Genomic DNA, 109,966 nt, shown 5'->3' on the forward strand with positions numbered 1-109,966 from the left:
CGTAGGGGCTGCAGCAGCGCGGCGCGGTCTCCGCCTCCTCCGGGGCGGCCGGACAGGGGGCCTTCGCCGCCGCGCGCGGCCTCAGCCACGTCAAGGGCGTGAACCGCTCGGGAAGACGCGGCAGCTCCATCTCTCAGGCCTTCGCGGCGTCGGGATAGGCCTCGATGGTCTCGACGGCCTTCGCCACCATCTGCTCGCCGGCCTCGGCAAGCGCCTCCCACGAGAGAAAGCCGAAACGGTGGATGTCGCGCAGGTGCTTCGACACCACCACCAGCTTGCCCGCGAGCAGCACGATCCGGCCAAAGCCTTCGTGGCTCATCTTCTGCATCTGCGAGGCCATGCAGCCGGTCCGTTTCTCGATCAGCAGGCCCACGGCGTCGTAGAACTTCGTCACGCGCCACATCACGTCCGGGTCCGGATCGCCGATGATCGGGATCTCGCGGCGCTCCTCCCGGGTGACGATGAACTCTGCCATGATGTCGGCATCGGTCTTGTCGTCCCACTGGCCATAGCTGTCCTCGGCGCGGATCACCGCGGCAAGCTGGCTGAGGAAGGGGCTGTCGACCATCGCGCCACCGCGCTCGGCCTCAAGGGTCTCGGTGGTCATCAGGCGGTCTCCTCTGTCTCGTATTCGTCCATGAAATCGGGCTTGTCCTCGGTCCCGAGGATCTTGCGCAGGAAGGGCGGGGGCGTGCCGTTCAGCATCACCTTGACCTGCTCCAGCACCGCCTCGATCGGCTCCGGGTCCTTGCGCTTGATCGGGTGGATGCCCGCGCGCACGATCTTCGCCGCCGAGGGGCCGCCGATGGCCAGCGCGAACAACAGGGCGCAGCCCTTCAGCGCCTCCACCTTCGGGGTGATCTTGTCGTCCTGGTCGTCGTGCTTGCCTTTCTGCTTCGTGACGTTGTCGAAGGCATGCGCCGCCACGAAACGGTGGCCGGTCTTCCAGACGTCATAGACGGCGAATGTCTTCGCCGAGCCGAAATGGGCACCGAGATACGCCATGTCGTTGGTGGCGATGGCGATGCGCAGGGGCGTCTCGCCCGGGGCCGGTTCGCTGGCCGGTCCGGTGGTGTCAATGACGCGCAGCGTGCGGGACATGCTCGAACTCCTCTGGGATGGGCGCGGCGCCGAAATCCTCGGGGCGCGCGCGGTGGTGGATGGACTGGACGGTGTTCGCGATCTCGTAGAGGAAGGCGCGGCTGCCCCGGTAGCCGACCCGGCAGACGTCCTGCGCGCCGATGCGGTCGAAGACCGGGAACCCCACGCGCACGAGGGGGATGTGCAGGGCGTGTTCGACGTGGCGGCCGTGGCTGTGGGTCAGCAGCAGCTGGGCGCCGCCCGCCTGCGCCGCGCGCTGAAGGTCGCCCAGATCCCCGAGTATGACCTCCCCGGACGGGATGCGGTCGACGAGAGGCGTGTGCTGCGTCGTGGTGACGGCGGCGACCACCTCTGCCCCCATCGAGGTCAAAGCGTTCGAGAGGGAGAACAGCAGGTCCGGGTCGGCGCCGATGGCCACACGCAGCCCGCCGGTGTGGAAATGCGCGTCGAGCGCCGCGTCGATCAGCCGGGCCCTGTCGCGCCGGATGGACGGGGGCGGGTCCTGCACGCCCGCAAGCCCCATCAGCGTGCGCACGAAGGCATCGACCGGCTTCAGCCCGGTGACCGACTGGAAGACGCGGAAGGGCGCGAGGGTGCGATCCTCCAGCATCTGCGCGGCCCTGCGCATGCTCTCTCCCACCGCGAGGGTAAAGGCGCTCCGGGCGATCCGGCCGATGTCGGCCAGCGGTGTGCCCCCGAGCGAGCAGCCCGACCAGTCGTCCGACACATGCCCGTCGAGCGAAGTCGAGATGTCCGGCAGGACCACGGGCGACAGTCCGAAAGCGCGGATCATCCGCACCAGTTCCTCCACCTCTGCCGGGCTCAGGTGCGATCCGGCCAGCAGCGTCACCTGCCGCATGTCCACGTCGCGCTCCGTCACGCGGGGCACCAGCGCACCGACGATGGCCTCCACCGCCTTCGCCCAGCCGTCCTGCAGCGCCCCGTCGAAGTCGGGGGTGGAGGCATAGACCACCGCCGTGTCGGCGAAATCCGTGCGCCGCGACAGGATCTCCCTCAACTCGCCCGGCACGTCCTCGCCCCGGGTCTCCGTCAGCGCGGTGGAGGCGATGCCGATGAAGGAGGGCGCGGCCTTCCTGCGCAGGTTCTCTATGGCCTCCTCGATCTGATCCGCACCGCCGAGGATGGTCGACACCTCGTTCATCGCGGTGGTCTGAAGCGGCACGGCCTCCTTGAAGTGCCGCACGAGGTGGACCATCGCGAAGGCCGTGCAGCCCTGCGAGCCGTGGAACAGCGGGATCGCCCGCTCGATCCCGAGATAGGCCATGGCCGCCCCCAGCGGTGCGGAGCTTTTCAGCGGCATGGTCGACAGGGCGCGTTTCGGGTGGATGAGCTTCGCCATCTCAGCAATCCTCGAAATCGGTGCGGCTGGAGGCGAAGTCCGTGACCGCTGGGCCGCCCGCGGCCGGCGGGGATGCAAACGGCGGCAGCGGGGGCACCAGGGTCACGGGTCTCGACGGACCGGCGGGAATGCCGGTCACGGGGCAGGGGCCTGCGGGCGCGGGCAGCGTGCGCCCGGCGGTCAGCGGCAGGTCCCAGGGCGCGGGCTCCCTCAGTTCGGCCCACATGGGGTTGTTCACCGCGCGGTCGATGGCGCGGACAAGATCTTCCATCCCCATGTAGCCGGCATAGGGTTCGTGCTTTTCCTGGTTCACGTCGACCCAGGGCATCCTGGCCTTCAGGGCCACGAACTGCGACCGCCCGCCCGACATCAGGATGTCGGCGCCCGCGTCCTTCAGCAGGCGGTACATGTCCTTCGGCGCCATGTTGTCGAACATGTGCTTGTCGTCGCCCATGATCTCGACGACGCGGCCCTTGTCATCCTCCGTGGCCTTGCGGACGGAGGTGCCGATGACCTCCATTCCCAGCTCCTGGAGTGCCGCGACCACCGACCACGACTTGTGCCCGCCGGTGTAAAGCAGCACCTTCCGGCCCTCGACGCGCGGGCGGTAGGGGGCGAGTCTCGCCCGGATGGCCGCCTCTTCCTCGGCGATCAGCGCCTCGCAACGGTCCCGCAGGCCGGGGTCCGCACCGCGTTCCACCAGTATCCGGCACATCTCCCGAAGCGAATCCGAAGTGTCGGAGATGCCGTAGAACGACCCTTCGAAGTAGGGGATGCCATAACGCTCCTCGAGCTTGCGGGCGACGTTGATGAGCGCCTTGGAACAGACCATCATCGTGACACGCGCGCGGTGCATCATCGCCACCTGCTTGTAACGCGCGTCGGCGGCGAGGGAGCCGAGGATGCGAATGCCCAGCCGGTCGAGCAGCGGCTTCACCTGCCACAGTTCGCCCGACAGGTTGTAGTCGCCGACGATGTTGATGTCGCAGGGCGTGGTCTCGGCGGGCTCCATCGTGCCGATCACGTGATCAAGCATCGCCTCGCCCGCCAGCTTGTTGCCGAGGTTCTTCGATCCCACGTAGCCCGGCGCGTTGACCGGAATGCAGGGCACGCCGAATTTCGCCGTCGCCGCCTTGCAGACCGCGTCGATGTCGTCGCCGATCAGCGCGGGCACGCAGGTCGCGTAGACGAAGACCGCCGGAGGGTTCTGGCTCTCGATCGTCTCGCGGATCGCGCGGAACAGCTTCTTCTCGCCGTAGCCCATGACGATATCCAGTTCCGTCATGTCCGTGGTCAGGCCGATCCGGTAAAGCTCGGACCCCGACGAGGCCGCGCCCCGGTTGTCCCAGCCGTTGCCCTCGCAGGCGAGGGGCGCATGCACCAGGTGCGCCACGTCGACGATGGGTTGCAGGACGATCTTCGCCCCGTCGAAGGCGCAGCCACCGGCGGCCGCGCCGGGCGTCAGCGGCTTGGCGCAGCCCTTCTTGCGCTGCTGCTCCGACTTGGAAACGTTGGTCCCGCAGGCCGGTTCGTCGAACACGTCCGCGATCCTGGATTTCAGTGCATCGGTCATGGCGCATCCCCTCTGCTTCGGGGAAACTCAAGCACGCGGTGTGCCAAGTGCCCCGCGCGCTGCCGCCTGGCACGTCACCCGACAAAATAAGCTGGCGAAAGACGACAATGTCGGGGAACTGACAGGCCGCGCCCGGGGTTTCCCAATGCAACGACAGGAGTGTCGAGAAATGTATCCAGACATGATGAAAGCCGCCGTCGAATGGCAGCGGGCCACGCTGGCGGGGGCGCGGGTGATGATCTCGGCCGGGACGGTGATCCAGGTGCGGGTCGCGCAGATGGCGATGGGCACGATGAAGCCGGTCGAAGCCACGCGCATGGTGTTCGAGAAGCCCTCGGCCTTCATGCGCGCCACCGAGGCCGCGATGCGCGCCGCGGCGGGGCAGAAGGGCTATGGCGCGGTGATGGAAGCGGCCCTCGCCCCGATCGAGGCCAGCGCCGGGGCGAACGCCCGCCGCCTGTCGCCCAAGACGCTCACCAAGGGCAAGCGCCGCCGGTCCTGATCCGTCAGGTCGCGCAAAGGCAATCGCAAAGGAAGAGGCCGCGGCACGATCCGTGCCACGGCCTCCGGGGAATGTGACCGGCGGGCGGGCTGCCGGGCACAGACGTCTCTCGCAGGCGTCAGAGCGCCGTGCGGAACAGCTCTTCGAGGTTTGCCTCGGTCAGTTCAACAGGGTTGCCGCCGCAGGACGGGTCGGTGATCGCACCCTTCACCAGCGCCGGAATCGCGTCTTCCGTCACGCCCAGGTCCGACAGGCGGCGCGGGATGCCGAGGCTGTCGTTCAGCTCCTGCACGAAGGCGCGGAACCCGTCAAAGCCGCCCTCGATCCCCAGATAGGCCGAGGCCATGTCGAACCGCTCGCGGATCGCACCGGCGTTAAAGTCCAGCACCGACGGCATGCAGACCGCGTTGGTCGTGCCGTGGTGGGTGTTGAAATGCGCGCCGATGGGGTGGCTCATGGCGTGGATCGCGCCGAGACCCTTCTGGAAGGCCGTCGCCCCCATCATGGCCGCCGACATCATCTGCGCCCGCGCCTCGAGGTCCTGGCCGTTCTGGTAGGCGCGCGGCAGGTAGTCCTTCACCAGCCGCATCCCCTCCAGCGCGATGCCCTGGCTCATCGGGTGGTAGAACGGGGAGGAGAACGCCTCCACGCAATGCGCAAACGCATCGAGGCCGGTCCCGGCGGTGATCATCGCGGGCATGCCCATGGTCAGCTCCGGATCGCAGATCACCACGGTCGGCAGCACCTTCGGGTGGAAGATGATCTTCTTCTCGTGCGTCTCGGAATTGGTGATGACGCTGGCGCGCCCCACTTCCGATCCGGTGCCGGCGGTGGTCGGCACGGCGACGATGGGCGCGATGGCCGCCGCGTCGGCGCGGGTCCACCAGTCGCCGATGTCCTCGAAATCCCAGACCGGGCGCGTCTGCCCGGCCATGAAGGCCACCATCTTGCCGAGGTCGAGCCCGGAGCCGCCGCCGAAGGCGATCACGCCGTCATGGCCGCCGTCGCGGTAGACCTTCACCCCGGCCTCGAGGTTCTTTTCGTTGGGGTTGGGGTCGACCTCCGCGAACAGCGCGCGGCCAAGGCCCGCCTGTTCCAGGACGTCGAGCGTCTGCGCCGTGATCGGCAGGTCGGCCAGCCCGCGGTCGGTGACCAGCAGCGGCCGGGTGATGCCCGCCTGCGCGCAGGCGCCGGGCAGTTCGCTGATGCGGCCTGCTCCGAACTTGATGGCGGTCGGGTAGGACCAGTTTCCGGTGAGACTCATGTGGTCACCTTCTCGATATATGCGTTGTTCAGGGGGGCGGCCAAAAGGCGCGCCGATGTCATGCGGTGCCGAGCCGCTTCAGGTGGTAGGACTTCGGCCGGGTCAGGTTGTGGTAGCCGATCACCGACAGGCCGCCGCCGCGCCCGGTCTGCTTGCAGCCGGTCCAGCACAGGCCGGGGTCGAGGTAGTCGGCGCGGTTCAGGAACACCGTCCCGGTCTCGATCCGGTCGCCCACCCGTTCGGCCCGCTCCAGATCGGAGGTCCAGAGCGATGCGGTCAGCCCGAAGTCGCTGTCGTTCATCAGGCGGATCGCTTCCTCGTCGTCCTTCACCTTCATGATGCCGACCACGGGGCCAAAGCTCTCGTCCCGCATCACCCGCATGTCGTGGGTCACGTTCGTCAGGATCTGCGGCGTCAGGTAGGCGGCGCCGTCGTCCTCCGCGAAGGTGTCGATATGGGCCACGGCCCCGGCGTCCAGCGCCTCGGCGATCTGGGCGCGCACCTCGGCGGCAAAGCGGACGTTGGCCATCGGGCCGATGGTCGTCTCCTTGTCGAGCGGATTGCCCAGCTTGTAGCCCTTCACCACCGCCACGGCCTTCTCGACGAAGGCATCGAACAGCGACTCGTGCACGTAGATCCGTTCGATCCCGCAGCAGCACTGGCCGGAGTTGAACATCGCGCCGTCGATCAGCGTGTCGACGGCCGCGTCCAGATCCGCGTCCTCCATGACATAGCCCGGGTCCTTGCCGCCCAGCTCAAGCCCGGTGCCGGTGAAGGTGCCCGCCGCCGCGCGCTCCATCGCCTTGCCGCCGCCGACGGAGCCGGTGAAGTTCACGAAGTCGAAGGCATTGGCCGCGATCAGGTCGGACGTGGTGTCATGGTCGAGGAAGACGTTCTGGAACACCTCTTCCGGCACGCCCGCCGCGTGGAAGGCCTTTGCCATGCGCTCGCCCACAAGCAGGGTCTGGGTGGCATGTTTCAGGATCACCGTGTTGCCCGCGATCAGCGCAGGCGCGACGGTGTTGATCGCCGTCATGTAGGGGTAGTTCCACGGCGCCACCACGAAGACGACCCCCAGCGGCACACGCTTGATATAGCGCTTGAAGGTCGCGTCCTCGCCGACCTCGATGGGCGCCAGCGCGGTCTCCGCGATACTGGCCATGTAAGAGGCGCGCTCGTTGAAGCCGCCGAACTCCCCGCCGAAGCGGACCGGGCGGCCCATCATGTGCGCCAGTTCCGGCACGATCTCGTCGTTCATCTCGCCCACGGCGGCGACACCGGCCATCACGAGACGGGTGCGCTCCTCAAGGGGGCGCGCCGCCCATGCGGCCTGCGCCGCACGGCCCTTGGCCGCCACGGACTTCGCCTCGTCCAGCGACAGCACCGGACGTTCCGCAAAGACGCTGCCGTCGATGGGCGAGATACATTTCAGGGTATTTGTCATTCCATCCTCTGGATCAGTTCGGGGGTCCCGGGGCGGGTCCGCCCGGTCACGACATCTCGAATCCGCGCGCGATCTCGTAGTCGGTCACGACGCGATTGAAATCCTCGATCTCCACTTCCGCCGCGCGGGCGTAGTGGATCACGACCTTGTCGCCGAAGGCCTCGCGCAGCATCTCCGACTGCAGCAGCTCGCGCCGCGCGTCCCGCAACGTGCCGGGCAGGCGCGAGGCGTTGCCGGAATAGGCGTCGCCGGTGTAGGCGGGTTCCAGTTCCAGCTTGTCCTCGATGCCCTTCAGGCCCGCCGCGAGCAGCGCCGCCATGGCGAGGTAGGGGTTCAGGTCCGACCCGCCGACGCGGCATTCGATGCGCACGGCCTTGGTCCCCTCGCCGCACAGGCGGAAGCCCGCGGTGCGGTTGTCGATGGACCAGATCACCCGCGTGGGGGCGAAGGTGCCGACCTGGAAGCGCTTGTAGCTGTTGATGTAGGGGGCGAGGAAATAGGTCACGTCGGGCGCGTACTTCAGCAGCCCCGCGACGTAGTGCTTCATCAGCCCCGACATTCCGAGGCTGTCCGCCTCGTCGAAGAAGGCGGGCGTGCCCCCCTCCCACAGCGACATGTGGACGTGGCTGGACGAGCCGACCTTGTCCTCGTGCCACTTGGCGATGAAGCTCGCCGCGTGGCCCTGCTGGTGGGCGATCTCCTTGATCGCGTGCTTGGCGATGGTGTGGTACTCCGCCGTGTCGAGCGCGGGGGCGTACTTGATGTTCAGCTCTTCCTGCCCGGTCTCCGCCTCGCCCTTGGAGTTCTCGACGGGGATGCCCGCCGCCCACAGGTGGTTGCGCACGGGGCGCAGCACGTGCTCCTCCCGCGTGGTGAGCATGATGTTGTAATCCTCGTTGTAGCCCGACAGCGTCTCCAGCGCGCGGAAGCCCGACTTGCGGATCTCCGGGTAGGACTTCTCGAAGAGGAAGAATTCCAGCTCGGTGGCCATCATCGGGGTGAAGCCCATGGCCTCCGCCCGTTTGACCTGCGCCTTCAGCATGGCGCGCGGGGTGTGGGGCACTTCCTCGTGGGTGTGGTGGTCGAGGATGTCGCACATCACCATCACCGTGCCTTCGAGCCAGGGCATCGGGCGCAGCGTCGAGAGGTCCGGCTTCATGACGTAGTCGCCATAGCCCTTTTCCCACGAGGTCGACTCGTAGCCTTCGGGGGTGGCCATCATGATGTCGGTGGCAAAGAGGTAGTTGCAGCAGTGCGTCTCTTCCCAGGCCGAGGCGACGAAGTGCCCGGCGTGGAAGCGTTTGCCCATCAGGCGGCCCTGCATGTCGACCGCGCACACCAGCACGGTGTCCACGAGGCCGCCGTCGACCTGTGCCTTGAGTTCATCGAAAGAGATAGGGCCGGGCATGTCGTCGTCCTTTCAGAGGCGCCCCGGCACGCATGCGCGCCGGGGCAGGGGTGTCACACGTTGTAGCGGTACGGACGGCCCGCCTTGGCCATGTCCGCGTTGTACTTCTTGAAGATCTCAACGACCTTCGCCTTGGTCTCCGACTCCGCCGCGATCTCGTCCCAGAACTTCTGGGCGGCCTGCTCGACCTGGTCCCATTCCGCGTCGGGGATGGAGGTCAGCTGCATCTTCTCGCCGTGGACGCGCAGGGACGCTTCGCCGCCCCAGTACCACCACTGGCGGTAGTAGTGCGACTGCTCCATGCAGGTGGTCAACAGGAGCTTCAGGTCTTCGGGCAGCTCTTCCCAGCGGCCCATGTTCGCGAAGAAGTGGCCGATCCACGCGCCCGAGATGTTGTTGGTCAGGAAGTAGTTGGTCACGTCGGCCCAGCCCACCGTGTAGTCCTCGGTGATGCCCGACCACGCGATGCCGTCCAGCTCGCCGGTCTGCACCGCGACCTCGATGTCCTCCCACGGCAGCGTCACCGGCACGACGCCGAACTGCGACAGGAAGCGGCCCGCGGTCGGGAAGGTGAAGACGCGCTTGCCCTCTAGGTCGGCAAGGCTGTTGATCGGGTCCTTGGTGGCAAAGTGGCAGGGGTCCCAGGACCCGGCCGAGATGTGCTTGACCCCGACCTTGGCGTATTCTTCCTTCCAGATCTCGTCGAGGCCGTACTGGTTGAACAGCACCGGCACGTCCAGAGAGTAGCGCGACCCGAAGGGGAAGTAGCCGCCGAACACCGTCACTTCGGTCGGCGAGGCCATGGAATCGTCGTCGGACTGCACCGCGTCGATGGTGCCGCGCTGCAGGGCGCGGAACAGCTCGCCCGTGGGCACCAGCTGGTCGGCAAAGTACAGCTCGATCTGCATCCGGTCGCCGGCGATCTTGTTGAAGGTGTCGATGGCGGGCTTGACCACGTGCTCGGCCAGCGCGGCACCGGCGTAGGTCTGCATCCGCCAGGTGATGGTCGACTGCGCCAGCGCGGGCGCGGCCAGCGGTGCGGCGGCAACGCCGACACCTGCGGTCTTCAGGAACTTTCTGCGTGAGGTCGTCATATCCAGTCTCCTTGTTGAAATGCGTCCCCTGTACGGGGCTTCTGAGGGTTATTTTCCGTAAACCAGGTCCGGCAGCCAGAGCGCGATCTGCGGGAAGGCCATCACCAGCGCCAGTGCACAGACCATGACCAGCGCGAAGGGAATGATCGAGCGGTAGATGTCGGTCAGCCCGATTTCCGGCGGCGCCATGGCCCGCATCAGGAACAGGTTATAGCCGAAGGGCGGGGTCATGTAGGCGATCTGCGTGGTGATCGTGTAAAGCACGCCGTACCAGATCAGGTCGAACCCCAGTTCGCCCACCAGCGGCACGTAAAGCGGCGCCACGATGACCAGCATTGCCGTGTCGTCGAGGAAGGTGCCCATCACGATGAACGACAGCTGCATCAGGATCAGGATCATCCAGGGGGAAAGGCCAAGCTGCTCGGTGAACAGGTTCTCGATGGCGCGCACCGCACCCAGCCCGTCGAAGATCGCGCCGAAGCCGAGTGCCGCGAGGATGATCCACATGAACATGCAGGAAATCGCCAGCGTCTGCCGGACGGAGGTCTCGAACACCTCGCGGGTCATCCGCCGCTTCAGCACCGCCGCGACAAAGGCCGCCAGTGCCCCGATGGCCGAACTTTCCACCAGCGAGGTCCAGCCCTTCACGAAGGGGAACATCATCACGAAGAAGATCACCAGCGGCAGGATGCCCGCCCGCAGCAGGCGCAGCTTCTCGGACATCGGCACGTCGCGCTCTTCCTTCGGCAGCACCGGGCCAAGCTCCGGCTGCAGGCGGCAGCGCACGTAGATGTAGATGATGAACAGCGTCGCCATCATCAGCCCCGGCATCACCCCCGCCAGCCAGAGCTGGCCCACCGGCTGCCGCGCGATCATCGCGTAAAGCACCAGAACGACGGAGGGCGGCACAAGGATGCCGAGGCTCGATCCGGCCTGTATGACCCCCGTCACCATGATCTTGTCGTAGCCCCGGCGCAGCAGTTCCGGCAGCGCGATGGTGGCGCCGATGGCCATGCCCGCGACGCTGAGGCCGTTCATGGCCGAGATCAGAACCATCAGGCCGATGGTGCCGATCGCCAGACCGCCGCGGACCGGCCCCATCCAGACGTGGAACATCTTGTAGAGGTCGTCGGCGATCTTCGATTCCGACAGCACGTAGCCCATGAAGATGAACATCGGCAGCGTCAGCAGCGGATACCACTTCATCAGCTTCATCGCGGCGGCAAAGGGCACGTCGACGCCCCCGGTGCCCCACAGCAGCAGCCCCGCCAGCGCACCCACGAAACCGATGGCGCCGAACACGCGCTGGCCGGTCATCAGCATCAGCATCATGCCGGCGAACATGGTGATCGCGATCATTTCATAGGACATCAGATCTCTACCCCGCGGATGCGGCCGATGTCCTTGATCAGCTCTGCAAGTGTCTGGAGAATCATCAGGAAGATGCCGAAGGCCAGCACCAGCTTGATCGGCCACAGCATCGGGCGCCACGCGGTCGAGGACCGTTCGAGAAAGCCCAGCTTTTCCGCCGCGCCGTCGATCCCGCCGGTGAGGAGCGCGCCGAAGAACTCCGCGAAGTAATCCAGCGGCTGCATCCCGAAGTAGCCCATGGAATAGGCCAGCGATCCCAGCGCGCCATAAAGCAGCACACCGAGGTAGAACATCAGGAACAGCACGGTGAAGGCGTCGACCCAGGCCTTCTGCCTCACCGACCAGTTGCCGTAGAACAGGTCCATGCGCACGTTCGATCCAAGCTGGATCGAGTAGGGCCCGCCGAGGATGTAGTAGGCCACCATGACGAACTGCGCCGTCTCCAGCGTCCAGAGCGAGGGCAGGAAGGCCACCTTCGACACCGAGGACCACAGCAGCACGCCGATCAGCGCAAAGATCAGGTACATGGCGACCCGGCCGATGGCGCGGTTCATCGCCTCGATGGCGCGGACGAAACCGATCAGGACGCGGGGCATGTGGCCTCCAGCGCCGGGGTCAGCATCGCCATGAGGTCGCGCGCCATGGCCCGGATGTCCTCGGGCGTGGTCAGCAGGTTGTTGCGCACCTCGATCATCACGTTGGGCAGGCCGCGGGGCAGGGCGTGCGCCTTCAGGGTATGGGTCACGCCGTCCTCCGGACCGTAGGGGCGGTTGCGGTGCACCACGCGGTCCTCCGGCGCATGCGCCAGCATCAGGTCCACCAGCCGCGCGTCGCTGTCGTGCAGGAGGCCGATCTCCGTGTCGCGCGGTGCACCGTGAAACACCGGGGTGAAGCTGTGCACCGTCACCACCGCGCGCGCCGCGTCGAGCCGGGCTTCGACGGCGGCGCGGAACGGGCGATAGACCGTCTCCACCCGCTCGGCCTTCTGCACATCGGTCAGACCGGCGTTGCCCGGCACGTCGAAGACCTCCGACCGCGCGGGCATCGCGCCCGGCGCCTCGGGCGGGCGGTTGCAGTCGTAGACCAGCCGCGACACCGTCCCCGCCACCAGCGGCGAATCGAGCTCGGCGGACAGCAGCGCCGCCAAGTCGCGCGCGCCCGGGTCCCAGGCCGCATGGCTGACCCGCGCCTCCGCCGTCAGGCCAAGGTCCCCGAACCGTGCCGGTATGGCCGCCGACGCATGCTCGCAGATCAGCAGGACGCCGCCGCGCCCCGCCCCGTTCACCACCTCGACCACGTTCAGACGGTCTTCGCCCGGCCCTTCGGACATCCTTTTCTCCCCTCTTTGAAGAAAACTCTCCACATCCGCGCAGCTTGTGTCAATATTTCTTCAAGGGCGGGCCGGGGATTTCCGGCGCGCCCCGCCACCGCAGCCCAATGCTGAAGCACACGCCCGGGGGAACCGACCTTGACGCAGCCCAACGCCACCGTCCGCGACCTGATCCGGGAGCATTACACCAGCCTGACCGCCTCCGAACGCAAGGCCGCCAACGCACTTCTGGAAAACTATCCGGCGGCGGGGCTCGCCTCGATCACCATCGTCGCGGCGGAAACCGGCACCTCCACCCCCACCATCGCCCGCATGGTGCAGAAACTGGGTTTCAAGGGCTTCCCGCAGTTCCACCAGGCGCTGCTGAAGGAACTGCAGGCCAAGGTTTCCGGCCCCACCGAACGCCGCGCCAACTGGGCGGCGGAGGCACCGGAATCGCACCTGCTCAACCGCTTCGCCAAGGCGGTAACGCAGAACATCCAGACCACCTTCTCCAACCTCTCCTCCGACAGCTTCGACGCCGCCGCCCATCTGCTGGCCGACAGCGGCCACACGCTGTTCATCGTCGGCGGCCGGATCACCCATGCGCTGGCCGACTACGCCTTCACCCACCTGCAGGCGGTGCGCCCGAAGGTGATCCACCTCACCTCCGCCTCGGCCAACTGGCCGCACTACCTGCTCGACATGGAAGAGGGCGACACGCTCCTGATGTTCGACATCCGGCGCTACGAATCGAACCTCCTGCGCCTCGCCGAACTGGCGCGCGCCAAGGGCGTGAACGTGGTCCTGCTCACCGACCAGTGGTCGAGCCCGATCGCCGACCTCGCCACGCAAAGCTTCAACTGCTGGGTGGAAATCCCCTCCGCCTGGGATTCGAACATCTCCACCATGATGCTGCTGGAGGCGCTGATCGCCGCCGCGCAGGAGGAGCGCTGGCCCGCCACCCGCGACCGCTTCGACCGGCTCGACAGCCTCTTCGAGCAGACCCGCCTGTTCCGCAAACCGGGCGGCTGACCCGCTTCATCCCGGCGCAAATGCCAAGGAGGTGCCGGCCGCTCCCGGCGAACTCCGCCACAATGGAAGCAACGAAAAACCGGCGGGGCTGCGCCCGCCGGTCCTTTGCTGCACGATATGCGTCTTACCGGGTCAGGTCGTAGGAATAATCCGTCTCGCCCGGCACGATGGTGTCGTCGTCGAGCTTGTCGAAGATCGTGTCGAGAAGCTTCACCAGCACCGTCAACGCGCCCTGGTAGCCCATGGTCGGGAAACGGTGGTGGTGGTGACGGTCGAAGATCGGGAAGGCCAGCCGGATCAGCGGCGTGCCGGTGTCCCGTTCGAGGTACTTGCCGTAGGAGTTGCCGATCAGCAGGTCGACCGGCTCGGTGTTCAGGAAGGACCGCATGTGCCACAGGTCCTTGCCCGCCCAGACCTGCCCCTGTTTCCCGAAGGGGGACGAGGCCAGCAGGGCCTCCATCTTCTTGGCCCATTTCTTGCCGCCGTTGGTGGCAAGGCAGTGCACCGGCTCGCCGCCCAGTTCCATCACGAAGCGGGTCATGCCGTAGACGAAGTCCGGATCGCCGTAGATCGCGAAGGTCTTGCCATGCAGCCAGGCCTGGCTGTCGGCGATGGCGTCGATCAGCCGTCCGCGCTCCATGCGGATCGCCTCCGGGATGTCCTTGCCGGTCAGCTCCTTGACCTTCATCAGGAACTCGTCGGTGCCCTGCACGCCCATCGGGTAGTTCAGCGCCACCGTCTGCTGGCCCTTCGCCGCAACGTATTCCAGCGTCTTCGGCGTGCAGTATTCCTGCATCGACACCGTGGCCTTCGCGTTCAGCGCCGCCTTCACGTCCTCGAGCTTCGTGCCGCCGTCATACATGCGGAACGCGCCATCCGACGGCGTGTCATAGACGTCCGACACGTCCGACAGGAAGGTGAAGTCGACACCCATCGCCTCCAGCAGCTTGCGGATCTCGCGGTTGTTGGCCACGGCGAAACCGTCGAAACCGGGGATCACGTTGATCCGGTCGGCCTCGACGCGGGTCCCGTCTTCCCAGAAGTGCTGCAGGATGCCTTTCTGCGCATTGTCATAGCCGTCCACGTGGGAGCCCACGAAGGCCGGCGTATGGGCGAAGGGCACGTCGAAGTCGTCCGGCACCGATCCCTTCTGCTTTGCCTGCTGGATGAAGGAGTTGAGGTCGTCGCCGATCACCTCGGCCATGCAGGTGGTCGAGACGGCGATCATCTTCGGATCGTACAGCGCCTTGGTGTTGGCAAGCCCGTCGACCATGTTGGTCAGCCCGCCGAAGACCGCCGCGTCCTCGGTCATCGAGGAGGACACGCAGGAGGACGGCTCCTTGAAGTGACGGCTCAGGTGCGAGCGGTAGTAGGCGACGCAGCCCTGCGAGCCGTGCACGAACGGCATGGTCCGCTCGTAGCCCTGGGCGGCAAACACGGCGCCCAGCGGCTGGCAGGCCTTTGCGGGGTTCACGGTCAGCGCCTCACGGGCGAGGTTCTTCTCGCGGTATTCCCAGGACTTGGTCCAGTCGCCGATTTCCTTGACCATCTCGTCGGGATGGCCGCATTCGAAGTTCACTTTCTTGTTGGCCAGCATCTCCTTGTACTCGGGCTGCTGGAAGAGCGGTGCGTGGTCGAGCACCTTGTCGCCGGACTGGGGCATGGATGTATTCCTTCTGTTGGCCGTCCGCATTCCGAGACGCGCCTGGTGTGGAAGAACAGTTCTGGAGATGGGGAGGGCGGCGTCCGCCCTCCGCAGGGTGGGACCTCTGGCCCCGCTGTCCGCGCCGCGACCCTCTGTCCGCCGGGCGGGTCATCGACCCGACGCGCCGGCCCGGGCCGCGGCGCCGCCCGTCACTCTGCCGCGATGGCCTGGGCTTCCCACGGTGCGTCGTACATGTTCCAGACCGGCGAGTTGATCGCCATGTCCATGTCGCGCGCGAAGATCGCGAAGCCGTCGTAGCCGTGGTAGGGGCCGGAATAGTCCCACGAGTGCATCTGGCGGAACGGGATGCCCATCTTCTGCACCGGGTACTTCTCCTTGATGCCGGACCCCACGAGGTCGGGGCGGATCTTCTCGATGAACTTCTCCAGCTCGTAGCCGGTCACGTCGTCGTAGATCAGCGTGCCTTCCTTCACGTAGTGGCCGGTGCGCTTGTAGTCGTCGTTGTGGCCGAACTCGTAACCCGTGCCGGCGATCACCATGCCGAGGTCGTCGTATGCGGTGACGACGTGGCGCGGACGCAGGCCGCCGACATAAAGCATGACCGACTTGCCCTCGAGACGCGGGCGGTACTTGGCGATGACCTCGTCCACCAGCGGCTGGTACTTGGCGATGACCTTCTCGGCGTTCTCCTGGATCGTCGCGTCAAAGTTCTTCGCGATGGCGCGGAGTGAGGCGGCGATCTGGGTCGGGCCGAAGAAGTTGTACTCCATCCAGCCGATGCCGTACTTCTCTTCCATGTAGCGGCAGATGTAGTTCATCGACCGGTAGCAGTGGATGAGGTTGAGCCTTGCCTTCGGCGCGCGTTCGATCTCGGCCAGGGTGGCGTCGCCGGACCAGTTGCCGACCACGTTGAGGCCCATCTCTTCCAGCAGGATGCGCGAGGCCCAGGCGTCGCCGCCGATGTTGTAGTCGCCGATGACGTTGACGTCGTAGGGTCCGGTCTCGTAGCCCGCACCGGCGCCTTCGCCCTTCTCGAACACCCAGTCGCGCACCGCGTCGTTGGCGATGTGGTGACCCAGCGACTGCGACACGCCGCGGAAACCCTCGCAACGCACCGGCACCATCGTCTTGCCGTGCTCCTTGTGCTTCTGGCGGGCGACGGCCTCGATGTCGTCGCCGATCAGGCCGATGGGACACTCGGACTGGATCGTGGTGCCGTTCGACAGCGGAAACAGCTCTTCGATCTCGTCGATCGTCTTGGCCAGCTTCTTGTCGCCGCCGAAGACGATGTCCTTCTCCTGGAAGTCGGTGGTGAACTGCATCGTCACGAACGAATCCACCCCGGTCTTGCCAATGTAGTAGTTGCGGCGCTGGGACCACGAGTACTGCCCGCAGCCGACAGGGCCGTGAGAGATGTGGACCATGTCCTTGACCGGCCCCCAGACCACGCCCTTCGATCCGGCATAGGCACAGCCGCGGATCGTCATGACGCCCGGAACGGACTTGATGTTGGATTTCTGGGTGTCGCACTTCGAGGCGATGCCGGTCGTCGCATCGGGTTCCTCGTCGCTCGCCTTCGACACCGTCAGGTGCTTGGCGCGGCGCTTCTTCGCCTTGTCCGGATAGGCTTCGAGGACTTCCTCGATCATTGCCTCGTAGTCTTCCGGCCCTGTTGCGTGATCCTTGGCCATCCTTTTGGCTCCTCTCACTGATCTTGGGACTGTTCGGGGTGGGCGGGGCAGGGTGGCCCGAAGGCCCACCCTACGTCATGTCGCAAAGGGGCGGCCGCCGTGGCACGCCGCCCCGCGGGGCGCTCAGACCGCCTCGGTGGCGGCGATGGCCGCGAGGCGCTCCTCCTCGGACTGCATGATGCCGAACTCCATCAGCATCTCTTCCAGCTCTTCCATGGTGATCGGAGTCGGGATCACGCCCTTGCCAGAGTTGCCGTGGATCTTGTTGGCAAGCTGGCGGTACTCTTCCGCCTGCTGGCTTTCGGGGGCGTACTGCAGCACCGTCTGGCGGCGCAGCTCGGCGTGCTGCACGATGTTGTCGCGCGGCACGAAGTGGATGAGCTTCGAGCCCAGCTTGGAGGCCATCGCCTCCGCCAGTTCCAGTTCCTTGTCGGTCTGGCGCTCGTTGCAGATAAGGCCGCCCAGGCGTACGCCGCCGGAGTTGGCGTACTTCAGGATGCCCTTGGCGATGTTGTTGGCGGCATAAAGCGCCATCATCTCGCCGGACATGACGATGTAGATTTCCTGTGCCTTGTTCTCGCGGATCGGCATGGCGAAACCGCCACAGACCACGTCGCCCAGAACGTCGTAGGACACGTAATCCACGTCATCGTAGGCGCCGTTCTCCTCGAGGAAGTTGATGGCGGTGATGACGCCGCGGCCGGCGCAGCCGACGCCCGGCTCGGGACCGCCGGACTCGACGCACTTGATGTCCTTGAAGCCGGTCTTCAGCACGTCTTCCAGCTCGAGATCCTCGACGGAGCCCATCTCGGCCGCGAGGTGCAGCACCGTGTCCTGCGCCTTGGAGTTCAGGATCAGGCGGGTGGAGTCGGCCTTGGGATCGCAGCCGACGATCAGGATCTTCTGTCCGAGTTCCACGAGGGCTGCGAGGGTGTTCTGCGAGGTGGTGGACTTGCCGATCCCCCCCTTGCCGTAAAAGGCAATCTGACGAAGTTCGCTCATGTCGAGTTTCCTTTGGTTGCTAATTCTCAATCGAGGACGAGACGGCGCGCGACCGCGCTCGGGGAAGGATCAGCAGGCTCTGTGCCAAGCCCCTTCAGCCGGGCGTCCATCCGGAAAATCCTTTGGGAACAATCCGCTGTGCAGGGCAGGTGCCAGCGCCCGACAAAGTGTCCGGTTTCACCCGCTGTCGGACAAAAGCCGACAAAGCGGCCCGGCGTGGCCTCGCCGCCGGGTCAGGCATCAAAACTTAGGTATTTACCTAACTAAAGAATCGAGGCAGGATAGCGGCATGAAACAGCAACCCGCTCCCCTCGATACGCTTTTCCACGCGCTCTCCGATCCGACCCGGCGCGCCGTGGTGCAAAGGCTGGGCCATGGGGCCGCGACGGTCAGCGAACTGGCCGGTCCCTTCGACATGGCCATGCCGTCCTTCCTGCAGCACGTGCGGCTGCTGGAAGACGCGGGCCTGATCCGCACCGAGAAGACCGGGCGCGTAAGGACCTGCACGCTGGAACCGGAACGGTTGGCTCTCATCGAGGATTGGTTCAACGCCCAGCGGGACGTCTGGAAAAGCCGCTACGACAAGCTCGACACCCTGCTGGCGACCCTCACGGAGGAGGACAAGAATGAAACCTGACCTGCGCTTTACCTTCCAGGCGGATATGCCCGCGCACCGCCTGACCATCACGCGCGACTTCGCGGCGCCGAAGGCGCTGGTCTGGCGCTGCCACTCGGAGGCGGACCTCCTCGACCGCTGGTTCGCGCCCGAGCCCTTCACCGCGCGCACCAAGTCCATGGATTTCTCCGATGGCGGGCACTGGCACTTCGCCATGGTCGACCCGGACGGCGCGGAGTTCTGGAACCGCTTCGACTACATCCGCATCGAGGCGCAGGACCGCTACACCTCCCGCGACGCCTTTTCCGACGCGGACGGTGCGGTGAACCCCGACATGCCGACCTCCGACTGGGAGGTGCGCTTCACCGGCGAGGGCGACCGCACCACCGTCAGAACGGTCATCGCCTACGCCTCCGAAAAGGATCTGCAGACGGTGATCGACATGGGGATGGAGGCGGGCTTGGCCAACTCGCTCACCCGCCTCGACACCCTGCTCGACGACCTCACGACCGAAAGGACCCCGACATGAGCTTCGAGAAAGTCACCATCTCCGCGCAGGTGGACGCGCCGCCCGAGACCGTCTGGACCGCCTGGACCACGCCGGACCACATCACCCGGTGGAACTTTGCCAGCGACGACTGGTGCTGCCCCTCGGCTTCCGTCGACCTGCGGCCCGGCGGCGCCTACCGCAGCCGGATGGAGGCGAAGGACGGCTCCTTCGGATTCGACTTCACGGCCACCTACCAGGAGGTCGTGCCGCAGGAGAAGGCCAGTTTCCTGATGGACGACGGACGGCTGGCAGAGACGACCTTCACCCCGGTCGACGGCGGCACGCAGGTGGTCACCGTCTTCGACGCGGAAACCCAGCACTCCGTCGAGATGCAGCGCGAGGGCTGGCAGGCGATCCTGAACAACTTCAAGGCCCACGCCGAAAGCCTCTGAGCCGGGGGCAGCATCAAAAAATGCCGGCGCTTCACGGAAACGTGAGCCGTCCCGGGCGCCGGTTTCGGGCCTTTCGGGCGGGAAGGGGCCGCAATGGACCGATCCGGGGCGAAACGCCCGATTCGCCCACGCCGCACTGCGGCAGGAAAGGTTAACAACCGGCCGGTTGAGGGTATCGAACCGGCCGGGACTCACCACAACAAACGGTTAACGCGGCGTGTTTAACGGGGCGGCCGCTGCGTTGATGACAGGGCTTTGGGGCCGGTTGTCTCGCGTACGCAGCAAAAAGCCCCGCCGGTCGGGCGGGGCTTTGTATTTGCCTCGGAAAGGCGCTTATTCTGCGGCCACGGCCTGCGTCAGGTGGGCCATCAGGTTCTCCGGGGAGGAGACGCCGTAGGGGTCGTCCGGGCAGTTGTCCATCAGGCCCGGCTCTTCGAACCATGCCTCGACCACGCCGTCGTTGACGATGGCCGCGTAACGCCAGGACCGTGCGCCAAAGCCCAGGTTGTCCTTGTGCACCAGCATGCCCATCCGGCGCGTGAACTCGCCCGAGCCGTCGGGAATAACCTTCACGTTCTCAATGCCTTGCGCCTTGGCCCACTGGTTCATGACAAAGCTGTCGTTGACCGAAAGGCAGTAGATCGCGTCGATCCCCTGCTCCTGGAAGGCGGCAAAGTTGTCCTCGAATCCCGGCAGCTGGTAGGTGGAGCACGTGGGCGTGAAGGCGCCCGGCAGGGAGAACAGGATCACCCGCTTGCCGCCGAAGTAGTCGGCGGTGGTCATGTCCTGCCAGCGGAAGGGGTTCGGGCCCTCGATGCTGTCGTCGCGCACGCGGGTGCGGAAGGTCACGTCGGGCAGTCTGGTTCCGGTCTTCATCATCTGTCTCCTGTCGCTGATGGGAGGTTTGGCCCTTGGGTGTCCTCTGTGCTGCGCCGCGTCAATCGTTGCGGGGCGCATGGCTGGTATGTCCCTCAAGCAATTGTATCGTCTGCTGAAAATTCGCGCCGCACTGCGGCGGCGTGCCTTCAGAAAGAGCCGCCGGGTGTGCCGGGGAACCGGACCGTCACGTTCTCGTCACGGGCGATGAACTGGCAGGCCAGCCGGAACCGCGGCGGCACGTCGTTGACTTCCGCATTCGCGATCTCCGCATCGGTGATCTTCTGCAGTTCCTTCAGGCGGGCCTTTTCCTTTTCGGTCAGCGCCATGCTCATCGCCGGTTTGGCATCCAGCGAGGTGACCTCGATCAGGCAGGACCCGCAGTTGCCGTCGCCGCAGTCGAAGGGAATCGGAATGGCGTTGTCCCTCGCCACGGCGAGAATAGTTTTCGTATTGCCTGCAACGGCATAGACGGTCTTGTCCCGGTGCATGATCGGGGACTGGAAGGTGATATTGGCCATGTGGGGCCCTTTCTGGGTGAAGTGGTTTGAACGGTGTGAAGGTCGTGGCAGGAAGTCTCGTGTCCGGGGTTCAGCAGTCGGGCGGGACGGGGGCGGGCAAGGTCACGATCTCCGGGGCAGGGGTGCCGCCGATCATCTCCAGCCGTGCGCCCATGGCGGGCGTCGCAAGCATCGAGCCGTCGTCAGCGATCATCAGCACCGCCGTGACGCCCATGTCCGCCGCCACCTGTGGCCAGTCCTTGCGCCCTGCGACCGACAGCGCCGTGGCTGCCGCATCGGCCCGCGTCCCGTTGTCGTCCAGCACCGAAACCGACACGACGCTCCGCACGGGCCACCCGTCGCGCGGATCGACAATATGCGCGAACCGCGTGCCGTCGTGTTCGAAAAAGCGTTCGTAATTGCCTGATGTATATAGGGTTTCCCCGGGCCGGAGTGAGACGGCGGCAACGGCGCCCCATTGGAACGGATCGCGGATCGCCACGCGCCAGGGGCGGTCTCCGTGGGTGCCGATCACGTTCACGTCGCCGCCGGAATTGAGCACCGCATTCTCCACGCCCATCGCCCTCAGACGGTCCGCCGAAAGGTCCATCGCGGCCCCCTTGGCATATCCTCCGAGGTCGAGCTGCACCGCCCGGTTGGCCGAGGACACGCGGCGACCGTCAATCTTCAGGTCGGCCATGCGCGGACGCGCGCTCACCAGCGCGTCCACCTGTGCCAGGTCGGGCAGCCCGCCCTCCGGCGGTGTGTCGGAATGAAATCCCCAGAGCGCGATCAGCCGCCCGATTGCCGGATCGAAGGTACCGTGGCTGAGGCACGACAACTCTGATCCCGCCCTCAGCACATCTGCCAATCTGTCGTCGACCTCGGCGGTGCGCCCCTCGGCCAATGCCGCGTTCAACGTGCCAAGGGCGCCCGGCTGCCATGCGTGCCACTCGGTGTGCATCGTCCGAAGGTCGTGCGACAGGGTTGAAAAGGCGCTCTCCGCGGTCTGGTGATCGACGCCGTAAAGCACGATTTCCACAAGTGTGCCAAAGACATAGAGCGTCGTGCGCGCCTCGCTCTCCGGTTCTGCGGCGCGCAGGGTGCCGAAGAGGGCCAGCGCGCTCAGCAAGGCGAGCCCCGGCAGGGAGAGGCGCGGCCCGCGCATCAGTTTCGAACCGCCGGGATCACGCGTTCGATGCGGATGTCATCCGTCAGGCGCCCCGTCCGTTCCGCTCGCCAGAGCGGCAGGAAGGAGACCGCCAGCACCGGGACCGCCAGCAGGGCCATCGGTCCGTCCGAAAGCCCCAGTGCCGAGAAAACCGCCACCGCAAGGACGAGAACGGCGGGCGGCAACAGGTAGGCCAGCCCCGCCGCGCCGAGGAAGGTCCCGGCGGGCATGGACACCACGACATCGTCCCCCGGTGCCACTTGGGCGTGGCTGTCCAGCTCCAGCCGCAGAAGGTCATCGCCCGCCATCTCTGCCAGCGCCCCGGCACCGCAATCGGCGCGAGCGGCGCAGGTGGTGCAGGCGGTCAGGCGCTTGGCTTCAAGCGCCACGCGTCCTTCCCCGACAGATGCCACCCGCAGGGTCCGGCGTATCATCCGGTCGTCCATGACCTGTCACTCCGCGGGGATGATGCAGCCGTCTTCCATGCAGACGGACAGGCATTGCGGCATGTCGTGGTCCGGCTCGCACTCCGTGCAGATGTCGGCCTTGATGAAGAAGACACCCTTTTGCGGGACAATGGCTCCGGTCGGACAGACGGGTTCGCAGTCGCCGCAGGACGTGCAGAGGTCAGAGACGATGAACATGGCCATGGGAGGTTTCCTTTCGTGGTTTCAGAGGGTTGAGCGTTCATCTCGGGACGGCGTCAGCCGGGGCGCACCTTGACGGTGCCGCCCAGCACCTGGCACTGGCAGGCGAGGCGGTCGTTGCGCCCGGCCATCGCCTCGCGCAGGACCTGTGCCTCCAGTGCCGAGGGTTCCGAGAGGTTCTCCGCTCCTTCCTCCACGTACGTCAGGCATGTGCCGCAATCGCCTTCGCGGCAGCCGTAGGTGATGCCGGCACCGATCTTTTCCGAGATCTCGATGATCCGGGTTCCGGCGGGGACGTTCACGGTGAGCGACACGTCGGTGAACGTAAGCTTGGCGTGTGGCATGGGGCGGGTCCTTGAGAACGGAAGAGGCTTGCGGTGCGGCCCGGTTTCCAGGTGTTCAGCAAGGTCGGTGCCAAGCGCGGACGGCCATAAAGGGACAGCGCAGGGCAGGCTTCCCGACACCGGCTGCCGGACAAATTGTCGGCTTTGGGACAACGGCGCCCGGGCCGGCCCCGCGGGCGCCCGTCCTTGCGGGGCAGGCCGGGTCTCGGGATGGCTTGGCACGCCCCTTGCTTGATCCCCTTCCGAACGCCCTGTCGGGCCATCCCGCGGAAAGGACCTCTGACCATGCAGGACCTCTTCATGAGCCTTCTGGGCACCGCCCTCGTGAACAACGTCGTGCTGGTGAAGTTCCTCGGTCTCTGCCCCTTCATGGGGGTGTCGAAACAGATCGACGCGGCGGTGGGCATGGGGCTCGCCACCACCTTCGTTCTGACGCTGGCCGCTGCCGCCAGCTGGGTCGTCGAGACGGCAATCCTGATCCCCATGCAACTGCAGTTCCTGCGCATACTGTCGTTCATCCTCGTGATCGCAGCGATCGTGCAGTTCACGGAAACGGTGATGCGCAAGCTGGCACCGGGGCTTTACCGGGCACTTGGGATCTACCTGCCCCTCATCACCACCAACTGCGCGGTGCTGGGAGTCGCCCTCCTGAACATCCAGGAGGGGCACGGGTTCGCGCAAAGCCTGCTGTACGGCTTCGGCTCCGCCCTCGGGTTCACCATCGTCCTCGTGATCTTTGCCGGAATGCGGGAGCGGCTGGCGGAGATGTCCGTGCCGCAGACCTTTGCCGGCCCGCCCATCGCCTTCATCTCTGCGGGCCTCCTGTCGATGGCCTTCCTCGGCTTTGCCGGGCTGGTTCCCAACTGAAAGGGGAGACTTCCGATGATCGCTGCCGCCGCTTCCATGTCCGCGCTTGGTCTCGGTTTCGGGCTGTTGCTGGGCGTGGCCGCCCGTCGCTTCCATGTCGAGACACCGCCCATCGTGGATGAAATCGAAAGCGTCCTTCCCGGCACCAACTGCGGGCAATGCGGTTTCCCGGGATGCCGGGGCGCTGCGGATGCCATCGCCGATGGCAGCGCGCGGGTGACGCTGTGTCCGCCGGGCGGGCGCGACGTCGCGGTGAAGCTGGCGGAGATCATGGGCGTGGACCTTGCCAGCGCGGGCGGGGTCGAAGAGGCCGTTCCCTTGGTGGCCTTCATCTTCGAGGATCATTGCACGGGCTGCACCAAGTGCTTCAAGCGCTGCCCGACCGACGCCATCGTCGGTGCGGCCAAACAGATCCACACCGTCGTCACCGACGCCTGCATCGGCTGCGATGCCTGTGTCGAAGTCTGCCCGACGCAGGCGATCATGCTGAGGTCGAAACCGCAGACCCTGCGCGGCTGGTACTGGTCGAAACCGGCATTGCCGAGCACGGAGGTCGCGGCATGAGCCTGAACCTCGGCTCCTTCCTGGCTCCTGCGACGCTGTTCTCCATCCGGGGCGGCGTGCATCCGGAGACGCGCAAGTACCTGACCGCGGACTGCGCGATCGAGACCATGCCGGTGCCGCCCCTGGTGCGCGTGCCGCTGCAGCAACATATCGGCGTGCAGGCGGAACCGGTTGTGGTGCGTGACGACTTCGTCCTGAAAGGACAATTGATCGGCAAGGCGCGCGGTCCTGTTTCGGCCAACGTGCATGCACCGACCTCCGGACGGGTGATCGCCGTGGGCCATTTCACCGCCCCGCATCCTTCGGGCCTTCCTGTGCCGACGATCACCATCCGGACCGACGGACAGGACACCTGGGGTGATCGCCTGCCGCGTCTGCGGCCGGAGGATGCAACGCCGGAAGAGATCGCCGCACGCGTGGCAGAGGCGGGCATCGTCGGCATGGGCGGAGCGACCTTCCCGGCGGCGGTCAAGCTGAACCTGCGCGACCGCTATCCGCTCAGGACGCTTATCATCAACGCTGCCGAATGCGAGCCGTACCTCACCTGCGATGACCGGCTGTTGCAGGAACATGGCGAGGAAATCGCGGACGGCGCGGGCATCATGGCGCGGGCGCTGGGGGTCGGAGAGATCGTCGTCGCCATCGAGGCCAACAAGCCGAAGGCCGTCGCCGCGATGCGCCGCCACAACCTCGGGCTCGGTCTGAAGCTGCGGGTAAAGGTTGTCCCGACGCAGTATCCGATGGGGTCGGAGAAGCACCTCGTAAAGGTTGTGACCGGTCTGGAAACGCCGGCCCGCGCGCTGACCGCAGAACTGGGCGTCGTCGTGCACAACGCCGCGACCGCGCAGGCCGTGCATCATGCGGTCCGCTACGGCGAGCCGCTGGTCAGCCGCGTGGTCACCGTCTCGGGCAAGGGTATCCGGCGGCCGGCGAATGTGCGCGTCCTGATCGGCACGCCGGTCGCCGATCTGCTTGAGCACTGTGGCGGGCTGGTGGAGGAGCCGGACCGACTTTTGCTGGGCGGACCGATGATGGGCATGCCCATCGCCAACCGCCGCGTGCCGCTGGTCAAGGGCACCAACGGGGTGCTCGCCCTCACAAGGGCAGAGACGCGCAAGGCCGACGTCATGCCCTGCATCCGCTGCGGCACCTGTGTGCAGGCCTGCCCCTGCGGTCTCACGCCGTTCGAAATGAATGCGAAGATCCAGGCGGACGACCTCGACGGTGCAGCCGGCGTGGGTCTGCTCGACTGCGTGTCCTGCGGGTGTTGTTCCTACATCTGCCCATCGAACATCCCGCTGGTGCAGGGGTTCAACTTTGCCAAGGGCAGGCTGGCGGAACGGACGGCCCGCAAGCATCAGCAGGAAGAAACCAAGCGCCTCGCTGCCGCCCGGACGGCCCGGGAGGACGCGATTGCCGAGAAGAAGCGGCAGGCCATGGCGAAACGCAAGGCCGAGATGGCGGCGAAGAAGGCGGCCGAGGCGGTGGCCACGTCATCCGAAGGGGAGCCGGCCAAATGAGCGTCATTCTCGCCAGCGCGCCGCATACGCACTCGATGTTCAACGTCGCGCGGACGATGGTGGCCGTGATGGTCTGTCTCGCTCCGGCCACGGCTTTCGGGCTCTACCATTTCGGTCTGCCGGCGATCTTCCTGTTCTGCGTGACCGTGGCATCCGCCTACCTGATCGAACTGGCATGCCTTTGGGTGGCGCGCAGACCCGTTGCCCGCTTTGCCAGGGACGGCTCGGCCCTGCTGACCGGCTGGCTCGTCGCGCTGACCCTGCCGCCATGGGCGCCGTGGTGGGTGGGGGTCACAGGCGCGTTCATCGCGGTGGTGATTGCCAAGCACATGTTCGGCGGGCTGGGGCAGAACCTCTTCAACCCGGCCATGGTCGCACGGGCCATGCTGCTGGTTGCGCTGCCGGTGCCGATGACGCAATGGGTCGCCCCCTTCGACGCGGCGCATGGCCCCGACCTCGCGCAGGCGCTGGCGGTCACTTTCGGCGGCACGCCGGTCTTCGACGCCATGAGCAGCGCTTCGCTTCTGGGGACGATGCAGAGCCAACTCGACGCCGGGCGGACGGTGCCGGAGATCATGGCCGAGGCTGGCGGGGCCTGGCCGCTCTTTACCGGGCGCATCCCCGGGTCGCTGGGCGAGACGTCGGCGCTGCTGCTTCTGGGTGGCGGACTGGCCCTTGTGCTGCTGCGGATCATCAACGTGGTGACACCTCTGGCGGTGCTGGGCTCCGTCGCGGTCTTGTCCGGCGTGGCCTGGCTTATCGACCCGTTGCACTTTGCGCCTCCGGCCGTGCACCTCGGCTCAGGCGCGCTGATGCTGTGCGCCTTCTTCATCGCGACGGACTACGTGACCTCGCCGGTCACGGCGATGGGCAAGGCGATCTATGGCGTCGGGATCGGCAGCCTGACCTTTGTCATCCGCACCTGGGGAGCCTTTCCGGAAGGCGTGGCCTTTGCCGTCCTGTTGATGAACGCCTGCACGCCCCTGATCGACACATACGTGCGGCCACGGATCTTCGGGCGTACCCGCAAGGGGGACCCCCTGCCGCTGGGAGACCGGTCATGAGTTGTCACGAGCCTGCTTCTCCCAAGGCCTCGCCCTCGGTATCGCGCGCGGGGGCTGCGCGTCCGGCGCTGATGCTGGGCACCTTCTCGCTCGCGACGGCGCTGATCCTTGGCCTGTCCGACGACCTGACCCGGCCGGCCATTGCGGCCCGCGCGACGGAGGATCTCAACGCTTCCCTGCTGCAGGTGCTGCCGCCTGAGGATCACGACAACGATCCCGGCACAACTGAGCGCATGGTCGAGGACGGGGTGGAAGGCACTGTCCCCGTCTATCTCGCCGTCGAGGGGCAGCAGGTTACCGGTGTCGCCTTCGAACTGACCGGCTACGGCTATGGCGGGGCAATCCGGGTGCTGCTCGGGATTGCGCCGGACGGGTCTGTGCTGGGCGTGCGTGTCCTGTCCCATGCCGAGACGCCGGGTCTGGGCGACAAAATCGAAGTGGCGAAGGACGGCTGGATCCTCGGGTTTGCGGGGCGTTCTCTGGCCGATCCGCTGCCTGACAAGTGGAAGGTGAAGCGGGACGGCGGTGTCTTCGACCAGTTCTCCGGCGCGACGATCACGCCGCGGGCCGTGGTCGCCACCGTGCACCGGGGGTTGGAGATGTTTGCCCGCCAGAGCGACGTGCTGCTTGCACCTCTGGACAAGGAGGCCGGGCAATGACCGACTACGCCAGGATCGCCCGCGACGGGCTCTGGAACAACAACGTCGTTTTCGGCCAGCTGCTTGCGCTCTGCCCGTTGTTGGCGGTCACCGGAACCGCGACCAACGGCCTGGGGATGGGTCTTGCGACGACCGCCGTGCTGGTGGTTTCGGGACTTGCCGTGTCGCTGCTGCGGTCGTTCATCCCGCCAGAGGTCCGCATCCCCGCCTTCGTTCTCATCATCGCCTGCATCGTGACCGTGGTGGACATGGCGCTGAACGCATGGGTGCACGATCTGCACAAGATCCTGGGTCTGTTTATTCCGCTGATCGTCACCAACTGCGCCATTCTGGGCCGGGCAGAGGCCTTTGCCTCCCGCAGGGCGCCGCTGGCGTCCTCGGTCGACGGGCTGATGATGGGCCTGGGTTTCACGCTGGCACTTGTCGGCCTGGGCGCCGTGAGGGAGATCCTCGGATCGGGGACGCTGTTCGCCAATGCAGCAGTCCTGCTGGGACCGCGTTTCGGGTTCCTCGAAACGACCGTGTTGCCCGGCTATGACGGTTTCCTGATCCTGATCCTGCCGCCCGGCGGCTTCATCGTGCTGGGCGTCCTGCTGGCCTTGAAAGGCCGTATAGATCGTCGCGCACAGGCGCCGGCCCGGGCCCGTTCGCTCGACGCGACAGCGCGCGAGTTCATCGCCGCCGGCGTGCTGACCCCACCGGAAGGAGAACAGCGATGAACGTGGGCGTGGCCTATGCAAAGCCGACCGCGCAGATCTGGCGCAACATCGACGTGCCGGAGGGCGCGACGGTGCGCGACGTGATCGAGCGCTCCGGCCTGCTGGAGCAGTTCCCCGAGATCGACCTCGGGGTCAATCGGGTGGGCATCTTCGGCGCGGTGGCGAAGCTCGACAAACCCGTGGCGGAGGGGGACCGGGTGGAGATCTACCGGCCGATCCATCCCGACGCCGAACTTCTTGAAAAGCGGACATGACAGGGCCCCGGCCCGCCAGAGGAGAACCGAGATGACAGGTTCATCGATACGCAATCGCCTGACCCGCCGGTCGATGCTGACCCTTGCAGGCGCCGCCGCACTGACATTGTCCTTGCCTTCGCGCGGGCGGGCGCTGGTGGTCGGGGGCGGTGCTGCGGGTGCCGCCCTGGCGTTGGCGCTGAAGGCCGCGCAGCCCGCGACGTCCGTCCTCTTGATCGAACGCGACCCGACCCGCCTGTCCCCCGTTCCGGCCACAGCCTTTGCTGCACCCGGTGCCAGCGTGACGTTGGAGACGCTTCGCGCCCATGGGGTGGAGGTCCTGCTGGACGAGGTGATCGGGATCGACTGGCAGGCGGCACGGATCGCTCTCTTCTCTGGCCGTTCGGAGGCATTCGACCGGATCTGCGTCGCCCCGGGAACGATGCCCCGCCCGGAAGACATCCCCGGGCTCGGCGCCGCCGCCCGCTTCGCATGGCCCGCGGCCTGGGGCAGCGCGCGGGAGGCACGGCGGCTGATGGCCGCGTTGGGCGCAATGCCGGAGCGCGGGCACCTTGTCCTTCGGCTGCCGGCCGACGTTAGCCACCGGACCGTGGCGGCGGAGCGCGCGATGACTCTTGGCAAGTGGCTGGCCGCGAACCGCCCCGAGGCACGGATGACCGTACTCGACGGTTCCACGGACCCGGTGCTGAAGCATGCCGCCCTGAGCGCCGGCCTGTCATGCGAGTGGTTCGGGCCGGGCGCGGGGGGCATTGTCCTGTCGGTGGATGCCGGGAATGGACGGATCGAGACGGACGCGGGCCTTCTGTTGGCGGACGCGGTGAATTTTGTCACCCCGACGATGGCGGGGGAGATCGCCGGCCGATCCGGATTGACTGACGCATCCGGATGGTGCCCTTGCGACGCATCCGGTGTGTCGAAACTTCGGGCCGGGGCGCTGGTGCTGGGAGATGCCCGTGCCGAAGCGGAAAGAACCGTCGACGGAGCGCTGCGATCGGTGAGGGCGTCGCTGAAGGGCTGAACTCATCCGTCGGCGGCATCCCCGGGCCCGTTCAGCCGCGTCAGCAGCACGTCGAGCTTGTCGATGAGCGCCGCCAGATCCTCGGCCCCCAATTCCCGTTCGATGGCCGCATAGATGGCGGCGCTTTCCCGCGACGCCTCGCGCAGCAGCCGGTCGCCTCCGGGGGCCAGCCGCACCTGCGTGCGCCGCCGGTCCTCTGCCGCGCGCTCCACGGTGACAAGTCCGCGTGATTCCAGCGTTTTCAGGATGCGGGTCAGCGAGGGTGCAAGGATCACCGCCTGCTCGGCCAGCCGGGTCGGTTCGATTCCCGGGATCTCCTGCACCACCCGCAGCACACGCCACTGCGCCTCTGTCACGTCGATGGCGCGCAGCATGGGGCGGAACCGCTCCATCACCGCTTCGCGGGCGCGCAGCAGCGCGATAGGCAGGGTCCGGCGGGTCTGGGACAGCGGGAAATCGGGCATCTGAAGTCTCCTGTTGACAGGCAGAATAAAACTTAACATGTTAAGTGTCAAAGGGAGGATGACATGCCACATCTGCGTTGCGAATACTCGGCGGGCCTTGAGGCGCACCTCGACATGGAGGTGCTGGGGCGGACGCTGCACGCCGCCATGGCGGAGACGGGCGTCTTTCCGCTGGGCGGTATCCGGGTGAAGATGCACCGCTGTTCGCTGGCCATGGTGGGCGATGCGAACCCGGGTCACGGGGTGGTCAACCACTTCCTCGCGCTGGAACTTTCGGTGGGTGCGGGCCGCGACAAGGACGTGCTGGCCGAGGCCGGGCGGCAGCTCTTCCAGGTGGCCGAGGCGGTCTGCGCGGGCCAGCTGGCCGCGCCGCATTTCATGCTCTCGCTGGAGATCCGGGAAATCGATCCGGAGCTGTCGTGGAAGGCGAACTCGATCCACGCGCGCCTGGCGGCGGACAACGCAACCGGCTGAGGCCGGGCAAGCAGGTATTTGGACCAAGATGAAGCAGGAGGCCGGGAAGATGGCGGATCTGGCGGGAAATCTGGCACGGGCGGAGGCGGCGCTGGCGCGCTTCTCGGGCGGTGTGGCGCATCGCATCGGCGGCCGGGACGTGCGCTCGGACGCGTCGTTCGAGACCGTCTCGCCGGTCGATGGGGCGGTGCTGGCGCAGGTCGCCCGCGGCGGCGCGGGCGAGATCGACGCGGCGGTGCAGGCGGCAAATGCGGCCTTTGGTGAGTGGAAGGCGATGCCGGGCAAGGAGCGCCGGGCCCTGCTGCACAAGGTGGCGGATGCCATCGTGGCGCGGGCGGACGACATCGCGGTGGTCGAGGCGATGGACACCGGTCAGGCGATCCGCTTCATGTCCAAGGCGGCGGTGCGCGGGGCGGAGAACTTCCGCTTCTTCGCGGACAAGGCGCCGGAGGCTTGCGACGGCCAGACTCTGCACGCGCCGGGGCAGGTCAACATGACCTCGCGCCGTCCGATCGGGCCGGTCGGGGTCATCACGCCGTGGAACACGCCCTTCATGCTGTCGACGTGGAAGATCGCACCTGCGCTGGCGGCGGGCTGCACGGTGGTCCAGAAGCCGGCGGAGTTCTCGCCGCTGACGGCGCGACTTCTGGTGGAGATCGCCGAGGAAGCGGGATTGCCGCCGGGGGTGCTGAACGTGGTCAACGGCTTCGGCGAGGACTGCGGCCGTGCGCTGACCGAACATCCCGGCATCAGGGCGGTGGCCTTCGTCGGCGAGAGCGCCACCGGCTCGCACATCATGCGGCAGGGCGCCGATACGCTGAAGCGGGTGCATTTCGAACTGGGCGGCAAGAACCCGGTGATCGTCTTCGACGATGCCGATCTGGAGCGCGCGGTGGATGCGGCGGTCTTCATGATCTACTCGCTGAACGGCGAGCGGTGTACGTCGTCGTCGCGGCTGCTGGTGCAGGACACCGTCTACGACGAGGTCTGCGCGAAGGTGGCGGAGCGGGCGGCGCGGATCAGGGTCGGCCATCCGCTGGACCCTGAGACGGTGATCGGCCCGCTGATCCACCCGGTGCACGAGAAGAAGGTGCTGTCCTACTTTGAAAAGGCCGTGGCCGAGGGCGCGACCATCGCCACTGGGGGTGAGAAGCTGGGCGAGACGGGCTGCTACGTGGCGCCCACGCTGTTCACCCATGCCACCAACGAGATGGCGGTGTCGCGGGAGGAGATCTTTGGCCCGGTTCTGACCGCGATCCCCTTCAGGGACGAGGCGGACGCGCTGCGCATCGCCAACGACACGGAATACGGCCTGACCGCCTATCTCTGGACCAGGGACCTGGAGCGGGCGTTCCGCATGACCTCGGCCCTCGAGGCGGGGATGATGTGGGTGAACTCTGAGAATGTGCGCCACCTGCCCACGCCCTTCGGCGGCGTGAAGGCCAGCGGCATCGGGCGCGACGGCGGCGACTGGTCGTTCGATTTCTACATGGAGACGGTGAACGTCTGTTTCGCCACGACGGAGCACCGGATCCCGAAGCTGGGCGGCTGACGGGCACCGAGGGGGCGTTGAGGAGAGCGGCCCCCGGTCCCGATGGAAGAGAGACATGCGGCGGCGCGGGCCGTCCCCGGAGGAGTGAGAGATGCCGATTCCCGAACCGAACCTTTATCCGCCCTTCAACATCGTGCGGCTGAGCCACGTGGAATTCGGGGTGACGGACCTCGCGGCCTCGAAGGCGTTCTACGTGGATACGCTGGGTCTGCAGGTGACGGAGGAGACCGCCGACATGCTGTGCCTGCGGGCGCTGGAGGAGCGCGGCCACCACTGCATGGTGCTGCGCAAGACGGACAACCCCGCGGTGCAATACCTGGCCTACAAGGTCTATGCCGAGGAGGACCTCGACCGCGCGCATGACTGGTTCGCGGACCGGGGCCATGCGGTGGACTGGGTGGAGCGGTCGCACCAGGGGCGGACGCTGCGGACCGTGGACTGCTTCGGCGCGCCGATGGAGTTCTATCACAGGATGGATCGCCTGCCGCCGATCCACCAGCAGTACAAGCTGTACCACGGGGTGAAGCCGCTGCGGATCGACCACTTCAACTGCTTCGCGCCGGACGTGGATGCCGCCGTTGCCTTCTACGGTAAGCTGGGGTTCCGGGTGACCGAATACACCGAGGACGACGCATCCGGAAAGCTCTGGGCGGCGTGGATGCACCGCAAGGGGGGCGTGCACGACGTGGCCTTCACCAACGGGACGGGACCGCGGCTGCACCACACCGCGTTCTGGGTGCCGACCCCGCTGAACATCATCGACCTGCTCGACCTGATGTCGACGACCGGCTACCTCGCCAATATCGAGCGGGGGCCGGGACGGCACGGGATTTCCAACGCCTTCTTCCTGTATATCCGCGACCCCGACGGGCACCGGATCGAGATCTACTGTTCGGATTACCAGACGGTGGACCCGGACCTGGAGCCGATCCGCTGGGATCTGAAGGACCCTCAGCGCCAGACCCTCTGGGGGGCGCCTGCGCCGCGGTCGTGGTTCGAGGAAGGGTCGCTTTTCCACGGGGTGGAGCCGCGCGCGGCTGAACTGAAGGCGACGCCGATCGTGGCGCCCTGACCGGGTGGCCGACGTGGTGAACGTTTTATGAATGGCCTTGTCGGTGTTTCCCCCTCCCTACGGCCCTTCACTCTGGGCCGAGTCGGTGAAGGAACGATGATCGGGGATCGGGCGTGTTGATGTGTGGGGCCGAGGGTGGATGTGTGGCGGGCATTCACGTGCGCCGCGTGGCGCTGGATGCACTTGTGGTGCGGCCCGGGGGGCTCTGCCCCCGCCGCTTCCGGCGGCGCCCCCGAGGTATTTGGGCCAAGATGAAGGGCAGGTTGCGTCAAATTCGGCGCGCTGCACGGAGGGAAGATGGATTGGGATGAATTTGCGCGCTGGGGCGCGCAGGCGGCGGCTTTCGGGGCCGACTATCACAAGACGCTCAGGGACCGGCCGGTGCGGCCGGATGTGCAGCCCGGGGAGGCGGCGGCCTTGCTGGAGGCGGCCCCGCCCGAGGCCGGCGAAGGCATGGAGGCGATCTGGGAGGATTTCCTGCGCGTCGTGCCCGAGCGCCTGACGCATTGGCAGCATCCCCGGTTCTTCGCCTACTTCCCGGCCAATGCCGCGCCACCCTCGATGCTGGCGGAGATGCTGGTCACGGTGATGGCGCCGCAGTGTATGCTGTGGCAGACCTCGCCGGTTGCGACCGAGATGGAAGGCGTCATGGTCCAGTGGTTGCGACAGGCGGTGGGCCTGCCGGAGGGCTGGTCCGGGGTGATCCAGGATTCGGCCTCGTCGGCCACGCTGTCGGCTGTTCTGACCATGCGGGAGAGGGCGACGGGCTGGTCGGGTAACCGCGAGGGGCTGGCGGGCAAGGGGTCTTTGCGGATCTATTGTTCGGGACAGGCGCATTCCTCCATCGACCGGGCCTGCTGGGTGGCGGGCATCGGGCAGGAGAACCTCGTGAAGCTGCCCGATGTTGGCGCGCCATCCTATGGCGTGGATGCTGCCGCGCTGCGGGCGGCCATCGCGGCGGACCGGGCGGCGGGCCATGTGCCGGCGGGCATCATCGCGATCACCGGCGGCACAGGCATCGGCGCCTGGGACGACCTGTCGGCCGTGGGCGCTGTGGCGCGGGAGGAGGGGCTGTACCTGCACCTCGACGCGGCGTGGGGCGGGGCGGCGATGATCTGCCCGGAAATCCGCGAGGCGATGTGGCCGGGGGTGGAGGCCTGCGACAGCATCGTGTTCAACCCGCACAAGTGGCTGGGCGCGCAGTTCGACTGCTCCGTACAGTTCCTGAAGGACCCGCGCCAGCAGATCGACACGCTGAAGATCGAGCCGGAGTACCTCAGGACCTCCGGCTCGGAGGTGGTGAACTATTCGGAATGGACGATCCCGCTGGGGCGCCGGTTCCGGGCGCTCAAGCTTTGGTTCATGCTGCGGTACTACGGTCTGGAAGGGCTGCGGGCGCGCATCCGCAACCACGTCGCCTGGTCTGGTGAGGTCTGCGAGGCGCTGCGGGCGCAGGGCTTCGAGATCGTGACGGAGCCGATCCTGTCGCTCTTCACCTTCCGCGGGCCGGGGGACGATGCGGCACAACAGGCGCTGGTGGATGCGATCAACTCGGACGGGCGGATCTATGTCACGCAGGGCATGTTCGCCGGGCGCAAGGTGGTGCGCTTCCAGGTCGGCCAGTTCGACTGCACGCGCGACGACGTGATGATGGCGGCGGACGTGATCCGCGAGATTTCGGAGAGGATGTGATGGTCAGGTTTGTCAGCTTCACCCACGAGGGCCGGGCGAAATACGGGCTGTGGCAGGAGGACGGGCTGGTCGACATGACCGGCTTCGACGGGCATCCAGGGTTGTGCGAGGTGATCGCGGCGGGATCGCTCAAGGGTCTGGCGCAGGCGGCCATGGGGAAGACGGCGGACGTGGCCCATGCCGATGCGGTGCTGGAGATCCCGGTGCGCACACCCGAGAAGATCATCTGCGTCGGCGTCAACTTCCCCGACCGCAATGCCGAATACAAGGGCGGGCAGGAGGCGCCGGGCAAGCCCTCTCTCTTCATCCGGTTCCCGCGGTCCTTTGTCGGGCATGGCGCGAACCTTTTGCGGCCGCCGGAGAGCGAACAGCTGGATTACGAGGGCGAGATCGCCATCGTTATCGGCAAGGGCGGGCGGCGGATCTCGCGCGAGGCGGCCTATGACCACATCATCGGGCTGACGCTCTGCAACGAGGGCACGATCCGCGACTGGGTGCGTCACGCGAAGTTCAACGTGACGCAGGGCAAGAACTGGGACCGGTCCGCCGCGATGGGGCCGTGGCTTGTGCCGTTCACCCATCCCGCCCAGCTCGACGACATCGGGCTGGAGACGCGGGTCAACGGCGAGGTGCGCCAGAAGGACCGCACGTCGCGGATGCTGTATGATTTCCGCTACATCGTGAACTATGTCTCGACCTTCACCACGCTGGTGCCGGGCGACGTGATCGTCTGCGGCACGCCCACCGGGGCAGGGGCGCGGTTCGATCCGCCGGTCTGGCTGAAACCCGGCGACGTGGTCGAGGTGGAAGCCGAGGGCATCGGCATCCTGAGAAACGGGGTAGAGGACGAATGACCGATGACGAGATCCACGCCGCCGCTACGGCCCTTTTGCAGGCAGAGAAGATGGGCAGCCAGATCGGCCTCCTGTCCCTGAAGCATCCGGGCATGACCATGGACGACGCCTACGCCGTGCAGGCGGCGCTGATGACGGCCAAACTGGTCGAGGGCCGCAAGGTGATCGGCTGGAAGATCGGGCTGACGTCGAGGGCCATGCAGGACGCGCTGAAGATCGACACGCCGGATTCCGGTGTTCTGTTCGACGACATGGCCTTTGAAACGGGCGGAATGGTGCCCGGGGGCCGCTTCATCCAGCCGCGGGTGGAGGCGGAGATCGCCTTTGTCATGAAGGCGCCGCTGGAGGGCCGGGTCACGCGGGAGGAGGTGATCGCCGCCACCGATTACGTCTGCCCCGCGTTGGAGATCCTCGACACCCGCATCCTGCGCAGCGATCCGGCGACGGGCCAGGCACGGGTGATTGTCGACACGATCTCCGACAACGCGGCCAACGCGGGGATCGTTCTGGGCGAGGCGCGGCACGATCCGCGGCTGGTCGACCTGCGCTGGGTCGGGGCCATCGTCAGCCGCGACGGCGAGGTCGAGGAGACCGGGCTGGGCGCAGGCGTGCTCAACGATCCGGTTATGGGCATCGTCTGGCTGGCCGAGCGGATGGGCACCTACGGTCAGGCGATCCGGCCGGGACAGGTCATCCTGTCGGGCTCGTTCATCCGTCCGCTCGAATGCCCGCCGGGCAGCCATGTGGAGGCGGACTTCGGTGCCTTCGGTCAAGTGGGTATCAGTTTCGGCTGACGGCGCTCGGGATGCGCGGGCGGAGTCACTCCGCCGGTTCGACAGCGATCTCCTGCCGCAGTTTGCCGGTGCCCCGGTCGAAGATCAGGATACGGTCGTCGCCTGTCACCACGGCGTACCAGTCGACGCCCTGAGTGTAGGCGGTGGCGGTTGCGCCACCGGGCAGGGTGATGACCTCTGGCAGCGGCGCCTGCGCCTTGCTATAGCGATGCCAGATCAGGCCGAGGATCCCCACGATCCCGACCATCATCACCACCATGAGCACCGTCACCATCGCCTGCAGGAACCGCAGGCCGGGCGGGTGCCGATATTCCGGCTCGGGAGTTTCCATGGACCGCCTTCGTGTCGTCATCGCGGCCGATCCGCCGCAACGCCTTGATAAGGCCCTTGCCCGCGATGTGCCAGAGGCCGCGGCCCTGTCGCGCACCCGTCTGGGCCGGCTGATCGCCGAGGGCGCCGTGACCCGCGAGGGCGCACCGCTGACCGATCCCAAGGCGAAGGTCGCCGAGGGGGACGTGCTGGAGATCGCCGTGCCCGAGGCGGAAGAGTATGACGTCGTCCCGCAGGACATCCCGCTGGAGATCGTGTTCGAGGATGCCGACCTGCTGGTGGTGAACAAGCCCGCCGGCATGGTGGTCCACCCCGCGCCCGGCACGCCGGACGGCACGCTGGTCAACGCGCTGCTGCACCACTTCGGCGGCGATCTGTCGGGCGTCGGCGGCGAGAAGCGGCCCGGCATCGTGCACCGGATCGACAAGGACACCTCCGGCCTGCTGGTCGTGGCAAAGTCCGACCGCGCGCACCACGGGCTGGCCAAACAGTTCGAGAAGCACACGGCGCGCCGGGCCTATCTGGCGGTTGTGCATGGCGTGCCGGACGTGGCCGACCCCCGGCTGATGGGCACGCGCGGTGTGTCTGCCGGGGCAGGGGGCGGGATCACGATCACCTCCGGCCTCGCGCGGCACAAGACGGACCGGCAGCGGCAGGCGGTGTTCTTTGACGGGAAGGGGCGGCACGCGATCACCCATGCCCGCGTGCTGGAGACCTTCGGCGTGCCGGAATGCCTCGCGCTGGTGGAATGCCGGCTCGAGACCGGGCGCACCCACCAGATCCGCGTGCACATGGCCCATGCGGGGCACGCGCTGGTGGGCGACAGCACCTATGGCGGGCGGCGCAAGCTGAAGGGCAGCGCGCTCTCCCCTGCGGCCTTTGCCGCCGCCGATGCCTTTGACCGTCAGGCGTTGCATGCGGCAGAACTGGGCTTTGTCCATCCGGTGACGGAAGAGGAGATGCTGTTCGAGGCGCCATTGCCTGCGGACATGCAGGACCTGCTGGCGGCGCTGCGCACGGTGGCGTGAAGCGCCGGGTGTCCGTGCCTGACTTATCCGCGGAGCGTCAGAGCCGGCCCGCGATAAGCAACCAGAGGCAGAACCCTACCTCCGTCACGATGCAGACGAGGTAGGCGGGCTGCATCAGCGCGTTCAGGTCGGGCGCGGCCAGGCGGGTGATCCCGCCGGCGATGTAGATGAGCCCGGTCAGCATCAGCCCGGCGGGCAACGCCATCGGCGCGACGCGAGACAGGCAGACCAGTTTCGCCATCACCATCGCGTTCACCCCGAACAGGACCAGACCGATATCATAGCCGCTGGCATGGAGCGCGGCGAAGGTCAGGGCGAGATCGGTGCGCCCGCCCTCCACCAGTTGCGGCACGGCGGAGAGCGCCACGAGGCTGGTGCCGATCAGCGCCGCCTGTCCGAGACGGAAGACCATGGCGGCGCGGGAAAGGCCTTCGGAGACCGGGCGCAGAAGGGTGAAGAAGACAAGCGCCAGGGCAATGTCCGCCAGCAGCATGATTACGTCGGCCAGGAGGCTGAGGCGGATGGAAGAGAGATGGGTGACCAGCGTCTCTGCCCCGCCTGCCAGCGCGGGACCGCGCAGGGCCAGCTCGGCCGTCAGGCCGGAAGCGATGATGACCAGATACAGCACACCGGCTGTGCGGATCTGGCGAGGTGCGTCGAGGGCGGGCATGGGATAATACTCCGTGACGTTCGGATTGGGTTTGGTCGCGGAGTACGTCATCGCGTTGTGTATGGAAATTTGCTGAAACTGCATCCATATCATGCAATAATGTATGGGTTGGAAAAGCCGGATGTCATCGAGTGCACGTGCATGTGAACCCGCTGACATATGGGTTCCCCAACGTTCACGAAACCTTAACTTATGCGCAACGTTTGTTGGTTAAGCATCTTGAAACCGATCTGGCCAAGGGCCATCTGGATGTTAAGCCGTGTAACATGAAAGGCGCAAACGCGTCGTACGAGAGGGGCAAGGCATGAGCAACTACGCAAATCTCCCGGCACCGACGCCGGAAGCCGGTCTGAGCCGCTACCTTCAGGAAATCCGCAAGTTCCCGCTTCTGGAGCCTGAAGAGGAATACATGCTGGCAAAACGCTGGGTCGAGGACGAGGACACGCAGGCGGCACACCAGCTTGTGACGTCTCACCTGCGGCTCGCGGCCAAGATCGCCATGGGCTATCGCGGCTACGGACTGCCGCAGGCGGAGGTGATCTCCGAGGCGAACGTCGGCCTGATGCAGGCGGTCAAGCGTTTCGACCCGGAAAAGGGCTTCCGCCTTGCCACCTATGCGATGTGGTGGATCCGCGCCTCGATCCAGGAATACATCCTGCGGTCCTGGTCGCTGGTGAAGCTGGGCACGACCTCGGCGCAGAAGAAGCTGTTCTTCAACCTGCGCAAGGCCAAAAGCCGCATCGGCGCGCTGGAGGACGGCGACCTGCGTCCGGAACACGTCGAAAAGATCGCGACCGATCTGGGCGTGTCCGAAGACGAGGTCATCTCGATGAACCGGCGCCTGTCCGGTGGCGACGCGTCTCTGAACGCGACGGTCGGCTCCGAAGGCGAAGGGTCGATGCAATGGCAGGACTGGCTTGAGGACGAGGATGCCGACCAGGCCGGTGAATATGCCGAACGCAACGAACTCGAGGCGCGCCGCGCCCTGCTGGAGCAGGCGATGGACGTGCTCAACGAGAGGGAAAAGGACATTCTGACCCAGCGGCGCCTGTCTGATCAGGCGGTGACGCTGGAAGAGCTGTCGGGCCAGTACGACGTCAGCCGGGAACGTATCCGGCAGATCGAAGTGCGGGCGTTCGAGAAGCTGCAGAAGCGGATGCGTGACCTTGCCCGTGAGCAGGGCATGCTGACCAGCGCCTGAACCGTTCCGCCGGGCCGGCAGCGGTGGCCCGGTGGTCAAAGCGGCGGACTCCCAAGATTACCTCATGTGTTCGAAGGCGCTGGCGGCCCCCTCCGGAAACGGAGGGGGCCTTTTCATTCATGAAACGAAAAACCCTAAGGAAATGTACCAAACAATACATCTATTAGGAATCGGTAAATAGTACGGCGGCCAATTGATATTGAGTCGAATGCTGCGACTGCGTAGTTTCTCGGATTACGGAACCGAAAACCCTGTTGCCGAGTTTTCCAATGATTGCGGGAAACTTATTCCAGAAGCATGGGAATGAAGGGCAATATCCGATCATGAAGCTAGACGACACCGACCGCAAACTCCTCGCGCATTTGCAGCATGACGGGAAGGCCAGCATCCAGACGCTGGCTGATGCGGCCGGGCTTTCGACCTCGCCCTGCTGGCGGCGGATCAAGCGGCTGGAGGACGAGGGCGTCATCCGCGGCTACGTCGCGCGGCTGGACCCCAAGGCCCTCGGGCTTGGCGCGCTGGCCTATGTCTTCGTCAGCCTGATCGACCATTCCGATGACACGCTGTCGGCCTTCGGCGACCTCGTTGATCAGGAGGCGCGGATCGTCGAGTGCGAGTCCGTGACGGGGGCCTGCGATTTCCTGCTGAAGGTTGCGGCGCGCGATCCGGAAGATCTGGAGGCGTTCCTGAAGCGCGGGATGCTGGCCGGCGGGCTGGTACGGGTCAGCCAGACGCATTTCATCCTGCGGCAGGCCAAGACACGCAGCCCGTGGCCGCTCCTGTCCGACTGACACCCGCTGGCCCGGATTTCGAGGGCGCGGCACGTTCCATCCCCGGAGCAACTGGTCTAGCGTGAGCGCAAACACCAGGGAGCTGACGATGACAGATCACGTGAGATGGGGCATCCTCGGCGCGGCAAAGTTCGCGCGCGAGCACATGGGACCGGCCATCAACCAGGCGCGCCGCGGGCGGCTTTGTGCGCTTGCCACCTCGAGCGAGGAAAAGGCCGCCCCGTTTGCAGAGCGCGCGCCGGGGCTGAAGGTGCACCTCTCCTACGACGACCTGCTGGCCGATCCGGAGATCGACGCGGTCTACATCCCCCTGCCGAACCACCTGCACGTCGAATGGACGGTGAAGGCGCTGGAGGCGGGCAAACACGTGCTGGTCGAGAAGCCGCTGGCCATGCAGGCCGCCGACTTCGCGCCGGTGATCGCCGCCCGGGATGCCACCGGAAAACTCGCGGCAGAGGCCTACATGGTCGTGCACCACCCCCAGTGGAAGAAGGCCAAGGCGCTCTATGAAGAGGGGGCCATCGGCGCGCTCAAGCGTGTTTCCGTCGCCTTCTCCTATGACAACAGCAGCGACGGCGAGAACATCCGCAACCGTCCGGAGACCGGCGGCGGCGCGGTGCCCGACATCGGCGTCTACGCCTACGGAACGGTTCGCTTCGTGACGGGCGAGGAGCCGCAGGCGATCCTGTCGACGGAAATCGAGCGGGAGAACGGCGTCGATGTCTGGAGCCACATCACCGCGCGCTTCCCCTCGTTCCATTATACAGGCGTGGTGTCGATGCGGATGGCGCCCTGGCAGGAGGTGGTTTTCCACGGCGACGGCGGCGTGATGCGCCTGACAACGCCCTTCAACGCGGCGGTTTACGGGCAGGCCGAGGTGGAGGTGCAGGGCAAGGACCTGAAGGTGACAAGGTGGCGGTTCCCGTCCGACAATCACTACGTCCATCAGGTCGAGGCGTTCAATGCATCGGTGCTGGACGGCGCGCCCTATCCCTGTCCGCTAGAATTCTCCCGCGGGACGCAGGAGATGATCGACATGATCTGGGCGGCCGAAAAGGCGTGAGGCCGGACCGGGGCGCGGTTTTGCGCCCCGGCCCTTTGGGTCGCGATCACATCTCCTGAATGGTGATGACCACCTTGCCGGTCGACTTGCGGTCGCGCAAAAGAGCCAGCCCTTCCGCCGCTTGATCGAGCGGGTAGGTATGGCTGACATGCGGTTTGAGCCGGCCCGCGCCATGCCACTCCATCAGCGTCGCGAGCGACCCGGTCAGGATGTCGGGCCGGAACGCGAGGTAGCCGCCCCAGTAGACGCCCAGCACGGAAAGGTTCTTGACCAGCAGGTGGTTCGTCTTGACCTGCGGCACGTCGCCGGATGCGAAGCCGATCGGCAGCAGGCGCGCCTCGGGTTTGCAGGCGCGGAAGGCGGCCTCCCACTGTTCGCCGCCGACGGGATCATAGACCACATCCGCACCGCCGAGCGCCTTCACCTCGGCCCTTATGTCCTGTGTCCGCGCGTCGATCAGGTGGTCTGCACCGGCCGCCTTCGCGGCCTCCAGCTTATCGGTGCCGCGGGCACAGGCGATGACCGTCGCGCCCATCAGCTTGCCGATCTCCACCGCCGTCAGCCCGACACCCCCGGCAGCGCCCAGCACCAGAAGGGTCTCTCCCGGTTGCAGGCGGGCGCGGTGGTCGAGCGCCACGTGGCTGGTGCCATAGGCGATCTGGAAGGCTGCGGCGGTGGTGAAGTCCATTGTATCCGGCAGGCGGACGGCGCGGGTGGCATCGAAACAGGCCATCTCGGCCAGACCGCCTTGCCCGCCGAAGACCGCCACACGGTCCCCCGGAGCGAAGTTCTCGACACCCTCACCGAGCGAATCAACCACGCCGGCGACCTCCATACCGAGTACGAAAGGACAGTCCGGAGTATCCTGATAGGTACCCTTGATCATCAAAAGGTCGGCGAAATTCAGGCCGCAGGCGGCGACTCGAATCCGAATCTCTCCCGGTCCCGGGGTCGGGACCTCGATTTCTTTCAACTCCGGTGCGGACTCCGGAGAAAATTTCACGTACGCACGCATAGGTGCCTCCTATCCTTTTGCGCCGGAAGATCGACGAATTCCTCGCGCCTTGGACGCGTAATGTGCAGTCCAAATTTATTAACAGCAACAATTCCTGTTTTTTTTCAACTTTGTGTTGTTATTCGTTCGCGTTTACCATTATTAGGCGGTTGTGTGTCTTGATATGAGTGACCGTTTTGATGTAGCACATCAGGCCATACACGTGCAGGATGAGGCTGGTCGGACGGTCTGAAGATAACCGGGTCTCTCATTTGGCCAAACCTTAGAACAGGAAGACACACGATGGCGCATCCCGTTGACGTTCATGTTGGAAAACGTATTAGACATCGCCGCTGGCTGGTGGGCATGACCCAGCAGCAGCTGGCCGAAAAAGTGGGTATCAAGTTCCAGCAGATCCAGAAGTACGAAACGGGTGCGAACCGTGTCAGTGCCTCCCGCCTCTGGGACATCGCAGACGCGCTCGACGTTCCGGTGAGCTTCTTCTTCGAAGGCATCGAAAACGAGAATTCCGAAGTTGCTTCTGGCGACAACGTCCCGGCGGATATCCTTGGCGACAAGGAAGCACTCGACCTCGTGCGGTCCTACTACGCGATCCCCGAGAACCAGCGACGCCGTCTTTTCGAACTCGCCCGCGTCCTGTCCGACGTGGCTTGAGCCGCCGCGCCGCCTGCGATAGCCCCTGACAGGGCGAAGCGTACGGAGGCGACAGGTGGACATTTCAGGACGATTGGCCGAAGATTTGATCGGCACTGCGCACGCCCTTGCAGATGCAGCCGGGGCGGCGATACTCCCCTACTTCAGATCAGCCGGGCTGACCGCGGACAACAAGCTGACGGACGGGTTCGATCCCGTGACCGCCGCTGACCGCGCCGCCGAAGAAGCGATGCGCAAGGTCCTGGCAGAACGCCGGCCCGACGACGCGATCCTTGGCGAGGAATACGGCACGCAATCCGGCACCAGTGGGCTGACATGGGTGCTCGACCCGATCGACGGGACGCGCGGCTTCCTTGCCGGAACCCCGACTTGGGGCGTGCTCGTAGCGCTCTCGGACGACACTGGCCCGCGCTATGGCATCGTCGACCAGCCCTACATGGGCGAACGCTTTTCCGGCGGGCTGGGGCAGGCGGCGTGGCGTGGTCCGCGCGGGCAGGGCCCGATGGTCACACGGCGAACTTCCGGACTCGAAAACGCCCTGCTTTTCACCACCTTCCCCGAAGTCGGCCAGCCGCAGGACCGCGCCGGTTTCGAAGCCGTTGCGGCCCGCGCCAAACTGGTGCGCTATGGCATGGACTGCTACGCCTACGCATTGCTGGCGGCCGGGCAGATCGACCTCGTCATCGAGGCCGGGCTACAGGCCTACGACATCCAGGCCCCCATCGCCTTGATCGAGGCGGCGGGCGGGATCGTGACGGACTGGGCGGGCGGGCCGGTGCATTACGGCGGTCGCGCCCTGGCGGCGGCGAACCCGGAATTGCACGCGGCGGCGCTGGAGATCCTGAAAGGCTATTGAGGAGCCGCCGCGATGCCCGAGATCCTGATCCGCAATGCCCGCCACCTGCTGACCATGGACGATGCCGGAACGGAGACGACCGGCACGGACATCCGTTTGCGCGACGGGATCATCGCAGAGATCGGCACCGGCCTTGCCACAACGGGAGAGGTCATCGACGCGGCGACCTGCGTCGTGACGCCGGGCCTCGTGAACACGCATCATCACCTTTACCAGACGCTCACCCGTGCGGTACCCGGCGGACAGGATGCGCTACTCTTTGGCTGGTTGCAGACGCTCTACCCGATCTGGGCGCGTTTCGGCCCCGAGGAGATCTTTGTCTCGGCGCAGATCGGTCTGGCTGAACTGGCGCTGACCGGCTGTACGCTGACTTCCGACCACCTGTACCTCTATCCCAACGGCGCCCGGCTGGACGACACCATCGCGGCGGCGGGGGAGGTCGGGCTGCGGTTCCATCCGACCCGTGGCGCCATGAGCATCGGGGAAAGCGATGGCGGCCTGCCGCCCGACAGCCTCGTGGAACGGGAAGCGGCCATCCTCGAAGACTGCATCCGCGTGGTCGACGCCTTCCACGATCCCCGCGACGGCGCCATGGTCCGCGTCGGCATCGCACCCTGTTCGCCCTTCTCGGTCAGCCGGGACCTGATGCGCGACGCCGCGCTGCTGGCCCGCGACAAGGGCGTGATGCTGCACACGCATCTCGCCGAGAACGACGAGGACATCGCCTACAGCGAGGCGCATTTCGGTTGCCGGCCGGGCCAGTACGCCGAGGATCTCGGCTGGACCGGCGATGACGTCTGGCATGCGCATTGCGTGAAGCTCGACACGACGGAGATCGACCTCTTCGCCCGCAGCCGCACCGGGGTCGCCCATTGCCCATGTTCCAACTGCCGCCTCGGATCTGGCATCGCGCCGGTCCGCGCCATGCGCGATGCGGGCGTGAAGGTGGGCCTCGGGGTGGATGGCTCGGCCTCGAACGATGCGGGTAGCCTCGTGGCCGAGGCGCGGCAGGCCATGCTGCTGCAGCGTGTCGCCCGCGGCGCCGACGCCATGAGCGCACGCGAGGCACTGCGCATCGCGACGCGCGGCGGGGCAGAGGTGCTTGGCCGCCACGACTGCGGTCAGATCGTTGTGGGCAAACGGGCGGACATCGCGCTGTGGGACGTGTCGGGCATCGAGTCCGCAGGAAGCTGGGACCCGGCTGCGCTGTTGCTGGCGGGGCCGCCCAGGGTCAGACACCTTCTGGTTGAGGGGCGGCAGGTCGTCCGGGACGGGCAGGTGGTGACTTTCGATCTGGACGCTGCCATAAAAAGGCAGAATGCGCTTGTGCGTCGTTTGGAGAATATTCTGTGAAAATCCTTTATGGACTGTGTCTTGCGGCTATTCTTGCCGCCAATGCTGCCACTGCCCAACCCGTCCGCCAGATGCTGAACGGCCTGCGCGCCGAAGAGGGGCTGGACCAGGTCAATCCTTCGCCGCGCCTGGAAGAGGCGGCCAAGGCACATGCGCTCGACATGTCCCGCAAAGGCTTCTTTTCGCACGAGGGGTCGGATGGCAGCGACGTCATGACCCGCGTCAGGCGGCAGGGTTACGGGGCCTGCGCCGTGGCCGAGAACATCGCCAAGGGCCAGAAGACCCTGTCCGAGGTGCTGGGCGACTGGATCGCTTCTCCGCCGCATCGCGACAACATGGTGAAGCCGGAGGTCAGGGAATACGGACTGGTCCGCGCGCCCGGCGATGTCTGGGTGCTGGTGCTGGGCCGCGACGGCTGCTGAGGCGCCTCACGCTTTGGACGGTTTGCCCATCACATAGGTCTGCGCGATCGCGCGGTCGTCGCCCATCATGATCGTCGGGAAGAGCGCCTCCCAGATGGTTTCCGCCACGGCGGAGCGCTGCGCGATGGCCGGGGTGGAGGCGAGGTCAAGGACGATGAAATCCGCCTCCGCGCCCGGTTCCAGCCGTCCGATCCTGTCCTGCCGCAGGGCGCGGGCAGAGCCTTCGGTCGCAAGCCAAAGCAGCTCTGCCGGGTGCAGGGCCCGGCCACGCAGCTGCGCGATCTCGTAGGCCGCCGCCATGGTTCGCAGCATCGAGAAGGAGGACCCGCCGCCCGTGTCGGTGGCCAGCCCGATCCGGTGCCCCTCTGCCATCAGCCCGTCCATGTCGAACAGACCGGAGCCGATGAACGTGTTGGACGTCGGGCAATGCACTAAAGCCGCTCCGACCTCACGCAACCGGTCGCGTTCGCGCGGCTCAAGGTGGATCGCGTGTCCATAGAGACCATTGGCCCCGAGCAACCCGTGCGCTTCGTAGGTGTCGAGGTAATCCCGCGCCTCCGGGAAAAGCCTTTTGACCCACGTGATTTCTTCGGTCTGCTCGGACAGGTGGGTTTGCATAAGGCAGTCGGGATGTTCGGCCCAAAGTGCGCCAAGGGCCGAGAGCTGTTCGGGCGTCGACGTGGGTGAGAAGCGGGGCGTGATGACATAGGACGCCCGCCCGCGCCCGTGCCAGCGGCTCAGCAGCGCCTTGCTGTCGTCGTAGGCGCTTTGCGCGGTGTCCCGCAGCGTGTCCGGCGCGTTGCGGTCCATGCAGGTCTTGCCAGCGAACACCCGCATGCCGCGCGCCTCCGCCGCTTCGAAGATCGCATCGACGGAGGCCGGGTGGATCGTGCAATAGGTGCAGACCGTGGTCGTGCCATGCGCGAGCAGCAGGTCGAGGTATCGCCCCGCGATCTCCTGCGCGTAGGAGGGATCCTTGAACCGGCTTTCTTCGGGGAAGGTGTAGGTGTTCAGCCAGTCGATCAGCCGCTTGCCCCAGCTCGCGATCATTGCGGTTTGCGGGTAATGCGCATGGGCGTCGACGAAGCCGGGAAGGATCAGCCCGCTGCCATGGTCGTGGACCTTCGCGTCACGGTGCTGTTTTCTGAGCGCGTCCGCCCCGCCAACCTCCGCAATCGTGCCGTCAACGACCAGAATCGCGCCCGAAGTGACGTGTTCGGCCGCTTCGATCCCCTCCTGGAAGGGGTCCGCGCTGAAACGGATCAATTGCCCGAGATGCAGCTCTGATGTCATCGCGATCTCCTTCCCGCGCAGTCCGCGCAAACCCTATGGGGCCGCTGCGAAAAGGACAATCTGCCCTGTTGCTTTCCGGGCGCTTGACCTAGTCTCCGTGACAAGAAACGCGGAAGGGCAGGCACATGGCGCAGGAAAGCGAGGCAGTGGCCGACGAGGACGCGCGGGAAGAGGCGCGCGACGAGGGATACGACCTCGACCGCAAGGCCGTCGCGCGGATTCTGTACGCCGTAGACACCGACGACCGGGAGCAGCTTGTCGAGCTCATGGAGCCGCTGCACCCGGCCGACATCGCCGACCTTCTGGAACAGGTGAACGCCTACGACCGGATGCGGCTGATCCGGCTTTACGGGCACGAGATGGACGGCGACATCCTCTCGGAACTCGACGAGGCGCTGCGCGAGGAAGTCATCGGCATCCTCACGCCGCAGGTGCTGGCCGAGGCGGTCCGCGAGCTCGATTCCGACGACGTGGTCGATCTAATCGAGGACCTCGACACGCCGCAGCAGACAGCGATCCTGGACGTCCTTCCGGAAAGCGAACGGGCCGCGGTCGAGCAGTCGCTGGCCTACCCGGAGTTCTCCGCCGGCCGTCTCATGCAGCGCGAGGTCGTCATGGCCCCGGAGCATTGGAGCGTCGGCGAGGCCATCGATTTCCTGCGTTCGTCCAAGAGCCTGCCAGAGCAGTTCTACCATATCGTGCTGGTCGATCCGCGCCTTCGGCCTGTCGGCAACGTTACCCTCGGGCGGCTCATGTCTTCCAAGCGCGACGTGACCCTGAAGTCGATCCAGGAGGAGTCGTTCCACACCATCCCGGTGATGCAGTACGAGGGCGAGGTCGCCTATGCCTTCAACCAGTACCACCTGATCTCGGCCCCGGTCGTGGATGAGAACGACCGCCTCGTCGGACAGATCACCATCGACGACGCCATGGCGGTGCTGGACGAGGAGAACGAGGAAGACATCCTGCGGCTGGCCGGTGTGGACGGAGAAAGCCGCCTGTCGGACAAGGTGGTCGATACGGTCAAGCGCCGCATTCCCTGGCTGGCGGTCAATCTCGTGACGGCGGTTCTGGCCAGCCTCGTCATCGCGCAGTTCGAAGCGGCCATCGCCGAGATCGTCGCGCTGGCGGTCCTGATGCCCATTGTCGCCTCCATGGGGGGGAACGCCGGGACGCAGTCGCTGACCGTTGCGGTGCGTGCGCTGGCGACCAAGGACCTCACCGGCTCCAACCTGTGGCGGGTGATCCGCCGTGAAGGCGTGGTCGGCCTGATCAACGGCGTGGCCTTCGCGGTCATCATGGGGATCGTCGGCATCATCTGGTTCGGCTCGCCTGCCCTGGGCGGCGTGATTGCATCGGCGATGGTCATCAACCTCGTGATTGCAGGCCTTGCGGGGATCATTATCCCGGTGGTGCTTGAAAAGGTGGGCGTTGATCCCGCGCTCGCCTCCGGTGCCTTTGTAACCACCGTCACGGATGTGGTCGGCTTTTTCGCCTTTCTGGGCCTTGCCGTTGTGGTGTTGCTGTGACGCTGGAAGAGCGCAAGGCGGCCGCCCGCAAGGCGGCCTTTGCTGCACGAAAAGCGGCGTTCGACGCACGGTTTCCGGGCCAGGCGGGACGTCTGAGCGAGATATTGGCGGGGCATCGCGGGGTGCCTTTGTCGGGCTACATGGCCATCCGAACGGAGATCGACCCGCTCGCCGCCATGGCCGAGGCCTCGGCCTACGGCCCCGTTGGCGTGCCCGTGATCGACGGACCGGGGCTGCCGCTCAGCTTTTCCGTCTGGGAGCCGGACTGCGAGATGACGCACGGGCCCTTCGGCGCGCGCATCCCGGCGGCGGGCGTGGCGATGGAGCCGGAGATCCTGATCGTCCCGCTGGTTGCCTTCAGTCGCAGTGGCGGGCGTTTGGGATATGGCGGCGGCTTCTACGACCGCACCCTGGAGCGGCTCCGGGCGAAACGCCCGACCCTTGCCATCGGCTTCGCGTTTGCCGGTCAGGAGATGGATGACCTGCCGCTGGAGGACACGGACCAGCCGCTTGACCTGATCGTGACCGAGCGGGAGATCATCGAGCCCTGAAGCCGGTCCCTTTCCGTCAGGACCGGCCCGGACAGTGCAGGTTTCAGAGCGCCCGCCAGCCGATGTCGCGGCGGCAGAACCCTTCCGGCCAGTCGACCGCATCGACCATCGCGTAGGCCCGGTCGCGGGCCTCCTGCAGCGTGGCGCCGCGTGCCGTGGCGTTCAGGACGCGCCCGCCGGTGGCCGTTACCGCGCCGTCGGCCTCGGTCGTGCCGGCATGGAACATGACGTTGAAGCTGTCCTCGGGCAGGGCGTCCAACCCGCGGATCACGGTGCCCTTCTTGTAGCTGCCGGGGTAGCCGTCGGCCGCCATGACGACGGTCAAGGCGTGGTCGTCGGCCCAGTTGACCTGTGCATCGGCAAGCCGCCCATCGGCGCAGGCGTGGATCAGGTCCAGTGCCTGAGCGCCCAGCCGCAGCATCAGGACCTGGCATTCCGGATCGCCGAACCGCACGTTGTACTCCACCAGCCGCGGCTGACCGTCTTCGATCATCAGGCCAACGTACAGGACGCCCTGGTAGGGCGTGCCGCGCCGGACCATCTCGGCCATGCAGGGGCGCACGATCTCGTCCAGCGCCTTGGCGGTCACGGCACCGTCCATGATCGGTGCGGGAGAGTAGGCACCCATGCCGCCGGTGTTCGGGCCGGTGTCGCCTTCGCCCACGCGTTTGTGGTCTTGCGCCGTTCCGACCGGCAGGCAGGTTTCGCCGTCGACAAGGACAAAGAAGGACGCCTCTTCGCCGGTCATGAATTCCTCGATCACCACCTCGGCGCCCGCGCCGCCGAAGGCACCGCCGAACATCTCGTCGACAGCCGCGCAGGCCTCGTCGAGGGTTTCGGCGATGATGACGCCCTTGCCCGCGGCCAGACCGTCCGCCTTGACCACGACAGGGGCGGTTCCTGCACGAATATGGGCCTTTGCTGCATCGGCGTGGGTGAAATGGCCGTAGGCCGCGGTGGGCGCGCCGCAGGCGTCGCAGATTTCCTTGGTGAAGCTTTTGGAGGCTTCGAGCCGTGCCGCCGCTGCCGAGGGGCCGAAAACTGACAGGCCGGCCTCCCGCAGCCGGTCGGCGACGCCCGCCGCCAGGGGGGCCTCCGGTCCGACGATCACCAGGTCGATGGCGTTGTCGGAGGCGAATTCCGCGACCACGCCGCCGTCCTCAATGTCGATCCGTGCGCATTCCGCGATCTGCGCGATGCCCGCATTGCCCGGCGCGACGATCAGCTTGTCGCATTTCGGGTTCTGGAGCGCGGCCCATGCCAGGGCGTGTTCGCGTCCGCCGCTGCCGAGGATGAGGATGTTCATGTGCGTGCTCCTGTGTTGCAGTCGGGGCGGATGGCCGGGGCGGGACCGGGGGCCAGCCCCCGGACCCCCGAGGTATTTGTCACCAAGATGAAGGACGGGGGCGCTTTTGATCGGTTTACGGGTGCTTTAAGGTTCGCGGGAAGTGAGGGCAAGAGAGCGTGGCATGGACCTGATCGACGACGGCACGAATGGCAACACGCCGGAATTCTCGGTCTCCGAGCTTTCGGGCGCGGTGAAGCGCGTGATCGAGGGGGAGTTCGGTTTCGTCCGGGTGCGGGGCGAGGTGGGGCGCGTGTCGCGACCGCGCTCCGGGCACGTGTACCTGGACCTGAAGGACGACCGGTCGGTGATCTCCGGGGTGATGTGGAAGGGCGTGGCGTCGCGTCTGCAGACCCAGCCGGAGGAAGGGATGGAGGTGGTGGCCACCGGACGGCTGACCACCTTCCCGGGGCAGTCCAAGTACCAGATCGTGCTGGAGGATATCCGTCCGGCGGGCGCGGGCGCGCTGATGGCGATGCTGGAAAAGCGCAAGGCGGCGCTGGCGGCGGAAGGCCTTTTCGATGCCGGGCGCAAGAAACCCTTGCCTTACCTGCCGGAGATCATCGGTGTCGTGACCTCGCCTTCGGGCGCGGTCATCCGGGATATCCTGCATCGGCTGCGCGATCGTTTCCCGCGCAAGGTTCTGATCTGGCCGGTGGCGGTGCAGGGCGCGGCCTGCGCGCCGGAGGTGGCCCGGGCCATCGAGGGGTTCAACCGCTTCCAGCGCGGCGGTGCCTTGCCGCGACCGGACCTGCTGATCGTGGCAAGGGGGGGCGGCTCCGTCGAGGACCTCTGGGGGTTCAACGAGGAGGTCGTGGCGCGGGCGGCGGCGGCTTCCGACATCCCTCTGATATCCGCGGTGGGGCACGAGACCGACACCACACTGATCGACTTCGTGTCCGACCGCCGGGCGCCGACGCCCACTGCCGCCGCCGAACTGGCGGTGCCGGTGCGTATGGAACTTGCTGCACAGACCCGGGACTTCGGTGCACGAATGACCCGCGCCATGGGCCTCAGGATCGAGCATCGCGGGCAGCGGCTGCGCGATCTGGCGCGTGCGCTTCCCCGCCCGGAGGAACTGGTCGAAGGGCCGCGGCAGCGGCTGGATGTCATGGGCGACCGGCTGCCCGCGGCACTGACCCGCGCGGTGGACCGGCAGCGCCTGCGGCTGACCGAAACCGTGGGGTCCCTGCGCCCTGCAATCCTGCGGCGCGCGGTGTCGGTGGAGCGTGGGCGGCTGGATGAGCGCGCGGCCCGCCTTGGCCCGGCGCTGGAACGGGCCATCAAGGTGCGGCGGGACACGCTGGACGCGCGGGCCGCGCGGTTGACGCCGCGTGCCATCCTGCGCGAGATCGGCACCGGGCGCGAGCGGCTGGACCGGTTGTCCCAACGGATGGATGCCGCGCAGGAGGCCCGCCTTCAGGATACCCGTCAGCGGCTGGAGGCCTTGGCCCGCCTGGCCGAGACGCTCTCGTATCGCGCCACGCTCGACCGCGGCTATGCCGTCGTCTGGTCCGAGAGCGGGGTTGTCACCAGCCGGGCCGCTGCGGAGGAGGCCTCCGGGCTGGAGGTGGAATTCGCCGACGGGAGGCTGAAGCTGGGCGGCGGCGCGCCCCAACGCCGCAAGGCAAAACAGGAGCCGCCCGAGCAGGGCAGCCTGTTCTGACGGGCGCGCCTGCCGTAACCCCCTGCCACGTCACGCTTTCAGCGCATGGAAGCCCTGCTCACAGAAGGGTTTCCTTTTCTTCTGCGCTCGCATAGGCTTTGCTGCATCGCTGCATTTTCCGGAGGAGGGGGAACCCGTGGCCGAGACCGAAAAACCGCTTTTGATCAAGCGTTACGCCAGCCGGCGGCTGTACAACACCGAGACCTCCGACTACGTGACGCTGGAGGATATCGCGGGCTTCATTCGCGATGGCCGGGACGTGCAGATCGTCGACCTGAAGTCCGGAGATGACCTGACGCGGCAGTACCTTCTGCAGATCGTGGCGGAGCATGAAAGCAAGGGCGAGTCCGTCCTGCCGATCAACGTGCTGACCGACCTTGTCCGCAGCTACACGACGCAGGCCACCAGCACGGTGCCGCAGTTCTTGGCCCAGACCTTCGAGATGTTCCGCGACAGCCAGTCGAAGTGGGTCGAGAACATGGGCAACATGAACCCGTCCATGGCCAAGAGCCTCGAGGCGATGCAGGCGCAGCAGGAGGCGTTCCTGAAGGCGATGACCGGCGGGGTTGCGGGCTCGACCGGGCCGACGATGGAGACACCGGCCAAGGGCGGGGACGACCTCGACGATATAAAGAAACAACTGGCCGAGCTTCAGAACAAGTTGTCGAAGCTCGACAAGTAAGCCCGTCGTTCATCGAAGGCGCGCCACCCGGGCCTGCCGGTGCGCGCCTTTCTGACTTCTGGAGGCCTGTTTGATCAGGTGCCGTAGGCGCGCTGGTCGCCCATGACGGTCTCGGCGGCGTGGATCAGCACGGCCGCCACCGCATCGCACTCTTCCTCCGTCAGGCGGGCGGGCAGGCGGGTGTCGCAGGCGCACATCAGCATGGCGCGGGTCTTCGGCAGATCGGGCATCTCGGGTAGGAACTGCCAGTTCCAGTAGGCCCGGGCGTTGTCCGTACTCAGCCCAAAGACCTGCACCTTCACTCCGTTGCCCGCCGCGACCGAGACGAAGGCGCGGGTCTGCGCCTCGTCCATGCCGACCACGTTGAACTGGAGCGAGTCCGGGGCGCGCATCTCCGGCTCGAGCCGGGCGGGGACGTGCAGCCAGGGCGAGGCGTCGATCTGCGTGGCCACCCGGTCGTGGTTGCGGCGGCCATCGGTCACTCGGCGCGCGATATGCGGAATTTGAGGACGGATCACCGCTGCCGAGAGGTTCGACATGCGCAGATTGTAGAGCGGCAGGCGGTTCTGCCAGCGGGCAAAGGCGGCCTCCAACTCGGCGGTGTTGTCGCCGGGGCGGAGGTGCTTCTGCCACATGTGTTCGTATGCGCCAGAGAGGATCACGGCGCGCGCCACCACCTCTGCGTCGTCGGTGATCAGGATGCCGCCCTCGCCGGCGTTCAGCAGCTTGTAGGACTGGAAGCTGAAACAGCCGATCCGGCCAATGGTGCCGATCTTGCGGCCGTGCCAGGTGGTGCCCAGCGAATGGGCCGCGTCCTCGATGACCGGGATGCCCTTCGCATCGCAGAGCGCCATGATCGCGTCCATGTCCGAGGTGTGACCGCGCATGTGCGAGACGATGACGGCCGAGACGCTGTCCAGCTTGGCCGCGAAGTCGTCCATGTCGATGCGGTAGTTGTCGCCGCATTCGCACAGCACGGGGACAAGGTCCGCGTGGATGATGGAGGAGGGCACCGCGGCGAAGGTGAACCCCGGGATCAGCACGCGTGCATCGCGGGGCAGGCCGAGTGCCTTGAGCGACAGGAACAGCGCGGCCGAGCAGGAGGATACGGCCAGTGCGTATTTCACCCCCATCTCGGCGGCGAATTCGCGTTCCAGCAGGGCGACGGGCGCATCTTCGGGCGCGGTGTAACGGAACAGGTCGCCGGATTGCAGCAGGCGGTCGATCTCGGCGCGGGCCTCGGGCGGGATCGGCTCGGCGTCATGCATGTTGGGGAGCATGGTTTTCAAAATCCTTAAGGTCCGTTTTCGGAAATCTAAAACAAGCGGACGCGCAGCGCAAAGGGTCTTTGCGCCGCAGGACGCGACGGGCAGGGATTTTGTGGCCGATGGGTGACGGGATCGGGGGCGTCAGATGCCGAGGCGGTCGCGCAACGAGAACCACGTCATCGCCAGCATCAGCAGCGGAGAGCGCAAGGCGCCTCCGCCCGGGAAGACCGGCGTGGGCAGGCGGGCGAAGGTGTCGAACCCCTCCGACTGGCCGCGCACGGCCTCTGCCAGAAGGCGCCCGGCCTGCACCGCGTTGCCCACCCCGTGGCCGGAGTAGCCCGAGGCCGAGAGCACGTTCGGCCCAAGCCGCGCCAGGTGGGGCAGGCGCTTCATGGTGATCGCCAGCGTGCCGCCCCATGCGTGGGTCAGGGGGGCGTCGGCGAGGTGGGGGAAGATCCGCGATAGGGGCTTGCGCACCGTGGCACGGATGTCCTTCGGGAACTTGTAACCGTAGCTTTCGCCGCCGCCGAACAGCAGACGCCGGTCCTCGGACAGGCGGAAGTAGTTGACCACGAAGAGGTCGTCGGCCACGGCCACATCGCGCGCCAGCACCCTGTCGGCGGCATCGCCCAGCGGTTCTGTCGCGACGATGAAGTTGTTGATCGGCATGACCCGCGCCGCGACGTTGGTGTCGAGCCCGCCGAGGTAACCGCCGGTGGCGAGGATCAGGTGGTCGGCCTCGACCCGCCCGGCCTCGGTCTGGACGGTCACGCGGGCGCCTTCCTTGATGTGGTGCACCGCCGAGCGTTCGAAGATCCGTGCGCCCGCGCCGTCTGCCGCCCGGGCCAGCCCCAGCGCCAGCTTCAGGGGGTGCAGGTGCGCGGCGCCCATGTCGAGCATCCCGCCGCAATAGGCCGGGGAGGGACAGACTGCGTGGAACGCGTCCTTGTCCATCGCCTCGATCGGATAGCCGTATCGTTCGCCCATGTGTGCGGCGTAGCGGTGCATCCAGTCGGCGGAGTCCGCCGAGGTCGCGGCCCAGGCCACCCCCGGTTTCAGCGCGCAGTCGATGTCGTGCCGCGCAATCAGATCGCGGACCAGCGCCTTGGCATCTTCGCCCAGATCCCACAGGCGCCGCGCCTCTTCCGGGCCGACCATCTTTTCCAGCGTGAACTGGTCCTGCCGTTGGCCGGACCCCAACTGCCCGCCGTTGCGCCCGGAGGCGCCGAAGCCCACGCGATGCGCCTCGACCAGAACCACGTCCAGACCGGTTTCGGCCAGGTGCAGCGCTGCCGACAGGCCGGTGTAGCCGCCGCCGACCACGCAGACGTCCGCCTGAACGGTGCCCTTGAGCACCGGGTAAGGCGGCAGCGGTTCTGCCGTATCTGCGTACCAGCTTTGCGGGTATTCGCCGCGGCGATCATTTGAAAACAACAGGTTCACGCGACCTCCACATGTCTTTGGCCACACGCCGGACGGCGACCGGGCGTCATGCGCCCGGCGGTCAGGGGGCGGCGAGGGACAAACCGCCCGCGGCGGGTGTCATACGTTCAGGAGCAGGTGTTCCCGTTCCCAGGGCGAGATCACCTGTAGGAACTCCTCGTACTCCGCCCGCTTGACGATGCCATAGACGCGGCAGAACTCCGGCCCCAGCACCTGGTGCAGGGCGTGGGCCTCCTCGAACAGCTCCAGCGCCTGTCCCAGCACCTGCGGGAAGTCGCCGTCGCCCTCGTAGGCATCGCCCATGAATTCGTCGGACGGTTCCAGCTCGGCCACCAGCCCGAGGTATCCGCAGGCCAGCGAGGCCGCGATCCCGAGGTAGGGGTTGCAGTCCATGCCCGCGACGCGGTTCTCCACCCGGCGGGCGTCGGGCGAGGCCAGCGGCACGCGGATGCCCGTCGTGCGGTTGTCGCGCCCCCATTCGAGGTTGATGGGCGCCGCGTGGTCCTTCACGTACCGCCGGTAGCTGTTCACGTAGGGCGCCATCACCGCGATGGCCGTCGGCATGTGCCGCTGGAGCCCGCCGATGAAGTGGCGGAACATGGCGGTCTCTTCGCCCTCCGGCCCGGCAAAGACGTTCTGCCCGGTCTCGAGGTCCAGCACCGAATGGTGGATGTGCATGGCCGAGCCGGGCTCGTCCGCGATAGGCTTGGCCATGAAGGTGGCAAAACAGTCGTGCCGCAGCGCCGCCTCGCGGATCAGCCGCTTGAAGTAGAAGACCTCGTCCGCAAGCTTGACCGGGTTGCCGTGCCGCAGGTTGATCTCGAGCTGGCCTGCGCCGCCTTCCTGCGTGATGCCGTCGATCTCGAATCCCTGCGCCTCGGCAAAGTCGTAGATGTCGTCGATCACCGGGCCGAACTCGTCCACCGCGGTCATCGAATAAGCCTGCCGCGCCGCTGCCGGACGGCCCGAACGGCCCATCATCGGCTTGATGTCATGCGCCGGGTCGATGTTGCGGGCGACGAGGAAGAATTCCATCTCCGGCGCCACGACCGGTTTCCAGCCCTTGGCCTCATAGAGGCTCACGACCCGCTTCAGGACGTTGCGCGGCGAGAACGGGATCGGTTCGCCATGGCGGTCGAAGGCGTCGTGGATCACCTGCAGCGTCCAGTCGCCGGTCCAGGGGGCCGCCGTCGCCGTCGACATGTCCGGCTTCAGGATCATGTCCCGCTCGATGAAGCCGTCTTCGCCTGCGGCCTCGCCCCAGTCGCCGGTGATCGTCTGGTAGAAGATCGAATCCGGCAGGTGGAAGTGTTTCTGCCGCGCGAATTTCGAGGCAGGCACCGCCTTGCCGCGGGCAATGCCCGGCAGGTCGGAGATGATGCACTCCACCTCGTCCAGCCGCCGTTGCGAAAGGTATTCCCGCGCCGCCTCTGGCAGTTCGTCCTCGAATCCGCTCATGAAATCGTCCTTTCCCGGAAGAACCGCGCGAACATCTCGGCGATCTTTCCGCTGTCGAGGGGCGTCCCCAGCTTCGCTGCGGCCGCCGCCAGTGTGTCATCCGGCACCACGCCGGGCCCGCGCGTCTCGATCAGGGCGCGGGTGTAGGCGTCGTCGAACTCCGGATGCGGCTGCACGCTCACCGCCTTGCCGGGGTAGAGCAGCGCCGCGTGGGTGCAGAAATCGCTCGACGCGATGGTTTCGGACCCGTCGGGGGGCGTGATAACCTGGTCTTGGTGGTAGGCGTGGATCACCCGGTCGCCGTCGGGGAAACGGTAGGTGACGGGGCCGATGGACCAGCCGCCCCTGAACTTCTCGACGTGCCCGCCAAGCGCCTGCGCAATGGCCTGGTGCCCGAAACACACGCCGACCATGGGCTTGTCGGCGGCAAAGGCGTCGCGGATGAACTGCATCAGCGGCTCCATCCACGGATGATCCTCGTAGACCCCGTGACGGGAGCCAGTGATCAGCCAGCCATCCGCATCCTCGACGCTGTCCGGAAAGACGCCGTCGACGACCGACCAGCTTTCGAAGTCGAAGCCGTAGGGTTTCAGCATACGGACGAAGAAATCCGGATATTCGCCGAACTCGGAGACGAGATCAGAAGGAACAGGGCCGGTTTGCAGAATACCGATCTTCATGGATCACCACGGTTTGTCGGGACGTTAAGCGGCTCGGCGACCCGCCGCAAGGGGGCCGCGCGAGACGGGTTCAGACGGTGTCGAGGTAGATGTCGACGCGCTCCTGCTCGGTCAGGTCTTCCATGTCGCGGCTTTCCTGACGTTTGAGCATGACTGTGTTGCGGATCATCTCGCGCGGGAAGATGCGCGGCAGGACGGTGCTTTTCTCGAAGGCGTCGATGGCGCTGTCCCAGTCGCGGGGGATGGACGGCAGGTCCTGCACGTAGGCGTTGCCGGTGATCGGCGGCGGGGGCATCTCGCCGTCCTCGATGCCCATCAGTGCCGCCCCGAGGATCGCCACCAGCACGAGGTAGGGGTTCACGTCGCCGCCGGACACACGGTGCTCGATCCGGCGCGCGGCGGGGCTGCCCGAAGGCACGCGGATCGCCACGGTGCGGTTCTCGTAGGCCCAGGACAGGGCCGCGGGCGCGTGCGCGCCGGGCACGAAGCGTTCGTAGCTGTTGAGGTGCGGGGCAAAGATCAGCGTGCTGTCGTGCAGCGCCTTCAGGCAGCCGGCGATGGCGTGGTGAAGGACCTCCGTCCCCTCCTGTCCGCCGTTGTCGAAGATATTCCTGCCGTCCTTGTCGAGCACGGAGAAGTGCGCGTGCATCCCGGAGCCCGCGTAATCCGCATAAGGTTTCGCCATGAAGGAGGCGGCGAAGCCGTGCTTGCGGGCCAGACCCTTCACCAGCGTCTTGAACAGCCACGCGTCGTCGGCGGCCTTCAGCGCGTCGTCCTGGTGCAGCAGGTTGACCTCGAACTGGCCGAGACCGGCCTCCGAGATCATCGTGTCCGCCGGGATGTCCATCAGCTCGCAGGCGTCGTAGAGGTCGGTAAAGAACGTGTCGAAGGCATCGAGGGCGCGGATCGACAGGACCTCTGCCATGTCGCGCCGCTTGCCCGACCGGGGCGACACCGGCACCCGGAGCGTGCGGCCGCTGTCGTCGATCAGGTAGAACTCCAGCTCGACCGCGCAGACCGGGGTCAGGCCGCGCTCGGTGTAGCGTTGGAGGATCGCGTTCAGCGCGTGGCGAGGATCGCCGTCATAGGGCCGCCCGTCCTCGTGGAACATCCACAAGGGAAGCAAGGCCGAGGGCGCCTCCAGCCATGGCATGGGAACGAAACCGCGTTCCGTCGGAAACAGCGTTGCGTCGCGGTCGCCTGAATCGAAGACCAGCGGGCTGTCGTCGATGTCTTCGCCCCAGATGTCGACGGAGAGGGCGGAAAACGGAAAGCGGGTCCCGTCCGACAGCAGCTTGATTGCGGAGGGGATGGGCATCCGTTTGCCGCGTGCGACACCGTTCAGGTCGCAGGCGGCGGCTCGGATGGTACGGATCTGCGGGCGCTCGTGCAGCCAGGAGGCAGCGGGGGCGGGCATTGTGGGCCTCGTTATCGTTTTTTGATCAAATTACTGATAACGAGAAGCGGCCCTGTTTGACAAGGCCGCTACGGTGTCCCGATGCTGTAAAAGAGGAGCGCCGACGCAAATTCCACCGGAAGCAGCAGCAAACCGATGACGGTGAAGAACATCCGGCGGCGTCCGATGCGCGTCATGTTCTGGTAGCTCGTCGACGATTGCATGGCGACATATGTGAAAATGATCAGGATCATTCTCAGGACAAACAAGGCGAGGATGAGTGTGACTGTCATGGATGAGGGCCTCCAATCAGATTGCCCGGCGTCTGTGAGTGTGGACGACGAAACCATCATCGGCGAAGTGGCGGTCGCTGCGAAGAGGCGGCGGTCAATGGCGCCGTCAGATGCCCGGTTCGATGGCAGCGGGAATGCGGTCGCCCCCAAATCGTGCGCAATTGGAAGGCGGGGAAAGGCGGTTCATGGCCTTACCCGACCAATTTACTCGAAAACGGCGATACACCAATAGGGTGATTCTGTTTGCGCAGGAGACAACCTGTCGAAGCGTGCCGACATAAGGCCGCAAAGGCGCCCGCGCTCCGTGACTTGCGGGACGCGCGACCCAGATGTTCCAGCGGAGTTTGTCAGCGCAGAAGTTGGGGTTTCAGCCGCAGCCGGGACCGGACCGCACTGGGCAGGTGCCGGTTCAGCCGCCGGTTCACCAGCCCGAACACGCCGATGATCGCGAGCGTGACGAGGATGAAGTAGCAGGCCAGGATCGGGTAGGGGACAAACGGGTTGAACGTCTTGTCCGCGAAGTACTGCGCGTAATAGAGCGCGTCGCCCCCCTGCTGGCGCGCCGGGAACCCCGAGAAGAAGACCAGCGTCGTCGCATGGAAGAGGAAGATCGCCTCGTTTGTGTAGGCGGGCCACGCCAGCCGCAGCATCGTGGGCCAGGTGATCTTGCGGAACTTGGCCCAGCCCGCGAACCCATAGGCATCTGCTGCCTCCAGATCGCCCTTGGGGACCGACAGCAGCGCGCCGTAGAAGATCTCTCCGGAATAGGCGGCGGTGTTCAGGAACAGCACGATCAGCGCCCCGAGCCACGCGGAGGTGAAGGGATCGAAGAACGGGTAGACCGACTTCAGCGACTGGAAGGTGAAGTAGGCAAAGAAGAACTGGATGAACAGCGGACTGCCGCGGAAGATGAAGATGAACCATTCCGCCGGTTTGCGCAGCCACGGCCGGACGGACGCCTTGCCAAGCGCAAGTGCGGTGGCAAGGACGAACCCGGTCATCAGCGCCACGAGCCCGAAGTAGACGTTCCAGATCATTCCGGACCCGATCAGGACGACCTGCTTGCAGAGGGTGAAATCGTCGCGCGGCAAGAGCCGCTCGCCGTAGCCCAGCGACCGGAAGGCATACATCTGCACCGTGTCCCAGCAGCTCATGAGGCGCGTTCCCGCAGGGCGTCGGGCAATCGGCCATTCGGCTGTGCGGTCGTCGCGATGAACGGGGCGGCGCGGTGCGCGGTCGGGGTCATCATGCCGCCTTCCTCTGTGTTTCGCCGCCCATGGTGGCCTGTCCATGGGTCAGCTTCTGCATGACGCGCGCCAGCACCTTCTCGGACACCCAAGTGAACAGCAGATAGAAGACGAGCAGCGCGAGGAAGTACCACATGCGCCAGTCGCCGTGCGGGTAGTCGGTGAAGCGTGCGGTCTTGGCGCCGCCCAGCTCGCGCGCCCAGTAGACGATGTCCTCGACCCCCAGCAGGAACAGGAGCGGCGTCGCCTTGATCAGCACCATCCAGAGGTTGGACAGGCCGGGCAGGGCGTAGACCCACATCTGCGGGATCAGGATGCGCCATGTCGTCTGGCGGGGGGACATGCCGTAGGCCTCCGCCGTCTCGAGCTGCGCCTGTGGCACCGCACGCATGGCGCCGAACAGCACGTTGGCGGCAAAGGCCCCGAAGACGATGGAGAAGGTCAGCACGGCCAGCAGGAACCCGTAGGTTTCGTGCTGCCATTGCGGCGCGTTGCCCAGAGGCAGCTTGGCGGCGGCGCAGACCACGAAGTCGTTGCCCTGCCGGATCGGCATGTCCCAGTCCGGGCATTTGACCTCGTGCCGAATCCATTCGAAGAACTGGTCGAGCGCGATCACGAAGAACAGGAAGAAGGCGATGTCCGGCACGCCCCGGACGATGGCGATGTAGCCCCGGCCGAACAGCGACAGCGGCAGGAACCGCGACCGCGCCGCCATCGCCCCGCCAAGCCCGAAGGCCAAGGCCACGGGCGCGGTGATCGCCAGCAGCAGCAGAACCGTGCCGATGGACCAGTAGATCGCAACGTGCTTGCCCGTGGTCAGGTAGCACGACAGCCACGCGAGGCCGTCCAAAACGCTCGGGTCCGTGCAGAAATTGAACATTCCGGGCTCCTGCTGCGCCCTCGCACGGGCGAATACCTGACTTGACGCCTCTTAGCGTTTTGTCGGGTCCGATCCGTCCTGTAAGCTGGACGGGTTTTAAAAACTCAATTCAGAGGACCACATTATAAGCGACGAATTCCAGTTCAAGAAACCAAGCCCTGCAGCCGTTATCGACAATGGATCCGGGATGTTCCAGCCACCGATGCCGGTGTTCGAAGACCCGTCGTTCGGCAAGCAGTTTCCCCCGACCGTGTCCTATGAGTATTCGGATGACGGCTCGCTTCTGCCGGTAGCGTTCGAAGATCCTTCGTTCGGGAAGAACCCGCCGCCGGTTTTCGAAGACCCCTCGTTCGGCTTTCTGCCTCCGGCCTTCGAAGATCCGAGCTTTGGCTGAGAAAGGGGCCGCGCGCAGGACGCGCGGCCCGTCCTCGGATCAGAAGCCTTCGCCGATTTCCCACTTGGCGATCAGCTCGTTCAGCGATCCGTCGTCCTTCATGGACTGGATCGCCGCGTCGAACTTCTCGCGCAGCTCGCCGTCGCTTTCGCGCAGGCCCAGGCCGATGCCGCCACCGATCAGGACGTTCTCGCCCACGAAGACGAGGTCCGCGTTCTCTGCCTCGATCGGTTCGAGGTAGGCCCGGTCGGCCAGAACCGCGTCCGCCTCGCCGTTGCGCACGGCGGCGATGGTTTCGTCCGGGGTGGCGAATTCCAGCAAGGTCGCGCCCTGCTCGGCCACGTAGGAGGCCTGGATCGTGTTGGCCTGCGCCGCGATCACGCCGCCTTCGAGGTCAAGCTCGGTGCCGTCCATGGCGAGGAAGGCGGACGGGTCCGGCTGGGTGTAGTTCTGGGTGAAGTCGATGACCTCGTCGCGCTCGTCGGTGATCGACATGCCGGCGATGATCGTGTCGTAGTTGCCGCTGACGAGGTTCGGGATGATCGAATCCCACTCGTTCGTCACCCATTCGCAGGTCAGTTCGGCGCGCGCGCAGAGCTCGTCACCCAGTTCGCGCTCGAAGCCGTCGACCTCGCCGGCGTCGTTGATGAAGTTGTACGGAGGGTAGGCGCCCTCGGTCCCCATGCGCACGACGGAGTGGCTCTCGGCCATGGCTGCACCGGCCATCATCGCCAGCGCCGCGGTTCCGATCAGAAGGTTCTTCATGTCTTGCTCCCTGAGTTTCCCGGGTCCCGTCCCTTGGTCCGGCCCGGCGTATGTGGTCAGACGGTCGTTGCCGCCTCACGCATGAACGGTCGACTGCAGGAACCCCTGCAGACGTTCCGATTTCGGTGCACCGAAGAGCGTCTCCGGCGGGCCCTGTTCCTCGATCAGACCGCGGTGCAGAAAGATCACGTGGTCCGAGACGTCAGAGGCCATCTTCATGTCATGGGTGACGATCAGCATGGTGCGGCCTTCCTCGGCCAGCGCCTTGATGACCTTCACCACTTCCTGCTCCAGCTCGGGGTCGAGCGCGGAGGTCGGTTCGTCGAACAGCAGTGCCTCCGGCTCCATGCACAGGGCGCGGGCGATGGCGGCGCGCTGCTGCTGGCCGCCCGAAAGCTGGGCGGGAAAGGCGTCGCACTTGTCGCCGATCCCCACCTTGTCGAGGTAACCGCGGGCGGCGCGCTCCACCTTGTCGCGCGGACGGCCCAGCACGGTCAGCGGCGCCTCCATCACGTTCTGCAGGATGGTCATGTGGGACCAGAGGTTGAACTGCTGGAACACCATCGACAGGTTGGTCCGGATGCGCAGCACCTGCTTCGGATCGGCCGGCCTGCGGGCGTGGCCCGACCCCTTCCAGTGCACCGGCTCGCCCTTGAAGACGATGTCGCCCTGCTGGCTGTCCTCAAGCAAGTTGCAGCACCTCAGCAGCGTGGACTTGCCCGACCCGGACGATCCGATCAGCGACACCACATCCCCACGGCGGGCGGTCACATCCACGCCCTTCAGCACTTCGAGACTGCCGTACGCCTTGTGAAGATTACGGATTTCGATGACGGGTGTTTCGGTCAAGAAGGCCTCTTGCGGGTCCGGTCTGGCGCGTTGCCGGGTATCAACGCGCAATCACGTGATCTTGGCAAGAGGGCAGAGGGCAAAAACGCGCCGCTGACGTTTCGTCAAACAGGCGGCGGCGCCGGGATGGGCAGGGCGAGATAGGCATCCACCTCCAGGACCACCAGCCCGCGCGGCCCGCCAAGCGCACGCCGGTCCTCGGCGGTCAGCCGGTCGAGCGCGTGGGAGATGCCCTTCTGGAGCGGCGAGAGGTCGGACCCGCGCGCCGCGATCAGGGGCAGGCCGGGGGTGGGGCGCGTGCGTCGCCGGACGGTCAGTCGTTGCGCCAGATCCGGGTCGTATGCCTCCACCAGCCGCCAGGTCACCGCGTCGACAAAGGCCACGTCCGCCGCACCCCGCGACACGGCCTCCGCCGACGCACGGTGCGCGCCGGTCGGGATGTAGCCGGCGAACCGGGCACCTTCCGTTGCTGCCCAGCCCGACTGGCTGTCGGCGGAATTGTAGGCAAGGCGCAGGTTTTGTTCCGGTCGGTCCTCGCCGATGCGGGTCAGAACGACGGAGTAATAGTGACCGGGGGGCGTGTCGGGCAGGTCGAAGTCGAGGGTGCCCACGTAGTCGACGGACCTGTGCAGGGCGGCGCGAAAGGGCAGCCCGCATGTCTGGGACAGGGCGAGGTCCGGCGCGCGCCAGTGATCCATCCAGTCCTGCGGCAGGTCTTCGGGCGGGGTCAGGGGCGGCAGGCCCGGTGAGGTGTCCCGCACCAGTGTCCACAGCCGCCGCCACGCCGTCGCGTTTTCCTGCCGCCAGTACATCGGCAGGCTGGCGATCATGCCCTGTCTTCGACCCTCTGGCGGGCCAGCGCGCTGTCCACGTCGCTGATGCCCAGCAGGTTCGACACCAGCCGCAGCAGCGCATCTTCTCGCGCGTCGCGGTCGTCGTCCGCCAGCACCACCAGCCAGAGCGCCTCGATCACCGCGATGCGCTGGTCGTAGGGCACGGCATCCTTGATGGCGCGGGTAAAGCGGACAGTGTCGGGCGCCTGAGACTCGAGCTCTTCGGCCTGTGCGCGGAGGTCCTGCGCAGCCTCGGGGCTGAGCGCGTAGCGCGCGGTGGTGATCCGGTCGATGCGTTGCGCTTCGGCACTGTCATAGACACCGTCGGCGCGGGCGACCCGAACCAACAGCGCCGTCAGGGCCAGCCGGGCGTCTTCATCGGGAAGCTGCGCGGGCTTAGGATCGGTGAGTCTTTTTAGAAAATCGGCGAACATCAGGGGGATATAACCTCTCTCCCGGTGGCGGCAAGTGGTGTCCCGCGCGGCGGATCACGGAATGACAGAGGCCAGCCGCGCTTCCTCGGAATCGGTCCGTTCGATGCCCAGGTGGGTTTCCACGAGATCGACCAGTGCCTGTTCGCGCGTGTCGGTGATGCCGTCCGAGCGCGCCACCCGCCACAGCGCCTGCACGGCCTCCAGCCGGTGGGCATAGTCCACGTGGTTGCGAATCAGCCCGGCCAGCTCGGCGTCGTCGGCGATCGTGTGGGCCAGCCGTTCGCACATGGCCCGCATCTTGGCGGCCTCGACCGGGTTGAGGTCGTTCCACTCGGCCAGCGTCCGGTCGATCTGCTCGATTTCCTCGAAGAGATACGCGCTGTCCGCTTGCGCCACCCGAACCAGCAGAGTCCCCAGCGCGTATTTCGCGTCCAGTTCCGGCAGCGGTTCAGGTGTGGCCGGCTTGCTGCGGAAGAAGGTTGTCAGGCGTTCGAACATGGAATCCCCCGTGTTGTCGGCGGTCAGGATACTCTCAACGCCCGCTGCGCCGGGGCGGTTTCCGGTCCGAAAACAAACTTCCGGAGAGGTGTTGCAACTCTGCCTCCAGCCCCCAGGGCGGGTTGATGACGAACAGGCCGGAGCCGACCATCCGGTGTCCTTCGCGCGCGGGCGGAAAGGCGACCTCGTGCGTTAGCGCATCGGGGAAGGCGGCCTGAAGCGTTTGGATCATCGGCAGATGTGGTTTCTCAGTCAGGATCGGATACCAGATCATGACGATGCCCACGTTCCACTTGGCCGCGATGGCCTGCACGGTGCGGGGCACGGTGACGTAGTCGGACTTCACCTCCCAGCTCGGGTCGATCAGCATCAGGCCCCGGCGCGGATCGGGCGGGGTGAGCGACAGAGCGAGCTCGAAACCGTCCTGGTTGTAGATCTGGGTGGTGGGGGAGCGGAGGGCCGTGCGCAGGGCGGCGTGTTCCTGCGGGTGCAGTTCGGCCAGGTGCAGGCGGTCGTCGTCGCGCAGCAGGGTTTGGGCGATCATCGGCGATCCGGGGTAGGCGTTCGGGCCATGGGCCGTGCGGACCTGCTCAACCGCAACGCGATAGGGATGCGTGGCGGGGATCTGTTCCAGCAGCCGCGCGATGCCCTGCGCCGCCTCGCCGGTTTTCTGCGCTTCCGCACCGCCCAGATCGTAGAGCGCGCGCCCGGCGTGCGTCTCGATGTAGGTGAGCGGTTTGGGCTTCTTCATCATGTAGTCCAGCGCCCACGCCAGCGCGGCGTGCTTGTGGACGTCCGCCAGATTCCCGGCGTGATAGGCGTGTTGATAGGACAGCATGGATGCTGCGTAAGGCGCGCCCTCTGCCGGGGCAAGTGTTCTGACTCGGTGCGACGGGAATTTGCCGGGCTGACTGGATGTGCAGTGACTTTGCACCGGTTGGGGGCGTTCGTGTGCGGGCTTTGCGAACCGTATTTAAATCCATATTTTTCAGTGCTTTGGGTTTTACTTGGATGCGGCTTCGAAAGACTGGCACTCCCCGCCGGATCGGCAGGGCATACCGGATCTCGGCAGGCCTCGCGGGTACGGCAAGGGGCCGGTGAAACTGCCGGAAACGCGCACGTCCCGACCTTGCGGCAATCTGAGGTTGATATGACAACACCGAAAAAATGCAACCTTGAGGTTGCCTCGGGGCGGTCTGCTCTGCCCAGATTTTGCCGTCTTGCATTGTAAGCCTCAAGGAAACGAACCGAAGAGGCAGAGAGCAATGTACAAAAGAATCCTCGATATCGTCCTGTGTTCCACGGTTGTTCTGGGGTTCTCGTCCGGCGCGGTGGCGTCGCTGACGCGGGCGGACATGCACGCGCTGTCTGACTACATGATCGCGTCGAGCGGCTTCACCTGCGTCGAGGTGAAGGCCGTCGCGCCGACTCCGGCGGAACACGTGTACCGTGTAAGTTGTGACAACGGCGCGGGGAAGCAGGTCTATGTCATCAATGCGCGGACCGGCGAGGTCTGGCGGACCTGAGCGCCGTTAACGCTGCGCGCGATGTCGTGCAACGGGGCCCCGGGGCGGGCGATCGGGCACGAACTTAACCCCTTTCCAACAAAGGTTGATGGGCTGGAAGGGGCGAACCGGCCGGTTTGAGGGGTCTAACCGGCCGGTTCTTAACCATTGGACCGTGACGCTGCGTCACGGTTCCGGGTTTTTCGTCAAGGTTCTGGTAACCGGGCCGCCGAGGGCACCCGGACCGCCCGGAAAACCGCAGAGCGGGGAAAGAGAACGCCCCGGGGAACACGTCGCAGAACGTGCCCCGGGGCGTTCACGTTTCAGGTCTGGTCTTCGGCCAGGTGACCGGACAGTCGACGGGCGGGAGAGCCTTGGCACGCCCCGCCTTGGCCGGTTCAGACCAGCCGCGACACTTCCTTGGCCGCGCGCACGAAGTCCCTGAACAGCGGGTGCGGGTCGAAGGGTTTGGACTTCAGCTCCGGGTGGAACTGGACGCCGATGAACCACGGGTGGTCCGGCCATTCGACGATTTCCGGCAGACGGCCGTCCGGGGACATGCCCGAGAAGCGCAGGCCGGAGGCCTCCAGCGCGTCCTTGTACTTGATGTCGACCTCGTAGCGGTGGCGGTGACGTTCGTCGATGGTCGTGCGGCCGTAGACCTTCGCCACGCGGGAGCCTTCGGTCAGCACGGCGTCGTAGGCGCCGAGGCGCATGGTGCCGCCCTTGGCGTCGTCCGGGCGGCGGTTGACCTTCTCGTTGCCCTGGATCCATTCCTTGAGGTGGTAGACCACCGGCTCGAACCGCTTTTCGCCGGCCTCGTGGTCGAACTCCTCGGAGCCGGCCTTCTTGACGCCCGCGACGTTGCGGGCGGCCTCGATCACCGCCATCTGCATACCCAGACAGATGCCCAGGTAGGGGATCTTGTGCTCGCGTGCGTATTGCGCGGCCTTGATCTTGCCCTCCGTCCCGCGTTCGCCGAAGCCGCCGGGGACGAGGATGGCATCGTAGTTCTCGAGGTAGGGGCCGGGGTCCTCACGCTCGAACAGTTCCGCGTCGACCCATTCGACGTTGACCTTGACGCGGTTCGCCATGCCGCCGTGGGTCAGCGCCTCGGCAATGGATTTGTAGGCGTCCTCGAGCTGGGTGTACTTGCCGACGATGGCGACGGTGACCTCGCCCTCGGGGTTGAAGATGCGGTCGTTGACGTCTTCCCACTTCTCGAGGTTGGGCTTCGGCGCGGGGGTGATCCCGAAGGCGTCGAGCACGGCCTGATCCAGCCCCTCGCGGTGATAGGCGATGGGCGCCTCGTAGATCGACTTGAGATCCTGCGCGGCGATCACGCTGTCGGGGCGGACGTTGCAGAACAGCGCCAGCTTCTCGCGCTCCTTCGCCGGGATGGGCCCTTCGGAGCGGCAGACGAGGATGTCGGGCGCGAGACCGATGGACCGGAGTTCCTTGACGGAGTGCTGCGTGGGCTTGGTCTTAAGCTCGCCGCTGGCCTTGATGTAAGGCAGCAGCGTCAGGTGCATGAAGATGCACTGGCCGCGCGGCTTGTCCTGGGAGAACTGGCGGATCGCCTCGAAGAAGGGCAGCCCCTCGATGTCGCCGACGGTGCCGCCGATCTCGCAGAGCATGAAGTCGACCTCGTCCTCTCCGATGGAGATGAAGTCCTTGATCTCGTTGGTGACGTGCGGGATCACCTGGATCGTCTTGCCGAGGTAGTCGCCGCGGCGCTCCTTTTCGAGCACGTTGGTGTAGATCCGCCCCGAGGAGATGGAATCGGTCATGCGGGCCGGAACGCCGGTGAAGCGTTCGTAGTGCCCGAGGTCGAGGTCGGTCTCTGCGCCGTCGTCGGTGACGAAGACCTCGCCGTGTTCGAAGGGCGACATGGTGCCCGGATCGACGTTCAGATAGGGGTCGAGCTTGCGCAGACGGACGGAGAAGCCCCTTGCCTGCAACAGCGCCCCCAGCGCGGCGGAAGCCAGTCCCTTGCCGAGCGAAGAGACCACACCGCCGGTGATGAAGATGAAACGCGCCATCAGGAAACCCCGTGTCTTTGCCTGTATTTCCGGTCTTTCGAGTGTCGTCCGACCGGGTGATCAGCCGTTGGACAGGCGGCTTGTACCGCATGTGTCATCGGCTGCAACACGGGATTTGGCGTATAGCGGATTCGGACCGGAAAGTCCAGCCGGGGCGCAATATGCTGTTGGCCCCGGCGGGGGGCGGTGCAAGGGATTGTAGGTCGGGATCGGGCTCTCTGGGCGCTATGGGATGGTTCCGGGCGGTGTTCCGCGGTGTGGCGGGCCGGGGCGTCCGGGTCGTGCCGGGCTTGCGGGGCGGGTCTGCCGGGGCTGCGTGCAGCCGATGCGCTTCAAGGTCGGGAATGACGGACTGTTGCTGCGGCAAAACATGCGGCACGATCGCCGCATTGACCGAACCAGACATTTTCGAAGCAGGGCATGAGTATGGAACAGTTTTCACTGAACTACGGAAGGATCACCGGGACCTACAGCGGAAGCGGCAGCGCGCTGGGGGGATTCTCCGACGTGTCCGGGCTGGGCACAGAGACCGAGGTGATCGAGTACCGCGAGGGCGGCACGGCGGGTGCCGCGGCGGGCAACGACAACGAGTATCGCTATGTGCCGGTGCGGCGCTTTTTCGGCGAGGACGAAGACGGTTTCGATTTCCGTGACAACGGCGGGGACGGTGAAGCGGTGAAGGTGAAGCCGGTCTTCGTGACCTCCGTCCAGACCGGCGGCTCAAGCGGCATGGACGATTACCCGGCCGCTGACGTGGAGGACGGACCGGGCTTCGATGCCTTCGGCACCGGGGACGGGTATTTCGACTTCGGCTGAGTCGCCGGGCATACAGACGAAACGGAAAAGGCGGCCCCGGAGGCCGCCTTTTGTCATGCGTTTCGCCGTTGTGGCGCGTGTCAGTCCGCGCTGGGGACCAGCGGCGCGTCGGTGTTGCCGCCCGAGGACGGCGGCGCCAGCAGGTCGTCGGTGTTGATGTCACCGCCGGGCGTGGTCGCAGGCTCTTCCTGCGTGGAGCGGCCCGCGGGTGCGAGACGGTCGAGGATCGAGGTCCCGGCAGAGTTCTGCGCCGCGATGATCGTCAGGGTGATCGAGGTGACGATGAAGGCGATGGCCAGCACCCAAGTCACCTTTGCCAGCGGCGTGGTGGGCGCGCGGGCGCCCGCCGGACCGCCACCGCCGCCCATACCCAGGCCGCCCCCTTCATTGCGCTGGAGAAGCACGACTCCGATCAGGCCGAGGGCGAGAAGGAGGTGGATGATGAGGATGACGTTTTGCATTGGTGCTCGCGGTCACGCTTTGGGTTTGCGGTCATGTAGGGGAATGAGCCGGCATGCGCAAGCCGATGACGGGGGACGGCAGGTCGCGGGGGCGGCGAAACGGGCCGGGGCGGCCCTGTTCGGCCTCTGGCCGAAAGCGCCCGCCCGCCTATTCCTCCACGTCGTCGGTATCGACCTGGCCGGAGAGCGCGCGGCGGATGATCGACCAGCTGAGGCCGATGCCCAGCACCACCGAAAGCGCGAGAAGCGCGATCCATGTGGCGAAGCCCGGGTCCGACAGGTCGATCAGCCCGACATCCCACAGGACCCAGAGCGCCGCGCCGACGATCGCCAGCACGAGGATCATCCCGAAGGCGCCGATGGAGCGCAGGGTCGCGCGCAGGTAGATGACGTAGCCGACGAACAGCAGGAGCCCCAGCAGCACGGTGAGCGGTAGCTGGGCTTCGTAGTTGGCGAGCGCCCAGCGGGTGTAGTTCCATGCCGTCGGGTTGTAGGTGGCGGCCAGCAGCAGGAAGGCAAAGAGCCAGCGGGCGAAGAAGGACATGGGCGTCTCCGTCTGGTTTTGGCCTAGGTGGCCCTTGCCACGGCGGCTGTCCAGTCCCGTGGCATGCGGAAGCGGGCGGGATGCCGCACATTTTGCGGTTTCGCGCCCCGGGCACCGACGTTATACGTGCGCGGGTTTGAGAACACCGGAGGGACTCGGGGATATGGCAAACGTGGTTGTCGTGGGCGCCCAGTGGGGCGACGAGGGCAAGGGCAAGATCGTGGACTGGCTGTCCGAGCGCGCCGACGTGATCTGCCGTTTCCAGGGGGGCCACAACGCGGGCCACACGCTGGTGATCGACGGCAAGGTCTACAAGCTGAACGCGCTGCCGTCCGGCGTCGTGCGCGGCGGCAAGTTGTCGGTGATCGGCAACGGCGTGGTGCTGGACCCCTGGCACCTGGTCAGGGAGATCGCGACGATCCGCGAGCAGGGCGTCGAGATCACGCCCGAGACGCTGATGATCGCCGAGAACACGCCGCTGATCCTGCCGATCCACGGCGAACTGGACCGGGCGCGGGAAGAGGCGGCCTCCAAGGGCACGAAGATCGGCACCACCGGGCGCGGCATCGGCCCAGCCTACGAGGACAAGGTCGGCCGCCGCTCGGTGCGTGTCGCGGATCTGGCAGACGAGGCGACGCTGGTCGCGCGCGTCGACCGGGCGCTGCAGCACCACGATCCGCTGCGCAAGGGCCTGGGCATCGAGCCGGTGGACCGCGAGGGCCTGATCGCCGCGCTGAAGGAGATCGCGGCGGAGATCCTGCCCTATGCGGCCCCGGTGTGGAAGGTTCTGAACGAAAAGCGTCGTTCCGGGTCGCGTATCCTGTTCGAAGGGGCGCAGGGCGCCCTGCTGGACATCGACTTCGGCACCTATCCGTTTGTCACCTCGTCCAACGTGATCGCCGGGCAGGCGGCCACCGGGACGGGCATCGGCCCGGGCGCCATCGACTACGTGCTGGGCATCGTGAAGGCCTACACCACGCGCGTCGGTGAGGGCCCGTTCCCCACGGAGCTGCACGATGCGGACGGTCAGCGGCTGGGCGAGCGCGGCCACGAGTTCGGCACGGTGACGGGCCGCAAGCGGCGCTGCGGCTGGTTCGACGCGGCACTGGTGCGCCAGACCTGCGCGACGAGCGGCGTCAACGGCATCTCGCTGACCAAGCTGGACGTGCTGGACGGCTTCGAGACGCTGAAGATCTGCGTGGGCTACGACCTCGACGGCAAGCGGCTGGATTACCTGCCCTTCGCCTCGGAAGAGCAGGCGCGCTGCGTGCCGGTCTACGAAGAGATGGAAGGCTGGTCGGAATCGACCGAGGGCGCGCGGTCTTGGGCGGACCTGCCGGGCGCCGCGGTCAAGTACGTGCGCCGGGTGGAGGAGCTGATCGGCTGCCCGGTGGCGCTGCTCTCGACCTCGCCGGAGCGGGAGGACACGATCCTCGTGACCGACCCGTTCGCGGACTGAGCGCATGGCCCTGTCCTACAAAGCGCGGCGGCGGTGGTCGCTGGTGATCCTGGTGATCGGCATGCCGCTTTACATCGTGGCGGCGGTGACGCTGGTGAACTGGCTGGACCGTCCGGCGATCTGGTTGGAGTTCCTGGTCTACGTAGTGCTGGGCGTGCTCTGGGCGGTGCCCTTCCGCTTCGTCTTTCGCGGCGTGGGGCAGGCCGACCCGGACGCGCCGCGCGACGAGGAGTGACGCCGGGCGGGCGCTGTTTGCCTGACGGCAAAGGCGCCCCGCCCACCATCCCGTGATGGTCCGCTTCGGTCCTTGCCGGTCTGGAAAATGAAAACGCCCCGTCCGGGATGACCGGCGGGGCGTCTTTGTGTCTGGATGCCGTGGCGGCGGATCAGCCCGCGGCGCGGTCGGGCTTGAAACTGATCCGTTCGGAGGCGGTGAAGCGGCCCCCGGCGGTCTTCTTGATCTTCCCCTCGCGCAGGAGCTGACCGAAGCTGCGCAGCCGGTCCTCGCGGCTGGATTCGCTGGCCTCGGCCAAGCGCACGGTCGACATGAGCTGCGGGCGCGAGAACTGGTCGCGGCCTTCGACGTAGGCCATGTAGGCCGCCGCCGCCTCGAGAAGCTCCGGCAGGTCGCTGGCGCCGACCTTCTCGGCGTAGGCGACGAAACCGTCGGCGGAGGCGGCATCCTCCGGCGTTTCCTGCGGCTGGAGGTCGGCCGCGCGGCGGACGCGGCGCGGGCGGACCGGCACCGTGCGGGGCAGGCCTGTAGGCGCGCCCGTGCTGCCGCCGATGCGGTCCTCGACCCGCTGTTCGGCCACCAGCTTGAGCGGCGCGGGGCGGGTGACAGGCGTCACCTCGGCGGGGCGTTCGGTGCGGGTGGCGGTGGCCTGCGGGCGGCGCGGACGGACCACGTTGGCCAGATCCTCGCGGTAGGGTTCCTGTTCCTCGGCGGCGTCGGCACGGCGGCCGAGCAGGCGGTCGGCCTTGGTCGCGGCGACGGCGGCGCGCAGGTGGGCGATCGCGGTGCGGCGGCGGCTGCCCTCGGGTTCGTCCATCTCCGTGTCGGTCTGGTCCATCAGGCGCAGGGTATCGACGTCCTTGACCTCGCGCTCCGTCAGGAGGGCGCGGGCCGGGCTCGCCATCTTCACCGTCTTGCGGGCCGAGTCGCGGATCAGGGCGGAGAGGGAATCGTCGCCCGCGGCGTCGTCTTCGGCGTCGGGCGTGGAGACGGGATTGTCGAGGCGCAGCGGCGCGGTTGCGCGCGGCTCATCGTCTTCGTCGTCGTCCTCGTAATCGTCCATCCCGTCGTCGGAGAGGTAGGTGTCGTCGTCCTCGTCAAAGGCGTTGTCGCCGGATGTGACGGCGGCGGCGTAGGGGGCGTCCCAGCTGTCGTCCTCGTCCTCGGGCAGCGCCGTGGCGGCGGTTGCCAGCGCGGCGCTGTGGGTCTCGTCGTCCTCTTCGTCCCAGTCGTCGAATTCGCCGGTGAGTTCGGCCTTCACCGCTGCGAGTTCGCGGGCGAGTTCTTCCTCTTCCTCGGGCGAGAGGGTGCTGAGGTCGGACATCGGGACTGCCGGCGGTGCGGCTGCGGTGTCCTCGTCGTCTTCGTCCTCGACCTCTTCGATGTGGCCGGCCTCGACCGCGCGCAGGAAATCGGCGCGCTTGACCTTCACCACGCGGGCGCGGGGCTGCGGCGCCGGTTCGTCCTGCGGTTCGTCGGCCATGTCCTCGGCAAAGACGTTGTCGACATCGGCGGAGGCGTAGGGGGTGTCGGTGTCGTCCGTGTCGTCGTAGGCCGCGTCTTCGTCGGTGACGGCCTCATCCTCGTCGTCCTCGTCATAGGCGTGGAGACCGGCGAGGGCGGCGGCGATGGAGGGATCGGCGGCGAGCGTGTCGTCGTCGTCCTCGTCTTCGGCGGATTCGCCCAGCAGGCTGGCGATGCTGTCGGCAAAGACGCTGTCGTCCATCGGTTCGGAGACCGGCGCGGCGGACATGTCGTCGGCCAGGGACTTGTCGGAGAAGACGGCGGTGCCGCGGGAGTCGCTTTCCAGTTCACCCAGAAGGGCCGAGAGGGCGTCGTCGTCGACGTCCTCGATGTCGTCGTCGTAGGTCTCTTCCCCGGCAACCTCCGGTTCGGACAGGTCGTCCGCCAGGTCATCGGTCGCGTCGAAGGCGGCTGCCTCCTCCGGATCTGTGCTGTCGTCCTCTGCCGCGTCCTCCTCGGCCATGACGTGCGTGTCTTCCACCGCGTCGGCGGTGTCCGGCACCTCATCGGCGTCGAGGTGGGGCTCCAGCTCGACTTCGGAGACGAAGGCGGGCTCGTCCTCGAAACCTGTGATGGGTTCTGGCGCGTCATCGGCCTTTTCGGCTTCGGCGTCCTGCGCGGCGGCTGCGGCGCGGGCATCTTCGGCGGCGGCGGTGCTGGCCACCACGGCGCGGATGCGGTCGAGCTTGGCCGCCACGCTTTCAGAGGGGGAGGTCCGCGGAGCAGGCGCGGAGACCTCCGGGGCGGGCGAGGCCGCCGTGTGGTCCATGATCCCGGATGCAGCGCCGGTCATGTCCGTTTGTTCGAGGTCGACGGTGCGTTCGGTCAGAACGGCGGTCGCCTCGATCGTGTCGTCGTCGGGCAGAAGACCGGCGCTGTCGCGGTCGTCGTCCAAGGCCTCGGCCTGATGTGTCGCGGCGCGGGCAGGGCCGGCGGCGAGGGCGGCAGCCAGCGCACCGGAAGAGGCGGCCGCCGCGGACCCGAGGGTGAGCGTGCCTTCCTGTCCCTCGGCGGCGAGCCGGGCGCGCATCATCTCTGTCGCGAGTTCCGGATCGAACTGTGGAGGTTCGGCCCCGAAGAAGCGGTCGGCGTTGACGACACCGCGAAAGAAGTGTGTCGTGTCCTTCACCACGGCGAGCGGATCCTCGAAACCTTCGGCCGTACAGGAGAAGGTGCCGTAAGAAACCGTAAGGATTTTGCTCGAACTCACCATGTGCTGCTCACTTTCATTCGGTATGCAACAGTGCGTTTACCACGATCACCCGGGCCAAAGCTGACCGAATCTGCGCCGTTAAGAGTATCATTTCGTGACCAGATTGTGATCTGTTTCCCAGAAGGCCATTAAGCGTACATGAAGACTAAAATTGTTGAAAGTTCCGGGCCAGTCGTGCTGGTGGGCGGTGGAGAGTGCCATGATGACGCTCTGGCGGTTGCACTTTCCGGCAACAATCCGGTCGTGGCCGCGGACGGTGGTGCCGAACGCGTGCTGCGTCTGGGCCATATGCCGGAGGCGGTCTTCGGCGACATGGACTCCCTTTCAGGCGACATCCAGACCCAGCTTGCACCGGGTGTGCTGCGTCCGATCACGGAACAGGACAGCACCGATTTCGACAAGTGCCTGCGCCATATCGAGGCGCCGCTGGTGCTGGGCTACGGGTTTCTGGGCGCGCGGCTGGACCATCAGCTTGCGGCGATCAACGTGCTGGTGCGGCGGCCGGACCGGCGGTGCGTGCTGGTCGGGCCGGAGGACGTGGTCTGCCTGTGCCCGCCGGACCTGACGCTGGACCTCGGGCCGGGGGAGCGCGTGTCGCTGTTCCCGATGGCAGAAGCGGGCGGGCTGTCCGAGGGGCTGCGCTGGCCGCTGGAGGGGCTGCACTTTCGCCCCGGCGGGGCCGTGGGCACCTCGAACGAGGCGGTGGGTCCGGTGCGCCTGACCTTCGCCACCCCGTCGATGCTGCTTATCCTGTCGGTGGCGCACCTGAATGCACTGGTTTCGGGGCTGGAGCGCGCGCCGCGGTGGCCCGCTCGCGCATGACGACGTAAAGGCCCGATGCGATGGTGATGGCGACGCCCAGCGTGGCCAGCGGCCCGAGCAGGTCACCCCAGATCAGGTAGCCGACAAAGGCGGCAAAGGGAATCTCGAGGTATTGCATCGGAGCGAGCGTGCTGGCCGGGGCGTACTTGAGCGCCCAGGACATGGTCAGGTGCGCGGTGCTGCCGACCAGCCCCATGAGCGCGATCAGCCCCCAGAGCTGCGGTGTCGGATCGATCCAGCTGGTCTGCGTCATGCTTTCGGGGGTGAGCGCCATGAGCGGGATCAGGATGGCCAGCGCGATGGGCGCCGCCGCCGCCTGCTGCGCGATCGGGTCGAGGCGGCTGCCGAGCTGGCGGCTGAGCAGCATGTAGATCGAGAAGACGAGCGCCACGCCCAGCGGGATCAGCGCGGGCGCGCCCACGTCGGCGAAGGCGGGCTGCAGGACGAGGAGGGTGCCGCCGAAGCCCGCGACGCAGGCGGCCAGCCGGTGCGGGCCGACGGTTTCCCCCAGGAACAGGTGACCCAGCAGCAGGGCGATGAAGGGCATCACGTAGGCGATGGCGATGGCGTCGGCGAGCGGCAGGTACAGGAGAGAGGTCACCACCAGCGCGATCCCGGCGATGTGCATCAGCGTGCGCAGGAAGAGGAGGCCGAAGGTCGCCGCGCTCATCCGCCATGACCGGCGCAGAGCGATCGACAGGGGGACCAGCACGATGGCCTGCGCGGCGAAGCGCAGGGTGGTGATCTGGCCGACCGACAAGTGCGGGCCGAGAAGCTTGGCAAGCGCGTCGCCGAAGGGGGCGAGCAGGCAGAAGGCGAGCATCAGACCGATGCCGAGAAGGGGGCGATCACTGGACATGCGGCGACCCTAAGTGCGGCCGCGCGGGAGGTCCAGACGGATGCTCGCCGGGATGCCGGGTGGGCCGGGTTTCACCCGGACGCTCGCGCTTTGCGCATCGCCCCACCCGCCATCCCGCGGGGCGCCCGGAGGCGGCGGGCCTACGGCGGCGGGGGGGCGGCGCGTTCGGGGATCTCCGACAGGCGGCTTTCGCGCGCGATGTTGTAAAGCCCGGAGGCGATGATGATCGCGATCCCGAGGAAGGTGAGCGGGGTCGGGAAGTCTCCGAATATCAGGAAGCCGACGATGGTGGCGCCGACGATCTCGAAATACTGCAGCGAGGCGACGGTCCCCGCCGGGATCAGCCGCAGCGCAAAGGTCAGGAAGACGTGGGAGATCGTGGCGACGGTGCCGACCGCGATGAGGGTCATCCAGGCGTAGGGGCTGGGCCAGACCGGGTCGAAATACGTGAGGCCCGTGCCGTCGAGCAGCAGCATGGGCGGGATGGTCATCAGGCTGGCCGCGAGCGCGGTGTGGGCCTGCAGCACCAGCGGGTGCGCACGCTGCGACATGGCCCGGGTCAGCAGCATGTAGATCGCGAACATCAGCGCGGTGGCGAGCGGCAAGAGCGCCACGACGCCCAGGTCGGCAAAGCTGGGCCGGATGACCAGCAGCGCGCCGCCGAAGCCCACGAGGCTGGCCAGGCTGCGGCGCCAGCCGATCGGCTCTTTCAGGAAGAGCGCGCCCAGCAGCGTCACGATGAAGGGAGAGACGAAGAAGATCGCGATGGCGTCGGCCACCGGCATGTAGCGCAGCGCGGTGAAGAAGCAGTAGGTCGCCAGCGTCAGCGTGGCGGCGCGGGCGAGGTGGAAGACGACTTCCCGGCCGGTGGTGCGGGAGGGCAGCGAAAGCGCCATCACCAGCGGGTAGAGCAGCAGCACCTGAATGCCGAAGCGGAAGGCGAGGATCTGGGTGACGGGGACCTCGACCGGGGTGGCCTTGGCCGAGGCATCCATGACCGGCGCGAAGGCGCAGAAGACCAGCATGAAGAAGATGCCGAGCGTGGTGTTCCTGCGGGCCATGGTCGTCCTGTCTTTCGTATTTTGGGGGCGCATTGCCCGGCTGGGCCATGCGCATTGCTCACGTGTTGTGACTGTTTCAGGGCAGAAGTGCCAGCCAGACGGCGGCGGTCAGCACCGAAAGCAGGGTGGCGAAGAGCACGCCCGAGGCCGCGACCCGGCGGGCGCGGCCGTACATGTTGGCGAAGACGTAGGTGTTGATGCCCGGCGCCATGGCCGCGGTCAGCACCGCAGAGCGGAAGGCGCCGGTGGAGATGCCGGTCAGCGTGCCCATCGTCCAGGTGATCGCCGGGTGCAGCACCAGCGAGACGGCGCAGATCATCGCGATCACCCGGAAGTCGCCCTGCGGCCTGTAGCGGAACATCACCCCGCCCATGCCGAAGAGCGCGGCGGGCAGCGCCGAGCGGATCATCATGTCGAGCGCATCGGTGATGACCGCGGGGAGTTGCAGGCTGGCGAGATTGGCGAAGAGCCCGAGCACGATGCCGATGACCAGCGCGTTGCGGAACATCGCGCGCACCACCATCGCGGGCAGTTTCGAGTTCGGTGTGCCGGCGCTGCGGGCGCGCACGATCTCCATCGCGGTGATGCCGATGCCGTAGCAGATCGGCGAGTGCAGCGCGATGATGAGGTAGTTGGCGGCCAGCGCATCGGTGCCGAAGGCGCGCTCGGTGATCGGCAGGCCCAGCATGACGGAGTTGGCGAAGAGGCAGCAGAAGCCGATGGCCACGCAGTCTTCCCAGTCGCGGCGGAAGATGAAGCGTGCGGCGAGCAGGCCCACGGTGAAGCAGGTCACCGAGCCGGTGTAGAAGGAGACGAGGATGAGGGGGTCGATCTCGGGCCCGAGGTCCAGCGTCCAGAGCGCGCGGAACAGCAGGCAGGGGATGGCGTATTGCTGGGTGTACTTCATCAGCCCGTCGACGGCGGTGTCGCCGAACCCGCCCTTCCACGCGGCGAGATAGCCCGCGGCGATGACGAGGAAGACAGGCAGGATGACGCTGAGAAGGGCGAACATGGTCAGGAAAGTCCGGAAATCATGCGGCAACGCCCGGGCGTCGGCAAGAGGATGCGATGTGTGGGGTGCGGGGTTGCGCCGCGCTTGGCGCGTCGCGGTGGCGCGCCGGTTTGGCCGGATACCGGAGTTGCGGGCCTCGTGCCGCCGGTGGGGCCGGGTGCCTCCGGCGGAGGTATTTGGGGCCAAGATGAAGGGTATCGGGCTGCGCCGGGAACGGGGTGCGCGTCTGGCGACAGTCAGACGGCATAGCTGATGGTCATGCCGTCGTGCGCCGGTGTGATGTGCGCGGGCGTCTCGTCGGCCACGGTGTCGTGGTCGAGGTCGATGTGCATGTTGGTCAGGACGGCGCGCTTCGGCGCGGCCCGCGCGATCCATTCGAGCGCGAGGTCGAGATGGGCGTGCGTGGGATGCGGCGTGCGGCGCAGGGCGTCGAGGATCCAGCAGTCGAGGTTCTCGAGATGCGGCCAGGCGTCCTCGGGGATGCGGATCACGTCCGGCAGGTAGGCGAGGTCGCCGATGCGGAACCCCAGCGCGTCGATGCTGCCGTGGTTGACCTTGAAGGGGGTCAGGGTGATGGCGCCGCCCGCGCCCTCGATGGTGAAGGCGCCGTCGATGGTGTGCAGATTGAGGATCGGCGGGTAGGGCGAGCCTTCGGGCTGGACGAAGGCGTAACCGAAGCGCGCGATCAGGTCGTTCTGGGTGTCGCCGTCGGCCCAGACGTCGAGGCGCTTGCGGGTGTTGAAGACGATCTGGCGCAGGTCGTCGAGCCCGTGGGTATGGTCGGCGTGCGCGTGGGTCCATGCCACGGCGTCGAGGTGGCCCACGCGGGCGTCGAGAAGCTGTTCGCGCATGTCGGGGCTGGTGTCGATCAGCACGCAGGTGGTGCCGTCGGGCGTGGTCCGTTCCACCAGCAGCGAACAGCGGCGGCGGCGGTTGCGCGGGTTGGCCGGGTCGCAGTCGCCCCAGTGCCCGCCGAGGCGCGGCACGCCGCCCGACGATCCGCAGCCGAGGATGGTGAAGCGCAGCGTCGCGCTCATGCACGCGCCTCCCGGGCCGGTTCGCGCTGCCACGCCGCGGCCTTGGCGAAGAGGCGGTCGAAGTTGGCCTCTGTCCGGGCCGCGAACTCCTCGTAGGAGAGGCCGAAGACCTCGGCGCCCTTTTCGGCGGTGTGCACGACGTAGCCCGGTTCGTTGCGCTTGCCGCGGTAGGGCGGCGGCGCGAGGTAGGGGCTGTCGGTTTCCACGAGGATGCGGTCGAGCGGGGCCGCGGCGAAGATGTCGCGCAGCTCCTGGCTTTTGGGGAAGGCGGCGATCCCGGACATCGAGAGGTAGAAGTCGAGGTCGAGTGCGGCCTTTGCCAGCTCGGCGGAGGACGAGAAGCAGTGCATCACGCAGGTATAAGGAGCGGCGCGGTAGCCTTCGGTCAGGATGCGGGCCATGTCGTCGTCGGCGGCGCGCGCGTGGATGATCAGCGGCAGGCCGGTTTCCTGCGCCGCTTCGATATGGGTGCGCAGGCTCCGTTTCTGGATCTCGGCGCTTTCGGCCGTGTAATGGTAGTCGAGGCCGGTTTCGCCGATGCCCACGAACTTCGGGTGCTTCGCCATGTCCACCAGCATCCCGGTGGTGACGGGCGGGTGGTCGGCGGCGTTCATGGGATGGACGCCCGCCGCGTAGAACACGGCGTCGTTGTCCTCGGCGATGGCGCGGACCGCGGGTTCGTTCGCGAGCTTCGTGCAGATCGTGACCATCCGGTGCACGCCGGCGTCCAGCGCGCGGGCGATGACGTCGGGCCGGCTGTCCGCGAAGTCCGGGAAATCGAGGTGGCAATGGCTGTCGGTGATGCGGGGCGTCGTCATGGGGCCTCCTTTGCGCCCGGTATCTAGGAGCGTGCCGGGAGGGTCAAGACGAGCGTCCCGCGGGATGGCGTGGGACAGCATGGGCGGTTTCGCATGGGAATGGATGGGAGAGGGGTGGCTCCGCCGAATCCGTCACGGGCGACTCGGCTGAAATTGGCCGAGTCGCGGTGATTCACGGCGAGGTGAGATGATTCCCTGTGGATAAGAGCGTATATCTCGCCCTGAATTGTGGTAAATATGACCCACATCCCATGCGTCCTGCCAGTCCGGTGGGAAATCATGGGAAAAAATTTGGGGCGCCAGATCTGCCTACATCTAGTTGGATGTTCCGCGCATCCATACCAGATCGGGCAAGAATGTGGCCAAAATCGGCACTAAATCTTGTTCGGCAGAGGTCCCGCGCACCAGATGAAGGGCGCGGTTGCCGCGAATTCCTGTTGCCACCCATGAATTCCCATGGCAAACCTAACTCACACGAAGAGAGACGGGCAAACGAGGCGCAAACGACCTCACACCGAACTCCAAAAACAACAATAGCAGGTTTCATACAGGCGCCCGCTTTCTTCGTGAACAAAGAGATCCGGCGCGCGGGCGAGCAGACATCCCCCCAGGTGGCGCGCGCAGTCGGAGACACCCGCGATGCGGGTCAGCGGCGGGTTGATCAGTGGCAGCAGATCAACCCGCCGCATTTACGTTTAAGGGGGGCTTGGAGGGCCGAGGGCAGTGGGCCGCAGGCTGAGGTTCAGAGGCGAGAGTCGACACAAGGTCGATACGAAGGGGCGGGTCTCGATACCGGCCTCGTTTCGCCGTGTCCTCGAGCAGGGCGACCCCGAATGGACCGAGGGCCTGAACCCGAACTTCGTCATCGTCTACGGCGACCACCGCCGCAAGTACCTGGAATGTTACACCATTCAGGAGATGGAGGCGGTCGAGGACAAGATCTCGGCGATGACGCGCGGTTCGCGGGACCGCAAGCTCTTGGAGCGGCTCTATTCCACCCAGTCCATGACCACCAGTGTCGACGAGACCGGACGCATCGTGCTGCCCGCCAAGCTGCGTGCCAAGATCGGCATCAGCGACGAGGCCTACTTTGCCTCCAACGTCGATACCTTCCAGATCTGGGAGCCCGCCACCTACGAGGCGGAGGAACTGGCGCAGACCGAGAACTACCTCGACGAGCTGCCGGACGATTTCGACCCGGCGCAATTGCTGGACGGGGCGGGGCTGTAAATGGCGGCCGCGGAGCGCATCCAGGGGGAGGCACCGCACGTTCCCGTCCTGCTGGCATCGCTGCTGCGAGAGGTCGCGCCGGTCAGCGGTGTCTGGATCGACGGGACCTTTGGCGCGGGCGGTTATGCGCGCGGTCTGGTGGAGGCCGGGGCGGAACGTGTCATCGGCATCGATCGCGATCCGCTGGCACATGAGATGGCCGCAGGGTGGCTGGGCGACTGGCCGGCCATCTCCCTTGTTCGGGAAAATTTCTGCAATATGGACAAGGTGGCCGAGAGCGTCGATGGTGTCGTGCTGGATCTTGGCGTGTCCTCAATGCAGCTCGACCTGGCCGAGCGTGGCTTCTCCTTCATGCGGGACGGGCCGCTCGACATGCGGATGGGGCAGGCGGGGCCGACCGCGGCCGATCTTGTAAACGACTTGCCCGAGAGTGAGCTGGCGGACGTTCTTTATGTATACGGTGAAGAGCGGCAGTCGCGCCGGATTGCACGCCGGATCGTGGAGCATCGCCCGTTCTCGACGACGCTGGAGCTGGCCGGGCTGATCGAACGCACGATCGGACGCACCAAGCCGGGGCAGGCCCATGCGGCCACCCGCAGCTTTCAGGCGCTGAGGATCGCGGTGAACGCCGAGTACGAGGCGCTGTGGCAGGGGCTGATGGCGGCGGAGCGGGTTCTGAAGCCCGGCGGCATGCTGGCGGTCGTCACCTTCCATTCGGTCGAGGACCGCATGGTGAAGCGCTTCCTGCAACTGCACGGCGAGAAGAAGCGCCACGTCAACCGTTATGCCACCGAGACGCCCGAGGCCGAGGCGCCGTTCGAGATCGTCACCCGCAAGGCCGTCGGGCCGGACGCGGACGAATTGACGGCGAACCCGCGTGCCCGCTCGGCCAAGCTCAGGGTGGCGCGCCGCACCGACCTGCCCGCCGAGGCTGTCGAGGCGGACGAGATTGCCATGCCCATGCTCAAGGGCGCGACTTCCAAGGGGAAAAACTGAAATGCGGACGCTGTTGTTCATCCTTTCGGCGCTGGCGGTGATCGGCTCGGGCTACTGGGCCTACCGCGAGAACTACCAGACGCAGGACGAACTGGACCATGTCGCGGGACTGCGCCGCGAGATCGGCGCCGCGCGCGAACGGCTGTCGATCCTGCGGGCGGAGTGGGCCTATCTCAACCGCCCCGACCGTCTGCGCGACCTTGCCGAAATGAACTTCGACAAGCTGCAGCTTCTGGCCCTGCGCCCCGACCAGTTCGGGCTGATCGTGCAGGTGGCCTATCCGCTGCCGCCGGAGCTGACCCTGGACGGGGTCGAGGAAGTCACCACGAGGGGAGCGACCAACCCATGACACGCGTGCCGCTGCGCCCGTTGGCGCGCATTCTCGAAGCCCGCCGCAAGGGCGAGAACCCCGACGCCATCGAGAAGGAAAACCGCCGCATCCGCCACGAGGCGATGCGCGACAGGATGCGCCTGCGGGCCGAGGGCCGCCTTCTGGTGCTGGCGATGATGTTCTTCTGCGCCTACGCCGTGATCGGGGCGCGCATGGGCATGTTGTCGGCGTCGGAGCCGGAAGAGCCGCGGGCCCAGGCGTCGGGGGCGTCGATCATCGCGAGCCGCGCCGACATCGTGGACCGTCACGGCCGCATCCTCGCGACGAACATGTCGACGCATTCGCTGTACGCCCATCCCAACCAGATGATCGACCCGGAGCGGGCGGCGCTGCGGCTGGCCGAGATCTTCCCCGATCTCGACGGCGAGAAAATGGCCAAGCGGTTCATGGACCCCAAGCGCAAGTTCCTGTGGGTGAAGAAGAAACTGAGCCCGGAGCAGATGCAGGCGGTGCATGATATCGGCGAGCCCGGTCTTCTGTTCGGCCCGCGCGAGATGCGGCTTTACCCCAATGGCGCGTTGGCCTCGCACGTTCTGGGCGGCGCCTCCTTCGGGGCCGAAGGCGTGCATTCCGCCGAGGTGATCGGCACGGCGGGGATCGAGAAGTTCTTTGACAAGGAGCTGCGCGACCCGGGCCGCGAGGGCGTGCCGCTGACGCTGTCCATCGACCTGACTGTGCAGGCGGCGGCCGAGGAAGTGCTGGACGCCGGCATGAAGCTGATGAACGCCAGGGGCGCGGCATCGGTGCTGATGGACGTGCACACCGGCGAGGTTCTGTCGATCGTGTCGCTGCCGGACTTCGATCCGAACGACCGTCCGCGCCCGCCGACCCAGGGGCGCCCGTCCGACTCGCCGCTGTTCAACCGCGCGGTGCAGGGGGTGTACGAGCTGGGCTCCACCTTCAAGATCTTCGCGGCGGCGCAGGCCATGCAGCTTGGGCTCGTCACCGCGCAGTCGGTGATCGACACCGCGCCTCCCTTCAAGGTCGGCGGCCACCGGATCGGCGAGTTCGACAACCACAACTACGGGAAGCTGACGGTCGAGAAGATCATCGTGAAGTCGTCGAACCGCGGCACGGGCAAGCTGGCACTGGCCATCGGCCCGACCCGCCAGCAGGAGTTCCTGAAGGCCATGGGCTTGTTCGATGCCACGCCGCTGGAGATCGTAGAGGCCTCCGGGGGCAAGCCGCTCTGGCCGTCGCGCTGGACCGACCTGTCGGCGGTGACGATTTCCTACGGTCACGGGATTTCCACGACGCCGCTGCACCTTGCGGCCGGATATGCGGCCATCGCCAACGGCGGGCACATCGTGAAGCCGACGCTGCTGAAGCAGTCCGGCCCGCGCTACCAGGACGTGATCCTGAGGAAGGACGTGGCGCAGGACGCGCTGCACATGCTGCGGCAGGTCGTGGCAAGCGAGGACGGCACGGCCTCCTTCGCGGAGGTGCCCGGATACCACGTCGGCGGCAAGACCGGCTCGGCGGAGAAGCCCAAGGAAAACGGTGGCGGCTACTACAAGGACAAGAACATCAACACCTTCGCGTCGATCTTTCCGGCCAACGATCCGAAGTACGTGCTGGTCGTGACGCTGGACGAGCCGGTGGAGACCTCCGGGTCGAAGCCGCGCCGCACCGCGGGCTGGACGGCAGTGCCGGTCGCGGCCGAGATGATCGGCAGGATTGCGCCGCTGTTGGGCTTGCGTCCGGACTACGAAACGGGGCAATTGGACGTCAGCATGAGTGCCTCGGACTAGGGAGCTGGCAACCGCCGGGGCAGGGATAATGTGCCAGCGAAAAGCCGGGAAATCTGAGATGTCGTCTGACGGGACAGTGGTGAAAAGCCTTCGGGACCTTGGCCTGACGGCCCGGGGCGGGCGTGACGTGAAGGTCACCGGCCTCGCGGTCGACAGCCGCGATGTGCGGGAGGGCTACCTGTTCGCTGCCCTGCCGGGCACGCGCGTCCACGGGGCCGAATTCATCCAGTACGCGCTGCGGATGGGCGCGGGGGCGGTGCTGACCGATGCGGCCGGGGCGAAGATCGCCGCGGATGTGCTGGGTGGGGCCGACGCGGCGCTGATCGTGGCCGAAGATCCGCGGCAGGCGCTGGCCTATACATCCGCCCTGTGGTTCGGCGCGCAGCCGGAGACCATGGTGGCGGTTACCGGAACAAACGGAAAGACTTCGGTGGCGACCTTCACGCGGCAGATCTGGCAGGAGCTGGGTCTGCGCGCGGTCAATGTCGGCACCACGGGCGTCGAGGGAGACTGGAGCGCACCGCTGAAGCACACCACGCCGGAGCCGATCACCCTGCATCGGATGCTGGCCGGCGCGGCAGAGGCGGGCGTGACCCACGCCGCGATGGAGGCCTCGTCCCACGGTCTGTCGCAGCGGCGGCTCGACGGGGTGCAACTCATGGCGGCGGGGTTCACGAACTTCACGCAGGATCACCTCGACTATCACACGAGCTTCGAGGACTACTTTGCCGCGAAGGCGGGGCTTTTCGCCCGCGTCCTGCCGGAGGATGGAGTGGCCGTCATCAACATCGACGACCCGCGCGGCGTCGACATGGTGGCGATTGCCCGGGCGCGCGGGCAGGAGGTTCTTACCGTCGGTCGCGAAGCCGCGGACATCTGCCTCGAGGCGCAGCGCTTTGACGCCACGGGGCAGGAGATCCGGCTGAGCTTTGAAGGCGAGGTTCGGCAGGAGCGGCTTGGCCTGATCGGCGGCTTCCAGGCGGAGAACGTGCTCTTGGCAGCGGGTCTGGTCATCGCCTGCGGCGGCGACCCGGACGACGTGTTCGACGTGCTGCCGCTGCTGGGGACGGTGCGCGGACGGATGCAACTGGCGGCGATGCGCGACAACGGCGCGGCGGTCTTTGTCGATTACGCCCACACGCCCGATGCGGTGGCGACGGCGATCCAGGCGCTGCGCCCGCACGTCATGGGTCGCCTCGTGGCCATCGTCGGCGCGGGCGGCGACCGCGACACGGGCAAGCGGCCCCTGATGGGGCAGGCCGCGGCCGAGTTCGCCGACAGCGTGATCGTGACCGACGACAACCCGCGCTCCGAAGACCCGGCATCGATCCGCGCCATGGTCATGGAGGGCGCGCCGGAGGCGCTGGAAGTGGGCGACCGGGCAGAGGCGATCCTGCGCGGCGTCGATGCCTTGGGACCGGGCGACGCGCTGCTGATCTGCGGCAAGGGGCACGAGACCGGCCAGATCGTAGGCGACACGGTCTATCCCTTCGACGACGCGGAACAGGCCAGCGTTGCGGTGTCGGCGCTGGACGGAAAGGGGCTCTGATGCTCTGGACGGCGGCAGAGGCGGCGGCGGCCACCGGCGGACGCGTGGCATCCGACTGGCAGGTTTCGGGCGTGTCCATCGACACGCGCACCATCGAACCGGGCGATCTGTTCGTGGCGCTGAAGGCGGCGCGGGACGGGCACGACTTCGTCGCGCAGGCGCTGGAGAAGGGCGCGGCGGCGGCACTGGTCAGCCGGATTCCCGAGGGTGTGGACAACCCCGAAAAGCTGTTGCTGGTCGATGACGTGCAGACCGGACTTGAAGCTTTGGGCAAAGCTGCGCGCGCGCGGTTCGCGGGCCGCGTCGTGGCGGTGACCGGATCGGTCGGCAAGACCTCCACCAAGGAGATGCTGCGCACGGTCCTGTCGGCGCAGGGCACGGTGCATGCCGCCGAGAAGTCCTACAACAACCACTGGGGCGTTCCGCTGACGCTGGCGCGGATGCCGAAGGACGCCGATTTCGCGGTGATCGAGATCGGCATGAACCATCCCGGGGAAATCGCGCCGCTGGCCCGCATGGCCCGGCCGCATGTGGCCATGGTCACCATCGTCGCGCCCGCGCATCTTGCCGCCTTCGAGAACCTCGAAGGGATCGCACGGGAAAAGGCGTCGATCTTCGAGGGGCTGGAGCCGCGCGGGATCGCGATCTACAACGGCGACCTCGCGGTGAGCCCGATCCTGCGCGACAAGGCGGCAGAGACGGCGCGGCGGTCGATCTCCTTCGGCGAGGCGGCGGGCAACCACCACCGGCTGACCTCGGTGCAGGTGATGGACGCCTGCACGGTGGCGACGGGCCGGGCGTGGCGCGTGCCGCTGCTGTTCAAGGTCATGGTGCCGGGGCGGCATTTCGCGATGAACGCGATGGGCGCCATCGCGGTGATCTCGGCCCTTGGGTTGGACCGGGCGCTGGCGATCAATGCTCTGGCCCTTTGGAACGCAGGCGCCGGCCGCGGGCTGCGCGAACGCATCCGGCTGGACCGCGTTGACGACAGGCTGACGCTGGAACTGATCGACGACGCCTACAATTCGAACCCCGCGAGCCTCGGTGCCGCGCTGGAGGTGCTGGCCGCGGCCGAGACGCATGACCACGTGGGCCGCCGCGACAAGGGCCGCCGGATCGCCTACCTGGGCGACATGAAGGAACTGGGGGCACAGGAAATCGCCCTGCACGAGGCGCTGGCCAACAGCCCGTGGATCGAGAAGATCGACCTCGTGCATTGTGTGGGTCCGCTGATGCGCGCGCTGTGGCTGAAGCTGCCGCGCGAGAAGCGCGGACACTGGACCGAGACGAGCGACAAGATGGCCGAACGCGTGGCCCGCGACCTCGACGCGGGTGACGTGGTGTTAGCCAAGGGATCGCTTTCGATGGGGCTGGGACGCGTGGTTGACGCCATCCGGAAAATGCGCCAAGCCCCCGCAGACATGGACGGTTGAGAGGACCAAGCATGCTTTACTGGCTGGCCGAACTCAGTGACGGCGGCGATCTGTTCAACCTGTTTCGCTACATCACATTCCGGGCCGGTGGGGCCTTTCTGACCGCGCTGGTCTTCGGCTTCCTCTTCGGGCTTCCGCTGATCAACGTGCTGCGCAAGCGGCAGGGCAAGGGGCAACCGATCCGTACCGACGGGCCGGAGGGCCACTTCGTCAAGGCGGGCACGCCGACGATGGGCGGGCTGCTGATCATCGGCGCGCTGGTGACCTCGACGCTCCTTTGGGCACGGCTCGACAACCCGTTCGTGTGGATCGTGCTGTTCGTCACCATGGCCTTTGCGGCCATCGGCTTTGCCGACGACTACGCCAAGGTGTCGAAGCAGAACTCGGCCGGTGTGCCGGGCAGGGTGCGTCTGCTCCTCGGCTTCATCATCGCCGGGATCGCCGGGTTCTGGGCCGCGGCCTATCACCCTACCGAACTGAGCTATCAGCTGGCCCTGCCGATCTTCAAGGACACGCTGATCAACATGTCCTTCCTGTTCATCCCCTTCGCGATGTTCGTGATCGTGGGCGCGGCCAACGCCGTGAACCTGACGGACGGGCTGGACGGGCTCGCGATCATGCCGGTGATGATCGCGACCTCGACGCTGGGGATCATCGCCTATGCGGTTGGCCGGGTCGACTTTACCGAGTACCTCGACGTGCACTACGTGCCCGGCACCGGCGAGATCCTGATCTTTGCCGCGGGGGTGGTCGGCGGGGGCCTCGGTTTCCTGTGGTACAACGCGCCGCCGGCGGCGGTCTTCATGGGCGACACCGGGTCGCTCGCCCTGGGCGGGGCGCTGGGGGCGATTGCCGTGGCGACCAAGCACGAGATCGTGCTGGGCATCGTCGGCGGGCTGTTCGTGGTGGAGGCGCTGAGCGTCATCATCCAGGTGCTCTACTTCAAGCGGACGGGCAAGCGGGTGTTCCTGATGGCGCCGATCCATCACCACTACGAAAAGAAGGGCTGGGCGGAGCCGACCATCGTGATCCGCTTCTGGATCATCTCGCTGATCCTCGCCATCATCGGCCTCGCGACGCTGAAAGTGCGTTGACGCAAAGGGGCGCGCGTGCCGCGCGCGCAGGCTGTCTCGTCATCGGCCTGCGGCCTCTTCCTCGGGCCGCCCGTGGCCTCTCTGGGAGCGTAAGATGATACCTGTTCAAGGGTTTGAAGGTGCGACCGTCGCGGTTCTCGGGCTGGGACGGTCCGGTCTGGCCGCGGCGCGGGCGCTGCGTGAGGGCGGTGCGCAGGTGGTGGTCTGGGACGACACCCCCCGGGCGCGCGAGGCAGCGGAAACGGAAGGCTTCGCCGTGCGCGAGCTGACCCGGGAGGGCGCCTTCGACGACGTGGCCTGCCTTGTCACCTCGCCCGGTATCCCGCACCTCTATCCCGCGCCCAACCCGGCGACGGCCGCGGCGCTGAAGGCGGGTGTGCCGGTCGACAACGACATAGGTCTTTTCTTCCGCTCCATCGGCGCGGATTTCGACAGCTTCGAACGTCCGCCGCGCGTGGTGGCCGTGACCGGGTCGAACGGCAAGTCGACGACCTCGGCGCTGATCCACCACATCCTGACGGCCAGCGGCCGCAGCAGCCAGTTGGCTGGCAACATCGGGCGCGGCGTGCTGGACATCGATCCGCCGGAGGATGGCGGCGTCGTGGTGCTGGAGCTGTCGTCCTACCAGACGGAGCTGGCGCGGGCGCTGACCCCGGACGTGGCGGTCTTTACCAACCTCTCGCCCGATCACCTCGACCGGCACGCCGGTCTTGGCGGCTATTTCGCGGCCAAGCGGCGGCTCTTTGCGGAGGGCGGACCGGACCGCTGCGTGATCGGCGTGGACGAGATCGAGGGGCAGTTCCTGGCGGGGCAATTGGCCGAGGGGCGCGCCGACGACAGGGTGATCCGGGTGGCGACGCAGAAGCTGACGGGGCCGGGCTGGATGGTCTTTGCCCGCAAGGGGTTCCTGGCGGAATGGCGCAAGGGGCGGCAGATCGCATCCGTCGACCTGCGCGACGTGTCCGGGCTGCCCGGCGCACACAACCACCAGAACGCCTGCGCCGCCTGGGCGGCCTGCCGATCGCTGGGCCTCGGCCCGCGCGAGATCGAGGCGGGGCTGCGGTCCTTTGCCGGTCTGCCGCACCGGTCGCAGCGCATCGCCGAGGCGGGCGGGGTGGTCTTCGTCAACGATTCCAAGGCGACGAACGTGGATTCCGCGCTGAAGGCACTGCTGGCCTTCGACCGCATCCGCTGGGTCTGCGGCGGGCTGATGAAGGAAGGCGGGCTTGCGGCGCTGGCGCCGGGGCTGGGCCACGTGGCGAAGGCCTACGTGATCGGACGTGAACCGGAGGGATTTGCCCTGCAACTGGGCGGCGTCGAAGCGGAGCTCTGCGGCACGATGGAGCAGGCCGTGGCGCGCGCGTCAGAGGATGCGCAGCCCGGAGAGGTTGTGCTGCTGGCGCCCGCTGCGGCGAGCTTCGACCAGTACGACAACTTCGAAAAGCGCGGCGAGGATTTTGTGGCGCAGGTCCAGAAGGTTCTGGGGAAAGCCTAACGTCCGCCGGCAGCGATGGCCTGTCCTGCCGCTACGGCGGAGGACCACGCCCACTGGAAGTTGTAGCCGCCGAGCCAGCCGGTGACGTCGACCGCCTCGCCGATTGCGTACAGACCCGGAAGGTGCTTGGACATCAGCGTTTTGCTGTCCAGCCCTTCTGTGGATATGCCGCCCAGCGTGACCTCTGCCGTGCGGTAGCCTTCGGTGCCGGTGGGTTTCAGCTGCCAGTTGTGCAGGCGGTCGGCCAGGGCGTCGATGCGCTTGTCCGAGAGATCGGCCAGGTTGATGGCGGGCTGTTCCTCCAGCGGCAGGAAACCCACGAGTTTAGAGGGCAGTAGCGCAGACAGTTCAGTCGAGAGCGCCCGGCGGCCTGCCTCCTGACGCTTTGCCTTGAGCACGGCGGGCAGGTCCGTGCCGGGCAGGAGGTCCACGCTCAGCGCCTCGCCCTCGCGCCAGTAGCTGCTGATCTGGAGGATGGACGGGCCGGAGAGTCCGCGGTGGGTGAAAAGCAGCGCCTCGTCGAAGGAGGTGCCCCCGGCGGACACCCGAGCGGGGACGGAGACACCCGCCAGCGGCGCAAACGGCTGGCCGTCGAAGGTGAAAGGGACAAGGCCGGGGCGAGTCTCCACCATCTGGTGGCCGAATTGCCGGGCGATGTCGTAGGCGAGGCCCGTGGCGCCCATCTTGGGGATGGACTTGCCCCCCGTCGCCAGCACGAGGACGGGCGAGATCACCTCGACCCTCTGGCCTTCCCTCTCCAGCGTCACGCGGAAGCGGCCGTCGGCGTGGGTCACGTCCAGCACCTGCGTCTGCAGCCAGAGCCGGGCGCCCGCCCTCTCCATCTCGGCCCGCAGCATCGCCACGATCTGGGTCGCCTTCTCGTCGCAGAAGAGCTGGCCCAGCGTCTTTTCGTGCCATGCGATCCCGTGGCGCGAGACCAGCTCGACAAAGTCCCACTGGGTGTAGCGCGCCAGTGCCGATTTGCAGAAATGCGGGTTCTGCGACAGGAACTTGTGCGGCTCGATCTCGAGGTTGGTGAAGTTGCAGCGCCCGCCGCCGGAAATGCGGATCTTTTCGCCCGGGGCCTTCGCGTGATCCACCACGATCACCTCCGGCCCGGCGTGGGCGGCGGCCATCATGCCCGCTGCCCCGGCACCGAGGACCAGCGCCCTGCATTCCATCCGTCCGCCAGCCATTCCCTACGCCGCTCCCGGTTTCTCTCTGCCCAGATACCCCCGGAACCGCGCCGGGGCAAAGTCGCGTGACGGGGAACTGCGCGCCTGTGCGGCGCCCCTGACACGAAGCGCCGCCATACCGGGATTTTTCTGGAGTTGGAATGTCTTCTGCGATACACTTCCCATCAGACCCGGAAAAACGGGCGTTCCTGAGACAGACGAGCGGTGCTCTCATGACAGAAATGGTTTACGGCGCGGTCCCGGTCACGGGCGGCGAACCCGTGCTGCCGAAATGGTGGCGCACGGTCGACAAATGGAGCCTGTCCTGCATCCTGACGCTGTTCGCGGTCGGGATCCTGCTGGGACTGGCGGCCTCTGTGCCGCTGGCGGAACGCAACGGGCTGAATCCGTTCCACTACGTGCAGCGGCAGGCCTTCTTCGGCGGGCTGGCGATGATCGCGATGATGCTGACCTCGATGATGTCGCCGACCGTGGTGCGCCGGCTGGCGGTGGTCGGCTTCCTCATCAGCTTCGTGGCGCTGGCCTTCCTGCCGGTGCTGGGCACGGACTTCGGCAAGGGGGCGGTGCGCTGGTACAGCCTCGGCTTCGCCTCCGTCCAGCCGTCGGAATTCCTGAAACCCTTCTTCGTCATCGTCGCGGCATGGTTTCTTGCCGCCGGGCAGGAACTGAGCGGCCCTCCGGGGCGGCTCTATTCCTTCGTGATGATGGTGACGATCGTGCTGATGCTGGCGATGCAGCCGGACTTCGGTCAGGCCTCGCTGATCCTTTTCGCCTGGGGCGTGATGTGGTTCGTGGGCGGTGCGCCGATGGTGCTGCTGGTGGGGCTTGCCGGTCTCGTGGTGGCGGCCGGTACGCTGGCCTACAACTCCTCCCAGCACTTCGCCCGCCGGATCGACGGCTTCCTGACCCCCGAAGTCGACCCGACCACCCAGCTTGGCTATGCCACCAACGCCATCCGCGAAGGCGGTTTCTTCGGCGTTGGTGTCGGCGAGGGCACGGTGAAATGGTCGCTGCCTGACGCGCATACCGACTTCATCATCGCCGTGGCGGCAGAGGAGTACGGCCTTGTCATGGTGCTGGTCATCCTCGCGCTTTACGCGACCATCGTGGTGCGCAGCTTCATCCGGCTGATGCGCGAGCGCGACCCCTTCATCCGGCTGGCCGGGACGGGGCTGGCGGCGATCTTCGGCGTGCAGGCGATGATCAACATGGGCGTGGCGGTGCGGCTCCTGCCGGCGAAGGGCATGACCCTGCCGTTCGTCAGCTACGGCGGCTCCTCCCTGATTGCCGGGGGGATCGCCGTGGGGATGCTTCTTGCGCTGACACGCGCCCGTCCGCAGGGTGAAATCGGCGATATCTTGCGCGCCCGCGCGCGCTGAACGCAACATCCGCGCCCCGGCGCCCCCGGCGTTATGGACGCAGACGGGGCGCTGGTATAAGGGCCGCGGATACGCGTATAGGAGATCGGGATGGCGGAGCGACGGCCCTTGTTGGTCATGGCGGCGGGTGGCACCGGGGGACACATGTTCCCCGCGCAGGCCCTGGCCGAGATCATGCTGGACCGCGGATGGCGCGTGAAGCTGTCCACCGACGCCCGCGGTGCCCGCTACACCGGCGCCTTCCCGGAGGGTGTCGAGATCGAACAGGTGCCCTCTGCGACCTTCGCGCGGGGCAATGTGCTGGCCAAGGCGGGCGTGCCTTTCAAGGTCGCGGGCGGGGTGCTCTCGGCGGTCCGCAAGATGCGGCGCGACCGGCCCGACGTGGTGGTGGGCTTCGGCGGCTACCCGTCGATCCCGGCACTGACGGCGGCGTGGCTTCTGAAGCTGCCGCGCATGATCCACGAGCAGAACGGCGTCCTTGGCCGGGTGAACGAGATCTTTTCCAAGAAGGTCGACCTGGTGGCCTGCGGGACCTGGCCCACGGCCCTGCCGGAAGGTGTCGAAGGCGTTCACGTGGGCAACCCGGTGCGCGCCTCCGTGCGGGAACGGGCGGGCGCGGGTTACATCGCGCCGGGGCCCTACCCGATGTCGATGCTGGTGATCGGCGGCTCGCAGGGGGCGCGCATCCTGTCGGACGTGGTGCCCCCGGCCATCGCCGCGATGCCGCTGGACATGGTGCGCAACCTGCGCGTCAGCCACCAGGCGCGCGACGAGGACGGCGAACGGGTCGCCACCTACTATGCAGAGAACGGCGTGCAGGCGGACGTGCAGCCCTTCTTTCATGACCTGCCTGCGCTGATGAGCGAGGCGCAACTGGTGATCTCGCGCTCTGGTGCATCTTCGGTGGCGGACATCTCGGTCATCGGGCGGCCGTCGATCCTGATCCCCTACAAGGTCGCGGCGGGGGACCACCAGACGGTGAACGCACAGGGGCTGGTCGATGCGGGGGCCGCGATCCGCATCCCGGAGAGCCAGCTCAACATCGAGAGCCTCAAGGACTCGATCGAGGCGATCCTGACGGACGAACAGGGCGCGATCCGCATGGGGCAGGCGGCCCTGTCGGTATCGAAACCGCAAGCGGCGGAACATCTGGCCGCGCTGGTCGAAGAACTGGCGGGCTACAGGACACAAGAAAAGGAAGACGAGGCGGGACATGAAGGATTTGACCATTGAGCGGAGCGCCTGCATGACCGGCGCGACCAAGCTGCCCGGCGACGTGGGCGCGATCCATTTCGTGGGGATCGGCGGCATCGGCATGTCGGGCATCGCCGAGGTTCTGCTGAACCACGGCTACACCGTTCAGGGCTCTGACCTGAAGGCGTCGAAGATCACCGAACGGCTGGCCGGCATGGGCGCGAAGGTGTTCGAAGGCCAGCGGGCCGACAACCTCGAAGGGGCTGATGTCGTTGTGATTTCCTCGGCGATCAAGCCGGGCAACCCGGAGCTGGACGAGGCCCGGCGCCGCGGTCTGCCGGTGGTGCGCCGCGCCGAGATGCTGGCCGAGCTGATGCGCCTGAAGTCGAACGTCGCCATCGCCGGGACCCACGGCAAGACGACCACGACGACCATGGTCGCGACGCTCCTGGACGCGGGCCGGTTCGATCCGACCGTGGTCAACGGCGGCATCATCCATGCCTATGGCTCCAACGCGCGGATGGGGCAGGGCGAATGGATGGTGGTGGAGGCCGACGAGAGCGACGGCACCTTCAACCGCCTGCCCGCCACGATTGCCATAGTCACCAACATCGACCCGGAGCACATGGAGCACTGGGGCTCGATCGAGAACTTGCGGCAGGGCTTCTACGACTTCGTGTCGAACATCCCGTTCTACGGTCTGGCAGTCTGCTGCACCGATCATCCGGAGGTGCAGGCGCTGGTCGGCCGCGTGACCGACCGCCGCGTGGTGACCTACGGGTTCAACGCCCAAGCCGACGTGCGGGCCATGGCGCTGCGCTACGAAAAGGGCGTGGCGCATTTCGACGTGCACTTCCAGGTCTCGGGCGAAGTGATCGAGGGAATGACCCTTCCGATGCCCGGAGATCACAACGTTTCCAATGCCTTGTCCGCCATCGCGGTGGCGCGTCACCTTGGCATGACGGGCGAGGAGATTCGGGCGGCGCTGGCGGCGTTCGGCGGTGTGAACCGGCGTTTCACCAAGGTGGGCGAGGTCAACGGCGTCACGATCATCGACGACTACGGCCACCACCCGGTGGAGATCGCGGCGGTGCTGAAGGCCGCGCGGCAGGCCTCCGAAGGGCGGGTCATCGCCGTGCACCAGCCGCACCGCTACACCCGCCTGCACCACCACTTCGAGGAGTTCTGCTCCTGCTTCAACGAGGCCGACGTGGTTGCCATCGCAGAAGTCTATGCCGCCGGCGAAACCCCCATCGAGGGCGCGACGCGCGACGATCTGGTGGCCGGGCTGGTGCGTCACGGCCATCGCCACGCGCGGGCGCTGCGCGACGAGGACGACCTGGAGCGGCTGGTCCGCGAGCAGGCGCAGCCGGGCGACATGGTGGTCTGCCTTGGCGCGGGCACGATCTCGGCCTGGGCGAACGGGCTGGCGGCGCGGCTGGCTAAGTGACCGCTGGACGCCGGGAATAGGCGTTTGAAATCAGATGGATGGACGCGCGGGGCTCCGGCCCGGCGTCACGGAAGGGCTCCCATGCGGGGCCCTTTTTCGTTGCAATTCACGGCTTCGTTTGCGCCCCGAGGCTTGCGCATTCCGGCATATGCAGGCACAGTCATCGCGCCTGCGGGGGCAAAAAGGAGTAGGAGCCATGACGCTCTCATTGACTCTCGCGTGCCTCTGGGCAGTGGCCGCGAACATCGCAGCGATGATCCCGTCTTCCGACAATCACTGGACCCGTGCCTACCTGCTGATCGCAGCCGGAATCCCGCTTGTGGGCTACGTGACCTATGAAAACGGGCCGTGGATCGGGCTGGCCACGCTGGTGGCCGGGATGAGCCTGCTGCGCTGGCCCGTGTATTACCTCGCAAGCTGGGGCCGCCGCGTCGTGTGGCGGACGGAGTGACCCGCGCGGTCGCTTGACGTTTGCCCCTTAAGGCACCGTCCGCTGGGACGGTTTCGCCCCCTTAACGAAGCGCGCGGTCGGGTTGATCCACCGTGCGCAGGGCCGCGTGGCACCAGATGTGGTGGCACCGGACGGCCTTGGCACGACCATCCTTCAAATCGTTAAAATCCCAGCGGCCCGCGTTACCGGCGATCCGGCCGGTTCAGGGTGTCGAAACGGCCGGTTGGTAACCTTTTTAGCCCGCGCGGGGCGTTGCGCGCCGGAAATGCGGTTAACGGGCGGGTTTGTCGCGGGCATTGGCCGGTATTCGCGCGTCCACGCGCAAGCCCCGTTGCGCCTGTCCCGCGGCGGCGGTAGCAGGTCGTCATGACATATTCCCTGCCCGAAACCCGGGGGCGGCTGACGCCCGACCGGCCTCTGAACGATCTTACCTGGCTGCGTGTCGGCGGGCCCGCGGACTGGTTCTTCCAGCCGGCGGACCACGACGACCTGTGCGCGTTCCTGGGCGCGCTCGATCCGAATGTGCCGGTCTTTCCGATGGGGGTCGGGTCGAACCTGATCGTGCGGGATGGCGGCCTCCGGGCGGTGGTGATCCGGCTGGGGCGCGGCTTCAACGGGATCTCGGTCGAGGGCACGCGGGTGACCTGCGGGGCGGCGGCGCTCGATGCGCATGTGGCGAAGCGGGCGGCGCAGGCGGGGGTCGACCTGACCTTCCTGCGGACCATCCCCGGCAGCATCGGCGGGGCGGTCCGGATGAACGCGGGCTGTTACGGCTCCTACGTCGCCGATCACCTGGTGGAGGCGCGGGCCGTCACGCGGGACGGCGAGCTGGTGAGCCTGTCGCCCGACGCGCTTGCCTTCGGCTACCGGTCGAGCAACCTGCCCGAGGGCTGGGTGCTGGTCGAGGCGGTGTTCGAAGGTGCCGCGGGCGATCCGGAGGCGCTGGAGGCGCGGATGGAAGAGCAGCTGGCCAAGCGAGACGCCACCCAGCCGGTCAAGGAGCGCACGGCGGGCAGCACCTTCCGCAACCCGGCGGGCTATTCCTCGACCGGGCGGGCGGACGACACGCACGACCTGAAGGCGTGGAAGGTGATCGACGATGCCGGGATGCGGGGGGCCACGCGGGGCGGGGCGCAGATGTCGCCCAAACATTCGAACTTTCTGGTGAACACCGGCGGTGCGACGGCGGCGGACCTCGAAGGTCTGGGCGAGGACGTGCGCGCGAAAGTGCGCGAACAGTCGGGGATCGAACTGATCTGGGAGGTCATCCGGATCGGCGATCCGGGCTGATACGGCACGGTTTCCGGCGTTTCGGGTCGGATTGCGCCGGGCGGGCGGACTCTGCCGCCTGCTTTTCGGCAGCTTGGGGCCGAATCGTGAGGCCATAACCGCGAAAAAGAGTTTTCCAAGCCCGAATAAAGGCGTTACACTCACTACTTGCGGGGCTGTTGCGCCCACGCCAAAGGCGGACATTCCCGGCGGTCGAGACAACAACAGCGGACCGGCGGGACGCGACCACAGGCAGGTTGCATTACAAACATGGGGGTGAACCCCCGGGAAAAAGGCAGTTTTGGGATGTCGAGCAGGACACTCCCGAAAGTGGCGGTGCTCAAAGGCGGACCCTCGGCGGAGCGCGAGGTTTCGCTGGTTTCCGGACGGGAATGTGCCGCCGCTCTGAGGGGCGAAGGGTACGAGGTGATCGAACTGGACGCGGGGCCGGATGTGGTCGAACGTCTGAAGGAGATCGCCCCGGACGTGGTTTTCAACGCATTGCACGGGCGCTGGGGCGAGGATGGCTGCATCCAGGGCCTCCTGGAGTGGCTTCGGCTGCCCTATACGCATTCCGGCGTGCTGGCCTCGTCGCTGGCCATCGACAAGGAAAAGACGAAGGTGGCCTATCGGACGGCGGGCCTTCCGGTTGCGGAAAGTTTTCTCGCGACCAAGGCGGAGGTCATGGCGGCGCACGTCATGCCGCCGCCCTACGTGGTCAAGCCCTACAACGAGGGATCGTCGGTCGGCGTCTACCTCGTCCACGAGGAGGCCAACGGGCCGCCGGTGCTGGACGACAAGATGCCCGAGCGGGTCATGGTCGAACAGTTCGTGCCGGGGCGGGAGCTGACCGCGACCGTCATGGGCGGGCGCGCGCTTGGCGTGACGGAGATCCTGACCGACGGCTGGTACGACTACGACGCGAAGTACAAGGAGGGCGGGTCGCGGCACATCTGCCCGGCGGAGCTGCCGCAGGAGATCAACGACGCCTGCATGGACTACGCGCTGCGCGCCCACGAGGCGATCGGCTGCCGGGGCGTGTCGCGCACCGATTTCCGCTGGGACGACACGCAGGGGCTGGCCGGGCTGCGGCTTCTGGAGACCAACACCCAGCCGGGGATGACGCCGACCTCGCTGTCGCCGGAACACGGGCAGCTTGCCGGCATGAGCTTTGGCCAGTTCTGCGCATGGATGGTGGAGGATGCCTCATGCGACAGATAAACGTGCCCGAGACCGACACCGGAATGGCGCGGCTGGACCCGCGCATGAGCCGGATGAAGTACCGGCTGGAGCGGCTGATGCTGACGCCGCTGTTCCGCTTTTCGCTGCGGGTGGTGCTGCCCTTCGCGCTGGCCTTTGGCGGCGTGACGGCGTGGTTCTCGGTCGAGGCGAACCGCACGGCCTTTACCTTGATGGTGGCGGACGTGCAGGCGGCGGTGCAGAACCGCCCGGAATTCCAGGTGAAGCTGATGGCGATCGACGGCGCGACCGAGGCGGTGGCCGAGGCGATCCGCGCGGAACTGGCGCTGAACCTGCCAATGTCGAGCTTCGACATCGATCTGGACGAGATGCAGCTGAAGGCGGGGGCACTGGACGCGGTCAAGAAGGTCGACCTGCGCATCCGGCAGGGCGGCGTCCTGCAGATCGACGTGGTGGAACGTGTGCCGGCGGTGCTGTGGCGCGGCCCCGAGGGGCTGGTGATGCTGGACGAGACCGGCATGACGGTCGGCCCGGCGGCGTCGCGGGCGGAACGCGTGGACCTGCCGGTGATCGCGGGCGAGGCAGCGGAAGAGGCGGTGCCCGAGGCGCTGCGTCTCTGGGCCGTGGCCGGGCCGCTGAAGGAGCGTCTGCGCGGGTTCGAACGGATCGGCGCACGGCGCTGGGACGTGGTCCTCGACCGCGACCAGCGGATCATGCTGCCCGACAAGGGGGCCGTGCAGGCCCTCGAACGGGTGATCGCGATGGCGATGGCGCCGCAGGTGGACCTGCTGGCGCGCGACCTCGTGGCGGTGGATCTGCGGCTGCCCCGGCGGCCGACGATCCGGATGAGCGAACATGCCACCGAAGAGATGTGGCGTATCAAGTTGATAGAGGCAGGCCAGCAATGATGTTCCGGCAGACTTCGGAGGATGATGGGCAATGATCGAACTGTACGAGTCCCAGCGGGCGATGCGGAACATGCGTCGCGCGGCGATGCAGCGGGGTGTGATCGCCATCCTGGATGTGGGCACGTCCAAGATCGCCTGCCTCGTCCTGCGGTTCGACGGCACGGAAACGCGCGACGACGGCATCGGGCCGCTGGCCGGTCAGTCCGGGTTCCGGGTGATCGGCGCGGCCACCACACGGTCGCGCGGCGTCCGCTTCGGCGAGATCAGCGCCATGGGCGAGACCGAGCGCGCGATCCGCACCGCCGTGCAGGCGGCGCAGAAGATGGCGGGCATCCGGGTCGACCACGTGATCGCGGCATTCTCGGGCGCCGATCCGCGCAGCTACGGGCTGGCCGGGCAGGTGGAGGTGATGGGTGTCACCGTCGACGAGCAGGACGTGGCCCGGGTGCTCTCGGCCTGCGACGTGCCGGACTTCGGCCACGGCCGCGAGGTGCTGCACGCGCAGCCGGTGAACTTCGCGCTGGACCACCGTTCCGGCCTGATCGACCCGCGCGGGCAGATCGGCACGGAGCTGTCCTGCGACATGCACATGCTGACGGTCGACGCGCAGGCGATCCAGAACCTCGCGCATTGCGTGAAGCGCTGTGACCTCGAACTCGCCGGGCTTGCGTCCTCGGCTTATGTGTCGGGCATCGCGGCGTTGGTGGAGGACGAGCAGGAGCTGGGCTCTGCCTGCATCGACATGGGCGGCGGCACGACCGGCATCTCGATCTTCATCAAGAAGCACATGATCTATTCCGACAGCGTGCGGATGGGCGGGGACCACGTGACCTCGGACATCTCCATGGGGCTGCAGGTGCCGATGGCGACCGCCGAGCGGATCAAGACCTTCTACGGCGGCGTCGAGGCCACCGGCATGGACGACCGCGAGATGATCGAGTGCGGCGGCGAGACCGGCGACTGGGAACACGACCGCCGGACGGTGAGCCGGGCGGAACTGATCGGCATCATGCGGCCGCGCGTCGAGGAGATCCTCGAGGAGGTGCGGGTGCGGCTGGACGCGGCGGGCTTCGACCATCTGCCGTCGCAGCAGATCGTGCTGACCGGCGCGGCCTCGCAGATCCCGGGGCTGGACGGTCTGGCGTCGAAGATCCTGCGTCAGCAGGTGCGGCTGGGCCGTCCGCTGCGGGTGCACGGGCTGCCGCAGGCGGCGACGGGTCCGGGGTTCGCCGGGGCCGTGGGCCTGTGCCTCTTCGCGGCGCATCCGCAGGACGAATGGTGGGATTTCGAGATCCCCGTGGACCGTTACCCGGCACGCTCCTTCAAGCGCGCCGTCCAGTGGTTCCGCGACAACTGGTGACAGGATTTTCTCCGAGAAATCCTGTCACGGCCGGAAGGTCATGTTTCCGCAAGGAAACGTGACCCCGGCACGGTGACATTCCGGGTGGGCCGTTCAGGATTTTCTCCGAAAAATCCTGTCACGGCCGGAAGGTCATGTTTCCGGCAGGAAACGTGACACCGGCACGGTGACATTCCGGGTGGGCCGTTCAGGATTTTCTCCGAAAAATCCTGTCACGGCCGGAAGGTCATGTTTCCGCAGGGAAACGTGAGACCGGAGCAGGGACGGTTCGGACGGGGCGCACAGGATTTTCGTCGAAAATCCTGTTGCCTCGGTGCTGTCACGCCCGCGGTGCAAGCGTGACGCCACAGGCGCTTCGGGAACGCCGCAATCAGCCGCTGATCGTGTAGGTGAAGGACGTGCCGTCGTCCTTCGACATGGTCACGGTGTTGCCGCTGAAGGTCACGCCACGGCAGCCGGTGCCCGCCCATTCGGCGGGTTCGGTCAGGGTGCGGCACCACTTGCCGTCCCGGATCTCCCAAGTGCCGCGGGTGATCTCGCCGGTGCTTTCCTTGCCGAGCAGCCGGCCGTCGGCGGTCAGGGCCATGGTGGACTCGGCGTTGGCGAGCGTCTTGCCGGCCAGCCGCCCCCTGAGTTGCAGGTCGGCCTCGGTGGGGGCTGCGGCCTCGGGCGCTGTGGCGGGGACCGGGGCGGTGGTGCAGGCGGTCAGAAGACAAATCGGCAGCGCCATAAGGGCAAATCGCGTCATGATATGGTCCTTTGTTCAATGAAAACGGAAAATGTCGTGCTTTCACGCCTACAACAGGCCACCGCCGCGTTCAAAAATTTTTTGGCGGGAGAGGACATTTCGCCCCGTGACAGAACCCGTCCGCCCTGTTAACAAGCATGTGGATAACAGCGGGAAATCCGCGGCCGGAGGATCGGGCAGGATCCTTGAAACACCACAGTTGAGTCGCCGCCCTGCGGGTGGTGGCTTTGTCGTGCTTGTGCCAAGTATGCCGCGGACCACACGATATCGCGCTTTCGGCGAATACTCGCGGAAATGGGCCGGAAATGTGGCATATTTGGTGGATAACTGCTGATTTTTGCGTGACGATCGGGGTTGCAGTGAGTAAACTGAACCCTAACAGGCCAACGACGTGCCTGGACGGGTCGAAAAGACACACACGACAAGAACACAGGCGGACGACACCATGGCACTGAACCTATCCATGCCCGGACAGGATGAATTGAAGCCGCGCATCACGGTCTTTGGCGTGGGCGGGGCAGGCGGCAACGCTGTCAACAACATGATCGAAAAGAACCTCGAAGGCGTGGACTTCGTGGTGGCCAACACCGACGCACAGGCGCTGCAGCAGAGCATGTCTCAAAGCCGCATCCAGCTGGGCGTGAAGGTGACCGAGGGCCTTGGCGCAGGGGCGCGGGCATCGGTCGGCGCGGCGGCCGCCGAGGAGTCGATCGAACAGATCGTGGATCACCTCGCCGGCGCTCACATGTGCTTCATCACGGCGGGCATGGGCGGCGGCACCGGGACGGGTGCGGCGCCGATCATCGCTCAGGCAGCACGTGAACTTGGCGTGCTAACCGTCGGCGTTGTCACGAAACCTTTCCAGTTCGAAGGCGCCAAGCGGATGCGCCAGGCAGAGGAAGGCGTCGAGACGCTGCAGAAGATGGTCGACACGCTGATCATCATCCCGAACCAGAACCTCTTCCGGCTCGCCAACGAGAAGACGACCTTCACCGAGGCGTTCTCGATGGCCGACGACGTGCTGTATCAGGGCGTCAAGGGCGTGACCGACCTGATGGTCCGTCCGGGCCTCATCAACCTCGACTTCGCCGACGTGCGCGCGGTCATGGACGAGATGGGCAAGGCGATGATGGGCACCGGCGAGGCCGAGGGCGAAGATCGCGCGATCCAGGCGGCCGAGAAGGCCATAGCGAACCCGCTGCTGGACGAGATCAGCCTCAAGGGCGCCAAGGGCGTGCTGATCAACATCACCGGCGGCGCGGACCTGACCCTGTTCGAACTGGACGAGGCGGCGAACCGCATCCGCGAGGAAGTGGACCAGGACGCCAACATCATCGTCGGCTCGACGCTGGACGAAGGCATGGGCGGCCTGATGCGCGTGTCGGTCGTGGCGACCGGCATCGATGCGTCGGACAACGTCGGCGACATGCCGGTGCCGCGCCGCAAGCTGTCCCAGCCGCTGCGCCAGCAGGAAGCGGAAGCCGCACCGGCCCCCGCTCCGCAGCAGCGCGCCCCGGAGCAGGTCGTCGCACAGACGGCGCCCGCAGCGCAGCCTGTGCAGGCGCCGCTGTTCGGTGAGCTGGACGCAGAGCGCGCCGCAGCCCAGGACGAGATGGAAGACATCTTCGAGGACGAGGCGCAGACCCCGGCCGCCCCGGCGATGCAGGACGACGGCCTTCCGCCGCCGGCCTACCAGCCGCAGGTCGCCGATTTCCGTCCGCAGCCGGACAGCATCGAAGCCGATCCGAACGATTTCATCGCACCGCGCAAGCCCGCCCCGGGCGTGCCGAGCCCGGACACGCTGGACCGCCTGAAGGCGGCCGCCGCCCGGACCCGCGAAGAGACTGTCCGCCAGCACGGCGCCATCCCGGCGCATGCGTCGGAGGAGAAGCCGCGCTTCAGCGTCAACTCTCTGATCGGCCGGATGACCGGGCACGGCTCCGAGAACGCGCAGCCGCAACAGCAGCCGGCACGCCGCCAGCCGCCGATGCAGGCGCAGCGTCCCGCTCCGGCCCCGGCGCCCGAGGCCGATCCGGAAGAAGATCGCATCGAGATCCCGGCCTTCCTGCGCCGCCAGGCGAACTGAGGCGGACACGGCACTACCCTCGGCCCGCCCGAGACCCTCGTGGACGGCGCCCTCTGGCAACAGGGGGCGCCTTTCCTTTTTCTTTACCTTTGTGTGGGTGCCTGTGTGGCCGGGCGGGCCGCGTTAACGCGAAGGTCGCGGCCTAAATCCCTGACGCGTCTCGGGCTTCTTCCGGTGGCGCTTCGGGAATCATGAGGTGCGGGGCAGGTTGACGTGAATGGCGGTAACGGACCGGCCGATCCACGGTTTTTCGCGCGGTCCCGGCGCCCTTTTGCAACAAAGGTGCAAAATCGCGGTCACATTGGCGGCGCAGGCGCCTGATAAAACCGCGCTCAAGCAGGGATATTTCCCCATGCATTCCAGAGGGTTGCCCGGAGTGTGCACCTGCAGCGGCGGGGGGGCGCCTAGGGGGGCGGGGGGATGTTTCACTCGGTTACAATCTTTGATTTGAGACCGGAGCCGCCTGCGCTTTATCCCATTGTACAAGGACGCGCCTGTCAGACGGTGCGCATCACAAATTCGGGAAGTCGACGTGCAAACAACCATCCGCTCAGCGATCAGCTTCGACGGCATCGGCCTGCATTCCGGCCGACCCGCGCGCCTGACCATCCGTCCGGCGGTGGTGAACCGTGGCATCTGGTTCAAACGTACCGACGTCGACCTTGGCGACACGATGATCCCGGCGCGCTGGGACAACGTCGTGCGCTCTCCGCTCTGCACGCTGATCCAGAACCGGGCGGGTGTCTCCGTCTCGACCGTGGAACACGTCATGGCGGCGCTGGCCGGTTGCGGCGTGCACAACGCGCTGGTCGAGATCGACGGCCCCGAGGCGCCGATCCTCGACGGGTCGAGCGTGCCTTTCGTGCGCGGCATCCTGAACGTGGGCCTGCGGGCGCAGGGCGCCCCCGTGCGCGCCATCGAGATCCTGAAGCCGGTCACCGTGGAAACCCAGGGCGGCTGGGCGCGCCTGTCCCCGTCTAAGACCGGGCAGGGGCTCGACATGGTGTTCCGCATCGACTTTGCCGACGCGGCCATCGGTGTGCAGGAAAAGCACCTGAACCTCGCCAACGGCACCTTCGTGCGCGAGTTGAGCGACTGCCGCACCTTCTGCCGTGCCTCCGACGTGGACGCGATGCAGAAGGCGGGCAAGGCGCTTGGCGGCACCTACGAGAACGCCGTCGTGGTCGATGGTGACAAGGTCCTGTCGCCGGGCGGTTTCCGTCACGCCGACGAGGCCGTGCGCCACAAGATGCTGGACGCGCTGGGGGACCTGGCGCTGGCCGGTGCGCCGATCCTTGGCCTTTACGAAGGGCACAAGGCCGGTCACGCCATGACCAACGCCCTGCTGCACGCGCTGTTCGCCGATGCACAGGCCTGGCGCTTCGTGGACTGCGACGCGGCGACCGCGGCGACGCTGCCGGGCGCAGGTGTCGTGCTGGACGAGATCCCGGCCGTCGCCTGACCCGCTTATCCACATCAACGATGACGTATATGTGTACTGCGCCGGTTGGAGAAACCGGCGCTTTCCACATCTTGCGGAATGCCCTTGCGTCCACCGGCAATATCTTGCGATGGATTGGCGGGGGCACCGCCAATAGGGCGTTTTGCCCGCTGATTTTCTGTGCTAGACCCTGCGCAACGGGGCCTTTATGCAGGTTGGCGCAAAGGGTTCGAAAAGAACGAAGGACGGTGTCATGACAGGGGGCAGATCGCGGGCTTTGGTGTTCGGGGTGAGCGTAGCGGCTCTGCTGTTGTCGGGCTGCGGCGAACTCAAGCGCAAGGACATCGGGCCGGACGGCCAGCCGCTGGAAACCTACACGGCCAAGCAGATCTACGAGCGCGGCGAATACGAGATGTCGCGCAAGGACTACGAGGACGGCGCGTTCTATTTCGGCGAGGTCGAGCGGCTTTATCCCTATTCGGACTGGGCCAAGCGTGCGCTGATCATGCAGGCCTATTCCTACCACAAGAACAAGGACTACGAGAACGCGCGCGCCGCGGCGCAGCGCTATATCGATTTCTATCCGGCGGACGACGACGCGGCCTATGCGCAGTACCTGCTGGCGCTCAGCTACTACGACCAGATCGAGCTGGTGGGCCGGGACCAGGGCCTGACGTTCCAGGCGCTGCAGGCGCTGCGCGCGGTGATCGAGCGTTATCCCGACAGCGAATACGCGCGGTCGTCGATCCTGAAATTCGATCTCGCCTTCGATCACCTCGCCGGCAAGGAGATGGAGATCGGGCGCTACTATCTGAAGCGCGACCACTTCGGCGCCGCCATCTCGCGGTTCCGCGTGGTGGTGGAGGACTTCCAGACCACGACCCACACGCCGGAGGCGCTGCACCGGCTGGTGGAGGCCTACCTGTCGCTGGGTCTGGTGGAAGAGGCGCAGACGGCCGCCGCGATCCTCGGTTACAACTACCAGTCGACCGACTGGTACGAGGACAGCTACGCGCTTCTGACGAAGCAGGGGCTGGAACCGCGTGCGTTCGAAAACAACTGGCTCGGCAAGGTCTATCGTCAGATGGTGCGCGGCCAGTGGCTTTGAGGGGCGGTGGGCTGAACACCCACCCTACGGCTGGACATGCTTCGGGCGCTTGAAATCCGCGACATGCTGATCATCGACCGGCTGGATCTCGACTTCCAGCCCGGTCTCAACGTGCTGACCGGCGAGACCGGGGCCGGGAAGTCGATCCTTCTGGATTCGCTGGGATTCGTGCTGGGCTGGCGCGGGCGCGCCGAACTGGTGCGCGCGGGCGCCGAGCAGGGCGAGGTCGTGGCGGTCTTCGACCTTGCGCCGGACCATGCGGCGCGCGGCGTGCTGGAGGAGGCCGGGCTGCCCGCGGGCGACGAGCTGATCCTGCGGCGGGTGAACACGGCGGACGGGCGCAAGACCGGCTGGGTCAACGACCGGCGGGTGTCGGGCGACGTGCTGCGGCAACTGTCGGACACGCTGGTGGAACTGCACGGGCAGCACGACGACAAGGGCCTGCTGGACCCCAAGGGGCATCGCGCGATCCTGGACGACTACGCCGGGGCCGATGACCTGCAGGCGGAGGTCCGGGAGGCCTGGCGCGCGCTGGCGGCGGCCCGGAAGGGGCTTTCGGACGCGCAGAAGGCGATGGATGCGGTGCGCGCCGAAGAGGGGTTCCTGCGCCATTCCGTGGCCGAGCTGGATGCGCTCGCCCCCGAAGAGGGCGAGGAAGAGGCGCTGGATTCGCAGCGCCGGACGATGCAGGCCGCCGAGAAGATCCGCGAGGACATCGCGCAGGCCTCTGCCGCCTTGGGATACGAGGGCGCGGAGGGCGCGATGTCGGGCGCGCTGCGCTGGCTGGAAGGGGCTGCGGAGAAGGCGTCGGGCCGGCTTGATGCGCCGATCGAGGCGCTGGTGCGCGCCATGGCGGAGCTGGACGAGGCGGCGCGCGGGGTGGCGGATTGCCTCGAGGCGCTGGATTTCAATCCGGCAGAGCTCGAGTCCTGCGAGGAAAGGTTGTTCGCGATCAGGGGGCTGGCGCGGAAACATCAGGTGATGCCCGACGAGTTGCCGGGGCTGGCCGCATCGCTGTCGGAACGGCTGGAGGCGCTCGACGCGGGCGAGGCCCGGCTGGGCGAGTGGCAGAAGGCGATCCGCGACGCGGAGGCGCGGTTCGACGATGCGGCGGGCCGGCTGACCGCCCTGCGCCGCGATGCCGCCCGGCGGCTGGACGCGGCGGTGGCGGCGGAGCTGGAGCCGCTGAAGATGGGCCGCGCGGTGTTCGAGACGGAGGTGGCAGAGGCCACGGCCGGGCCGGAGGGCCGCGACGCGGTGACCTTCCGCGTGGCCACCAACCCCGGCGCGCCTGCCGGAGCGCTGAACCGCATCGCCTCGGGCGGGGAACTGTCGCGGTTCCTGCTGGCCCTGAAGGTCGCGCTGCACGTGCAGGCGGGGCAGGGCGTGACGATGATCTTCGACGAGATCGACCGCGGCGTGGGCGGGGCCACCGCCGACGCGGTGGGGCGGCGCCTGAAGGCGCTGGCCGATGGCGGGCAGGTTCTGGTGGTGACGCACTCGCCGCAGGTGGCGGCGCTTGGCGCGCACCACTGGCGCGTGGCGAAACGGGTCGAGGACGGGATGACCCTGTCGGAGGTCGTGGCGCTGGACGCGGGCGCGCGCGAGGCGGAACTGGCGCGGATGCTGTCGGGCGACACGGTGACGGACGCGGCGCGGGCCGCGGCACGGTCGCTGCTGGCAGGCTAGGCGCGGCCTCCGGGCGCCCCGACCGGCGACCTTGCGGTCCCCGGCGGCCCACCCTCCCGGCCACGCCCCGGCCTGGCGTGGCACCGGGTGAGGCGCGGACAGGCTGTCATCTTGCACAACGCGCTTCGCGCGGACCCCGGCATGCCGGCCCCGGTGCCCTCTGCATTGCGGACACCGCGTTTCCCGTCCGTCGAGGGCAGGGGGCCGTCAGTTGCCGGGCACCAGCTTCCCGGGATTCATGATGCCCGTGGGGTCGAGCGCGTTCTTCAGCATGCCCATGACGGTCCAGGCGGCGCCGTGCTCCGCCTCCATGAAGGGTTTCTTGCCGACGCCCACGCCATGTTCGCCGGTGCAGGTGCCGCCGAGGCGCAGGGCGCGTTCGGCCATGCGGGCGGAGATCCCCTTGGCCTCGTCGAGGTCGGAGGGCTTGTCGGGGTCCAGAAGCAGGATGGCGTGGAAGTTGCCGTCGCCCACGTGGCCGAGGATCGGCCCGCTGATGCCGGAGGCGGCGATGTCGGCCTGCGTTTCCTCGACCGCGCGGGCGAGTTCGGAGATCGGCACGCAGATGTCGGTCACCACGGCACGGGCGCCGGGGCGCGAGGCGAGGATCGCGTAATAGCCGTTGTGCCGCATCGCCCAGAGCGCGTTGCGCTCCTCGGTCCGCGAGGACCAGCGGAAGGCGGAGGCGCCGTGGTCGGCCACGATCTCGGCAAAGCGTTCGGCGTCCTGCGCGGTCGATTCCGGCGAGCCGTGGAATTCCACCATGAGGTGCGGCTGTTCGGCCATGTCGGCGCCCGCGTAGGCGTTGAAGGCGCGCGCGGTGGCGGCGCAGGCGAACTCGATCCGGGCGAGGGGGAGGCCCATCTGGATGGTCTCCATCACCGCGGTCACGGCGGAACCCATGTCGGGAAAGGCGCAGATGCCCGCGGAGATCGATTCAGGGATGCCGTGCAGGCGCAGGGTCAGCTCGGTCACGAGGGCGAGGGTGCCTTCGGAGCCCACGAGCAGTGCGGTCAGGTCGTAGCCGGCGGAGGACTTGCGCGCGCGGGTGCCGGTGCGAATCACGGTGCCGTCTGCCAGCACCGCCTCGAGCGCCAGGACGTTGGAGCGCATGGTGCCGTAACGGACGGTGGTGGTGCCGGAAGCGCGGGTCATCGCCATGCCGCCGATGGAGGCGTTGGCGCCGGGGTCGACCGGGAAGAACAGGCCGGTGGCGCGCAGCTCCTCGTTCAGGGCCTCGCGGGTGACGCCGGGCTCTACGGTCACGTCCATGTCGGCGGGGCGGATCTCTGTCACCCTGTTCATGCGGGTGAAGTCGACCGAGACACCGCCGCGCAGCGCCTGGGTCTGCGCCTCGAGCGAGGTGCCCGCGCCGAAGCCAACCAGCGGCACGCCGTGGGCGTGGCAGATCTGCGCGATGCGCGACACTTCGGCGGTGTTTTCGGGATATGCGACCGCATCGGGGGCGATGGGCGGGAAATAGGACTCCGATCCGGCGTGGGCATCCAGATCGGGCTTGGACCGGCTGAGACGTTCGCCTAGGAAGGCCTGCAAGTCGTCGAGCGCCTGTTCGATAGGCATCTTGGTCTCCGGTGAGTGACAGGAGGCCACCTTACCGGGCGACGCGGGGCGGGGAAACCCGCGGGTTTGGAGGAGAAGGCCGTGCCGGGCGTATTCGCGCAACACCTTGCCACCATCAGGGGCGACTTTTCGCGCGGCTGGGACATGATCCGTCACAACGGGCCGGGACAGGTCAGTTTCTGGTTCATC

Annotated in this window: 110 protein-coding genes (1 of these 110 cut by a window edge); 58 read left to right on the forward strand and 52 right to left on the reverse strand. The window is 66.8% G+C overall.

Annotated elements, in window-relative coordinates; translation table 11 throughout:
* Nucleotides 1-133: 133 nt before the first annotated feature.
* From CDO87_RS16470 to nifE, 4 genes are read right to left on the reverse strand one after another with little or no spacing between them, the layout of a single operon-like run.
* Entirely contained in the window at nt 134-607 is a 474-nt protein-coding gene (locus CDO87_RS16470) for a NifX-associated nitrogen fixation protein (protein ID WP_100929783.1), read from the reverse strand.
* A complete protein-coding gene (nifX, locus tag CDO87_RS16475; protein WP_100929784.1) occupies nt 607-1,101 on the reverse strand; it encodes a nitrogen fixation protein NifX in 495 nt (164 codons plus the stop codon). Before nifX ends, CDO87_RS16470 begins: the two co-directional genes overlap by 1 nt.
* Complete coding sequence (nifN, locus tag CDO87_RS16480) at nt 1,076-2,461, reverse strand: nitrogenase iron-molybdenum cofactor biosynthesis protein NifN (protein ID WP_100929785.1); 1,386 nt, start codon at nt 2,459-2,461, stop codon at nt 1,076-1,078. The genes nifX and nifN overlap by 26 nt, the downstream gene beginning before the upstream one ends.
* 1 nt (nt 2,462) lies before the next feature.
* Nucleotides 2,463-4,034 (reverse strand): nitrogenase iron-molybdenum cofactor biosynthesis protein NifE, encoded by a 1,572-nt coding sequence (gene nifE, locus CDO87_RS16485; protein ID WP_100929786.1) that lies wholly within the window; start codon nt 4,032-4,034, stop codon nt 2,463-2,465.
* Between the two features lie 169 nt (nt 4,035-4,203).
* Here nifE and CDO87_RS16490 point away from each other — a divergent pair, with 169 nt between their 5' ends.
* Nucleotides 4,204-4,536, forward strand: coding sequence for an antibiotic ABC transporter (locus tag CDO87_RS16490; protein WP_100929787.1), 333 nt, complete (start codon nt 4,204-4,206; stop codon nt 4,534-4,536).
* Nucleotides 4,537-4,654: 118 nt separating this feature from the next.
* Here the strand turns inward: CDO87_RS16490 and CDO87_RS16495 are convergent, their stop codons facing one another.
* The 7 genes from CDO87_RS16495 to CDO87_RS16525 are packed head-to-tail and all read right to left on the reverse strand — an operon-like array spanning nt 4,655 to nt 12,447.
* A complete protein-coding gene (locus tag CDO87_RS16495) occupies nt 4,655-5,800 on the reverse strand; it encodes an iron-containing alcohol dehydrogenase (RefSeq protein ID WP_100929788.1) in 1,146 nt (381 codons plus the stop codon).
* 58 nt (nt 5,801-5,858) lie between these two features.
* On the reverse strand, nt 5,859-7,244 hold the full coding sequence (locus CDO87_RS16500; protein WP_100929789.1) for an aldehyde dehydrogenase family protein: 1,386 nt from the start codon (nt 7,242-7,244) through the stop codon (nt 5,859-5,861).
* A 46-nt stretch (nt 7,245-7,290) separates the two neighbouring features.
* Complete coding sequence (locus CDO87_RS16505) at nt 7,291-8,652, reverse strand: glutamine synthetase family protein (RefSeq protein ID WP_100929790.1); 1,362 nt, start codon at nt 8,650-8,652, stop codon at nt 7,291-7,293.
* Nucleotides 8,653-8,705: 53 nt separating this feature from the next.
* Nucleotides 8,706-9,746 carry a TRAP transporter substrate-binding protein gene (locus CDO87_RS16510; RefSeq protein ID WP_100929791.1) on the reverse strand — a complete coding sequence of 347 codons (1,041 nt, stop codon included), beginning with the start codon at nt 9,744-9,746 and terminating at the stop codon, nt 8,706-8,708.
* 48 nt (nt 9,747-9,794) lie between these two features.
* Nucleotides 9,795-11,117 carry a TRAP transporter large permease subunit gene (locus tag CDO87_RS16515; protein ID WP_100929792.1) on the reverse strand — a complete coding sequence of 441 codons (1,323 nt, stop codon included), beginning with the start codon at nt 11,115-11,117 and terminating at the stop codon, nt 9,795-9,797.
* A complete protein-coding gene (locus tag CDO87_RS16520; protein ID WP_100929793.1) occupies nt 11,117-11,713 on the reverse strand; it encodes a TRAP transporter small permease subunit in 597 nt (198 codons plus the stop codon). The genes CDO87_RS16515 and CDO87_RS16520 overlap by 1 nt, the downstream gene beginning before the upstream one ends.
* Nucleotides 11,698-12,447, reverse strand: coding sequence for an N-formylglutamate amidohydrolase (locus CDO87_RS16525; RefSeq protein ID WP_100929794.1), 750 nt, complete (start codon nt 12,445-12,447; stop codon nt 11,698-11,700). Before CDO87_RS16525 ends, CDO87_RS16520 begins: the two co-directional genes overlap by 16 nt.
* A gap of 138 nt (nt 12,448-12,585) precedes the next feature.
* On the opposite strand from CDO87_RS16525, the gene CDO87_RS16530 reads away from it, so the two are divergent.
* The gene (locus CDO87_RS16530) at nt 12,586-13,461 is read left to right on the forward strand and encodes a MurR/RpiR family transcriptional regulator (RefSeq protein WP_100929795.1); all 876 of its coding nucleotides are present in this window, start codon (nt 12,586-12,588) and stop codon (nt 13,459-13,461) included.
* Between the two features lie 124 nt (nt 13,462-13,585).
* Here CDO87_RS16530 and nifK read toward each other — a convergent pair whose 3' ends face one another.
* From nifK to nifH, 3 genes are all read right to left on the reverse strand, one after another.
* Nucleotides 13,586-15,124 carry a nitrogenase molybdenum-iron protein subunit beta gene (nifK, locus tag CDO87_RS16535; RefSeq protein ID WP_100929796.1) on the reverse strand — a complete coding sequence of 513 codons (1,539 nt, stop codon included), beginning with the start codon at nt 15,122-15,124 and terminating at the stop codon, nt 13,586-13,588.
* Between the two features lie 191 nt (nt 15,125-15,315).
* The gene (gene nifD / locus CDO87_RS16540) at nt 15,316-16,818 is read right to left on the reverse strand and encodes a nitrogenase molybdenum-iron protein alpha chain (protein ID WP_100929797.1); all 1,503 of its coding nucleotides are present in this window, start codon (nt 16,816-16,818) and stop codon (nt 15,316-15,318) included.
* Between the two features lie 123 nt (nt 16,819-16,941).
* Complete coding sequence (gene nifH / locus CDO87_RS16545; protein ID WP_100929798.1) at nt 16,942-17,820, reverse strand: nitrogenase iron protein; 879 nt, start codon at nt 17,818-17,820, stop codon at nt 16,942-16,944.
* A 289-nt stretch (nt 17,821-18,109) separates the two neighbouring features.
* Between nifH and CDO87_RS16550 the strand changes: the two genes are divergently transcribed.
* Genes CDO87_RS16550 through CDO87_RS16560 form a run of 3 tightly spaced genes read left to right on the forward strand, consistent with a single transcriptional unit; the run spans nt 18,110 to nt 19,378 of the window.
* A complete protein-coding gene (locus CDO87_RS16550; RefSeq protein WP_100929799.1) occupies nt 18,110-18,457 on the forward strand; it encodes a helix-turn-helix transcriptional regulator in 348 nt (115 codons plus the stop codon).
* The gene (locus CDO87_RS16555; RefSeq protein ID WP_100929800.1) at nt 18,447-18,965 is read left to right on the forward strand and encodes an SRPBCC domain-containing protein; all 519 of its coding nucleotides are present in this window, start codon (nt 18,447-18,449) and stop codon (nt 18,963-18,965) included. The genes CDO87_RS16550 and CDO87_RS16555 overlap by 11 nt, the downstream gene beginning before the upstream one ends.
* The gene (locus tag CDO87_RS16560) at nt 18,962-19,378 is read left to right on the forward strand and encodes an SRPBCC family protein (RefSeq protein WP_100929801.1); all 417 of its coding nucleotides are present in this window, start codon (nt 18,962-18,964) and stop codon (nt 19,376-19,378) included. Before CDO87_RS16555 ends, CDO87_RS16560 begins: the two co-directional genes overlap by 4 nt.
* Nucleotides 19,379-19,711: 333 nt before the next feature.
* Here the strand turns inward: CDO87_RS16560 and CDO87_RS16565 are convergent, their stop codons facing one another.
* The 6 genes from CDO87_RS16565 to CDO87_RS16590 all read right to left on the reverse strand — a co-directional run bounded on the left by CDO87_RS16565 (nt 19,712) and on the right by CDO87_RS16590 (nt 22,916).
* Entirely contained in the window at nt 19,712-20,254 is a 543-nt protein-coding gene (locus CDO87_RS16565) for a peroxiredoxin (protein WP_100931004.1), read from the reverse strand.
* A 149-nt stretch (nt 20,255-20,403) separates the two neighbouring features.
* Nucleotides 20,404-20,775 (reverse strand): 2Fe-2S iron-sulfur cluster binding domain-containing protein, encoded by a 372-nt coding sequence (locus tag CDO87_RS16570; RefSeq protein WP_100929802.1) that lies wholly within the window; start codon nt 20,773-20,775, stop codon nt 20,404-20,406.
* Between the two features lie 70 nt (nt 20,776-20,845).
* The gene (locus CDO87_RS16575) at nt 20,846-21,922 is read right to left on the reverse strand and encodes an FAD:protein FMN transferase (protein ID WP_100929803.1); all 1,077 of its coding nucleotides are present in this window, start codon (nt 21,920-21,922) and stop codon (nt 20,846-20,848) included.
* Nucleotides 21,922-22,371, reverse strand: coding sequence for a SoxR reducing system RseC family protein (locus tag CDO87_RS16580; RefSeq protein ID WP_100929804.1), 450 nt, complete (start codon nt 22,369-22,371; stop codon nt 21,922-21,924). Before CDO87_RS16580 ends, CDO87_RS16575 begins: the two co-directional genes overlap by 1 nt.
* 6 nt (nt 22,372-22,377) lie before the next feature.
* Nucleotides 22,378-22,575 (reverse strand): 4Fe-4S binding protein, encoded by a 198-nt coding sequence (locus tag CDO87_RS16585; protein WP_100929805.1) that lies wholly within the window; start codon nt 22,573-22,575, stop codon nt 22,378-22,380.
* A gap of 53 nt (nt 22,576-22,628) precedes the next feature.
* Complete coding sequence (locus tag CDO87_RS16590) at nt 22,629-22,916, reverse strand: 2Fe-2S iron-sulfur cluster-binding protein (RefSeq protein WP_100929806.1); 288 nt, start codon at nt 22,914-22,916, stop codon at nt 22,629-22,631.
* Nucleotides 22,917-23,201: 285 nt separating this feature from the next.
* Here CDO87_RS16590 and rsxA point away from each other — a divergent pair, with 285 nt between their 5' ends.
* The 8 genes from rsxA to CDO87_RS16630 are packed head-to-tail and all read left to right on the forward strand — an operon-like array spanning nt 23,202 to nt 29,581.
* Nucleotides 23,202-23,783 (forward strand): electron transport complex subunit RsxA, encoded by a 582-nt coding sequence (rsxA, locus tag CDO87_RS16595; RefSeq protein WP_100929807.1) that lies wholly within the window; start codon nt 23,202-23,204, stop codon nt 23,781-23,783.
* 15 nt (nt 23,784-23,798) lie between these two features.
* Complete coding sequence (gene rsxB / locus CDO87_RS16600; protein WP_100929808.1) at nt 23,799-24,347, forward strand: electron transport complex subunit RsxB; 549 nt, start codon at nt 23,799-23,801, stop codon at nt 24,345-24,347.
* On the forward strand, nt 24,344-25,867 hold the full coding sequence (gene rsxC, locus CDO87_RS16605) for an electron transport complex subunit RsxC (RefSeq protein ID WP_100929809.1): 1,524 nt from the start codon (nt 24,344-24,346) through the stop codon (nt 25,865-25,867). The genes rsxB and rsxC overlap by 4 nt, the downstream gene beginning before the upstream one ends.
* Complete coding sequence (locus CDO87_RS16610; protein WP_100929810.1) at nt 25,864-26,931, forward strand: RnfABCDGE type electron transport complex subunit D; 1,068 nt, start codon at nt 25,864-25,866, stop codon at nt 26,929-26,931. Before rsxC ends, CDO87_RS16610 begins: the two co-directional genes overlap by 4 nt.
* A complete protein-coding gene (locus tag CDO87_RS16615; RefSeq protein WP_100929811.1) occupies nt 26,928-27,590 on the forward strand; it encodes an RnfABCDGE type electron transport complex subunit G in 663 nt (220 codons plus the stop codon). Before CDO87_RS16610 ends, CDO87_RS16615 begins: the two co-directional genes overlap by 4 nt.
* On the forward strand, nt 27,587-28,309 hold the full coding sequence (locus tag CDO87_RS16620; protein ID WP_100929812.1) for an electron transport complex subunit E: 723 nt from the start codon (nt 27,587-27,589) through the stop codon (nt 28,307-28,309). Before CDO87_RS16615 ends, CDO87_RS16620 begins: the two co-directional genes overlap by 4 nt.
* On the forward strand, nt 28,306-28,563 hold the full coding sequence (locus CDO87_RS16625; protein WP_100929813.1) for an RnfH family protein: 258 nt from the start codon (nt 28,306-28,308) through the stop codon (nt 28,561-28,563). Before CDO87_RS16620 ends, CDO87_RS16625 begins: the two co-directional genes overlap by 4 nt.
* A 31-nt stretch (nt 28,564-28,594) precedes the next feature.
* Nucleotides 28,595-29,581 (forward strand): FAD-dependent oxidoreductase, encoded by a 987-nt coding sequence (locus tag CDO87_RS16630; protein WP_254698177.1) that lies wholly within the window; start codon nt 28,595-28,597, stop codon nt 29,579-29,581.
* A gap of 2 nt (nt 29,582-29,583) precedes the next feature.
* On the opposite strand, the gene hpaR is transcribed toward CDO87_RS16630, so the two are convergent.
* Nucleotides 29,584-30,045: a homoprotocatechuate degradation operon regulator HpaR gene (gene hpaR / locus CDO87_RS16635; protein ID WP_100929814.1), complete on the reverse strand. Its 462-nt coding sequence runs from the start codon at nt 30,043-30,045 to the stop codon at nt 29,584-29,586.
* A 63-nt stretch (nt 30,046-30,108) separates the two neighbouring features.
* Between hpaR and CDO87_RS16640 the strand changes: the two genes are divergently transcribed.
* The 6 genes from CDO87_RS16640 to hpaH all read left to right on the forward strand — a co-directional run bounded on the left by CDO87_RS16640 (nt 30,109) and on the right by hpaH (nt 36,483).
* Nucleotides 30,109-30,519, forward strand: coding sequence for a 5-carboxymethyl-2-hydroxymuconate Delta-isomerase (locus CDO87_RS16640; protein ID WP_100929815.1), 411 nt, complete (start codon nt 30,109-30,111; stop codon nt 30,517-30,519).
* Between the two features lie 49 nt (nt 30,520-30,568).
* Complete coding sequence (gene hpaE, locus CDO87_RS16645) at nt 30,569-32,071, forward strand: 5-carboxymethyl-2-hydroxymuconate semialdehyde dehydrogenase (RefSeq protein ID WP_100931006.1); 1,503 nt, start codon at nt 30,569-30,571, stop codon at nt 32,069-32,071.
* A gap of 91 nt (nt 32,072-32,162) precedes the next feature.
* Nucleotides 32,163-33,143, forward strand: a complete 981-nt coding sequence (hpaD, locus tag CDO87_RS16650; protein ID WP_100929816.1) for a 3,4-dihydroxyphenylacetate 2,3-dioxygenase — start codon at nt 32,163-32,165, stop codon at nt 33,141-33,143.
* Between the two features lie 297 nt (nt 33,144-33,440).
* Nucleotides 33,441-34,835 carry a pyridoxal-dependent decarboxylase gene (locus CDO87_RS16655; RefSeq protein ID WP_100929817.1) on the forward strand — a complete coding sequence of 465 codons (1,395 nt, stop codon included), beginning with the start codon at nt 33,441-33,443 and terminating at the stop codon, nt 34,833-34,835.
* A complete protein-coding gene (locus tag CDO87_RS16660) occupies nt 34,835-35,689 on the forward strand; it encodes a fumarylacetoacetate hydrolase family protein (protein ID WP_100929818.1) in 855 nt (284 codons plus the stop codon). The genes CDO87_RS16655 and CDO87_RS16660 overlap by 1 nt, the downstream gene beginning before the upstream one ends.
* On the forward strand, nt 35,686-36,483 hold the full coding sequence (hpaH, locus tag CDO87_RS16665) for a 2-oxo-hept-4-ene-1,7-dioate hydratase (RefSeq protein ID WP_100929819.1): 798 nt from the start codon (nt 35,686-35,688) through the stop codon (nt 36,481-36,483). Before CDO87_RS16660 ends, hpaH begins: the two co-directional genes overlap by 4 nt.
* 25 nt (nt 36,484-36,508) lie before the next feature.
* Here the strand turns inward: hpaH and CDO87_RS16670 are convergent, their stop codons facing one another.
* Nucleotides 36,509-36,814, reverse strand: coding sequence for a DUF6476 family protein (locus CDO87_RS16670; protein ID WP_100929820.1), 306 nt, complete (start codon nt 36,812-36,814; stop codon nt 36,509-36,511).
* Between CDO87_RS16670 and CDO87_RS16675 the strand changes: the two genes are divergently transcribed.
* On the forward strand, nt 36,813-37,841 hold the full coding sequence (locus CDO87_RS16675; RefSeq protein ID WP_100929821.1) for an RluA family pseudouridine synthase: 1,029 nt from the start codon (nt 36,813-36,815) through the stop codon (nt 37,839-37,841). The two genes, CDO87_RS16670 and CDO87_RS16675, sit on opposite strands and share 2 nt — an antisense overlap.
* 37 nt (nt 37,842-37,878) lie before the next feature.
* Here the strand turns inward: CDO87_RS16675 and CDO87_RS16680 are convergent, their stop codons facing one another.
* Complete coding sequence (locus CDO87_RS16680; RefSeq protein ID WP_254698178.1) at nt 37,879-38,562, reverse strand: DUF4386 domain-containing protein; 684 nt, start codon at nt 38,560-38,562, stop codon at nt 37,879-37,881.
* A 253-nt stretch (nt 38,563-38,815) separates the two neighbouring features.
* Here CDO87_RS16680 and rpoH point away from each other — a divergent pair, with 253 nt between their 5' ends.
* The 3 genes from rpoH (at nt 38,816) to CDO87_RS16695 (ending at nt 41,566) form a co-directional block, all read left to right on the forward strand.
* Nucleotides 38,816-39,712: an RNA polymerase sigma factor RpoH gene (gene rpoH, locus CDO87_RS16685; RefSeq protein ID WP_100929822.1), complete on the forward strand. Its 897-nt coding sequence runs from the start codon at nt 38,816-38,818 to the stop codon at nt 39,710-39,712.
* Between the two features lie 323 nt (nt 39,713-40,035).
* Nucleotides 40,036-40,503: an Lrp/AsnC family transcriptional regulator gene (locus CDO87_RS16690; protein ID WP_100929823.1), complete on the forward strand. Its 468-nt coding sequence runs from the start codon at nt 40,036-40,038 to the stop codon at nt 40,501-40,503.
* Between the two features lie 88 nt (nt 40,504-40,591).
* On the forward strand, nt 40,592-41,566 hold the full coding sequence (locus CDO87_RS16695; RefSeq protein WP_100929824.1) for a Gfo/Idh/MocA family protein: 975 nt from the start codon (nt 40,592-40,594) through the stop codon (nt 41,564-41,566).
* 46 nt (nt 41,567-41,612) lie between these two features.
* On the opposite strand, the gene CDO87_RS16700 is transcribed toward CDO87_RS16695, so the two are convergent.
* Nucleotides 41,613-42,581, reverse strand: coding sequence for an NADPH:quinone oxidoreductase family protein (locus CDO87_RS16700; protein WP_100929825.1), 969 nt, complete (start codon nt 42,579-42,581; stop codon nt 41,613-41,615).
* A gap of 282 nt (nt 42,582-42,863) precedes the next feature.
* Between CDO87_RS16700 and CDO87_RS16705 the strand changes: the two genes are divergently transcribed.
* The 4 genes from CDO87_RS16705 (at nt 42,864) to CDO87_RS16720 (ending at nt 45,866) form a co-directional block, all read left to right on the forward strand.
* Nucleotides 42,864-43,235 carry a helix-turn-helix domain-containing protein gene (locus CDO87_RS16705; RefSeq protein WP_100929826.1) on the forward strand — a complete coding sequence of 124 codons (372 nt, stop codon included), beginning with the start codon at nt 42,864-42,866 and terminating at the stop codon, nt 43,233-43,235.
* Nucleotides 43,236-43,308: 73 nt separating this feature from the next.
* The gene (gene hisN / locus CDO87_RS16710; RefSeq protein WP_100929827.1) at nt 43,309-44,091 is read left to right on the forward strand and encodes a histidinol-phosphatase; all 783 of its coding nucleotides are present in this window, start codon (nt 43,309-43,311) and stop codon (nt 44,089-44,091) included.
* Nucleotides 44,092-44,103: 12 nt separating this feature from the next.
* Nucleotides 44,104-45,444 carry an 8-oxoguanine deaminase gene (locus tag CDO87_RS16715; RefSeq protein WP_100929828.1) on the forward strand — a complete coding sequence of 447 codons (1,341 nt, stop codon included), beginning with the start codon at nt 44,104-44,106 and terminating at the stop codon, nt 45,442-45,444.
* Entirely contained in the window at nt 45,441-45,866 is a 426-nt protein-coding gene (locus tag CDO87_RS16720; protein WP_254698179.1) for a CAP domain-containing protein, read from the forward strand. Before CDO87_RS16715 ends, CDO87_RS16720 begins: the two co-directional genes overlap by 4 nt.
* 6 nt (nt 45,867-45,872) lie before the next feature.
* Here the strand turns inward: CDO87_RS16720 and guaD are convergent, their stop codons facing one another.
* Complete coding sequence (gene guaD / locus CDO87_RS16725; RefSeq protein ID WP_100929830.1) at nt 45,873-47,159, reverse strand: guanine deaminase; 1,287 nt, start codon at nt 47,157-47,159, stop codon at nt 45,873-45,875.
* A gap of 125 nt (nt 47,160-47,284) precedes the next feature.
* Between guaD and mgtE the strand changes: the two genes are divergently transcribed.
* Both mgtE and CDO87_RS16735 read left to right on the forward strand, forming a co-directional pair.
* Nucleotides 47,285-48,688, forward strand: a complete 1,404-nt coding sequence (gene mgtE, locus CDO87_RS16730; protein WP_100929831.1) for a magnesium transporter — start codon at nt 47,285-47,287, stop codon at nt 48,686-48,688.
* The gene (locus tag CDO87_RS16735) at nt 48,685-49,239 is read left to right on the forward strand and encodes a 5-formyltetrahydrofolate cyclo-ligase (RefSeq protein ID WP_100929832.1); all 555 of its coding nucleotides are present in this window, start codon (nt 48,685-48,687) and stop codon (nt 49,237-49,239) included. The genes mgtE and CDO87_RS16735 overlap by 4 nt, the downstream gene beginning before the upstream one ends.
* Before the next feature lie 43 nt (nt 49,240-49,282).
* Here the strand turns inward: CDO87_RS16735 and purD are convergent, their stop codons facing one another.
* Entirely contained in the window at nt 49,283-50,545 is a 1,263-nt protein-coding gene (gene purD, locus CDO87_RS16740; RefSeq protein WP_100929833.1) for a phosphoribosylamine--glycine ligase, read from the reverse strand.
* Nucleotides 50,546-50,708: 163 nt separating this feature from the next.
* Here purD and xseA point away from each other — a divergent pair, with 163 nt between their 5' ends.
* Both xseA and phaR read left to right on the forward strand, forming a co-directional pair.
* On the forward strand, nt 50,709-52,250 hold the full coding sequence (gene xseA, locus CDO87_RS16745) for an exodeoxyribonuclease VII large subunit (protein WP_100929834.1): 1,542 nt from the start codon (nt 50,709-50,711) through the stop codon (nt 52,248-52,250).
* 136 nt (nt 52,251-52,386) lie between these two features.
* Nucleotides 52,387-52,932 (forward strand): polyhydroxyalkanoate synthesis repressor PhaR, encoded by a 546-nt coding sequence (gene phaR / locus CDO87_RS16750; protein WP_100929835.1) that lies wholly within the window; start codon nt 52,387-52,389, stop codon nt 52,930-52,932.
* A 74-nt stretch (nt 52,933-53,006) separates the two neighbouring features.
* Here phaR and CDO87_RS16755 read toward each other — a convergent pair whose 3' ends face one another.
* The 8 genes from CDO87_RS16755 to CDO87_RS16790 form a co-directional block, all read right to left on the reverse strand.
* Entirely contained in the window at nt 53,007-54,212 is a 1,206-nt protein-coding gene (locus tag CDO87_RS16755) for a DegT/DnrJ/EryC1/StrS aminotransferase family protein (protein WP_100929836.1), read from the reverse strand.
* Nucleotides 54,213-54,341: 129 nt separating this feature from the next.
* Nucleotides 54,342-55,643, reverse strand: a complete 1,302-nt coding sequence (locus CDO87_RS16760) for an FAD-binding oxidoreductase (protein WP_100929837.1) — start codon at nt 55,641-55,643, stop codon at nt 54,342-54,344.
* A 99-nt stretch (nt 55,644-55,742) separates the two neighbouring features.
* Nucleotides 55,743-57,101: a glutamine synthetase family protein gene (locus CDO87_RS16765; RefSeq protein ID WP_100929838.1), complete on the reverse strand. Its 1,359-nt coding sequence runs from the start codon at nt 57,099-57,101 to the stop codon at nt 55,743-55,745.
* Complete coding sequence (locus CDO87_RS16770; protein ID WP_100929839.1) at nt 57,098-57,781, reverse strand: type 1 glutamine amidotransferase; 684 nt, start codon at nt 57,779-57,781, stop codon at nt 57,098-57,100. Before CDO87_RS16770 ends, CDO87_RS16765 begins: the two co-directional genes overlap by 4 nt.
* 70 nt (nt 57,782-57,851) lie before the next feature.
* Entirely contained in the window at nt 57,852-59,198 is a 1,347-nt protein-coding gene (locus CDO87_RS16775) for a glutamine synthetase family protein (RefSeq protein WP_100929840.1), read from the reverse strand.
* A gap of 68 nt (nt 59,199-59,266) precedes the next feature.
* Complete coding sequence (locus CDO87_RS16780) at nt 59,267-59,470, reverse strand: hypothetical protein (protein WP_100929841.1); 204 nt, start codon at nt 59,468-59,470, stop codon at nt 59,267-59,269.
* 347 nt (nt 59,471-59,817) lie between these two features.
* Nucleotides 59,818-60,624, reverse strand: a complete 807-nt coding sequence (locus CDO87_RS16785) for an ABC transporter permease (protein ID WP_100929842.1) — start codon at nt 60,622-60,624, stop codon at nt 59,818-59,820.
* A gap of 91 nt (nt 60,625-60,715) precedes the next feature.
* Nucleotides 60,716-61,597 (reverse strand): ABC transporter permease, encoded by an 882-nt coding sequence (locus CDO87_RS16790; protein WP_100929843.1) that lies wholly within the window; start codon nt 61,595-61,597, stop codon nt 60,716-60,718.
* A gap of 187 nt (nt 61,598-61,784) precedes the next feature.
* Between CDO87_RS16790 and CDO87_RS16795 the strand changes: the two genes are divergently transcribed.
* Complete coding sequence (locus CDO87_RS16795; protein WP_100929844.1) at nt 61,785-61,991, forward strand: hypothetical protein; 207 nt, start codon at nt 61,785-61,787, stop codon at nt 61,989-61,991.
* 39 nt (nt 61,992-62,030) lie between these two features.
* Here CDO87_RS16795 and CDO87_RS16800 read toward each other — a convergent pair whose 3' ends face one another.
* The 6 genes from CDO87_RS16800 to CDO87_RS16825 all read right to left on the reverse strand — a co-directional run bounded on the left by CDO87_RS16800 (nt 62,031) and on the right by CDO87_RS16825 (nt 66,208).
* A complete protein-coding gene (locus tag CDO87_RS16800; RefSeq protein ID WP_100929845.1) occupies nt 62,031-62,756 on the reverse strand; it encodes a transporter substrate-binding domain-containing protein in 726 nt (241 codons plus the stop codon).
* 75 nt (nt 62,757-62,831) lie between these two features.
* The gene (locus CDO87_RS16805; RefSeq protein ID WP_100929846.1) at nt 62,832-63,605 is read right to left on the reverse strand and encodes an ABC transporter ATP-binding protein; all 774 of its coding nucleotides are present in this window, start codon (nt 63,603-63,605) and stop codon (nt 62,832-62,834) included.
* A 104-nt stretch (nt 63,606-63,709) separates the two neighbouring features.
* A complete protein-coding gene (locus tag CDO87_RS16810; RefSeq protein ID WP_100929847.1) occupies nt 63,710-64,435 on the reverse strand; it encodes a phosphate/phosphite/phosphonate ABC transporter substrate-binding protein in 726 nt (241 codons plus the stop codon).
* On the reverse strand, nt 64,432-64,872 hold the full coding sequence (locus CDO87_RS16815) for a TerB family tellurite resistance protein (RefSeq protein WP_100929848.1): 441 nt from the start codon (nt 64,870-64,872) through the stop codon (nt 64,432-64,434). Before CDO87_RS16815 ends, CDO87_RS16810 begins: the two co-directional genes overlap by 4 nt.
* 54 nt (nt 64,873-64,926) lie before the next feature.
* Nucleotides 64,927-65,370, reverse strand: a complete 444-nt coding sequence (locus CDO87_RS16820) for a TerB family tellurite resistance protein (protein WP_100929849.1) — start codon at nt 65,368-65,370, stop codon at nt 64,927-64,929.
* A gap of 34 nt (nt 65,371-65,404) precedes the next feature.
* Nucleotides 65,405-66,208 (reverse strand): 23S rRNA (adenine(2030)-N(6))-methyltransferase RlmJ, encoded by an 804-nt coding sequence (locus CDO87_RS16825; protein ID WP_100929850.1) that lies wholly within the window; start codon nt 66,206-66,208, stop codon nt 65,405-65,407.
* Between the two features lie 427 nt (nt 66,209-66,635).
* On the opposite strand from CDO87_RS16825, the gene CDO87_RS16830 reads away from it, so the two are divergent.
* A complete protein-coding gene (locus tag CDO87_RS16830; RefSeq protein ID WP_100929851.1) occupies nt 66,636-66,896 on the forward strand; it encodes a hypothetical protein in 261 nt (86 codons plus the stop codon).
* Between the two features lie 377 nt (nt 66,897-67,273).
* On the opposite strand, the gene CDO87_RS16835 is transcribed toward CDO87_RS16830, so the two are convergent.
* Nucleotides 67,274-68,917, reverse strand: coding sequence for a CTP synthase (locus tag CDO87_RS16835; RefSeq protein WP_100929852.1), 1,644 nt, complete (start codon nt 68,915-68,917; stop codon nt 67,274-67,276).
* A 426-nt stretch (nt 68,918-69,343) separates the two neighbouring features.
* Here CDO87_RS16835 and CDO87_RS16840 point away from each other — a divergent pair, with 426 nt between their 5' ends.
* Nucleotides 69,344-69,733, forward strand: coding sequence for a hypothetical protein (locus CDO87_RS16840; RefSeq protein WP_100929853.1), 390 nt, complete (start codon nt 69,344-69,346; stop codon nt 69,731-69,733).
* A gap of 80 nt (nt 69,734-69,813) precedes the next feature.
* Here the strand turns inward: CDO87_RS16840 and secG are convergent, their stop codons facing one another.
* Both secG and CDO87_RS16850 read right to left on the reverse strand, forming a co-directional pair.
* Entirely contained in the window at nt 69,814-70,194 is a 381-nt protein-coding gene (gene secG / locus CDO87_RS16845) for a preprotein translocase subunit SecG (protein WP_100929854.1), read from the reverse strand.
* 148 nt (nt 70,195-70,342) lie between these two features.
* The gene (locus tag CDO87_RS16850; protein ID WP_100929855.1) at nt 70,343-70,738 is read right to left on the reverse strand and encodes a DUF6524 family protein; all 396 of its coding nucleotides are present in this window, start codon (nt 70,736-70,738) and stop codon (nt 70,343-70,345) included.
* A gap of 163 nt (nt 70,739-70,901) precedes the next feature.
* Between CDO87_RS16850 and CDO87_RS16855 the strand changes: the two genes are divergently transcribed.
* Both CDO87_RS16855 and CDO87_RS16860 read left to right on the forward strand, forming a co-directional pair.
* Nucleotides 70,902-72,197, forward strand: a complete 1,296-nt coding sequence (locus CDO87_RS16855; RefSeq protein ID WP_100929856.1) for an adenylosuccinate synthase — start codon at nt 70,902-70,904, stop codon at nt 72,195-72,197.
* 4 nt (nt 72,198-72,201) lie between these two features.
* Nucleotides 72,202-72,432 (forward strand): DUF2842 domain-containing protein, encoded by a 231-nt coding sequence (locus CDO87_RS16860; RefSeq protein ID WP_100929857.1) that lies wholly within the window; start codon nt 72,202-72,204, stop codon nt 72,430-72,432.
* A gap of 151 nt (nt 72,433-72,583) precedes the next feature.
* Here CDO87_RS16860 and CDO87_RS16865 read toward each other — a convergent pair whose 3' ends face one another.
* Nucleotides 72,584-75,169: a hypothetical protein gene (locus CDO87_RS16865; protein WP_100929858.1), complete on the reverse strand. Its 2,586-nt coding sequence runs from the start codon at nt 75,167-75,169 to the stop codon at nt 72,584-72,586.
* A gap of 138 nt (nt 75,170-75,307) precedes the next feature.
* Here CDO87_RS16865 and CDO87_RS16870 point away from each other — a divergent pair, with 138 nt between their 5' ends.
* Entirely contained in the window at nt 75,308-75,991 is a 684-nt protein-coding gene (locus tag CDO87_RS16870; protein ID WP_100929859.1) for a thiamine diphosphokinase, read from the forward strand.
* Here the strand turns inward: CDO87_RS16870 and CDO87_RS16875 are convergent.
* From CDO87_RS16875 to CDO87_RS16895, 5 genes are all read right to left on the reverse strand, one after another.
* The gene (locus CDO87_RS16875; RefSeq protein WP_100929860.1) at nt 75,915-76,850 is read right to left on the reverse strand and encodes a DMT family transporter; all 936 of its coding nucleotides are present in this window, start codon (nt 76,848-76,850) and stop codon (nt 75,915-75,917) included. The two genes, CDO87_RS16870 and CDO87_RS16875, sit on opposite strands and share 77 nt — an antisense overlap.
* Before the next feature lie 140 nt (nt 76,851-76,990).
* Nucleotides 76,991-77,911, reverse strand: coding sequence for a DMT family transporter (locus tag CDO87_RS16880; RefSeq protein WP_100929861.1), 921 nt, complete (start codon nt 77,909-77,911; stop codon nt 76,991-76,993).
* 76 nt (nt 77,912-77,987) lie between these two features.
* Nucleotides 77,988-78,923, reverse strand: a complete 936-nt coding sequence (locus tag CDO87_RS16885; RefSeq protein WP_100929862.1) for an AEC family transporter — start codon at nt 78,921-78,923, stop codon at nt 77,988-77,990.
* A gap of 236 nt (nt 78,924-79,159) precedes the next feature.
* A complete protein-coding gene (locus CDO87_RS16890; protein WP_100929863.1) occupies nt 79,160-79,960 on the reverse strand; it encodes an MBL fold metallo-hydrolase in 801 nt (266 codons plus the stop codon).
* On the reverse strand, nt 79,957-80,778 hold the full coding sequence (locus tag CDO87_RS16895) for a TatD family hydrolase (RefSeq protein ID WP_100929864.1): 822 nt from the start codon (nt 80,776-80,778) through the stop codon (nt 79,957-79,959). Before CDO87_RS16895 ends, CDO87_RS16890 begins: the two co-directional genes overlap by 4 nt.
* A gap of 723 nt (nt 80,779-81,501) precedes the next feature.
* Here CDO87_RS16895 and mraZ point away from each other — a divergent pair.
* The 8 genes from mraZ (at nt 81,502) to murD (ending at nt 90,717) form a co-directional block, all read left to right on the forward strand.
* Nucleotides 81,502-82,008, forward strand: a complete 507-nt coding sequence (gene mraZ / locus CDO87_RS16905) for a division/cell wall cluster transcriptional repressor MraZ (protein ID WP_100929866.1) — start codon at nt 81,502-81,504, stop codon at nt 82,006-82,008.
* On the forward strand, nt 82,009-83,004 hold the full coding sequence (rsmH, locus tag CDO87_RS16910) for a 16S rRNA (cytosine(1402)-N(4))-methyltransferase RsmH (protein WP_100929867.1): 996 nt from the start codon (nt 82,009-82,011) through the stop codon (nt 83,002-83,004). It abuts the gene before it with no gap.
* A gap of 1 nt (nt 83,005) precedes the next feature.
* Nucleotides 83,006-83,353: a cell division protein FtsL gene (locus CDO87_RS16915; RefSeq protein ID WP_100929868.1), complete on the forward strand. Its 348-nt coding sequence runs from the start codon at nt 83,006-83,008 to the stop codon at nt 83,351-83,353.
* Nucleotides 83,350-85,146: a penicillin-binding protein 2 gene (locus CDO87_RS16920; protein ID WP_100929869.1), complete on the forward strand. Its 1,797-nt coding sequence runs from the start codon at nt 83,350-83,352 to the stop codon at nt 85,144-85,146. The genes CDO87_RS16915 and CDO87_RS16920 overlap by 4 nt, the downstream gene beginning before the upstream one ends.
* Before the next feature lie 58 nt (nt 85,147-85,204).
* A complete protein-coding gene (locus CDO87_RS16925; RefSeq protein ID WP_100929870.1) occupies nt 85,205-86,695 on the forward strand; it encodes a UDP-N-acetylmuramoyl-L-alanyl-D-glutamate--2,6-diaminopimelate ligase in 1,491 nt (496 codons plus the stop codon).
* Nucleotides 86,692-88,128 carry a UDP-N-acetylmuramoyl-tripeptide--D-alanyl-D-alanine ligase gene (gene murF, locus CDO87_RS16930; RefSeq protein ID WP_198521901.1) on the forward strand — a complete coding sequence of 479 codons (1,437 nt, stop codon included), beginning with the start codon at nt 86,692-86,694 and terminating at the stop codon, nt 88,126-88,128. The genes CDO87_RS16925 and murF overlap by 4 nt, the downstream gene beginning before the upstream one ends.
* An 11-nt stretch (nt 88,129-88,139) precedes the next feature.
* Nucleotides 88,140-89,222, forward strand: coding sequence for a phospho-N-acetylmuramoyl-pentapeptide-transferase (gene mraY / locus CDO87_RS16935; RefSeq protein WP_100929872.1), 1,083 nt, complete (start codon nt 88,140-88,142; stop codon nt 89,220-89,222).
* A 94-nt stretch (nt 89,223-89,316) separates the two neighbouring features.
* Nucleotides 89,317-90,717 carry a UDP-N-acetylmuramoyl-L-alanine--D-glutamate ligase gene (gene murD / locus CDO87_RS16940; RefSeq protein WP_100929873.1) on the forward strand — a complete coding sequence of 467 codons (1,401 nt, stop codon included), beginning with the start codon at nt 89,317-89,319 and terminating at the stop codon, nt 90,715-90,717.
* Here the strand turns inward: murD and CDO87_RS16945 are convergent.
* Entirely contained in the window at nt 90,714-91,898 is a 1,185-nt protein-coding gene (locus tag CDO87_RS16945; protein WP_100929874.1) for an NAD(P)/FAD-dependent oxidoreductase, read from the reverse strand. The two genes, murD and CDO87_RS16945, sit on opposite strands and share 4 nt — an antisense overlap.
* Before the next feature lie 227 nt (nt 91,899-92,125).
* On the opposite strand from CDO87_RS16945, the gene ftsW reads away from it, so the two are divergent.
* The 8 genes from ftsW to ftsA all read left to right on the forward strand — a co-directional run bounded on the left by ftsW (nt 92,126) and on the right by ftsA (nt 101,124).
* Nucleotides 92,126-93,292, forward strand: coding sequence for a putative lipid II flippase FtsW (ftsW, locus tag CDO87_RS16950; RefSeq protein WP_100929875.1), 1,167 nt, complete (start codon nt 92,126-92,128; stop codon nt 93,290-93,292).
* Between the two features lie 90 nt (nt 93,293-93,382).
* Nucleotides 93,383-94,525: an undecaprenyldiphospho-muramoylpentapeptide beta-N-acetylglucosaminyltransferase gene (gene murG, locus CDO87_RS16955; protein WP_100929876.1), complete on the forward strand. Its 1,143-nt coding sequence runs from the start codon at nt 93,383-93,385 to the stop codon at nt 94,523-94,525.
* Between the two features lie 13 nt (nt 94,526-94,538).
* Nucleotides 94,539-95,936 (forward strand): UDP-N-acetylmuramate--L-alanine ligase, encoded by a 1,398-nt coding sequence (gene murC, locus CDO87_RS16960; protein ID WP_100929877.1) that lies wholly within the window; start codon nt 94,539-94,541, stop codon nt 95,934-95,936.
* Between the two features lie 196 nt (nt 95,937-96,132).
* Nucleotides 96,133-96,387 (forward strand): DUF2484 family protein, encoded by a 255-nt coding sequence (locus tag CDO87_RS16965; protein ID WP_100929878.1) that lies wholly within the window; start codon nt 96,133-96,135, stop codon nt 96,385-96,387.
* Between the two features lie 366 nt (nt 96,388-96,753).
* Entirely contained in the window at nt 96,754-97,677 is a 924-nt protein-coding gene (gene murB / locus CDO87_RS16970; protein WP_100929879.1) for a UDP-N-acetylmuramate dehydrogenase, read from the forward strand.
* 285 nt (nt 97,678-97,962) lie between these two features.
* Complete coding sequence (locus CDO87_RS16975) at nt 97,963-98,877, forward strand: D-alanine--D-alanine ligase (RefSeq protein WP_100929880.1); 915 nt, start codon at nt 97,963-97,965, stop codon at nt 98,875-98,877.
* Entirely contained in the window at nt 98,865-99,764 is a 900-nt protein-coding gene (locus CDO87_RS16980; RefSeq protein WP_100929881.1) for a cell division protein FtsQ/DivIB, read from the forward strand. Before CDO87_RS16975 ends, CDO87_RS16980 begins: the two co-directional genes overlap by 13 nt.
* Before the next feature lie 31 nt (nt 99,765-99,795).
* The gene (gene ftsA / locus CDO87_RS16985; protein WP_005856862.1) at nt 99,796-101,124 is read left to right on the forward strand and encodes a cell division protein FtsA; all 1,329 of its coding nucleotides are present in this window, start codon (nt 99,796-99,798) and stop codon (nt 101,122-101,124) included.
* A 370-nt stretch (nt 101,125-101,494) separates the two neighbouring features.
* Here ftsA and CDO87_RS16990 read toward each other — a convergent pair whose 3' ends face one another.
* The gene (locus tag CDO87_RS16990; protein ID WP_157815023.1) at nt 101,495-101,872 is read right to left on the reverse strand and encodes a hypothetical protein; all 378 of its coding nucleotides are present in this window, start codon (nt 101,870-101,872) and stop codon (nt 101,495-101,497) included.
* 445 nt (nt 101,873-102,317) lie between these two features.
* Here CDO87_RS16990 and ftsZ point away from each other — a divergent pair, with 445 nt between their 5' ends.
* From ftsZ to recN, 4 genes are all read left to right on the forward strand, one after another.
* A complete protein-coding gene (ftsZ, locus tag CDO87_RS16995) occupies nt 102,318-103,958 on the forward strand; it encodes a cell division protein FtsZ (protein WP_100929883.1) in 1,641 nt (546 codons plus the stop codon).
* Between the two features lie 532 nt (nt 103,959-104,490).
* A complete protein-coding gene (lpxC, locus tag CDO87_RS17000; protein WP_100929884.1) occupies nt 104,491-105,420 on the forward strand; it encodes a UDP-3-O-acyl-N-acetylglucosamine deacetylase in 930 nt (309 codons plus the stop codon).
* 232 nt (nt 105,421-105,652) lie between these two features.
* The gene (locus CDO87_RS17005; RefSeq protein ID WP_100929885.1) at nt 105,653-106,507 is read left to right on the forward strand and encodes an outer membrane protein assembly factor BamD; all 855 of its coding nucleotides are present in this window, start codon (nt 105,653-105,655) and stop codon (nt 106,505-106,507) included.
* A 36-nt stretch (nt 106,508-106,543) separates the two neighbouring features.
* Nucleotides 106,544-108,196: a DNA repair protein RecN gene (recN, locus tag CDO87_RS17010; protein ID WP_100929886.1), complete on the forward strand. Its 1,653-nt coding sequence runs from the start codon at nt 106,544-106,546 to the stop codon at nt 108,194-108,196.
* Between the two features lie 207 nt (nt 108,197-108,403).
* On the opposite strand, the gene CDO87_RS17015 is transcribed toward recN, so the two are convergent.
* Nucleotides 108,404-109,777, reverse strand: a complete 1,374-nt coding sequence (locus tag CDO87_RS17015; RefSeq protein WP_100929887.1) for an FAD-binding oxidoreductase — start codon at nt 109,775-109,777, stop codon at nt 108,404-108,406.
* A gap of 144 nt (nt 109,778-109,921) precedes the next feature.
* Here CDO87_RS17015 and CDO87_RS17020 point away from each other — a divergent pair, with 144 nt between their 5' ends.
* A protein-coding gene (locus CDO87_RS17020) for a chloride channel protein (protein ID WP_254698441.1) crosses the window boundary here: on the forward strand, nt 109,922-109,966 show its 5' end (the start). The gene runs 1,563 nt beyond the window's last position; 45 of the gene's 1,608 nt are visible here — the first part of the coding sequence; it begins with the start codon at nt 109,922-109,924; the stop codon falls past the right edge of the window.

This window comes from Sagittula sp. P11, assembly GCF_002814095.1.
Taxonomy (GTDB): Bacteria; Pseudomonadota; Alphaproteobacteria; order Rhodobacterales; family Rhodobacteraceae; genus Sagittula.

Excerpts from the sequence above, each read along its gene's own strand:
- CDO87_RS16470 (WP_100929783.1), bottom strand. The coding sequence starts at position 607 with ATGACCACCGAGACCCTTGAGGCCGAGCGCGGTGGCGCGATGGTCGAC.
- nifX (WP_100929784.1), bottom strand. The coding sequence starts at position 1,101 with ATGTCCCGCACGCTGCGCGTCATTGACACCACCGGACCGGCCAGCGAA.
- nifN (WP_100929785.1), bottom strand. The coding sequence starts at position 2,461 with ATGGCGAAGCTCATCCACCCGAAACGCGCCCTGTCGACCATGCCGCTG.
- nifE (WP_100929786.1), bottom strand. The coding sequence starts at position 4,034 with ATGACCGATGCACTGAAATCCAGGATCGCGGACGTGTTCGACGAACCG.
- CDO87_RS16490 (WP_100929787.1), top strand. The coding sequence starts at position 4,204 with ATGTATCCAGACATGATGAAAGCCGCCGTCGAATGGCAGCGGGCCACG.
- CDO87_RS16495 (WP_100929788.1), bottom strand. The coding sequence starts at position 5,800 with ATGAGTCTCACCGGAAACTGGTCCTACCCGACCGCCATCAAGTTCGGA.
- CDO87_RS16500 (WP_100929789.1), bottom strand. The coding sequence starts at position 7,244 with ATGACAAATACCCTGAAATGTATCTCGCCCATCGACGGCAGCGTCTTT.
- CDO87_RS16505 (WP_100929790.1), bottom strand. The coding sequence starts at position 8,652 with ATGCCCGGCCCTATCTCTTTCGATGAACTCAAGGCACAGGTCGACGGC.
- CDO87_RS16510 (WP_100929791.1), bottom strand. The coding sequence starts at position 9,746 with ATGACGACCTCACGCAGAAAGTTCCTGAAGACCGCAGGTGTCGGCGTT.
- CDO87_RS16515 (WP_100929792.1), bottom strand. The coding sequence starts at position 11,117 with ATGTCCTATGAAATGATCGCGATCACCATGTTCGCCGGCATGATGCTG.
- CDO87_RS16520 (WP_100929793.1), bottom strand. The coding sequence starts at position 11,713 with ATGCCCCGCGTCCTGATCGGTTTCGTCCGCGCCATCGAGGCGATGAAC.
- CDO87_RS16525 (WP_100929794.1), bottom strand. The coding sequence starts at position 12,447 with ATGTCCGAAGGGCCGGGCGAAGACCGTCTGAACGTGGTCGAGGTGGTG.
- nifK (WP_100929796.1), bottom strand. The coding sequence starts at position 15,124 with ATGCCCCAGTCCGGCGACAAGGTGCTCGACCACGCACCGCTCTTCCAG.
- nifD (WP_100929797.1), bottom strand. The coding sequence starts at position 16,818 with ATGGCCAAGGATCACGCAACAGGGCCGGAAGACTACGAGGCAATGATC.
- nifH (WP_100929798.1), bottom strand. The coding sequence starts at position 17,820 with ATGAGCGAACTTCGTCAGATTGCCTTTTACGGCAAGGGGGGGATCGGC.
- CDO87_RS16550 (WP_100929799.1), top strand. The coding sequence starts at position 18,110 with ATGAAACAGCAACCCGCTCCCCTCGATACGCTTTTCCACGCGCTCTCC.
- CDO87_RS16555 (WP_100929800.1), top strand. The coding sequence starts at position 18,447 with ATGAAACCTGACCTGCGCTTTACCTTCCAGGCGGATATGCCCGCGCAC.
- CDO87_RS16560 (WP_100929801.1), top strand. The coding sequence starts at position 18,962 with ATGAGCTTCGAGAAAGTCACCATCTCCGCGCAGGTGGACGCGCCGCCC.
- CDO87_RS16565 (WP_100931004.1), bottom strand. The coding sequence starts at position 20,254 with ATGAAGACCGGAACCAGACTGCCCGACGTGACCTTCCGCACCCGCGTG.
- CDO87_RS16570 (WP_100929802.1), bottom strand. The coding sequence starts at position 20,775 with ATGGCCAATATCACCTTCCAGTCCCCGATCATGCACCGGGACAAGACC.
- CDO87_RS16575 (WP_100929803.1), bottom strand. The coding sequence starts at position 21,922 with ATGCGCGGGCCGCGCCTCTCCCTGCCGGGGCTCGCCTTGCTGAGCGCG.
- CDO87_RS16580 (WP_100929804.1), bottom strand. The coding sequence starts at position 22,371 with ATGGACGACCGGATGATACGCCGGACCCTGCGGGTGGCATCTGTCGGG.
- CDO87_RS16585 (WP_100929805.1), bottom strand. The coding sequence starts at position 22,575 with ATGGCCATGTTCATCGTCTCTGACCTCTGCACGTCCTGCGGCGACTGC.
- CDO87_RS16590 (WP_100929806.1), bottom strand. The coding sequence starts at position 22,916 with ATGCCACACGCCAAGCTTACGTTCACCGACGTGTCGCTCACCGTGAAC.
- rsxA (WP_100929807.1), top strand. The coding sequence starts at position 23,202 with ATGCAGGACCTCTTCATGAGCCTTCTGGGCACCGCCCTCGTGAACAAC.
- rsxB (WP_100929808.1), top strand. The coding sequence starts at position 23,799 with ATGATCGCTGCCGCCGCTTCCATGTCCGCGCTTGGTCTCGGTTTCGGG.
- rsxC (WP_100929809.1), top strand. The coding sequence starts at position 24,344 with ATGAGCCTGAACCTCGGCTCCTTCCTGGCTCCTGCGACGCTGTTCTCC.
- CDO87_RS16610 (WP_100929810.1), top strand. The coding sequence starts at position 25,864 with ATGAGCGTCATTCTCGCCAGCGCGCCGCATACGCACTCGATGTTCAAC.
- CDO87_RS16615 (WP_100929811.1), top strand. The coding sequence starts at position 26,928 with ATGAGTTGTCACGAGCCTGCTTCTCCCAAGGCCTCGCCCTCGGTATCG.
- CDO87_RS16620 (WP_100929812.1), top strand. The coding sequence starts at position 27,587 with ATGACCGACTACGCCAGGATCGCCCGCGACGGGCTCTGGAACAACAAC.
- CDO87_RS16625 (WP_100929813.1), top strand. The coding sequence starts at position 28,306 with ATGAACGTGGGCGTGGCCTATGCAAAGCCGACCGCGCAGATCTGGCGC.
- CDO87_RS16630 (WP_254698177.1), top strand. The coding sequence starts at position 28,595 with ATGACAGGTTCATCGATACGCAATCGCCTGACCCGCCGGTCGATGCTG.
- hpaR (WP_100929814.1), bottom strand. The coding sequence starts at position 30,045 with ATGCCCGATTTCCCGCTGTCCCAGACCCGCCGGACCCTGCCTATCGCG.
- CDO87_RS16640 (WP_100929815.1), top strand. The coding sequence starts at position 30,109 with ATGCCACATCTGCGTTGCGAATACTCGGCGGGCCTTGAGGCGCACCTC.
- hpaE (WP_100931006.1), top strand. The coding sequence starts at position 30,569 with ATGGCGGATCTGGCGGGAAATCTGGCACGGGCGGAGGCGGCGCTGGCG.
- hpaD (WP_100929816.1), top strand. The coding sequence starts at position 32,163 with ATGCCGATTCCCGAACCGAACCTTTATCCGCCCTTCAACATCGTGCGG.
- CDO87_RS16655 (WP_100929817.1), top strand. The coding sequence starts at position 33,441 with ATGGATTGGGATGAATTTGCGCGCTGGGGCGCGCAGGCGGCGGCTTTC.
- CDO87_RS16660 (WP_100929818.1), top strand. The coding sequence starts at position 34,835 with ATGGTCAGGTTTGTCAGCTTCACCCACGAGGGCCGGGCGAAATACGGG.
- hpaH (WP_100929819.1), top strand. The coding sequence starts at position 35,686 with ATGACCGATGACGAGATCCACGCCGCCGCTACGGCCCTTTTGCAGGCA.
- CDO87_RS16675 (WP_100929821.1), top strand. The coding sequence starts at position 36,813 with ATGGACCGCCTTCGTGTCGTCATCGCGGCCGATCCGCCGCAACGCCTT.
- CDO87_RS16670 (WP_100929820.1), bottom strand. The coding sequence starts at position 36,814 with ATGGAAACTCCCGAGCCGGAATATCGGCACCCGCCCGGCCTGCGGTTC.
- CDO87_RS16680 (WP_254698178.1), bottom strand. The coding sequence starts at position 38,562 with ATGACGTACTCCGCGACCAAACCCAATCCGAACGTCACGGAGTATTAT.
- rpoH (WP_100929822.1), top strand. The coding sequence starts at position 38,816 with ATGAGCAACTACGCAAATCTCCCGGCACCGACGCCGGAAGCCGGTCTG.
- CDO87_RS16690 (WP_100929823.1), top strand. The coding sequence starts at position 40,036 with ATGAAGCTAGACGACACCGACCGCAAACTCCTCGCGCATTTGCAGCAT.
- CDO87_RS16695 (WP_100929824.1), top strand. The coding sequence starts at position 40,592 with ATGACAGATCACGTGAGATGGGGCATCCTCGGCGCGGCAAAGTTCGCG.
- CDO87_RS16700 (WP_100929825.1), bottom strand. The coding sequence starts at position 42,581 with ATGCGTGCGTACGTGAAATTTTCTCCGGAGTCCGCACCGGAGTTGAAA.
- CDO87_RS16705 (WP_100929826.1), top strand. The coding sequence starts at position 42,864 with ATGGCGCATCCCGTTGACGTTCATGTTGGAAAACGTATTAGACATCGC.
- CDO87_RS16715 (WP_100929828.1), top strand. The coding sequence starts at position 44,104 with ATGCCCGAGATCCTGATCCGCAATGCCCGCCACCTGCTGACCATGGAC.
- guaD (WP_100929830.1), bottom strand. The coding sequence starts at position 47,159 with ATGACATCAGAGCTGCATCTCGGGCAATTGATCCGTTTCAGCGCGGAC.
- mgtE (WP_100929831.1), top strand. The coding sequence starts at position 47,285 with ATGGCGCAGGAAAGCGAGGCAGTGGCCGACGAGGACGCGCGGGAAGAG.
- purD (WP_100929833.1), bottom strand. The coding sequence starts at position 50,545 with ATGAACATCCTCATCCTCGGCAGCGGCGGACGCGAACACGCCCTGGCA.
- xseA (WP_100929834.1), top strand. The coding sequence starts at position 50,709 with ATGGACCTGATCGACGACGGCACGAATGGCAACACGCCGGAATTCTCG.
- CDO87_RS16755 (WP_100929836.1), bottom strand. The coding sequence starts at position 54,212 with ATGCTCCCCAACATGCATGACGCCGAGCCGATCCCGCCCGAGGCCCGC.
- CDO87_RS16765 (WP_100929838.1), bottom strand. The coding sequence starts at position 57,101 with ATGAGCGGATTCGAGGACGAACTGCCAGAGGCGGCGCGGGAATACCTT.
- CDO87_RS16770 (WP_100929839.1), bottom strand. The coding sequence starts at position 57,781 with ATGAAGATCGGTATTCTGCAAACCGGCCCTGTTCCTTCTGATCTCGTC.
- CDO87_RS16775 (WP_100929840.1), bottom strand. The coding sequence starts at position 59,198 with ATGCCCGCCCCCGCTGCCTCCTGGCTGCACGAGCGCCCGCAGATCCGT.
- CDO87_RS16780 (WP_100929841.1), bottom strand. The coding sequence starts at position 59,470 with ATGACAGTCACACTCATCCTCGCCTTGTTTGTCCTGAGAATGATCCTG.
- CDO87_RS16785 (WP_100929842.1), bottom strand. The coding sequence starts at position 60,624 with ATGAGCTGCTGGGACACGGTGCAGATGTATGCCTTCCGGTCGCTGGGC.
- CDO87_RS16790 (WP_100929843.1), bottom strand. The coding sequence starts at position 61,597 with ATGTTCAATTTCTGCACGGACCCGAGCGTTTTGGACGGCCTCGCGTGG.
- CDO87_RS16795 (WP_100929844.1), top strand. The coding sequence starts at position 61,785 with ATGTTCCAGCCACCGATGCCGGTGTTCGAAGACCCGTCGTTCGGCAAG.
- CDO87_RS16800 (WP_100929845.1), bottom strand. The coding sequence starts at position 62,756 with ATGAAGAACCTTCTGATCGGAACCGCGGCGCTGGCGATGATGGCCGGT.
- CDO87_RS16810 (WP_100929847.1), bottom strand. The coding sequence starts at position 64,435 with ATGATCGCCAGCCTGCCGATGTACTGGCGGCAGGAAAACGCGACGGCG.
- CDO87_RS16815 (WP_100929848.1), bottom strand. The coding sequence starts at position 64,872 with ATGTTCGCCGATTTTCTAAAAAGACTCACCGATCCTAAGCCCGCGCAG.
- CDO87_RS16820 (WP_100929849.1), bottom strand. The coding sequence starts at position 65,370 with ATGTTCGAACGCCTGACAACCTTCTTCCGCAGCAAGCCGGCCACACCT.
- CDO87_RS16825 (WP_100929850.1), bottom strand. The coding sequence starts at position 66,208 with ATGCTGTCCTATCAACACGCCTATCACGCCGGGAATCTGGCGGACGTC.
- CDO87_RS16830 (WP_100929851.1), top strand. The coding sequence starts at position 66,636 with ATGTACAAAAGAATCCTCGATATCGTCCTGTGTTCCACGGTTGTTCTG.
- CDO87_RS16835 (WP_100929852.1), bottom strand. The coding sequence starts at position 68,917 with ATGGCGCGTTTCATCTTCATCACCGGCGGTGTGGTCTCTTCGCTCGGC.
- CDO87_RS16840 (WP_100929853.1), top strand. The coding sequence starts at position 69,344 with ATGGAACAGTTTTCACTGAACTACGGAAGGATCACCGGGACCTACAGC.
- secG (WP_100929854.1), bottom strand. The coding sequence starts at position 70,194 with ATGCAAAACGTCATCCTCATCATCCACCTCCTTCTCGCCCTCGGCCTG.
- CDO87_RS16850 (WP_100929855.1), bottom strand. The coding sequence starts at position 70,738 with ATGTCCTTCTTCGCCCGCTGGCTCTTTGCCTTCCTGCTGCTGGCCGCC.
- CDO87_RS16855 (WP_100929856.1), top strand. The coding sequence starts at position 70,902 with ATGGCAAACGTGGTTGTCGTGGGCGCCCAGTGGGGCGACGAGGGCAAG.
- CDO87_RS16860 (WP_100929857.1), top strand. The coding sequence starts at position 72,202 with ATGGCCCTGTCCTACAAAGCGCGGCGGCGGTGGTCGCTGGTGATCCTG.
- CDO87_RS16865 (WP_100929858.1), bottom strand. The coding sequence starts at position 75,169 with ATGGTGAGTTCGAGCAAAATCCTTACGGTTTCTTACGGCACCTTCTCC.
- CDO87_RS16870 (WP_100929859.1), top strand. The coding sequence starts at position 75,308 with ATGAAGACTAAAATTGTTGAAAGTTCCGGGCCAGTCGTGCTGGTGGGC.
- CDO87_RS16875 (WP_100929860.1), bottom strand. The coding sequence starts at position 76,850 with ATGTCCAGTGATCGCCCCCTTCTCGGCATCGGTCTGATGCTCGCCTTC.
- CDO87_RS16880 (WP_100929861.1), bottom strand. The coding sequence starts at position 77,911 with ATGGCCCGCAGGAACACCACGCTCGGCATCTTCTTCATGCTGGTCTTC.
- CDO87_RS16885 (WP_100929862.1), bottom strand. The coding sequence starts at position 78,923 with ATGTTCGCCCTTCTCAGCGTCATCCTGCCTGTCTTCCTCGTCATCGCC.
- CDO87_RS16890 (WP_100929863.1), bottom strand. The coding sequence starts at position 79,960 with ATGAGCGCGACGCTGCGCTTCACCATCCTCGGCTGCGGATCGTCGGGC.
- CDO87_RS16895 (WP_100929864.1), bottom strand. The coding sequence starts at position 80,778 with ATGACGACGCCCCGCATCACCGACAGCCATTGCCACCTCGATTTCCCG.
- rsmH (WP_100929867.1), top strand. The coding sequence starts at position 82,009 with ATGGCGGCCGCGGAGCGCATCCAGGGGGAGGCACCGCACGTTCCCGTC.
- CDO87_RS16915 (WP_100929868.1), top strand. The coding sequence starts at position 83,006 with ATGCGGACGCTGTTGTTCATCCTTTCGGCGCTGGCGGTGATCGGCTCG.
- CDO87_RS16920 (WP_100929869.1), top strand. The coding sequence starts at position 83,350 with ATGACACGCGTGCCGCTGCGCCCGTTGGCGCGCATTCTCGAAGCCCGC.
- CDO87_RS16925 (WP_100929870.1), top strand. The coding sequence starts at position 85,205 with ATGTCGTCTGACGGGACAGTGGTGAAAAGCCTTCGGGACCTTGGCCTG.
- mraY (WP_100929872.1), top strand. The coding sequence starts at position 88,140 with ATGCTTTACTGGCTGGCCGAACTCAGTGACGGCGGCGATCTGTTCAAC.
- murD (WP_100929873.1), top strand. The coding sequence starts at position 89,317 with ATGATACCTGTTCAAGGGTTTGAAGGTGCGACCGTCGCGGTTCTCGGG.
- CDO87_RS16945 (WP_100929874.1), bottom strand. The coding sequence starts at position 91,898 with ATGGAATGCAGGGCGCTGGTCCTCGGTGCCGGGGCAGCGGGCATGATG.
- ftsW (WP_100929875.1), top strand. The coding sequence starts at position 92,126 with ATGACAGAAATGGTTTACGGCGCGGTCCCGGTCACGGGCGGCGAACCC.
- murG (WP_100929876.1), top strand. The coding sequence starts at position 93,383 with ATGGCGGAGCGACGGCCCTTGTTGGTCATGGCGGCGGGTGGCACCGGG.
- murC (WP_100929877.1), top strand. The coding sequence starts at position 94,539 with ATGACCGGCGCGACCAAGCTGCCCGGCGACGTGGGCGCGATCCATTTC.
- CDO87_RS16965 (WP_100929878.1), top strand. The coding sequence starts at position 96,133 with ATGACGCTCTCATTGACTCTCGCGTGCCTCTGGGCAGTGGCCGCGAAC.
- murB (WP_100929879.1), top strand. The coding sequence starts at position 96,754 with ATGACATATTCCCTGCCCGAAACCCGGGGGCGGCTGACGCCCGACCGG.
- CDO87_RS16975 (WP_100929880.1), top strand. The coding sequence starts at position 97,963 with ATGTCGAGCAGGACACTCCCGAAAGTGGCGGTGCTCAAAGGCGGACCC.
- CDO87_RS16980 (WP_100929881.1), top strand. The coding sequence starts at position 98,865 with ATGCGACAGATAAACGTGCCCGAGACCGACACCGGAATGGCGCGGCTG.
- ftsA (WP_005856862.1), top strand. The coding sequence starts at position 99,796 with ATGATCGAACTGTACGAGTCCCAGCGGGCGATGCGGAACATGCGTCGC.
- CDO87_RS16990 (WP_157815023.1), bottom strand. The coding sequence starts at position 101,872 with ATGACGCGATTTGCCCTTATGGCGCTGCCGATTTGTCTTCTGACCGCC.
- ftsZ (WP_100929883.1), top strand. The coding sequence starts at position 102,318 with ATGGCACTGAACCTATCCATGCCCGGACAGGATGAATTGAAGCCGCGC.
- CDO87_RS17005 (WP_100929885.1), top strand. The coding sequence starts at position 105,653 with ATGACAGGGGGCAGATCGCGGGCTTTGGTGTTCGGGGTGAGCGTAGCG.
- recN (WP_100929886.1), top strand. The coding sequence starts at position 106,544 with ATGCTTCGGGCGCTTGAAATCCGCGACATGCTGATCATCGACCGGCTG.
- CDO87_RS17015 (WP_100929887.1), bottom strand. The coding sequence starts at position 109,777 with ATGCCTATCGAACAGGCGCTCGACGACTTGCAGGCCTTCCTAGGCGAA.